The 83,256-nt window shown below is 42.1% G+C and carries 87 protein-coding genes; 76 read left to right on the top strand and 11 right to left on the bottom strand.

The features are described from left to right. Nucleotides 1-448: 448 nt before the first annotated feature. The 46 genes from rimP to LJF29_RS19425 all read left to right on the top strand — a co-directional run bounded on the left by rimP (nucleotide 449) and on the right by LJF29_RS19425 (nucleotide 49,961). Nucleotides 449-919, top strand: a complete 471-nt coding sequence (gene rimP, locus LJF29_RS19650) for a ribosome maturation factor RimP (protein ID WP_010334281.1) — start codon at nucleotides 449-451, stop codon at nucleotides 917-919. A 33-nt stretch (nucleotides 920-952) separates the two neighbouring features. Then, nucleotides 953-2,074 carry a transcription termination factor NusA gene (nusA, locus tag LJF29_RS19645; protein WP_229150194.1) on the top strand — a complete coding sequence of 374 codons (1,122 nt, stop codon included), beginning with the start codon at nucleotides 953-955 and terminating at the stop codon, nucleotides 2,072-2,074. 13 nt (nucleotides 2,075-2,087) lie between these two features. Beyond that, complete coding sequence (gene rulR, locus LJF29_RS19640) at nucleotides 2,088-2,363, top strand: glucose-induced regulator RulR (RefSeq protein WP_010334283.1); 276 nt, start codon at nucleotides 2,088-2,090, stop codon at nucleotides 2,361-2,363. Nucleotide 2,364: 1 nt separating this feature from the next. Then, nucleotides 2,365-2,667: a YlxQ family RNA-binding protein gene (locus LJF29_RS19635; protein WP_010334284.1), complete on the top strand. Its 303-nt coding sequence runs from the start codon at nucleotides 2,365-2,367 to the stop codon at nucleotides 2,665-2,667. Between the two features lie 19 nt (nucleotides 2,668-2,686). Continuing rightward, nucleotides 2,687-4,837 (top strand): translation initiation factor IF-2, encoded by a 2,151-nt coding sequence (infB, locus tag LJF29_RS19630; RefSeq protein WP_010334285.1) that lies wholly within the window; start codon nucleotides 2,687-2,689, stop codon nucleotides 4,835-4,837. Next, nucleotides 4,834-5,112 carry a DUF503 domain-containing protein gene (locus LJF29_RS19625; RefSeq protein WP_003220950.1) on the top strand — a complete coding sequence of 93 codons (279 nt, stop codon included), beginning with the start codon at nucleotides 4,834-4,836 and terminating at the stop codon, nucleotides 5,110-5,112. The genes infB and LJF29_RS19625 overlap by 4 nt, the downstream gene beginning before the upstream one ends. A gap of 16 nt (nucleotides 5,113-5,128) precedes the next feature. Beyond that, nucleotides 5,129-5,482, top strand: a complete 354-nt coding sequence (gene rbfA, locus LJF29_RS19620) for a 30S ribosome-binding factor RbfA (protein WP_010334286.1) — start codon at nucleotides 5,129-5,131, stop codon at nucleotides 5,480-5,482. Between the two features lie 84 nt (nucleotides 5,483-5,566). Continuing rightward, a complete protein-coding gene (gene truB, locus LJF29_RS19615) occupies nucleotides 5,567-6,496 on the top strand; it encodes a tRNA pseudouridine(55) synthase TruB (RefSeq protein WP_229150193.1) in 930 nt (309 codons plus the stop codon). Between the two features lie 18 nt (nucleotides 6,497-6,514). Continuing rightward, complete coding sequence (gene ribF, locus LJF29_RS19610; protein WP_229150192.1) at nucleotides 6,515-7,465, top strand: bifunctional riboflavin kinase/FAD synthetase; 951 nt, start codon at nucleotides 6,515-6,517, stop codon at nucleotides 7,463-7,465. A 156-nt stretch (nucleotides 7,466-7,621) separates the two neighbouring features. Beyond that, nucleotides 7,622-7,891 (top strand): 30S ribosomal protein S15, encoded by a 270-nt coding sequence (gene rpsO / locus LJF29_RS19605; RefSeq protein ID WP_003154182.1) that lies wholly within the window; start codon nucleotides 7,622-7,624, stop codon nucleotides 7,889-7,891. Between the two features lie 171 nt (nucleotides 7,892-8,062). Continuing rightward, entirely contained in the window at nucleotides 8,063-10,180 is a 2,118-nt protein-coding gene (gene pnp, locus LJF29_RS19600; protein WP_010334288.1) for a polyribonucleotide nucleotidyltransferase, read from the top strand. 116 nt (nucleotides 10,181-10,296) lie between these two features. Next, nucleotides 10,297-11,256: a polysaccharide deacetylase family protein gene (locus LJF29_RS19595; RefSeq protein ID WP_229150191.1), complete on the top strand. Its 960-nt coding sequence runs from the start codon at nucleotides 10,297-10,299 to the stop codon at nucleotides 11,254-11,256. A gap of 38 nt (nucleotides 11,257-11,294) precedes the next feature. Further along, nucleotides 11,295-12,524, top strand: a complete 1,230-nt coding sequence (locus tag LJF29_RS19590) for a M16 family metallopeptidase (protein WP_010334290.1) — start codon at nucleotides 11,295-11,297, stop codon at nucleotides 12,522-12,524. Nucleotides 12,525-12,601: 77 nt separating this feature from the next. Continuing rightward, nucleotides 12,602-12,859, top strand: a complete 258-nt coding sequence (locus LJF29_RS19585) for a YlmC/YmxH family sporulation protein (RefSeq protein WP_010334291.1) — start codon at nucleotides 12,602-12,604, stop codon at nucleotides 12,857-12,859. Between the two features lie 191 nt (nucleotides 12,860-13,050). Then, the gene (dpaA, locus tag LJF29_RS19580) at nucleotides 13,051-13,944 is read left to right on the top strand and encodes a dipicolinic acid synthetase subunit A (protein ID WP_229150190.1); all 894 of its coding nucleotides are present in this window, start codon (nucleotides 13,051-13,053) and stop codon (nucleotides 13,942-13,944) included. Nucleotides 13,945-13,946: 2 nt separating this feature from the next. Further along, nucleotides 13,947-14,549 (top strand): dipicolinate synthase subunit B, encoded by a 603-nt coding sequence (dpaB, locus tag LJF29_RS19575; RefSeq protein WP_029441269.1) that lies wholly within the window; start codon nucleotides 13,947-13,949, stop codon nucleotides 14,547-14,549. A gap of 125 nt (nucleotides 14,550-14,674) precedes the next feature. Further along, complete coding sequence (gene asd / locus LJF29_RS19570; RefSeq protein ID WP_229150189.1) at nucleotides 14,675-15,715, top strand: aspartate-semialdehyde dehydrogenase; 1,041 nt, start codon at nucleotides 14,675-14,677, stop codon at nucleotides 15,713-15,715. 91 nt (nucleotides 15,716-15,806) lie between these two features. Then, nucleotides 15,807-17,021, top strand: coding sequence for an aspartate kinase (gene dapG, locus LJF29_RS19565; RefSeq protein WP_010334295.1), 1,215 nt, complete (start codon nucleotides 15,807-15,809; stop codon nucleotides 17,019-17,021). Between the two features lie 30 nt (nucleotides 17,022-17,051). Further along, complete coding sequence (dapA, locus tag LJF29_RS19560) at nucleotides 17,052-17,924, top strand: 4-hydroxy-tetrahydrodipicolinate synthase (RefSeq protein ID WP_010334296.1); 873 nt, start codon at nucleotides 17,052-17,054, stop codon at nucleotides 17,922-17,924. Between the two features lie 177 nt (nucleotides 17,925-18,101). Continuing rightward, nucleotides 18,102-19,769 (top strand): ribonuclease J2, encoded by a 1,668-nt coding sequence (rnjB, locus tag LJF29_RS19555; protein WP_010334297.1) that lies wholly within the window; start codon nucleotides 18,102-18,104, stop codon nucleotides 19,767-19,769. A 115-nt stretch (nucleotides 19,770-19,884) separates the two neighbouring features. Next, nucleotides 19,885-20,622, top strand: a complete 738-nt coding sequence (tepA, locus tag LJF29_RS19550) for a translocation-enhancing protein TepA (protein ID WP_229150188.1) — start codon at nucleotides 19,885-19,887, stop codon at nucleotides 20,620-20,622. Continuing rightward, on the top strand, nucleotides 20,619-20,831 hold the full coding sequence (gene tepJ, locus LJF29_RS19545; protein ID WP_029441271.1) for a TepA modulator TepJ: 213 nt from the start codon (nucleotides 20,619-20,621) through the stop codon (nucleotides 20,829-20,831). The genes tepA and tepJ overlap by 4 nt, the downstream gene beginning before the upstream one ends. 130 nt (nucleotides 20,832-20,961) lie before the next feature. Continuing rightward, nucleotides 20,962-23,331 (top strand): FtsK/SpoIIIE family DNA translocase, encoded by a 2,370-nt coding sequence (locus tag LJF29_RS19540; RefSeq protein WP_229150187.1) that lies wholly within the window; start codon nucleotides 20,962-20,964, stop codon nucleotides 23,329-23,331. A gap of 133 nt (nucleotides 23,332-23,464) precedes the next feature. Further along, the gene (locus tag LJF29_RS19535; RefSeq protein WP_010334301.1) at nucleotides 23,465-24,190 is read left to right on the top strand and encodes a GntR family transcriptional regulator; all 726 of its coding nucleotides are present in this window, start codon (nucleotides 23,465-23,467) and stop codon (nucleotides 24,188-24,190) included. Nucleotides 24,191-24,323: 133 nt separating this feature from the next. Further along, nucleotides 24,324-25,532, top strand: coding sequence for a bacillibactin exporter BcbE (gene bcbE / locus LJF29_RS19530; RefSeq protein WP_229150195.1), 1,209 nt, complete (start codon nucleotides 24,324-24,326; stop codon nucleotides 25,530-25,532). Between the two features lie 255 nt (nucleotides 25,533-25,787). Beyond that, entirely contained in the window at nucleotides 25,788-27,065 is a 1,278-nt protein-coding gene (gene yfmF, locus LJF29_RS19525; RefSeq protein ID WP_229150186.1) for an EF-P 5-aminopentanol modification-associated protein YfmF, read from the top strand. Further along, nucleotides 27,062-28,348 (top strand): EF-P 5-aminopentanol modification-associated protein YfmH, encoded by a 1,287-nt coding sequence (yfmH, locus tag LJF29_RS19520; protein WP_229150185.1) that lies wholly within the window; start codon nucleotides 27,062-27,064, stop codon nucleotides 28,346-28,348. Before yfmF ends, yfmH begins: the two co-directional genes overlap by 4 nt. A gap of 52 nt (nucleotides 28,349-28,400) precedes the next feature. Then, nucleotides 28,401-29,129, top strand: coding sequence for an elongation factor P 5-aminopentanone reductase (ymfI, locus tag LJF29_RS19515; protein ID WP_168747868.1), 729 nt, complete (start codon nucleotides 28,401-28,403; stop codon nucleotides 29,127-29,129). 79 nt (nucleotides 29,130-29,208) lie between these two features. Beyond that, a complete protein-coding gene (locus tag LJF29_RS19510; protein WP_029441274.1) occupies nucleotides 29,209-29,466 on the top strand; it encodes a DUF3243 domain-containing protein in 258 nt (85 codons plus the stop codon). Nucleotides 29,467-29,595: 129 nt separating this feature from the next. Next, nucleotides 29,596-30,387: a DUF3388 domain-containing protein gene (locus LJF29_RS19505; RefSeq protein ID WP_024121452.1), complete on the top strand. Its 792-nt coding sequence runs from the start codon at nucleotides 29,596-29,598 to the stop codon at nucleotides 30,385-30,387. Between the two features lie 18 nt (nucleotides 30,388-30,405). Next, nucleotides 30,406-31,320 (top strand): cell shape determination protein RodZ, encoded by a 915-nt coding sequence (gene rodZ / locus LJF29_RS19500; RefSeq protein ID WP_029441275.1) that lies wholly within the window; start codon nucleotides 30,406-30,408, stop codon nucleotides 31,318-31,320. Nucleotides 31,321-31,369: 49 nt separating this feature from the next. Further along, the gene (gene pgsA, locus LJF29_RS19495; protein WP_010334305.1) at nucleotides 31,370-31,951 is read left to right on the top strand and encodes a CDP-diacylglycerol--glycerol-3-phosphate 3-phosphatidyltransferase; all 582 of its coding nucleotides are present in this window, start codon (nucleotides 31,370-31,372) and stop codon (nucleotides 31,949-31,951) included. Between the two features lie 18 nt (nucleotides 31,952-31,969). Then, complete coding sequence (locus LJF29_RS19490) at nucleotides 31,970-33,220, top strand: competence/damage-inducible protein A (protein WP_229150184.1); 1,251 nt, start codon at nucleotides 31,970-31,972, stop codon at nucleotides 33,218-33,220. A gap of 172 nt (nucleotides 33,221-33,392) precedes the next feature. After that, nucleotides 33,393-34,439 carry a recombinase RecA gene (gene recA / locus LJF29_RS19485; RefSeq protein WP_010334307.1) on the top strand — a complete coding sequence of 349 codons (1,047 nt, stop codon included), beginning with the start codon at nucleotides 33,393-33,395 and terminating at the stop codon, nucleotides 34,437-34,439. 173 nt (nucleotides 34,440-34,612) lie between these two features. Continuing rightward, nucleotides 34,613-35,791, top strand: coding sequence for a serine hydrolase domain-containing protein (locus LJF29_RS19480; protein WP_229150183.1), 1,179 nt, complete (start codon nucleotides 34,613-34,615; stop codon nucleotides 35,789-35,791). A gap of 286 nt (nucleotides 35,792-36,077) precedes the next feature. Continuing rightward, the gene (gene rny, locus LJF29_RS19475) at nucleotides 36,078-37,640 is read left to right on the top strand and encodes a ribonuclease Y (protein ID WP_010334309.1); all 1,563 of its coding nucleotides are present in this window, start codon (nucleotides 36,078-36,080) and stop codon (nucleotides 37,638-37,640) included. 61 nt (nucleotides 37,641-37,701) lie between these two features. Further along, nucleotides 37,702-38,496, top strand: a complete 795-nt coding sequence (gene ymdB / locus LJF29_RS19470; protein WP_029441277.1) for a 2',3'-cyclic-nucleotide 2'-phosphodiesterase — start codon at nucleotides 37,702-37,704, stop codon at nucleotides 38,494-38,496. Nucleotides 38,497-38,695: 199 nt separating this feature from the next. After that, nucleotides 38,696-38,956: a stage V sporulation protein SpoVS gene (gene spoVS / locus LJF29_RS19465; protein WP_003154135.1), complete on the top strand. Its 261-nt coding sequence runs from the start codon at nucleotides 38,696-38,698 to the stop codon at nucleotides 38,954-38,956. 264 nt (nucleotides 38,957-39,220) lie between these two features. After that, a complete protein-coding gene (gene tdh, locus LJF29_RS19460) occupies nucleotides 39,221-40,264 on the top strand; it encodes an L-threonine 3-dehydrogenase (RefSeq protein WP_229150182.1) in 1,044 nt (347 codons plus the stop codon). Between the two features lie 13 nt (nucleotides 40,265-40,277). Continuing rightward, nucleotides 40,278-41,456 (top strand): glycine C-acetyltransferase, encoded by a 1,179-nt coding sequence (locus LJF29_RS19455; protein ID WP_229150181.1) that lies wholly within the window; start codon nucleotides 40,278-40,280, stop codon nucleotides 41,454-41,456. 143 nt (nucleotides 41,457-41,599) lie between these two features. Continuing rightward, nucleotides 41,600-43,129 (top strand): tRNA (N6-isopentenyl adenosine(37)-C2)-methylthiotransferase MiaB, encoded by a 1,530-nt coding sequence (miaB, locus tag LJF29_RS19450; RefSeq protein ID WP_168747880.1) that lies wholly within the window; start codon nucleotides 41,600-41,602, stop codon nucleotides 43,127-43,129. A 1-nt stretch (nucleotide 43,130) separates the two neighbouring features. Continuing rightward, complete coding sequence (locus LJF29_RS19445) at nucleotides 43,131-43,562, top strand: RicAFT regulatory complex protein RicA family protein (protein ID WP_010334317.1); 432 nt, start codon at nucleotides 43,131-43,133, stop codon at nucleotides 43,560-43,562. 255 nt (nucleotides 43,563-43,817) lie between these two features. Next, a complete protein-coding gene (gene cotE / locus LJF29_RS19440; RefSeq protein ID WP_144482443.1) occupies nucleotides 43,818-44,363 on the top strand; it encodes an outer spore coat protein CotE in 546 nt (181 codons plus the stop codon). A 131-nt stretch (nucleotides 44,364-44,494) separates the two neighbouring features. Beyond that, nucleotides 44,495-47,092: a DNA mismatch repair protein MutS gene (mutS, locus tag LJF29_RS19435; RefSeq protein ID WP_229150180.1), complete on the top strand. Its 2,598-nt coding sequence runs from the start codon at nucleotides 44,495-44,497 to the stop codon at nucleotides 47,090-47,092. A gap of 15 nt (nucleotides 47,093-47,107) precedes the next feature. Further along, on the top strand, nucleotides 47,108-48,991 hold the full coding sequence (mutL, locus tag LJF29_RS19430) for a DNA mismatch repair endonuclease MutL (RefSeq protein ID WP_229150179.1): 1,884 nt from the start codon (nucleotides 47,108-47,110) through the stop codon (nucleotides 48,989-48,991). Nucleotides 48,992-49,223: 232 nt separating this feature from the next. Then, a complete protein-coding gene (locus LJF29_RS19425; RefSeq protein ID WP_229150178.1) occupies nucleotides 49,224-49,961 on the top strand; it encodes a CPBP family intramembrane glutamic endopeptidase in 738 nt (245 codons plus the stop codon). Nucleotides 49,962-49,998: 37 nt separating this feature from the next. Here LJF29_RS19425 and LJF29_RS19420 read toward each other — a convergent pair whose 3' ends face one another. Next, a complete protein-coding gene (locus LJF29_RS19420) occupies nucleotides 49,999-50,445 on the bottom strand; it encodes a YrvL family regulatory protein (RefSeq protein ID WP_010334321.1) in 447 nt (148 codons plus the stop codon). Between the two features lie 255 nt (nucleotides 50,446-50,700). Then, complete coding sequence (locus tag LJF29_RS19415; RefSeq protein ID WP_229150177.1) at nucleotides 50,701-51,258, bottom strand: hypothetical protein; 558 nt, start codon at nucleotides 51,256-51,258, stop codon at nucleotides 50,701-50,703. Nucleotides 51,259-51,377: 119 nt separating this feature from the next. On the opposite strand from LJF29_RS19415, the gene LJF29_RS19410 reads away from it, so the two are divergent. Then, the gene (locus LJF29_RS19410) at nucleotides 51,378-51,983 is read left to right on the top strand and encodes a TetR/AcrR family transcriptional regulator (protein WP_229150176.1); all 606 of its coding nucleotides are present in this window, start codon (nucleotides 51,378-51,380) and stop codon (nucleotides 51,981-51,983) included. 345 nt (nucleotides 51,984-52,328) lie between these two features. Here the strand turns inward: LJF29_RS19410 and LJF29_RS19405 are convergent, their stop codons facing one another. Continuing rightward, the gene (locus tag LJF29_RS19405) at nucleotides 52,329-52,688 is read right to left on the bottom strand and encodes a hypothetical protein (protein ID WP_010334324.1); all 360 of its coding nucleotides are present in this window, start codon (nucleotides 52,686-52,688) and stop codon (nucleotides 52,329-52,331) included. Nucleotides 52,689-52,836: 148 nt separating this feature from the next. Further along, nucleotides 52,837-54,165, bottom strand: coding sequence for a S8 family peptidase (locus tag LJF29_RS19400; protein WP_229150175.1), 1,329 nt, complete (start codon nucleotides 54,163-54,165; stop codon nucleotides 52,837-52,839). Between the two features lie 225 nt (nucleotides 54,166-54,390). Between LJF29_RS19400 and LJF29_RS19395 the strand changes: the two genes are divergently transcribed. From LJF29_RS19395 to LJF29_RS19385, 3 genes are all read left to right on the top strand, one after another. Next, nucleotides 54,391-54,624 carry a WYL domain-containing protein gene (locus LJF29_RS19395; protein WP_168747899.1) on the top strand — a complete coding sequence of 78 codons (234 nt, stop codon included), beginning with the start codon at nucleotides 54,391-54,393 and terminating at the stop codon, nucleotides 54,622-54,624. 285 nt (nucleotides 54,625-54,909) lie between these two features. After that, a complete protein-coding gene (locus tag LJF29_RS19390) occupies nucleotides 54,910-55,617 on the top strand; it encodes a poly-gamma-glutamate hydrolase family protein (protein ID WP_010334326.1) in 708 nt (235 codons plus the stop codon). Between the two features lie 71 nt (nucleotides 55,618-55,688). Further along, nucleotides 55,689-56,144, top strand: coding sequence for an OsmC family protein (locus LJF29_RS19385; protein WP_010334327.1), 456 nt, complete (start codon nucleotides 55,689-55,691; stop codon nucleotides 56,142-56,144). A gap of 12 nt (nucleotides 56,145-56,156) precedes the next feature. Here the strand turns inward: LJF29_RS19385 and LJF29_RS19380 are convergent, their stop codons facing one another. From LJF29_RS19380 to LJF29_RS19370, 3 genes are all read right to left on the bottom strand, one after another. Next, complete coding sequence (locus LJF29_RS19380; protein ID WP_229150174.1) at nucleotides 56,157-56,504, bottom strand: DMT family transporter; 348 nt, start codon at nucleotides 56,502-56,504, stop codon at nucleotides 56,157-56,159. 13 nt (nucleotides 56,505-56,517) lie between these two features. After that, nucleotides 56,518-56,835: a multidrug efflux SMR transporter subunit EbrA gene (ebrA, locus tag LJF29_RS19375; RefSeq protein WP_168747904.1), complete on the bottom strand. Its 318-nt coding sequence runs from the start codon at nucleotides 56,833-56,835 to the stop codon at nucleotides 56,518-56,520. 155 nt (nucleotides 56,836-56,990) lie between these two features. Then, the gene (locus LJF29_RS19370; RefSeq protein ID WP_010334330.1) at nucleotides 56,991-57,233 is read right to left on the bottom strand and encodes a hypothetical protein; all 243 of its coding nucleotides are present in this window, start codon (nucleotides 57,231-57,233) and stop codon (nucleotides 56,991-56,993) included. Nucleotides 57,234-57,332: 99 nt separating this feature from the next. Between LJF29_RS19370 and LJF29_RS19365 the strand changes: the two genes are divergently transcribed. From LJF29_RS19365 to LJF29_RS19320, 10 genes are all read left to right on the top strand, one after another. Further along, the gene (locus LJF29_RS19365; protein ID WP_229150173.1) at nucleotides 57,333-57,737 is read left to right on the top strand and encodes a YmaF family protein; all 405 of its coding nucleotides are present in this window, start codon (nucleotides 57,333-57,335) and stop codon (nucleotides 57,735-57,737) included. 100 nt (nucleotides 57,738-57,837) lie between these two features. After that, nucleotides 57,838-58,782 carry a tRNA (adenosine(37)-N6)-dimethylallyltransferase MiaA gene (miaA, locus tag LJF29_RS19360; protein WP_229150172.1) on the top strand — a complete coding sequence of 315 codons (945 nt, stop codon included), beginning with the start codon at nucleotides 57,838-57,840 and terminating at the stop codon, nucleotides 58,780-58,782. 39 nt (nucleotides 58,783-58,821) lie between these two features. After that, on the top strand, nucleotides 58,822-59,043 hold the full coding sequence (hfq, locus tag LJF29_RS19355) for an RNA chaperone Hfq (RefSeq protein WP_003221097.1): 222 nt from the start codon (nucleotides 58,822-58,824) through the stop codon (nucleotides 59,041-59,043). A gap of 169 nt (nucleotides 59,044-59,212) precedes the next feature. After that, nucleotides 59,213-60,763 carry an alpha-amylase gene (gene amyS / locus LJF29_RS19350; protein WP_229150171.1) on the top strand — a complete coding sequence of 517 codons (1,551 nt, stop codon included), beginning with the start codon at nucleotides 59,213-59,215 and terminating at the stop codon, nucleotides 60,761-60,763. Nucleotides 60,764-60,899: 136 nt separating this feature from the next. After that, complete coding sequence (locus tag LJF29_RS19345; RefSeq protein WP_168747909.1) at nucleotides 60,900-61,172, top strand: YmzC family protein; 273 nt, start codon at nucleotides 60,900-60,902, stop codon at nucleotides 61,170-61,172. Between the two features lie 81 nt (nucleotides 61,173-61,253). Next, complete coding sequence (locus LJF29_RS19340) at nucleotides 61,254-61,484, top strand: hypothetical protein (RefSeq protein ID WP_010334335.1); 231 nt, start codon at nucleotides 61,254-61,256, stop codon at nucleotides 61,482-61,484. Nucleotides 61,485-61,716: 232 nt separating this feature from the next. Further along, the gene (gene nrdI / locus LJF29_RS19335; RefSeq protein ID WP_168747910.1) at nucleotides 61,717-62,109 is read left to right on the top strand and encodes a class Ib ribonucleoside-diphosphate reductase assembly flavoprotein NrdI; all 393 of its coding nucleotides are present in this window, start codon (nucleotides 61,717-61,719) and stop codon (nucleotides 62,107-62,109) included. Then, complete coding sequence (gene nrdE, locus LJF29_RS19330) at nucleotides 62,069-64,171, top strand: class 1b ribonucleoside-diphosphate reductase subunit alpha (protein WP_010334337.1); 2,103 nt, start codon at nucleotides 62,069-62,071, stop codon at nucleotides 64,169-64,171. The genes nrdI and nrdE overlap by 41 nt, the downstream gene beginning before the upstream one ends. Before the next feature lie 17 nt (nucleotides 64,172-64,188). Next, the gene (gene nrdF, locus LJF29_RS19325; RefSeq protein WP_044155791.1) at nucleotides 64,189-65,178 is read left to right on the top strand and encodes a class 1b ribonucleoside-diphosphate reductase subunit beta; all 990 of its coding nucleotides are present in this window, start codon (nucleotides 64,189-64,191) and stop codon (nucleotides 65,176-65,178) included. 48 nt (nucleotides 65,179-65,226) lie between these two features. Then, nucleotides 65,227-65,847: a hypothetical protein gene (locus LJF29_RS19320; protein ID WP_229150170.1), complete on the top strand. Its 621-nt coding sequence runs from the start codon at nucleotides 65,227-65,229 to the stop codon at nucleotides 65,845-65,847. A gap of 65 nt (nucleotides 65,848-65,912) precedes the next feature. Here LJF29_RS19320 and LJF29_RS19315 read toward each other — a convergent pair whose 3' ends face one another. Continuing rightward, entirely contained in the window at nucleotides 65,913-66,680 is a 768-nt protein-coding gene (locus tag LJF29_RS19315) for an N-acetylmuramoyl-L-alanine amidase (protein ID WP_229150169.1), read from the bottom strand. Between the two features lie 1,048 nt (nucleotides 66,681-67,728). Here LJF29_RS19315 and spoVK point away from each other — a divergent pair. From spoVK to glnA, 5 genes are all read left to right on the top strand, one after another. Next, the gene (gene spoVK, locus LJF29_RS19310) at nucleotides 67,729-68,697 is read left to right on the top strand and encodes a stage V sporulation protein K (protein WP_032731087.1); all 969 of its coding nucleotides are present in this window, start codon (nucleotides 67,729-67,731) and stop codon (nucleotides 68,695-68,697) included. A gap of 133 nt (nucleotides 68,698-68,830) precedes the next feature. Further along, nucleotides 68,831-70,093, top strand: coding sequence for a GTPase HflX (gene hflX, locus LJF29_RS19305; RefSeq protein WP_229150168.1), 1,263 nt, complete (start codon nucleotides 68,831-68,833; stop codon nucleotides 70,091-70,093). 17 nt (nucleotides 70,094-70,110) lie between these two features. Then, a complete protein-coding gene (locus tag LJF29_RS19300; protein WP_010334344.1) occupies nucleotides 70,111-71,376 on the top strand; it encodes an aminotransferase class I/II-fold pyridoxal phosphate-dependent enzyme in 1,266 nt (421 codons plus the stop codon). Between the two features lie 109 nt (nucleotides 71,377-71,485). After that, nucleotides 71,486-71,893 carry a transcriptional repressor GlnR gene (glnR, locus tag LJF29_RS19295; RefSeq protein ID WP_010334345.1) on the top strand — a complete coding sequence of 136 codons (408 nt, stop codon included), beginning with the start codon at nucleotides 71,486-71,488 and terminating at the stop codon, nucleotides 71,891-71,893. Nucleotides 71,894-71,950: 57 nt separating this feature from the next. Next, on the top strand, nucleotides 71,951-73,285 hold the full coding sequence (glnA, locus tag LJF29_RS19290) for a type I glutamate--ammonia ligase (RefSeq protein WP_010334346.1): 1,335 nt from the start codon (nucleotides 71,951-71,953) through the stop codon (nucleotides 73,283-73,285). A 112-nt stretch (nucleotides 73,286-73,397) separates the two neighbouring features. Here glnA and LJF29_RS19285 read toward each other — a convergent pair whose 3' ends face one another. Genes LJF29_RS19285 through LJF29_RS19275 form a run of 3 tightly spaced genes read right to left on the bottom strand, consistent with a single transcriptional unit; the run spans nucleotide 73,398 to nucleotide 76,093 of the window. Next, nucleotides 73,398-74,552 (bottom strand): site-specific integrase, encoded by a 1,155-nt coding sequence (locus LJF29_RS19285; RefSeq protein ID WP_229150167.1) that lies wholly within the window; start codon nucleotides 74,550-74,552, stop codon nucleotides 73,398-73,400. A 40-nt stretch (nucleotides 74,553-74,592) separates the two neighbouring features. After that, nucleotides 74,593-75,720, bottom strand: a complete 1,128-nt coding sequence (locus LJF29_RS19280) for an ImmA/IrrE family metallo-endopeptidase (protein ID WP_229150166.1) — start codon at nucleotides 75,718-75,720, stop codon at nucleotides 74,593-74,595. After that, complete coding sequence (locus tag LJF29_RS19275; RefSeq protein WP_229150165.1) at nucleotides 75,701-76,093, bottom strand: helix-turn-helix domain-containing protein; 393 nt, start codon at nucleotides 76,091-76,093, stop codon at nucleotides 75,701-75,703. The genes LJF29_RS19280 and LJF29_RS19275 overlap by 20 nt, the downstream gene beginning before the upstream one ends. A gap of 127 nt (nucleotides 76,094-76,220) precedes the next feature. Here LJF29_RS19275 and LJF29_RS19270 point away from each other — a divergent pair, with 127 nt between their 5' ends. From LJF29_RS19270 to LJF29_RS19220, 11 genes are all read left to right on the top strand, one after another. Then, nucleotides 76,221-76,439, top strand: coding sequence for a helix-turn-helix transcriptional regulator (locus tag LJF29_RS19270; protein ID WP_229150164.1), 219 nt, complete (start codon nucleotides 76,221-76,223; stop codon nucleotides 76,437-76,439). Nucleotides 76,440-76,787: 348 nt separating this feature from the next. Beyond that, nucleotides 76,788-77,558: a Rha family transcriptional regulator gene (locus tag LJF29_RS19265; RefSeq protein WP_229150163.1), complete on the top strand. Its 771-nt coding sequence runs from the start codon at nucleotides 76,788-76,790 to the stop codon at nucleotides 77,556-77,558. 14 nt (nucleotides 77,559-77,572) lie between these two features. Further along, nucleotides 77,573-77,887: a helix-turn-helix domain-containing protein gene (locus tag LJF29_RS19260; protein ID WP_229150162.1), complete on the top strand. Its 315-nt coding sequence runs from the start codon at nucleotides 77,573-77,575 to the stop codon at nucleotides 77,885-77,887. A 446-nt stretch (nucleotides 77,888-78,333) separates the two neighbouring features. Continuing rightward, the gene (locus LJF29_RS19255) at nucleotides 78,334-78,738 is read left to right on the top strand and encodes a DUF6809 family protein (RefSeq protein ID WP_229150161.1); all 405 of its coding nucleotides are present in this window, start codon (nucleotides 78,334-78,336) and stop codon (nucleotides 78,736-78,738) included. A 12-nt stretch (nucleotides 78,739-78,750) separates the two neighbouring features. Continuing rightward, nucleotides 78,751-79,524: a Replication protein O gene (locus LJF29_RS19250; protein ID WP_229150160.1), complete on the top strand. Its 774-nt coding sequence runs from the start codon at nucleotides 78,751-78,753 to the stop codon at nucleotides 79,522-79,524. Then, the gene (locus LJF29_RS19245) at nucleotides 79,517-79,873 is read left to right on the top strand and encodes a replicative helicase loader/inhibitor (RefSeq protein ID WP_019846961.1); all 357 of its coding nucleotides are present in this window, start codon (nucleotides 79,517-79,519) and stop codon (nucleotides 79,871-79,873) included. Before LJF29_RS19250 ends, LJF29_RS19245 begins: the two co-directional genes overlap by 8 nt. Next, nucleotides 79,874-81,202 (top strand): replicative DNA helicase, encoded by a 1,329-nt coding sequence (gene dnaB, locus LJF29_RS19240; protein WP_229150159.1) that lies wholly within the window; start codon nucleotides 79,874-79,876, stop codon nucleotides 81,200-81,202. It begins immediately after the preceding gene. Beyond that, nucleotides 81,192-81,398, top strand: a complete 207-nt coding sequence (locus LJF29_RS19235) for a hypothetical protein (RefSeq protein ID WP_229150158.1) — start codon at nucleotides 81,192-81,194, stop codon at nucleotides 81,396-81,398. The genes dnaB and LJF29_RS19235 overlap by 11 nt, the downstream gene beginning before the upstream one ends. A gap of 4 nt (nucleotides 81,399-81,402) precedes the next feature. Next, nucleotides 81,403-81,603, top strand: a complete 201-nt coding sequence (locus tag LJF29_RS19230; RefSeq protein ID WP_229150157.1) for an XtrA/YqaO family protein — start codon at nucleotides 81,403-81,405, stop codon at nucleotides 81,601-81,603. Next, the gene (locus LJF29_RS19225; protein ID WP_229150156.1) at nucleotides 81,600-82,418 is read left to right on the top strand and encodes a hypothetical protein; all 819 of its coding nucleotides are present in this window, start codon (nucleotides 81,600-81,602) and stop codon (nucleotides 82,416-82,418) included. The genes LJF29_RS19230 and LJF29_RS19225 overlap by 4 nt, the downstream gene beginning before the upstream one ends. A 108-nt stretch (nucleotides 82,419-82,526) precedes the next feature. Next, nucleotides 82,527-83,006 carry an ArpU family phage packaging/lysis transcriptional regulator gene (locus tag LJF29_RS19220; RefSeq protein WP_229150155.1) on the top strand — a complete coding sequence of 160 codons (480 nt, stop codon included), beginning with the start codon at nucleotides 82,527-82,529 and terminating at the stop codon, nucleotides 83,004-83,006. Nucleotides 83,007-83,256 lie beyond the last annotated feature (250 nt).

Here is an 83,256-nt window from a genome sequence, read left to right as displayed (position 1 = left end):
ATACCTAGCCAAGCAGAGTTAGGTATGTGGGAGCTCTTTTTCTGTTTCTGAAATCAGCTGAAAATCCAAAGAAACAGCACAAAACAAAAAAGCTTGTAGAAAAAACATCGTTTTCTCTACAAGCTGAGAATTTCTTAAGAAATTCTGCTTTTATGCATACATGTGCGGCAAAAGTGCAATCGTATGATGAGAGCCCCTGTGATCAGCTTAACAGCGTAAAGGTAAACGTATATCCATTTGCAATAAAAATATGGTTATGGTATAGTTTTATTGGAAATGCTAACGATTACCGAGGCAAAGAGTGGGGAAACCCGCTCTTTTGTATTGAACAAGACAATTTTGTCTCGACATGTTCATCGTTTACTTTAAAGCCCCTGCTCTTTTGAAGCAGGGTTTTTATGCAGAGTGACGAGACGAATATGATATCGACAGCACAAGGAGGAAGAACATGAGCAAAAAAGTGACTGACACCGTTCAAGAAATGGCTCAGCCAATCGTAGACAGCCTTCAGCTTGAACTCGTTGACATTGAATTCGTCAAAGAGGGTCAAAGCTGGTTCCTTCGCGTGTTTATTGATTCCGATGACGGTGTGGATATTGAGGAATGTGCCAAAGTAAGCGAAGCTCTAAGCGAGAAGCTTGATGAGGCAGACCCAATCAGCCAAAATTACTTTCTTGAGGTTTCATCCCCGGGAGCTGAGCGTCCATTAAAGAAAAAAGCCGATTTTGAAAAATCACTAGGGAAAAATGTATACATTAAGACCTATGAGCCGATTGACGGCGTAAAAGTGTTTGAAGGAGAGCTGGCTGAATTTGATGGACAAACAGTGACAGTTGAGATGACAATCAAAACAAGAAAGAAACGGATCGATATTCCGTATGAAAAAATAGCTAACGCAAGATTAGCTGTAACATTCTAATGAATATAAGTTTTAAGGGGGGAGACCGTTAACATGAGCAGTGAATTATTAGATGCTCTCACCATTCTTGAAAAAGAAAAAGGCATCAGCAAAGAAATTATCATTGAAGCAATCGAAGCTGCTTTAATTTCTGCTTATAAGCGCAATTTTAATCAGGCGCAAAATGTACGGGTGGATTTGAACCGTGAAACAGGTTCAATCCGTGTATTCGCAAGAAAAGATGTCGTTGATGAGGTATATGATCAAAGACTGGAGATCTCAATCGAAGAGGCGCAAAGCATCCATCCGGAATATATGGTGGGCGATGTTGTAGAGATTGAAGTAACGCCTAAGGATTTCGGACGCATTGCAGCCCAAACAGCGAAGCAGGTCGTGACACAGCGTGTGCGCGAAGCTGAACGCGGTGTGATCTATTCTGAGTTTATTGACCGTGAAGAAGACATCATGACAGGTATCGTCCAGCGCCTGGACAACAAGTTTATCTATGTGTCTTTAGGAAAAATTGAAGCCTTGCTGCCGGTTAATGAGCAAATGCCGAATGAAAGCTATAAGCCTCATGACCGCATTAAGGTGTATATCACAAAAGTAGAAAAAACGACGAAAGGCCCGCAGATTTATGTGTCAAGAACACACCCAGGCCTCTTAAAGCGTTTATTTGAAATCGAAGTGCCAGAAATTTATGATGGAACTGTGGAGCTGAAATCTGTTGCCAGAGAAGCAGGCGACCGTTCGAAAATTTCTGTCCGCACAGATGATCCTGATGTGGATCCGGTAGGCTCTTGCGTCGGTCCTAAAGGCCAGCGTGTTCAGGCGATTGTCAATGAATTAAAAGGTGAAAAAATTGACATTGTCAACTGGTCGAATGACCCTGTAGAATTTGTCGCGAATGCGCTCAGCCCTTCGAAAGTGCTGGATGTCATCGTGAATGAAGAAGAAAAAGCGACAACTGTTATTGTTCCTGATTACCAGCTGTCTCTGGCGATTGGCAAAAGAGGACAAAACGCACGCTTAGCTGCTAAATTGACAGGCTGGAAGATTGATATTAAGAGCGAAACAGACGCGAGAGAGCTTGGAATCTATCCGAGAGAACTTGAAGAAGAAGACGACGAAGAGCCGCTCTTTACGGAGCCTGAAACTGCTGAATCGGATGAATAAGAGGTGACCTTAGGTGAATAAACACAAAAAAATCCCGTTACGCAAGTGTGTGGTGACTGGTGAAATGAAGCCTAAAAAGGAACTAATCCGAGTTGTTCGTTCAAAAGAAGGCGAAATCTCAGTAGATCCGACCGGGAAAAAGAACGGGCGGGGTGCTTATTTAACGCTGGATAAAGAGTGCATCTTAGCAGCAAAAAAGAAAAACACTTTGCAAAATCAATTTCAATCACAAATCGATGACCAGATTTTCGAAGAATTGCTGGAACTGGCGGAAAAGGTGAAAAAATAAAATGTCTGGAATGGAATGGTTTCCCTTGCTGGGTCTGGCCAATCGAGCTCGTAAGGTCGTGTCAGGCGAAGACTTGGTTATTAAAGAAGTCAGGAATGCGCGTGCGAAGCTTGTCCTGCTTACAGAGGATGCATCATCTAACACAGCAAAGAAAGTAACCGACAAGTGCAATTATTATAAAGTTCCTTATAAAAAAGTCGCGAATCGCGCGGTTCTTGGCCGCTCTATCGGTAAAGAATCCCGTGTCGTTGTCGCCGTCACTGACCAAGGTTTTGCGAATAAGCTAATCAGCTTGCTCGATTAATATTTTTGGGGGTGAACGAATGGCTAAAATGAGAGTATACGAATATGCAAAAGCGTTAAATGTTTCAAGTAAGGAAATTTTGACCGCACTGAAGAACATGGATTTAGAAGTGAATAATCATATGGCCATGCTTGAAGAAAAGGCCATTAAACAGCTTGATGCCAAATTTAAAAAAGGCGGCGCAGCCGTTAAATCTCAAAAGCCTGCGGAAACGAACAAAAACAAACAGCCGCAAGGGGTAAATCAGCAGTCTGCTGGAAATCAACCAAATAAAATTCGAGACGGAAAGAAGAATGACGTGCAGAATAATCAATTTAACAAAAACAAGAAGAATAACAACAACAAAAAAAATAAACGCAACAATAACAACAACAGAAACCAACATCAGCAAAAGCCTGTGAAGCCGAAAAAAGAGCTTCCTGAAAAAATTACGTTCTCAGGCACTTTAACAGTTGGCGCACTGGCAGAAGAGCTAGGCAAAGAGCCTTCTGAACTCATCAAAAAACTGATGCTTCTTGGTGTTATGGCGACCATTAACCAAGAGCTCGATAAAGACACAATCGAACTGATTGCATCAGAATACGGTGTTGAAACTGAAGAAGTTATTGTCCTTGAAGAAACTGAATTAGAGAAATACGAAGAGCCTGATAAAGAAGAGGATCTTGAAATTCGTCCTCCTGTCGTTACAATCATGGGTCACGTTGACCATGGGAAAACAACCCTTCTTGACAGCATCCGTAAAACAAAGGTTGTTGAAGGAGAAGCTGGCGGAATCACTCAGCATATCGGAGCCTACCAAATCGAAGAAAACGGCAAGAAGATCACTTTCTTGGATACGCCGGGTCACGCCGCATTTACAACCATGCGCGCACGCGGTGCGGAAGTAACCGATATTACGATCCTAGTTGTTGCTGCGGATGACGGTGTAATGCCGCAAACAGTAGAGGCGATCAATCACGCGAAAGCAGCTGAAGTACCGATCATCGTTGCTGTGAATAAAATTGATAAAGAAGCTGCGAACCCTGACCGTGTCATGCAAGAACTGACGGAATACGGACTAGTGCCTGAAGCTTGGGGCGGAGAAACGATTTTTGTTCCGCTTTCCGCTTTAACTGGAAAAGGCATTGATGAACTTATTGAAATGATTTTGCTTGTCAGTGAGGTAGAGGAACTGAAAGCGAACCCGAACCGCCAGGCAAAAGGAACTGTTATTGAAGCAGAACTGGATAAAGGCAGAGGGTCAGTTGCGACATTGCTCGTACAGACTGGAACACTGCATGTCGGTGATCCGATCGTAGTCGGCAATACATTTGGCCGTGTCCGTGCAATGGTCAATGATATCGGACGCCGTGTAAAAACAGCGGGCCCGTCTACACCGGTTGAAATTACTGGTCTAAATGACGTGCCTCAAGCAGGAGATCAATTCCTTGTCTTTAAAGACGAAAAAACAGCTCGTTCTGTTGGAGAAGCCCGTGCTTCCAAACAGCTTGAAGAGCAGCGAAGCGATAAAGCAAAGCTGAGTCTTGACGACTTATTCGAGCAAATTAAACAAGGTGATGTAAAAGACATCAACCTTATCGTAAAAGCTGACGTTCAAGGATCTGCCGAAGCTTTAACAGCCGCACTTCAAAAAATTGAAGTTGAAGGTGTTAAAGTGAAAATCATCCACACAGGCGTGGGTGCAATCACAGAATCTGACATTATTTTAGCATCTGCTTCCAATGCAATTGTTATCGGGTTTAATGTGAGACCGGACGGTAATGCTAAGAGTACGGCTGAAGCTGAAAACGTAGATATTCGTCTTCACCGTATTATTTACAAAGTAATTGACGAGATTGAAGCGGCTATGAAAGGTATGCTTGATCCTGAATATGAAGAAAAAGTAATTGGTCAAGTAGAAGTGCGCCAAACATTCAAAGTATCTAAAATCGGTACGATTGCCGGCGGATATGTTACTGAAGGAACAATCACGCGCAATAGCGGTCTCCGTTTAATTCGTGACGGCGTCGTAATCTTCGAAGGCGAAGTGGACGTTCTGAAACGCTTTAAAGACGATGTGAAAGAAGTTTCACAAGGCTACGAATGTGGTATAACGATTAAGAAATACAATGACATTCGTGAAGGTGACATCCTTGAAGCGTTTGTCATGCAAGAAATTGAAAGAACGTGATCGGATTTGCGGAATGTGAATGCATCATTTATGATGCAGGATCGTTAAAAGAAAAGCGTGCCGTTCTAAAGCGGATCTTAACCAGGGTTCAAAATAAGTTCAATGTTTCGATTTCGGAGATTGGCTATCAGGACACATGGCAAAGAACCAGCTTTGGAATCGCCGCTGTTTCTTCCTCTCGCGTTCAAACAGAAAAAGAATTGCAGCGTGTTCTTGCGTTTATCGATTCTTTTCCTGAAATTGAACGGACGATCACTAGAACAGAGTGGTTTTAACTTAGAGGTGATTGAATTGAGTATGAGAGCAAACCGTGTTGGCGAGCAAATGAAAAAAGAACTCGGTGATATTATCAGCCGAAAGCTGAAGGATCCGAGAATTGGTTTTCTGACAGTAACAGATGTACGTGTATCAGGTGATTTGCAAATTGCAAAGGTGTATATTTCCGTTCTCGGAGACGAGAAAAAACGGGAAGAAGCGCTGAAAGGACTGGCTAAGGCGAAAGGGTTTATACGCTCTGAAATCGGCAGTCGCATCAGACTTCGTAAAACGCCTGAGATTGAATTTGAGTTCGATGAATCAATTGATTACGGGAACCGAATCGAAACATTGATTCACCAATTGAATTCAGAGAACCCGTCTGAATAACAAATGAAGAGGATAGGCGTTCGTCGTCTGTCCTCTTTTCTGCGTTTTAAAGAAAATTTACACAACAGAAGGAGTGAAAGGCATATGGTTAACGGAGTTCTCCTTTTACATAAACCGGTAGGCATGACATCTCATGATTGTGTCATGAAGATCCGGAAGCTGCTTAAAACAAAAAAAGTCGGACACACGGGAACGCTTGATCCTGAGGTATCAGGTGTGCTTCCGATTTGTGTAGGCCGGGCAACAAAAATTGTTGAATATTTAACTGAGAAGTCTAAAACATATGATGCTGAAATTACGCTTGGCATTTCAACGACGACAGAGGATCAAACCGGAGAACCCGTTGATACAAAGCCAGTAGTTCAAGCTATTGATGAAGCAGAAGTAGAAAAGGTTTTAAACAGCTTAAAGGGAAAACAAGAACAAATTCCCCCGATGTATTCAGCAGTAAAGGTAAACGGCAAAAAATTATATGAGTATGCAAGAGCGGGACTTGAAGTAGAACGGCCAAAACGTCTTATTACCATTGAAGACATTGCGCTCACTACAGGGGTTAAACATAATGGAGAGACAGCGAGTTTCCGGTTTACGGTAACATGTTCAAAAGGAACCTATGTGCGGACACTGGCGGTTATGATTGGCGAAAAGCTCGGATATCCGGCTCATATGTCTCATTTGATCCGTACGGCGTCCGGTGACTTTTCCCTTGATGAATGCTTTACGTTCGAAGAGCTGGAAGCTCAAGCCGAATCCGGAACTATAACAGAGCATACAGTCTCTATTGAACGTGCGCTCAATCATTTGCCGAAATGGATCATAAGTGATACATTAGCTAAGAAAGTAGAAAATGGGGCTTTGCTTGAAACACCTGAACAATTCTCGGATCTGACAAGCGACGACCGTATCGCAGTCTATACGGAATCCGGAAGCTGTCTGGCGATTTATTTCCCCCATCCTACAAAACACGGGCTGTTAAAGCCGGCAAAAGTATTGATGCAAAAAAGCGAACAATAGAAAAAAGGTGACCGTTCTGTGAAGACGATACATATTACACATCCGCATCATTTAACAAAAGAGGAGCAGCCAGAATCTGTGATGGCGTTAGGTTATTTTGACGGCGTCCATCTAGGGCATCAAAAGGTAATCGGCACAGCCAAACAGATAGCTGAAGAAAGAAATCTGACATTAGCCGTGATGACCTTTCACCCACATCCCTCTCATGTGCTGGGCAGGGATCAGGAACCAAAGGATCTGATTACTCCTCTTGAAGATAAAATCAGTCAAATTGAACAATTAGGCACGGAGATTCTGTATGTTGTTAAATTTAATGAAGAGTTTGCTTCTCTGACTCCAAAGCAGTTTGTTGATCAGTACGTTTTAGGCCTTAATGTACAGCATGCAGTGGCAGGCTTTGACTTTACGTACGGCAAATACGGCAAAGGAACAATGGAAACGATGCCGCTTGATTTAGATGGAAAAGCTGATTGTACGATGGTAGAAAAATTGACGGAGCAGGATAAAAAAATCAGCTCCAGCTATATTCGGAATGCACTTCAAAACGGAGACGTTGAACTGGCCAATGTTTTGCTTGGACAGCCCTACTTTATTAAAGGAATTGTCATTCACGGAGATAAAAGAGGGCGGACAATCGGGTTTCCGACTGCCAATGTCGGCTTAAATAACAGCTATATTGTCCCGCCGACCGGTGTATATGCCGTCAAGGCGGAAATAAACGGCGAGCTTTACAACGGCGTTTGCAATATCGGCTATAAGCCGACGTTTTATGAAAAACGTCCGGAACAGCCTTCGATTGAGGTCAATTTATTTGATTTTGATCAAGATGTATACGGAGCCGCTATAAAAATTGAATGGTATAAACGAATTCGGAGCGAGCGCAAGTTCAACGGCATTCAAGAATTAACAGAGCAAATTGAGAAAGATAAGCAGGAAGCGATCCGTTATTTCAGCAATTTGCGGAAATAACATGCAGCGCACACAAATTTTAATCTAAAATATTTGCATATAGGCCCGATTTTTAGTATGATAGTCTTCGTAGTCTTAAAACCTTTGCTTGGCAATCCGAAGTCACCGACGGTTGCTAGGTAACTGGGGCTAAATATGATTTGGAGGTGAAACAGGATGGCAATTACTCAAGAGCGTAAAAACCAACTCATCAGTGAGTTTAAAACACACGAATCTGATACTGGATCTCCAGAAGTTCAGATCGCTATCCTAACTGATTCAATTAACAACTTGAACGAGCATTTACGTACACACAAGAAAGACCACCATTCACGTCGCGGTCTTCTTAAAATGGTAGGTAAGCGTCGTAATCTTCTTACGTATCTGCGTAATAAAGACGTAACTCGTTACCGTGAGTTAATTAACAAACTAGGCTTACGTCGATAATCGTAAAAAGCGGGAGGATTCCCGCTTTTTTATCGTATTAAAGCGAAAATTTTTATAACAATCATTGAAATCCTTTTACATACTACTTTGACATTGATATGTTCAATCCATTTCGTTCATAATAGGAGTAATTGATTATTTCACACAACGAAGAGAGGAGTTCGTAATCGTATGGGACAAGAAAAACATGTCTTTACCATAGATTGGGCCGGAAGAACGCTTACTGTTGAAACCGGCCAGCTTGCCAAACAGGCAAACGGTGCTGTTATGGTCCGCTACGGCGACACAGCAGTACTCAGTACAGCAACCGCTTCAAAAGAACCGAAACCGCTTGATTTCTTCCCGCTTACTGTAAACTACGAGGAAAGACTATATGCGGTAGGTAAAATACCTGGCGGGTTTATTAAAAGAGAAGGACGTCCAAGTGAAAAAGCAGTATTGGCGAGCCGTTTAATCGACCGTCCGATCCGGCCTTTGTTCGCCGATGGATTCCGTAATGAAGTTCAAGTCATCAGCATCGTCATGAGTGTTGACCAAGACTGCTCTTCAGAAATGGCTGCTATGTTCGGTTCATCGCTTGCACTTTCTGTATCGGACATCCCGTTTGAAGGACCGATTGCAGGGGTAACTGTCGGACGCATTGATAATCAATTTGTTATTAACCCGACGGTTGATCAGCTTGAGAAAAGTGATATCAATCTTGTCGTTGCCGGAACTAAAGATGCAATTAACATGGTGGAAGCGGGAGCAGACGAAGTTCCTGAGGAAACGATGCTAGAAGCGATTATGTTCGGCCATGATGAGATTAAACGCCTGATTGCATTCCAAGAAGAAATTGTTGCAGCTGTCGGCAAAGAAAAGTCAGAAATTAAGCTCTATGAAATTGACGAAGAGCTGAATGAAAAGGTAAAGGCTTTAGCAGAAGAAGATCTGCTGAAAGCAATCCAAGTTCATGAAAAGCATGCGCGCGAAGATGCCATTACTGAAGTGAAAAACACAGTGGTAGCAAAATTCGAGGAAGATGAGCATGATGAAGAAACAATCAAGCAAGTCAAACAAATTTTGTCCAAGCTTGTCAAAAATGAAGTGCGCCGCCTGATTACTGAAGAAAAGGTAAGACCTGACGGCCGCGGAGTCGATCAAATTCGCCCGCTTTCTTCTGAGGTCGGCCTCTTGCCGAGAACACACGGTTCCGGATTGTTCACAAGAGGACAGACTCAGGCTCTCAGCGTTTGTACGTTAGGTGCTCTCGGGGATGTGCAGATCCTTGATGGTTTAGGTGTCGAAGAATCGAAACGGTTTATGCACCATTACAACTTCCCGCAATTCAGCGTTGGGGAAACAGGACCAATGCGTGGGCCGGGACGCCGTGAAATCGGACACGGAGCACTGGGTGAGCGTGCGCTTGAGCCAGTTATTCCGTCTGAAAAAGACTTCCCTTACACTGTCCGTCTTGTGTCAGAAGTGCTTGAATCAAACGGTTCTACGTCTCAAGCAAGTATTTGCGCAAGCACACTTGCAATGATGGATGCCGGTGTACCAATCAAAGCACCAGTCGCAGGTATTGCAATGGGACTTGTCAAATCAGGCGAACACTATACTGTTTTAACTGATATTCAAGGCATGGAAGATGCGCTTGGAGACATGGACTTTAAAGTTGCCGGAACTGCAAAGGGCGTAACGGCGCTGCAAATGGACATTAAAATTGATGGCCTTTCCAGAGAGATTCTCGAAGAAGCGCTTCAGCAGGCGAAAAAAGGAAGAATGGAAATCCTCAACAGTATGCTTGCTACATTAAGCGAATCAAGAAAAGAGCTTTCCCAATATGCGCCTAAGATTTTAACAATGGCGATCAATCCTGATAAAATCCGCGATGTCATCGGACCGAGCGGAAAACAAATCAATAAAATCATCGAAGAGACCGGTGTTAAAATTGATATCGAGCAGGATGGTACAATCTTTATTTCTTCGACAGTTGAGAGCAGCAACCAAAAAGCGAAGAAAATCATCGAAGACCTCGTCAGAGAGGTTGAAGTCGGTCAGCTTTACTTAGGTAAAGTAAAACGAATCGAAAAATTCGGTGCATTCGTTGAAATTTTCAGCGGAAAAGACGGTTTGGTGCACATTTCAGAGCTTGCGCTTGACCGCGTAGGAAAAGTTGAAGATGTTGTCAAAATCGGAGATGAGATTCTTGTGAAAGTTACTGAAATCGATAAGCAAGGACGGGTCAACTTGTCTCGTAAAGCTGTGCTCCGTGAAGAGAAAGAAAAAGAAGAACAAAAATCTTAAATGAAAACATAAAAGGAGCCTGGGAGACCCCGGCTTCTTTATTTTGACGCTTTAAAAAGCAAGCGGGTTCTACCTTGTCCTTCTCCTTCATAATGTGAGGTGAGGGGGGACAAAACATGTACAAAAAATTTGTACCGTTTGCCGTTTTTCTATTTCTTTTTTTTGTTTCATTTGAGATGATGAAAAATCCGCACACACTTGATTATATAGGGGCAATGAAACAAGATACGGTGACCGTCTCGTCGTCCAAAGACCCGTTATATGAAGAATTGCTTCAAAAGGCGCCAGATTATGAAGTAAAGCCTCAGAATGCAAGGATAGATAAGGTGTGGAAAAGCATTCCCGGTTACAATGGTTTAAAGGTGAATATTGAAAAATCCTATAAAAAAATGAAAAAGTACGGTGAGTTTCGGGAAAACGATTTAGTGTACAGTCAAGTAAAACCAAGCGTTCATCTTGAGTCTCTTCAGCCAGAGCCTATTTACAAAGGGAATCCTGAAAAACCGATGGTGGCTTTTTTAATTAATGTGGCATGGGGAAACGAATATTTGGAAAGAATGCTCCCTGTACTTCAAAAGCATAAAGTGAAGGCAACGTTTTTTTTGGAAGGCAATTGGGTGAAACACAATGAACAGTTGGCTAAAAAGATTGCGGAAGAAGGACATGAAATCGGAAATCATTCATACAATCATCCGGATATGAGCAAACTGACAACAGGAAGAATTTCCGAACAGCTCGACAAGACGAATGAGCAGATAGAAAAAACGCTCGGTGTCAAGCCGAAATGGTTCGCTCCGCCAAGCGGGAGTTTCAGAAAAGCGGTTGTTGACATTGCAGCTGACAAACATATGGGAACTGTGATGTGGACAGTTGATACAATCGACTGGCAAAAACCGGCTCCGTCTGCACTTCAAACACGGGTGTTAAGCAAGATACATAATGGTGCCATGATTTTAATGCATCCGACAGATCCCACGGCGGAAAGTCTTGAAGCGCTGATTACAAAGATAAAAGAGAAAGGATATGCGCTTGGAACAGTCACTGAACTAATGGATGAAACAAGACTGTTGAAGTAACAGGGCAGGCAGCTAGTCTTTGAATAGGAGGAACAAATTTGATTAAACGATATACATGTCAAAATGGTGTAAGAGTTGTGCTTGAAAATAACCCGACAGTCCGTTCTGTTGCGATTGGCGTTTGGATTGGTACAGGCTCGCGGCACGAAACGCCGGAGATAAATGGGATTTCCCACTTTTTGGAGCATATGTTCTTCAAAGGGACGAGCACAAGATCTGCACGTGAGATAGCAGAATCTTTTGATCGTATTGGCGGTCAGGTCAATGCGTTTACCTCAAAGGAATATACCTGCTATTATGCAAAGGTGCTTGATGAGCATGCGAATTACGCACTTGACGTATTAGCAGATATGTTTTTTCATTCAACTTTTGATGAAAACGAGCTGAAAAAAGAAAAAAATGTGGTTTACGAAGAAATAAAAATGTACGAAGACGCGCCCGATGATATTGTCCATGATTTACTGAGCAAAGCCACGTACGGGAATCATTCTTTAGGCTATCCGATTCTAGGCACAGAAGAAACGCTTGATTCCTTTAACGGCGACTCTCTCAGACAATACATGCATGATTATTATACGCCGGACCGTGTCGTTATTTCTGTAGCGGGTAATATTTCAGAAAGCTTTATAAAAGATGTAGAAAAATGGTTCGGATCATACGAGGCAAAAGGCAAAGCGACAGGTCTTCAGAAGCCTGGATTCCATACAGAAAAACTCACAAGAAAAAAAGAAACAGAACAAGCCCATTTATGTCTAGGCTTTAAAGGGCTGGAAGTCGGTCATGAAAAGATTTATGATTTGATCGTCCTTAATAATGTGCTCGGAGGCAGCATGAGCAGCCGCCTGTTCCAAGATGTTCGTGAAGATAAAGGGCTCGCTTATTCTGTTTACAGCTATCACAGCTCATATGAGGACAGCGGCATGCTCACCATTTATGGCGGAACAGGTGCAAATCAGCTTCAGCAGCTGTCAGAAACCATTCAAGAAACTCTTGCGACATTAAAACGCGACGGCATAACGGTGAAAGAGCTGGAAAACAGCAAGGAGCAAATGAAGGGAAGCTTGATGCTGAGCTTAGAAAGCACGAACAGCAAAATGAGCCGAAACGGTAAAAATGAACTGCTGCTCGGAAAACACAAAACATTAGACGAAATTATTAATGAATTAAACGCTGTAAACTTAGAACGCGTCAACGGTCTTGCCAGACAAATGTTTACGAATGACTATTCTCTGGCTCTTATCAGCCCTTCCGGCAATATGCCATCATAAACCGAAATGCCTGCCCCAAAACGGAGCAGGCATTTTTTTATCCTTTTGATCATACATAGTACAAGGGGGTGACAGAGATGCGGCTCAGTGAATTATCCGGGAAGGAAATTGTCGACATCAAAAGAGCTGAACGGCTGGGAGTACTGGGTCAGACCGATTTAGAAATCAATGAACAGGATGGTCAGATCACAGCGCTTCTCATTCCGACAGTCAAATGGTTTGGTTTGAGAAAACACGGTCAAGACATTCGTGTCCCCTGGAATCATATTCAAAAGATCGGATCAGATATGATCATTTTAGATGTCCCTGAGGAGATTTCTCCTCACCAAGAGTAACTATAGAAAAGGCCCAACTCTGCAGGTTATGGGCTCTCATGAAAACATCCAAACATCGGCTGAGTCAGCTGATGTTTTTTTGTGTGAAAAAAGCGTATGTTTTAATTCACCGCTATTTCCTTTTGATCATAAGATGAAGGGGAGCTTAACAACTAGGGATCCAGTATATACAAAGAAGGTGAACGTTTAACATGTTAACCGGATTGAAAATTGCAGTTATCGGCGGTGACGCAAGGCAGCTCGAAATTATTAGAAAGCTCACTGAACAGCAGACTGACATCTATCTCGTCGGTTTTGACCAATTGGATCACGGTTTTACCGGAGCTGTAAAATGCAACATTGATGAAATTCCTTATCAGCAAATAGACAGTATCATTCTTCCTGTGTCTGCAACAACAGGAGAAGGTGTCGTATCAACCGTATTTTCAAATGAAGAAGTTGTTTTAAAACAGGAGCACCTCGACCAAACGCCTGCACACTGTGTCATTTTCTCAGGGATTTCTAACGCCTATTTAGAAAACATTGCAGCTCAAGCAAACAGAAAACTTGTTAAGCTGTTTGAGCGGGATGACATTGCGATATATAATTCTATTCCGACAGTAGAAGGAACCATTATGCTGGCCATTCAGCACACAGATTATACGATACACGGATCTCGGGTGGCTGTTCTTGGGCTAGGGCGTACCGGAATGACGATCGCCCGTACATTTGCCGCGCTTGGGGCGAATGTAAAGGTAGGCGCAAGAAGTTCAGCGCATCTGGCGCGCATCACCGAAATGGGGCTCGTCCCGTTTCACACTGATGAACTCAAAGAGCATGTCAAAGATATAGATATTTGTATTAATACCATCCCGAGCATGATTTTGAATCAAACTGTGCTTTCTTGCATGACACCGAAAACCTTAATATTGGATCTGGCTTCACGTCCCGGTGGAACCGATTTTAAATATGCTGAAAAACAAGGGATTAAGGCACTCCTTGCCCCTGGTTTGCCGGGGATTGTCGCTCCTAAAACAGCCGGGCAGATCCTCGCCAATGTCTTGAGCAAGCTTTTGGCTGAATTACATGCTGAGGAGGGGAAATAAAAATGTCGTCACTGAAAGGGAAAAGAATCGGATTTGGACTGACCGGCTCGCATTGCACATATGAAGCGGTGTTTCCGCAAATTGAGGCGCTAGTCAATGAAGGAGCGGAAGTCCGGCCGGTTGTCACATTTACCGTAAAATCCACAGATACACGCTTTGGAGAAGGAGCGGAATGGGTTAAAAAAATTGAAGATCTTACCGGATATGAGGTAATTGATTCAATTGTAAAGGCTGAACCCCTCGGGCCAAAGCTGCCATTGGACTGCATGGTAATAGCTCCTTTAACCGGAAACTCGATGAGCAAGCTGGCCAACGCCATGACAGACAGCCCAGTACTGATGGCTGCAAAAGCAACAATCAGAAACAATCGGCCGGTCGTTCTCGGTATCTCAACAAATGACGCTCTCGGTTTAAATGGCACCAACCTAATGAGGCTCATGTCTACCAAAAATATCTTCTTCATTCCTTTTGGGCAAGATGATCCATACAAAAAACCGAATTCAATGGTTGCCAAAATGGATCTGCTTCCTCAAACTGTTGAAAAGGCCCTGATGCATCAGCAGCTTCAGCCGATTCTCGTTGATAATTATCAGGGAAATGACTAAATATACAGAAAATCTTTCCTAAACAAAAAATTTCGGTCATCACCCGCATATTCTATGGTAAAATAAAACGTAAAATTATAGTCAAATCAATTCAATGAAGCTGATTGGCGGAAGGAGTTTTACAGATGGGAAGAGGTTTACACGTAGCTGTTGTCGGAGCGACAGGAGCTGTAGGACAACAAATGCTTAAAACACTTGAAGACAGAAATTTTGAAATGGATACACTTACATTGCTATCTTCAAAACGCTCTGCGGGTACCCAAGTCACATTTAGAGGCCAAGAGCTGACTGTACAGGAAGCTTCTCCCGAGAGCTTTGAAGGAGTAGATATTGCTTTGTTCAGCGCCGGCGGAAGCGTATCGCAGGCATTGGCACCCGAAGCTGTAAAACGCGGAGCTATTGTTATAGATAATACAAGTGCGTTCCGTATGGACGAAAATACGCCGCTTGTTGTGCCTGAAGTTAACGAGGCAGACTTGCATGAACACAACGGCATTATTGCCAACCCTAACTGCTCTACAATTCAAATGGTGGCTGCGCTGGAACCGATCCGCAAAGCTTTCGGCTTAAACAAAGTTATCGTATCAACTTACCAAGCGGTATCAGGAGCGGGAAATGAAGCTGTAAAAGAGCTGCACAGCCAAACAGAGGCGATTTTAAACAACGAAGAAATCAAACCAGAGATTATGCCTGTAAAAGGTGATGAAAAACACTATCAAATCGCTTTCAATGCGATTCCGCAAATTGATAAATTCCAAGATAACGGCTATACGTTTGAGGAAATGAAAATGATAAATGAAACGAAAAAAATCATGCACATGCCTGAGCTTCAAGTAGCGGCTACATGTGTGAGACTTCCGATTGAAACCGGCCATTCAGAGTCCGTTTACATCGAGGTAGACCGAGATGACGCTACTGTGGAAGATATTAAAAATCTATTAAAAGAAGCTCCTGGCATTACACTTCAGGACGACCCGAGCCAGCAGCTTTATCCAATGCCTGCCGATGCAGTCGGCAAAAACGATGTGTTTGTAGGCCGCATCCGCAAAGACTTGGACAGAGCAAACGGTTTTCATTTATGGGTTGTTTCTGATAACCTATTAAAAGGCGCCGCATGGAACTCTGTTCAAATTGCAGAAAGCCTGAAAAAACTAAACCTCGTATAAAAGAGAGAATTTCCCAAGTGCGAATAGAAGAGAGTAAGGCGCAAACCGCCTGCTCTCTTCTGTTACGTCCGAATAATTTGGAGTGAAAACAGTGAAGATAATTGTTCAAAAGTTTGGCGGGACATCTGTAAAGGATGACAAAGGCCGTAAACTGGCTTTAGAGCACATTAAAGAAGCAATCAGTGAAGGATATAAGGTTGTCGTTGTCGTTTCTGCGATGGGCAGGAAGGGTGATCCGTACGCAACTGACTCTCTGTTGGGACTGCTTTACGGCGATCAGTCTGCGATTTCCCCAAGAGAGCAGGATTTGCTTTTATCATGCGGAGAGACGATTTCTTCTGTCGTCTTTACGAGCATGCTGCTGGATAACGGTGTAAAAGCATCTGCGCTGACTGGGGCTCAGGCCGGCTTCTTAACAAATGACCAGCATACAAATGCAAAAATCCTTGAAATGAAGCCTGAGCGTTTGTTCAGTGTGCTTGCGAATCATGACGCGGTAGTCGTCGCAGGATTCCAAGGCGCTACTGAAAAGGGCGATACAACAACGATCGGAAGAGGGGGCAGCGATACGTCTGCAGCCGCACTTGGGGCGGCAATTGACGCTGAATATATCGATATTTTCACAGATGTTGAAGGTGTGATGACTGCAGATCCGAGAGTAGTGGAAAACGCGAAACCGCTTCCTGTGGTAACATATACGGAAATCTGCAATTTGGCGTACCAGGGTGCGAAAGTGATTCATCCGCGAGCTGTGGAAATTGCGATGCAGGCTAAGGTTCCGATCCGCGTCCGCTCAACATATTCTAAAGATAAAGGCACATTGGTGACTTCACATCATTCTTCCAATGTCGGCAGTGATGTTTTTGAACGGTTGATTACGGGAATTGCCCATGTCAAAGATGTCACACAGTTCAAAGTGCCTTCAAAACTCGGTCAGTATAACGTTCAGACTGAAGTTTTTAAAGCGATGGCGAATGCAGGAATCAGCGTTGATTTCTTTAACATTACACCTAGTGAAATTGTTTATACGGTGGCTGGGAACAAGACGGAAACAGCTCAGCGCATCTTAATGGATATGGGCTATGACCCGATGGTGACGAGAGACTGCGCAAAAGTTTCGGCAGTCGGTGCCGGTATCATGGGCGTCCCGGGTGTAACGTCTAAAATTGTGACAGCCCTATCAGAGAAAGAGATTCCTATTCTGCAGTCGGCGGACAGCCACACGACCATCTGGGTGCTTGTCCATGAAAAGGACATGGTTCCTGCTGTAAACGCTTTGCATGAAGTGTTTGAACTTTCTAAGTAAATGTGATTGAATCATGATGAGGTGAAAAAAATGAATTTCGGAAATGTGTCTACAGCTATGATTACACCTTTTGACAATAAAGGGAATGTAGACTTTCAAAAATTGTCTACACTGATTGACTACTTGTTGAAAAACGGAACAGATTCTTTAGTAGTAGCGGGAACGACAGGAGAATCTCCAACCCTTTCAACAGAAGAAAAAATAGCGTTATTTGAATATACGGTCAAAGAAGTGAACGGCCGGGTGCCCGTTATTGCGGGTACTGGAAGCAACAACACGAAAGATTCCATTAAGCTCACAAAAAAAGCTGAGGAAGCGGGCGTAGACGCGGTCATGCTCGTTACACCGTATTATAATAAACCTTCACAAGAAGGCATGTACCAGCATTTTAAAGCTGTTGCTTCTGAAACGTCTCTTCCAGTTATGCTGTACAATGTGCCGGGCCGCACCGTTGCTTCTCTTGCTCCTGAGACGACTATCCGTTTGGCGGCAGATGTTCCGAATGTTGTTGCGATTAAAGAAGCGAGCGGAGACCTCGAAGCGATTACAAAAATTGTTGCGGAAACGCCTGAAGATTTCTCCGTTTATTCTGGAGATGACGCCTTGACGCTTCCTGTTCTGTCAGTAGGAGGAAGAGGTGTCGTTTCAGTCGCAAGCCATATCGTAGGCTCTGATATGCAGCAAATGATCAAAAATTATACAAATGGGCAAACAGCTAACGCGGCACTGATTCACCAGAAACTCCTGCCGATTATGAAGGAACTGTTTAAAGCGCCTAACCCGGCTCCTGTGAAAACAGCTCTTCAGCTGAAAGGCCTTGATGTCGGTTCAGTGCGTCTTCCTCTTATCCCGTTAAACGAAGATGAACGTCTGAGCTTAAGCAGCGCGATCAGCGAACTGTAAGAAAAATTTCATACAGTGAAACAAACGCGGTCATTCTCATTCCACCTGAGTTTGACCGTTTCTTATACATATTGGTTTTCCCTAAACCTTCTGCTTTATCTTGTTTTCTAAAATTACTTTCAGTTATAATAGGAACAAGTGATGATGGACGGGTATGAGACTAGGAGGATATAGATTTTGAAAAAGAAAAATACAGAAAACGTTAGAATTATCGCCCTTGGCGGTGTCGGAGAAATTGGGAAGAACCTTTATGTCATCGAAATTGATTCAGACATATTTGTCGTTGATGCCGGCCTTATGCATCCAGAAAATGAAATGCTTGGTATTGATGTGGTGATTCCTGACATATCATATTTGATTGAACGATCTGACCGCGTCAAGGCTATCTTTTTAACACATGGGCATGATGAGAATATCGGCGGCGTTTTTTACTTGTTAAACAAGCTGTCTGTTCCTGTATACGGAACAAAGCTGACGCTTGCACTGTTAAGAGAAAAATTAAAGCAATACGGACATAACCGAAAAGCTGATTTAAGAGAAATTCACTCAAAATCTGTCATTACATTTGAATCAACAAAGGTATCGTTCTTTAATACGATCCACAGTATCCCTGATTCAGTAGGCGTTAGTTTAAAAACATCACTTGGATCTATTGTATGCACGGGAGACTTCAAATTTGACCAAACACCCGCACTTAATCAATCATGCGACATTGGCGAGATTGCCAAAATCGGCAACAGCGGCGTACTTGCTCTGCTTTCTGACAGTGCAAATGCAGAACGTCCGGGTTACACCCCTTCGGAAGCTGCTGTCAGCGGAGAGATTTCGGACGCGCTTTACAATTCAGAGAACCGGGTAATCATTGCTGTTTTCGCATCCAATATTAACCGGATTCAGCAAGTCATTCATGCAGCGGCTCAAAATGGCAGAAAGATTGCAGTTGCCGGAAAAAACCTTCAATCGATCCTTCAGCTGGCAAGAAAGCTTGGATATATTGAAGCAGATGATGAACTGTTTATTTCGGTTCAGGACGTCAAAAAATATCCGAAGCGTGAAGTAGCTATTGTAACTGCCGGCAGCCATGGTGAACCGTTGGCAGCTCTGACAAGAATGGGAAACAAAGCCCACAAGCAGCTGAATATTGAAGAAGGGGATACAGTTGTCATTGCATCCACACCGATCCCTGGACAGGAACTCATTTATTCTAAAACAGTAGATTTGCTTGCCAGAGCCGGCGCACAAGTCATTTTTGCCCAAAAGCGTGTGCATGTATCTGGACACGGCTCACAGGAAGAGTTAAAGCTGATGATCAATCTGCTTAAACCAAAATATTTAATTCCTGTAAACGGCGAATACAGAATGCAAAAGGCTCATTCAAAAATCGCTGAAGAAATCGGTATGAAGCGCAGTGATATCTTCTTAATTGAAAAAGGAGACGTTGTCGAGTTCCGCGGCCAAAACGTAAAGATTGGTGATAAAGTGCCATACGGCAATATTTTAATCGACGGTTTAGGTGTAGGCGACATCGGAAATATTGTGCTGAGAGACCGCCGCTTACTTTCACAAGACGGCATACTGATTGTTGTCATTACACTTGATAAACAAAAGAAACATCTTGTATCAGGTCCTGAGATTATCACACGCGGGTTTGTTTATGTAAGAGAGTCTGAAGGCCTTATCGTACAGGCTACTGAGCTTGTACGCTCTATCGTGACTGAAGCAACTGAAACATCAAATGTTGAATGGTCAACGCTTAAGCAGGCAATGCGAGATGCTTTGAACCAATTCCTATATGAAAAAACAAAACGTAAACCGATGATCATCCCAATTATTATGGAAGTCTAATGGAAACGTAAGACCGGAGCTGCTCCGGTCTTTATTTTTTTGCCTATTATGCCGGGATTGAATCGAAGATCTTTGTTCATAATACAAAGAGAAACTCGGAAAGGGTGAAAGCGAAATGGATCATCGTATGGAAAATACAGAAGAAGAACGTCCTGAAAAAAATGATGCGAAAGACAGCATTATGAATAAAATACAGCAGCTAGGGGAAACGACACTTCCGCAGCTCCCGCAAGATACAAATATCCATTGTCTGACCATTATCGGACAAATAGAAGGCCATGTTCAGCTGCCTCCGCAAAACAAAACAACAAAATATGAACATGTAATCCCGCAAATCGTTGCCATTGAGCAGAATCCAAAAATTGAAGGTTTGCTTATAATATTAAATACAGTCGGCGGAGATGTGGAAGCAGGTCTTGCTATTGCTGAAATGCTCGCATCCTTGTCAAAACCGACCGTCTCCATCGTACTTGGCGGAGGGCATTCCATCGGTGTGCCAATTGCGGTATCTTGTGATTACAGCTATATCGCTGAAACAGCTACCATGACGATTCATCCCGTTCGGCTGACGGGACTGGTGATCGGTGTGCCTCAAACCTTTGAGTACTTGGATAAGATGCAAGAAAGAGTCGTTAAATTTGTAACAAGCCATTCAAATGTAAATGAAGATAAGTTTAAAGAGCTAATGTTTTCAAAAGGAAACTTAACACGCGATATTGGAACAAATGTCGTCGGCAAGGATGCCGTCGAGTATGGCCTGATTGATCACGTCGGCGGAGTCGGCCAAGCGATCAATAAATTAAATGAGCTGATCGAGGAAGCGAGAAAAGAAGAAGGACGGATGATTCAATGATTTTATATACCGTGATGCCGCAGGAAATTGTTTTCGCGGAACAGAACCAACAGCCAAGTGCTCACGAGCAAATCGAGTATAGGGGTGTTCCGCTTCTTGTCGAGATGAAAGGCAATGAAGCAGAGGTTATACAAGTCATGAGTACAAACCCCATGCACTTTCTGCATCCGGATATTTCTCCGGGACAAAAGCTAAAATTAAACGTATAAGATTCCTCCCCTTTTTTAAGGGCAAAATATGCTATAATAGGGGAATCCTACAGAAAAAATGCAGCCAGTTAACGGCTGCTTTCTTCATTATGTATGAACTTACATTTTTTAACGCAGTAAGGTGATGAGTGTGGCAAAGAAAAAAAGAAAATCGAGAAAAAAACAGGCAAAACAGCTCAACATAAAATACGAATTAAACGGATTGCTGTGCATTGCTATCTCAATTATCGCCATTTTGCAGCTTGGTGTAGTGGGACAAACCTTTATCTACTTGTTCCGTTTTTTCGCTGGTGAGTGGTTTATTTTATGCTTGTTAGGCTTATTTGTTTTAGGGGTTTCACTATTTTGGAAGAAAAAAACGCCGAGTCTTTTAACGAGACGAAAGGCGGGGCTGTACTGCATCATTGCAAGCATATTGCTGCTTTCTCATGTGCAGCTGTTTAAAAATTTGACGAACAGAGGGTCTATTGAGTCTGCCAGCGTGATCCGCAATACATGGGAATTATTTTTAATGGACATGAATGGGAGCTCTGCTTCACCTGATTTAGGCGGGGGGATGATCGGGGCGCTTCTGTTTGCGGCTTCACACTTTTTGTTTGCATCTACTGGTTCTCAAATTATGGCGATTGTAATGATTTTGATCGGATTGATTCTGGTCACAGGGCGCTCTCTTCAAGAAACGCTGAAAAAGTGGATGAGCCCGATCGGCCGTTTCATCAAAGAACAATGGTTTGCTTTTATTGATGACATGAAATCAGTCAAAACAAATATGAAATCATCGAAAAAGGCGAAAGCCAATACCAGCAAAAAACAAAAGCCGGCTCGCAGAAAACAGCAAATGGAGCCAGAGCCCGCTGCTGAAGAAGAGGAGCAGGAGATGGTATCGCCTCTCATTCATTCAGAGCCGATTATCTCAAGCTTTTCAGACCGGAATGAATCGGAAGAGGCCCCGGCAGCTGCAGAAAAACAAATTGAACCGGTCACAGAACCGCTTCAGGAAAATCAGTCCGAGGCTGACCATAATGAAACGGCAGTTGCTCCGCCAATGACCTTTACAGAACTTGAAAATAAAGATTATCAGATGCCGTCATTAGATTTATTAGCCGATCCGATGCATACCGGCCAGCAGGCTGATAAAAAAAATATTTATGAGAATGCGAGAAAGCTCGAACGCACCTTCCAAAGCTTCGGCGTAAAGGCAAAAGTGACACAGGTTCATCTCGGGCCAGCTGTCACGAAATATGAAGTGTATCCGGATGTTGGGGTAAAGGTCAGTAAAATAGTCAACCTAAGTGATGATTTAGCGCTTGCGTTAGCTGCAAAAGACATCAGGATTGAGGCGCCTATTCCAGGGAAATCTGCCATTGGGATAGAAGTTCCAAACGCGGAAGTGGCTATGGTATCGCTGAAGGAAGTGCTTGAGTCAAAACTTAATGACCGACCTGATGCTAAACTGTTAATCGGACTTGGCCGTAATATTTCGGGCGAAGCCGTGCTTGCTGAATTAAACAAAATGCCTCATTTGCTTGTTGCAGGCGCGACCGGGAGCGGAAAAAGTGTCTGTGTCAACGGCATTATCACAAGTATTTTGATGCGCGCTAAACCGCATGAAGTGAAAATGATGATGATTGACCCAAAAATGGTTGAGCTGAATGTGTACAATGGAATTCCGCATTTGCTTGCTCCGGTGGTAACTGATCCGAAAAAAGCTTCACAAGCTTTGAAAAAGGTTGTCAATGAAATGGAACGGCGGTACGAACTGTTTTCTCATACAGGAACTAGAAATATTGAAGGGTACAATGATTATATTAAACGCTCCAATAATGAGGGAGAGGCAAAACAGCCAGAGCTGCCGTATATCGTGGTTATTGTGGACGAGCTAGCTGATCTTATGATGGTAGCTTCATCTGATGTAGAAGACTCGATTACGAGATTGTCCCAAATGGCGCGGGCTGCCGGCATCCATCTAATTATTGCGACACAGCGTCCGTCAGTTGACGTCATTACAGGGGTCATCAAGGCAAATATTCCGTCACGAATCGCATTCAGTGTCTCTTCACAGACGGATTCAAGGACCATTCTGGATATGGGGGGCGCTGAGAAGCTTCTGGGACGCGGAGATATGCTGTTTTTACCTGTAGGGGCTAATAAACCTGTCCGCGTACAAGGAGCATTTTTGTCAGACGAAGAAGTGGAGCAGGTCGTGGATCATGTCATTACGCAGCAAAAAGCTCAATATCAGGAAGAAATGATTCCTGAGGAAATAACGGAAACACATACTGAGGTTACCGATGACCTTTATGATGAAGCCGTCGAATTAATTGTCGGCATGCAGACTGCATCCGTATCGATGCTGCAAAGACGGTTCAGAATCGGGTATACAAGAGCGGCACGTCTGATAGATGCAATGGAAGAACGCGGTGTAGTTGGCCCGTATGAAGGCAGCAAACCAAGGGAAGTCTTAATATCAAAAGAAAAACATGATGAGCTCTCTTCTTAGAGAAAGAGAGCTCGGTAACAATAATAACATTATGTAAACTGTACACCTTGCTGTTTATTTTTTCGACAAAACATGATATAGTTGTCCCAATTGTTCAATAATTTTTATCGAAGGTGGTTTACGGAGGGGAAACATGTCTACAAAAGCTGATAATCGGCACTTGTATTTAAAAGTAATTGAACGAATTAAAGAGGATATTAAAAATGGAATCTACACTGAGAAAGAAAAGCTCCCTTCTGAATTTGAGCTTTCCAAAAAGCTTGGCGTCAGCCGGGCGACTTTGCGTGAAGCACTACGGATATTGGAAGAAGAGCATGTGATTATCAGAAGGCATGGTGTAGGAACTTTTGTCCATTCTAAGCCGTTATTTCTTTCGGGCATTGAACAGCTGAACAGTGTAACCAAAATGATTGAACAGGCTAATATGATCCCAGGAACAATCTTTCTTTCATCTCAAGTGCTTATGCCGACTGATGATGATATCAAGAGATTTCATCTGACATCAGGCCAGGAAGTTTTTTATCTTGAACGTGTCAGAACGGCAAACGGACAGCCGATTGTGTATTGTATTGACAAAATTCCGATGGATATATTGCCGGATTCTTTTTCTCACCAGCAAGAGTCTATGTTTGACCTGCTTGAGAAAAATTCAGGCTCTGTCATCAGCTATGCCGTAACCGATATTGAGCCGATTGGCTATCATGATACGATTTCTCCAGTGCTGGAATGTGATCCGGAAACAGCTCTTTTACTGTTAAAACAAACGCATTATGATCAGCATGATAAACCGGTGCTTTATTCATTAAATTATTTCAGAGCAGACAAATTCAGATTCCATGTTTTGCGTAAACGATTCTAAAACAGACGCCTGTGATGTGTCTGTTTTTTTATTGCCTGGTTTATGTTTCTTTGTACATACTTTCAATGCGGTTAACGCAAGATATAAAGGATGACAAAGTGAATGGGTGAAAATGTTGAAAGAAAAAATAGGAATGAAAAATATTATTGCTCTGGCTTCCGTACCGCTTGTTATGACATTAGGGAACTCCATGCTGATTCCCGTGCTTCCGATGATGGAGAAAAAGCTGTCGGTCAATTCATTTCAAGTATCATTAATTATCACTGTATATTCGGTGGTAGCGATCATTTGCATTCCGATCGCGGGGTACCTGTCGGATAGATTTGGCAGAAAAAAAGTGCTGCTCCCATGCCTTCTTATTGCGGGAATAGGGGGAGCTGTGGCTGCTTTTGCTTCGACATATATAGACAATCCTTATGCTATGATCTTGGCTGGACGGGTTCTTCAAGGCATCGGATCAGCAGGGGCAGCACCCATCGTCATGCCGTTTATCGGCGATCTGTTTAAGGGAGATGATGAAAAGGTCAGTGCCGGTCTTGGCGATATTGAAACCGCTAACACCTCGGGGAAAGTGCTGAGTCCCATACTGGGCGCTTTACTTGCATCCTGGTACTGGTTCGTCCCGTTTTGGTTTATTCCGTTTTTCTGTTTGATCAGCTTTTTGCTTGTATTGTTTTTGGTGGAGAAGCCTGAAGAAGATGAGGATGCACCTACAATTTCAGAGTTCCTCAAGAATGTGCGGAAAATCTTTAAACAGGATGGACGCTGGCTCTACACAGTTTTTATTATTGGATGCGTCATTATGTTTTTATTATTTGGCGTATTATTTTACTTATCAGATACGCTAGAGAATAAATATACAATTGACGGAGTGGCCAAAGGCGGGCTGCTGGCGATACCTCTTTTATTCCTGTCCAGCAGTTCTTTTATAGCGGGTAAAAAGATCGGCAAAGATAAGGGAAGAATGAAATTTTGCGTCGTTACAGGGATGATTATGTTAAGCCTGTCTTTTATCGGCTTGTGGTGGAACCACAGTTTTTATTTTTTGTTTATCTTTTTAAGTTTTGGGGGAATTGGAATCGGAATGGCGCTTCCTGCTTTAGATGCGCTGATAACGGAAGGGATTGAAAGTGAGGAATGCGGAACAATTTCTTCATTTTACAATAGTATGCGCTTTATTGGAGTAGCTCTCGGGCCGCCTGTGTTTGCGGCATTGATGTCTAATGCAAGCTGGCTTATCTTCATTCTCTCTGCGTTTTGCGGGATTATTTCTTTATTTCTGGTGCTCTTTAATGTAGATGCTAAAAAAAGTGAAGAAGAAAAAAACTTAGGGACGGTTTGACAAACCGTCTTTTTTTGCTGAGAAAAATCGGCAGAAAACTTGTGTAAGACAAGTAATTGATTCGCATTTCGTAAAAGCATGAAGAGGCAACAAGGATCATGACAGCATAAACAGCGGAAGAACAATTAATACGCAAGAGGTTATTGTTTCCTTATAAATCCTACAGTTGCTATAATTACATGAAAGAGTGTTTCTGCGAATGCTGAAATTTGGTCATAATACATACTAATAAGAAATGAACGAAGGAGGTTTCACATGTCATATGTCAATGAAGTCAAAACAAAGCACGGCGGTTTAACCGCACATATTGTAGAAACAGAAAAATTTAAAACCGTCTCGCTTATCTTTAAAATGCTGGCGCCCTTAACAAAGGAGCAAGTTACGAAAAGAGCGCTGTTCCCGCATGTGCTGCTTCGCGGAACAGAAAGCCGTCCGAAAACTGCAGATTTACGTTCTTATCTGGATGAACTGTACGGCACGTCTGTTTCGGCTGATCTCTCGAAAAAAGGTGAACAGCATGTGATTACATTCAGACTTGAAATTCCGAATGAAAAATATTTAAAAGATCAGACGCCTCTCCTTGAAAAAGGGCTCCAGCTTCTCGCAGAAATCGTCTTTTCACCTGCTTTAGAAGCAGGCGTTTTTCAATCGCAATATGTGGATCAAGAAAAACGAACGCTGAAGCAGAGAATTCAAGCGGTTTATGATGATAAAATGCGTTACTCTAATCTAAGGCTTATACAGGAAATGTGTAAAAATGAACCTTACTCGCTGCACGTTAATGGAGAGATCGACGATGTTGATGCCATTACGGCCGATCAATTATATGAAACATACCGAAACGCGATCCAAAAAGACCAGCTTGATCTATATGTCGTCGGCGATGTTGACAGGAAACAAGTGCAAGCTGCTATTGATCAATATTTTCACACAGAGGAACGCGCTCTGGAAACATTTGTGAACAACCATTCTGAACAACCTGAGCCTAAAGAAGTCATTGATGAAGAAGACGTCAAACAAGGCAAGCTGAATATTGGCTATCGGACCAATATTACTTTTACGGATCAGGATTATTCAGCTTTACAAGTTTTTAACGGAATGTTCGGCGGCTTTTCTCATTCCAAGCTTTTCATTAATGTTCGGGAAAAAGCCAGTCTCGCTTATTACGCAGCCTCCCGTATCGATAGCTTTAAAGGCTTATTAATGGTGATGTCAGGAATAGAAGTAAAAAACTACAAACAAGCCGTTTCTATTATTGCCGAGCAATTTCAGGCTATGAAAAACGGGGAGTTCAGTGAGGAAGACATCTCTCAGACGAAAGCCATGATTCGGAATCAGGTGCTGGAAACCATTGATACTGCGTATGGTTTATCTGAATTTTTATATCAGCAGGCCGCTGCCCAAGTCGATATTCCGATCGAAGATTTCCTTGCCAATATTGAGCGGGTGACAAAAGAGGATATCATTAAAGTCGGCGAAAAAATTCAGCTTGATACGACTTACTTCTTAAAAGGGACGGAGGGTGCATCTTGATAAAACCAATCGAATTTGAACAGCTTCAGGAGACGCTGTATCATGAAAAAATGTCAAACGGCCTAGACGTATACGTTTTGCCGAAAAAAGGCTTCAACAAGACGTATGCGGTATTCACAACAAAGTACGGGTCTATCGATAATCAGTTTGTCCCTCTTGGAAAAGACGAGATGGTTCATGTCCCCGACGGGATTGCCCATTTTCTTGAACATAAGCTGTTTGAAAAAGCTGATGGAGATGTTTTTCAAGATTTCAGCAAACAGGGCGCCTCTGCCAATGCGTTTACGTCATTTACAAGAACGGCTTATCTTTTCTCGAGCACGTCAAACGTGGAACGCAATTTGGAAACACTGATTGATTTTGTGCAGGACCCTTATTTTACAGAAAAAACAGTAGAAAAGGAAAAAGGGATTATCGGCCAGGAAATTAACATGTATGATGATAATCCTGACTGGAGGCTGTACTTCGGGGTGATTGAAAACATGTACAAAGATCATCCTGTCAAAATTGATATAGCCGGAACGGTAGAAAGTATATCCCATATCACTAAGGACCTTCTTTATGAATGTTATGAGACGTTTTACCATCCGAGCAACATGCTCCTCTTTATAGTCGGCCCTGTTGATCCTGAAGCGATCATTTCTCAGGTAAGAGAAAATCAGGGAAGAAAACCGTATACAGACCAGCCGGAAATTAAACGGGAAGAAGTAAAAGAGCAAGAAGCTGTTTTCCGGAAAGAAAAAGAAATTAAAATGAATGTTCAGGGACCGAAATGTCTCGTCGGACTGAAATCAAAGCATCCGTATAAATTAGGGAAAGAGCTGCTCAAGCATGAACTTGCAATGAACCTATTGCTGGAATCTTTGTTCGGCAAAAGCTCTGCCCAATATGAATCCCTTTATGAAAAAGGGTATATAGATGAAACGTTCAGCTTTGATTTTACGGCTGAATATGGGTTTGGTTTTGCGGCCATCGGTGGGGACACGCCTGAACCGGATAAATTGGCTGAAGACATTTCAAGCAATCTGCTTCGTGCCGGTGAAATCATCACCGCTGAGAAGATTGAACTTGCCAGAAAGAAAAAAATCGGGTCATTTTTAAAGGCATTAAACTCACCTGAATACATCGCTAACCAATTCACTCGCTATGCATTTTTGGAGATGAGCCTGTTTGATATCGTAACTGTTCTTGAGCAGATCACCCTTGAGGATGTGCAGCAAATCATACAAGAGGAAATTGCTGAGGACAGACTGACTGTCTGCAAAGTGGTTCCTAAATCTTAACATGCATCCCTCCAATGTGAGGGGTGTTTTTCTGCGGAAAGAAGGAAAGAGGATGAAAAAAACAGCATTAGTCACCGGGGCGAGCGGCGGTATTGGCAAAAGCATAAGTGAATCGCTTGCAGCAGAGGGGTATGATCTGCTTTTGCACTACAATCAGAATGAAGACGCGGCAGCAGAGCTTGCTGAAAAACTGAAACGGGCGTTTGGCATAGATGCTGATATTTTGCAAGGAGATCTCTCCACTCCCACTGGCGCTGATGAACTAACAAAAGCAATTGTTCAGCCGGTGGATGCGATCGTTTTAAACAGCGGCAGAAGCCATTTCGGGCTGATTACTGATGTAGATAATGCTACGGTACAGGAAATGGTTCAGCTGCATGTGGCAAGTCCTTACATGCTGACGAGAAACCTTCTTCCAGGCATGATTCGGAACAAAACGGGAGCGATTGTGGCAGTCAGCTCTATTTGGGGAGAGACTGGCGCATCGTGTGAGGTGCTGTACAGCATGGCAAAGGGAGCACAGCACTCGTTTGTAAAAGGACTGGCTAAGGAGCTGGCTCCAAGCGGTATCAGGGTCAACGCAGTAGCGCCGGGTGCTGTAGATACAAACATGATGAATCAATTCAGTCCGGATGAATTGGAAGAGATCGCTGATGAGATCCCGATCGGCCGGCTTGCACAGCCAAAAGAAATTGCCGAGGCGGTAGCATTTCTCCTGTCTGAAAAAGCTTCCTATATTACTGGACAGATTCTGTCTGTTAACGGGGGCTGGCACTGTTGATGCAAAATAAAATGTGTATAGTTTCTTTTAAGAAGGACAAAATAATTTTGTAACTTCACATGAAATGGAGGAAACTCACATGTCAGTATTAGAAAACTGGGATAGTTGGAAGAATTTCCTTGGTGATCGTTTGAACTATGCGCAAGATAAAGGCATGAGTCAGGACACCATCACTGACCTTGCTACAGAAATCGGCGGTTACCTGGCTAATGAAGTGGATTCTAAGAACGAGCAGGAAAAAGTGCTGGCAGATCTTTGGAGCGTAGCATCTAAAGAAGAACAGCATGCCATTGCCAATATGATGGTTAAGCTTGTTGAAAATAACAGCACTCATTAAGAAGAGAGGAGATTCTTCCTCTCTTTTTTATGTTTTCCTCATCACAGCAACATTCTTCTTTCTAATTAGAGAAAAATGCTTTATGATAAAGGAAGGTAAAAATTTGCCACAATGAAGGGGGTATATCATTTGGCAAAGCTCGAATGGTATTTTGAATATGAAATTCAAGTGAACCGTCCCGGACTGCTCGGGGATATTTCATCTCTTCTCGGGATGCTTTCTATTAACATCGTAACGATAAACGGCGTCGATCTTTCCAGAAGGGGAATGCTGCTCAGGTGCCGCCATATAGATCAAATTAAACGATTAGAATCAATCTTAAAAACGATGGAAACAATTAAAGTAACGAAGCTGAGGGAACCAAGGCTTCGCGACCGTCTCGCCGTGCGACACGGCCGGTACATCCAGAGGGATGCCGATGATAAGAAAACATTCCGCTTTGAACGGGACGAGCTGGGCCTATTAGTCGATTTTATGGCCGAACTGTTCAAAAAAGAAGGCCACAAATTAATCGGAATCCGGGGAATGCCGCGCGTCGGGAAAACGGAGTCAATTGTAGCTTCCAGCGTATGCGCCAGCAAAAGGTGGCTGTTTGTGTCATCTACCTTGCTGAAACAAACAATCAGAAGCCAGCTGATTGCCGATGAATACAGTACTGAAAATGTCTTTATCATTGACGGGATTGTGTCGACAAGAAGAGGGTCTGAACGCCATCTGCAGCTGGTGAGGGAAATCATGAGGCTGCCTGCTACAAAAGTGGTGGAGCATCCGGACATATTCGTTCAAAATACAGAGTATACACTAGATGACTTTGATTATATTATTGAACTGAGAAATGATCCTGATGAGGTTATTACATATGAACATGCTGAAGAACCCCAAATGTTTGATCAATCCGGGTTTTCAAGCTTTGATTTTTAAAATTGGAAGGTGTTTGTTGTGACTGAACTAGGAATCCGGCTGAAAGAAGCCAGAGAGGAAAAAGCAATGTCATTGGATGATCTCCAAGCGGCAACTAAGATTCAAAAAAGGTATTTAACCGCCTTGGAGGAAGGAAATTATGACATTATTCCGGGTAAGTTTTATGTCCGGGCTTTCATCAAACAATATGCGGAAGCCGTCGGGCTTGATGCTGACCAATTGTTTGAAGAGTATAAAAAAGATATCCCGAATACGTATCATGACGATGTGTCTGAAAAAATCTCCGGCATGAATATGCAGAAGGAAATGCCAAAGCCTGCTTCTAAGGCGCTGGAATTGCTGCCTACAATACTTGTGATTCTCGGCGTGATTGTCGTGATTGCCATTGTTTACGCTATAATTCAGTTTGCGAATCATAAAAACGATGATAATAGCAACGCGGCATCAGAAAAATCAATCACGAAAAGTGAAAGCAAGTATGAGATCCCTAAGGATTCGACGCTGAAAGAGAATCAAACCAACAGCTCTGCAAAAGAGACAGACACAAAAAAAGAAACGAAAGACAAAGAAGATAAAAAAGAAGACAGTGACAGTAACAAACTAGAGATGAAAGCAACTGGCACTGAAGGATCTGTAACAACGTATGAAGTGTCCGGCGCCGATAAAATCGAGCTAGAGCTGAAGGCTTCAGACAGCTCTTGGATTCGAGTGCGCGATGAAAACAGCAGCTCTCTCAAAGAGGGTACACTGAAAAAAGACGAAACGTATAAAAAAGACATAACTGATCAGAAACAAGTTGAAATCCGCACAGGATATGCACCTAACCTGAAAATAAAAGTCAACGGTGAGGTTCTGACGTATAAACTTGATCCTAAAGAAGTGATGGCACAAACAATAAAGATTGTAAATAAAAAGGAAGAAAAGTCATCTTAATCACCAGATGACTTTTCTTCACGTCCGAGTATGAAACTGGAGGGGCTTTATGTTTAACTTACCGAATAAAATCACACTAGCAAGAATTGCATTAATCCCGATCTTCATGATTATCATGCTGGCGCCGTTTGACTGGGGCAGACTCGAATTTGGAGACGAATCCATTCCGGTCACACACTTAGCGGGCGCTATTTTGTTTATTATTGCATCGACGACAGATTGGATAGATGGTTATTATGCCCGCAAACTGAACCTTGTTACAAACTTTGGGAAATTTCTCGATCCGCTTGCGGACAAACTTCTCGTATCGGCAGCGTTAATTATCCTTGTGCAATTTGATCTTGCTCCCGCTTGGATGGTCATTGTGATTATCAGCCGGGAGTTTGCCGTAACAGGTTTAAGGCTTGTATTAGCCGGAACGGGAGAAGTAGTAGCTGCGAATATGCTTGGTAAAATTAAAACATGGGCTCAAATTATCGCAGTATCTGCATTGCTTCTTCACAATCTTCCGTTTGAGCTTGTGTCATTTCCGTTCGCTGACCTGGCGTTATGGGTAGCCGTATTCTTTACCGTTGTATCTGGGTGGGACTATTTCGCTAAAAACTGGGAAGCGCTAAAAACATCTAACTAAGAAAGAAGGACATATGTGATGGAATTTCCAAAAAAAGCAGAAATTATTGCAGTAGGTTCAGAGCTCTTGCTTGGTCAGATTGCCAATACAAATGCTCAATTTATCAGCAAACAGCTGGCAGAAATCGGAGTGAACGTATTCTACCATACAGCAGTCGGTGATAATCCGGAGCGGCTGAAGCAGGTCATCCGCATTGCTGAAGAGCGCTCTGATTTAATTATTTTTTCAGGAGGGCTCGGACCGACAAAAGATGATTTAACAAAAGAAACGATAGCTAATGTGCTGGGACGCCCGCTCGTTTTAAATGATGAGGCGTTTCAATCCATTGAGGATTATTTCAAACGAACAAAACGCACGATGTCACCTAATAACCGAAAACAAGCGCTTGTCATCGAAGGATCTGACGTACTGGCAAATCACTTTGGAATGGCGCCGGGAATGCTTACAGAGCATGATTCACGCTTTTATATGCTTCTTCCCGGACCGCCGAGTGAATTGCGTCCGATGTTTGAAAATGAGGCTAAACCGCTTCTTCTTAAAAAGATGGGCTCAAATGAAAAAATTGTGTCAACGGTTCTTCGCTTCTTCGGTATCGGCGAATCTCAGCTAGAAGCTGATTTAGAAGATATCATTGATGCACAGACGAACCCGACGATTGCTCCATTGGCAGCGGATGGAGAGGTGACGCTGCGCCTGACAGCGAAACATGCTGATGAAAAAGAAACAGAGCGTTTGTTAAAAGAAACAGAAGCCGTTATTTTAGAACGTGTCGGTGAATTTTTCTATGGCTACGACGATACATCGCTTGTGAAAGAGCTATCTAAAGCATGTAAGGAAAAAGGCATCACGCTTTCTGCCGCAGAAAGCTTTACCGGCGGGCTGTTTTCTGAATGGCTGACAGACCTTAGCGGCGCTTCAGCGTTGTTTTCCGGCGGCGTCGTTTGCTATTCAAACGAAGTGAAGCAAAATGTGCTCGGCGTCAAAAAGGAAACATTGGACCGTTTCGGCGCAGTCAGCGAGCAATGCGCATCTGAGCTCGCAAAGGGTGTTCAGCAGCTCACTGGAAGCGATATTGGCATTAGCTTTACCGGTGTTGCCGGCCCTGATACTCAAGAAGGCCATGCACCTGGACATGTGTTTATTGGTATTTCTGCAGATGGAAAAGAAGAGGTTCACGAGTTTCACTTTGCGGGCTCCAGAACAGGAATTAGAAAACGTGCTGCTAAATATGGCTGCCATTTAATTTTAAAACTGTTAGAGCAAAAATAATGTTTTCAGCACACTATCCTCCTCAAAAAACATGATTTCTCCGGCTTATTATGATATTTTGGTAGAAATCAGGCCAAGAAAAAATCCGAATATGCGTTCGCTTTTTTCTTGGCAAATCCCTTCAAACAGGGTATAGTATATGTAGTGGTAACATAAAGGAGGAAAAAATAGAATGAGTGATCGTCAGGCAGCCTTAGATATGGCTCTTAAACAAATAGAAAAGCAGTTCGGCAAAGGTTCCATTATGAAACTGGGAGAAAAGACAGATACAAGAATTTCTACTGTTCCAAGCGGCTCCCTCGCTCTTGATACGGCACTGGGAATAGGCGGGTATCCCCGCGGACGGATTATTGAAGTATACGGTCCTGAAAGCTCAGGTAAAACAACTGTGGCGCTCCATGCCATTGCTGAGGTTCAGCAGCAGGGAGGACAAGCTGCGTTTATCGATGCGGAGCATGCGCTAGACCCGGTATACGCACAAAAACTCGGTGTCAATATCGAAGAGCTTTTACTGTCTCAGCCTGATACAGGCGAGCAGGCGCTTGAAATTGCAGAAGCATTGGTTCGAAGCGGTGCAGTTGACATCGTCGTTGTCGACTCTGTAGCGGCGCTCGTTCCGAAAGCGGAAATTGAAGGCGACATGGGAGATTCACATGTCGGTTTGCAGGCGCGTTTAATGTCTCAAGCGCTTCGTAAGCTTTCAGGGGCAATCAACAAATCGAAGACAATCGCGATTTTCATTAACCAAATTCGTGAAAAAGTCGGCGTTATGTTCGGAAACCCGGAAACGACTCCTGGCGGCCGTGCGCTGAAATTCTACTCTTCCGTTCGTCTTGAAGTACGCCGTGCTGAACAGCTGAAACAAGGCAACGACGTTATGGGGAATAAAACGAGAATCAAAGTCGTGAAAAACAAAGTAGCTCCTCCGTTCCGTACAGCTGAGGTTGATATTATGTACGGAGAAGGTATCTCGAAAGAAGGCGAAATCATTGATCTCGGAACTGAACTTGATATCGTGCAAAAAAGCGGTTCATGGTACTCTTATGAAGAAGAGCGTCTTGGCCAAGGCCGTGAAAATGCCAAACAATTCTTAAAAGAAAATAAAGATATCATGCTGATGATTCAGGAGCAAATTCGTGAACATTACGGCTTAGATAATAACGGAGTAGTACAGCAGCAGGCGGAAGAGACACAGGAAGAACTCGAATTTGAAGAATAAAAATAAAATGAATTTGAAATAATAAAAAAGGCAGAGTGCAAACTCTGCCTTTTTTTCTTTTGTATTTTCTGCAAAATAATGATAAATAAATTGGTTCATTTGACAACTTTTATAGTAGTTCATACGTCTAACAAAACGTGTGCATTTGAAATTAGATTGGGAGGATAAAATGGATGACAAGCCCCACTCGCAGAAGAACTGCGACGCGCAGACGCAGAAAACTAAATAAAAGAGGCAAATTTTTGTTTGGTATGTTGGCCGCAATCATTTGTTTCGCGATTTGGAATGCCGTTCATCGAGAGGATGAAGAAGCCGAACCATCTCAAGAAGCTGCAGCGGTTTCTGATACCGGTCAGAAGCAAGCTGATCAGAAGAAAAACAAAGCCAAAAAAACAGAGGAACAAATCAAAACAGTGGACCGCAATCCAAAAATCAGCAGTTATTTAAAAGAGATTGGCTTCAGCGGGACAGCCATGATCGTCAGAAACGGAGAAGTCGAATTAAATAAAGGTTTTGGCTATGCGGACCGCAAGCATCACATAAAAAATAATCCTGCGACAACTTTTTATATCGGATCATCACAAAAAGCGCTAATAGCAACCGCTATTCTGCAGCTTGAGGAAAAAGGAAAACTCCAGACAAGTGATCCGGTCAGCACGTATTTACCCCATTTTCCCAACGGAAAGAATATTACATTAAAGAATCTGCTTACTCATACATCGGGAATAAACGGACATGTTGAAGGGAATGGCGCGATCACTCCTGATGACTTAATAAAAGACATCGAACAGCAAGGAATCAAACGTCAGCCTGGAATGTGGGACTATCAGGATTCTAACTATTCAGTTCTCGCTTATCTTGTTGCTGAAGTGAGCGGCGAGTCTTATGAACAATACATAAAGAATCATATTTTTAAGCCGGCGGGGATGACGCATTCGGGTTTTTACAAGACATATGATAAGCAGCCTTATCCAGCTGTCGGCTATAAGCTGGAAGGCAGCAGAGCCATTACACCGTATATGCTCGATTTATCTCAGATGTATGGAGCAGGCGATATATATATGAGTGCTACAGATATGTACAAATTTGACAAAGCGTTGATAGACGGCAAGCTTTACTCACAAGAAAGCTATGAAAAAATGTTCACACCAGGGAGCAGTTCCACATACGGAATGGGGTTTTATGTTGCTCCCGGGAGCTACTCAAACCACGGAGTCATGCCTGGCTTTAACGTATTGAACAGCTTCAGCAAATCCGGACAAACCGTTGTTGTTTTGTTGTCAAACATTCAAAATAACGCTAAACTTGGACAAGTGAACAATAAAATATACCAGCTTCTAAATCAGGAGTAATTTACGATCTGTTTTTTTAAAAGATAGGCGGATTCATGTTCGGCACGGTAAATGGGGGCGGCTCGGCAAACGTTAAGCTGGCAAGCTTGACAAGTATTTCCGACACAATTACAATGAAGTTGTAACATTTGTTTTTTTAACATGATTGTTAAACCATTTAAACTTGACAAGGGCGATGAAACTTTCATTCCCTGTGAAGGTTCTGTATGTTGAGAAAACTAGACAATGTACATGCCGACACTTATTTTGAGCAACAACCAAGTTCATAGCAAGAGGAGGTGAAAGTATGACCCCAATTATGATGGTTCTCATCTCCATTTTGCTGATTCTACTCGGTTTAGTTGTTGGCTACTATGTTCGTAAAACCATTGCCGAAGCGAAAATTGCAGGCGCACGCGGTGCAGCCGAGCAAATTCTTGAAGATGCAAAGCGTGATGCTGAAGCACTGAAAAAAGAAGCTCTGCTTGAAGCAAAGGATGAAATCCACAAACTTCGAATAGATGCTGAACAAGAAGTTCGTGAAAGACGAAATGAGCTTCAAAAACAAGAAAACCGTTTACTCCAAAAGGAGGAAAACCTTGATCGCAAACATGAGGGAATTGATAAACGGGAAGCGATGTTGGAGAAGAAAGATCATTCTCTGAATGAACGACAACAACATATTGAAGAGATGGAAAGCAAAGTGGATGAGATGATTCGTATGCAACAGTCAGAGTTGGAACGAATTTCGAGTCTGACTCGTGACGAAGCGAAACAAATCATTCTTGACCGGGTTGAAAACGAGCTTTCACATGACATCGCCATCATGACAAAAGAAACTGAGAACCGTGCGAAAGAAGAGGCTGATAAAAAAGCGAAAAACATTCTTTCACTCGCCTTACAGCGCTGCGCAGCGGATCACGTTGCCGAAACAACGGTATCAGTTGTCAATCTTCCAAATGATGAGATGAAAGGACGTATCATCGGCCGGGAAGGGCGTAACATTCGTACGCTTGAAACGCTGACAGGTATTGACCTGATTATCGATGATACCCCTGAAGCTGTTATTCTGTCCGGATTTGATCCGATCAGACGTGAAACAGCAAGGATTGCTCTTGATAAACTCGTTCAGGATGGCCGTATTCATCCGGCACGGATTGAAGAAATGGTTGAAAAATCTCGCCGCGAGGTCGATGACTACATTCGTGAGATGGGTGAGCAAACGACATTTGAGGTTGGCGTTCACGGCCTCCACCCAGATCTGATCAAGATTCTCGGCCGCTTAAAGTTCCGTACAAGCTACGGTCAAAATGTGCTTAAGCATTCCATGGAAGTCGCATTCTTGGCCGGGCTGATGGCATCGGAGCTTGGAGAAGATGCAAAGCTTGCGAAACGGGCGGGACTCCTTCATGACATCGGAAAAGCAATTGACCATGAAGTAGAAGGAAGCCACGTTGAAATCGGAGTCGAGCTTGCGACTAAATATAAAGAGCACCCAGTCGTAATTAACAGTATTGCATCACACCATGGGGACGAGGAGCCGACTTCCATTATCGCTGTGCTGGTAGCTGCAGCAGATGCGCTTTCCGCTGCAAGACCTGGCGCGAGAAGTGAGACGCTCGAGAACTACATTCGAAGACTTGAAAAGCTCGAAGAAATTTCTGAGTCCTACGAAGGTGTTGAAAAATCATTTGCGATTCAGGCTGGACGTGAAGTGCGTATTATGGTGAAGCCGGATTCAATAAATGATCTTGAAGCCCATCGCCTGGCGCGAGATATCCGCAAACGAATTGAGGACGAGCTCGATTATCCAGGTCATATTAAAGTGACAGTCATTAGAGAAACTCGAGCCGTAGAGTATGCAAAATAAAGTGATGCGCTAAGCATCACTTTATTTTTTTGACGGCTGAGGAATAGAAAGGATTTACAAAATGAGAATTTTATTTATCGGAGATGTTGTCGGGTCACCGGGCCGCGACATGGTAAAAGAGTATGTGCCCAAGCTGAAATCAAAATACAAGCCGCATTTTACCATTATAAATGGCGAAAATGCCGCACATGGAAAAGGCTTAACAGAAAAAATCTATCACAGTTTAATACAGTCTGGCGCGGATGCGATCACGATGGGAAACCATACATGGGACAAAAAAGAAATTTTCGATTTTATCGACGATGTCCCGAACTTAGTCCGTCCCGCAAACTTTCCGGAGGGCACACCGGGGAAAGGAATCACATATGTGAAAGCAAACGGTAAAGAACTTGCCGTTATGAACTTACAAGGCCGTACGTTTTTACCGCCGCTCGATGATCCGTTTTTAAAAGCGGATGAATTAATTGCCGAAGCTGCTAAAAGAACACCGTACATTTTTATCGACTTCCATGCTGAAGCGACAAGTGAAAAGCTCGCACTCGGCTGGTACACGGATGGACGGGCATCTGCTGTAGTAGGAACTCACACTCATGTGCAAACAGCGGATAACCGCATTTTGCCGAAGGGCACGGCATATATTACGGATGTAGGAATGACCGGTCCATATGACGGTATACTGGGGATGGACAGAGAAACGATTATCAAGCGTTTCAAAACAAACCTTCCTGTGCGCTTTACTGTCGCTGAAGGAAAAACAACCCTAAGCGGAGTGGTCATCGATATAGATGATCAAACGAAAAAGGCCGTTAAAATCGAACGTATTTTAATCAATGATGATCACATGTTCTTTGAATAATTAATCACATGGTTATTTTATAAAAATATTAAAAAGAAAAGCAGGAATATAGCAACTCCTTAGTGAATATAGTAAAAATGGAAGGTAGCCCGCTATTTTTGAAAAGCATTGTGGGGATGGCTTTTTGGATAGCAACATCTAATAATGATTGTTCTAATGAACACTCACTTATCCATTGTAAAACTAAGGGGGAGCAGAAATGGAAATCTTAAAAGTTTCAGCAAAATCGAGTCCAAATTCAGTGGCAGGTGCGCTTGCAGGTGTATTAAGAGAGCGCGGGGCCGCCGAGATTCAAGCAATTGGAGCGGGTGCTTTAAATCAAGCTGTTAAAGCTGTGGCAATTGCCAGAGGATTTGTGGCGCCGAGCGGGGTTGATTTGATTTGTATTCCAGCTTTTACTGATATTCAGATCGATGGTGAAGAAAGAACAGCGATTAAATTAATTGTGGAGCCTCGCTAAGAAAAATAAAGTATTCACAACCTGTTTGCATCATGCAAGCAGGTTGTTTTTCGTTTATTGTGATATTTTCTCTCAATAGTATTTTGATAATATAAATGAACCATATGTCACGTGTAAAAAGCATTCCCGTTTTTTTTGAAAAAAAATTCAGCCCATTTTTCAAGACGGATACTTTTGTCTTTTCTGAGAGGACACAGCTGTTTACGATGATTCCAGATCATGGTACAATCCGGTTATAACAAGACTTTTAAAGGAGGATTGTACATGCAGAGTGGAAAGATGAAAGCTGTAATGAAAAAACACGGTGCTTTCGGCGCTGTGCTGGCTGAAGTTCCCATTCCTGAAATCGATAAGCATGAAGTTCTTATAAAAGTTCAGGCAGCTTCCATTTGCGGCACAGATGTGCATATTTATAATTGGGACCAATGGGCACGACAGAGAATAAAAACTCCTTGTGTCTTCGGCCATGAGTTCAGCGGGATTGTCGAGGCTGTAGGCGAGAATGTCAGCAGTGTGAAAATCGGGGAGTATGTTTCTGCGGAAACGCACATTGTATGCGGCACATGCGTCCCTTGTTTAACAGGAAAGCCTCATGTGTGTAAAAATACGGCCATTATCGGAGTGGACACGGCAGGCTGTTTTGCGGAGTATGTCAAAGTGCCGGCCGAAAACGTTTGGAAGAACCCCGCGGATATGGACCCGGCGATTGCTTCCATTCAAGAGCCTTTAGGAAATGCCGTTCATACAGTCCTTGAGAGTCAGAACGCCGGAGGAACGACTGCCATTATCGGATGCGGGCCGATCGGACTTATGGCGGTAGCGGTCGCAAAAGCAGCAGGTGCAGCGCAGGTGGTCGCCATTGACAAAAATGAGTACAGATTAGCTCTCGCCAAACAAATGGGTGCCACAACGGCGGTCTGCATCGAAAAAGAAGATCCGCTCAAAATTGTAAGCGCTTTAACAGAGGGGGAAGGCGCTGATCTCGTTTGTGAGATGTCGGGTCACCCTTCAGCTATTGCACAAGGCCTTGCAATGGCTGCAAATGGCGGGAGATTTCATATTCTCAGTCTGCCGGAACATCCCGTTACCATCGATTTGACGAATAAAGTCGTGTTTAAAGGCCTTACCATCCAAGGGATCACAGGGAGAAAGATGTTTACAACATGGCGGCAGGTTTCACAATTGCTTGGTTCAAACATACTGGATCTATCGCCTATTATTACCCATCAGTTTCCATTAGAAGAATTTGAGAACGGGTTTGAACTGATGAGAAGCGGACAGTGCGGGAAGGTTATTTTAATTCCATAAAAGGGGGATCAACATGACAAAAGAATTTGAGTTTCTAAAAGCAGAGCTTGAAAGAATGAAAGAAAACCATACATGGCAAGACGTTAAACAGGTTGAATCAATGCAGGGCCCTTCTGTTACAGTGAATCATAAAAAAGTCATTCAGCTTTCTTCTAATAATTACCTCGGATTTACTTCACACCCAAGACTCATCAAAGCTGCACAGGAGGCTGCTCAGCAATTTGGAGCCGGTACCGGTTCAGTCCGAACAATCGCCGGAACGTTTACCATGCATCAAGAATTGGAGAAAAAGCTGGCAGCCTTTAAAAAAACAGAGGCGGCACTTGTCTTTCAATCAGGCTTTACAACAAACCAAGGTGTGCTTTCCAGCATTCTTTCAAAAGACGATATTGTCATTTCCGATGAATTAAACCATGCTTCTATCATCGATGGAATCAGATTGACAAAGGCGGATAAAAAGGTCTATCAGCATGTGGATATGAGTGATTTAGAGAAGGTGCTGAGAAAATCAATGAATTACCGCATGCGTTTGATTGTCACTGACGGCGTATTTTCAATGGATGGCAATATTGCTCCTCTGCCTGACATTGTGGAGCTCGCTGAGAAATATGACGCTTTTGTGATGGTTGATGACGCCCACGCATCTGGAGTGCTTGGCGAAAGCGGCAGAGGGACGGTAAATCATTTCGGTCTTGATGGAAGGGTTCATATTCAAGTTGGAACGTTAAGCAAGGCAATCGGAGTCTTAGGGGGATACGTTGCCGGTTCAAAGGTGTTAATCGACTACTTGCGTCATAAAGGGCGTCCGTTTTTATTTAGCACGTCGCATCCTCCGGCTGTAACTGCAGCTTGTATGGAAGCAATTGATGTCTTGCTGGAAGAGCCGGAGCATATGGAGCGTCTGTGGGAGAATACTCATTATTTTAAATCAAGGCTTATCCAAATGGGCTTTACTCTCACGCAGAGCGAAACGCCGATTTTGCCTATTTTAATAGGTAATGAGGGGGTAGCAAAGCAATTTTCTGATCAGCTCCTGTCTCAAGGTGTTTTTGCACAAAGCATTGTTTTCCCGACTGTCGCAAAAGGAAAAGCAAGAATACGCACGATTCTGACAGCCGAGCACACCAAAGAAGAACTGGATCAGGCGCTTGATGCCATCGAAAAGACAGCAAAGGAGCTTCAGCTATTGTAGGGAGAAGGGAACACTCTTCTCCCTTTCATTCCTTATTGATTATTATTCTCAATGAGTGTACAATGATAGGTTGCCAGTTGTGCGGAGCTTCAATAACCTTTATACTGGAGGGTGGAAGTTTGGTTTGAAAGGAGAAATATCATATGAATGAAAAGCAAAAATTAGAGAGCGGACAAGTTAATCCATCGGACAAAAAATCCGAGAAGGATTACAGCAAGTACTTTGAAGCTGTCTACATTCCGCCTTCTTTAAAGGATGCTAAAAAACGCGGCAAAGAAGCCGTTACTTATCATAATGACTTTAAAATTTCTGAAGAATTCAAAGGCATGGGTGAAGGAAGAAAATTCTATATCCGGACGTACGGCTGCCAAATGAACGAACATGATACAGAAGTAATGGCAGGGATCTTTATGGCTCTTGGCTATGAAGCGACAAACTCTGTTGACGATGCCAATGTCATTCTGTTAAATACATGTGCAATCCGTGAGAATGCGGAAAACAAGGTGTTCGGTGAGCTTGGACACTTAAAAGCACTCAAAAAAAATAACCCGGATCTTATCTTAGGCGTTTGCGGCTGTATGTCACAAGAGGAATCAGTCGTTAACAGGATTTTGAAAAAACATCCGTTTGTCGATATGATTTTCGGGACGCATAATATCCATCGTCTGCCGGAGCTTTTGTCTGAAGCATACCTTTCAAAAGAAATGGTCATAGAAGTTTGGTCCAAGGAAGGCGACGTCATAGAAAACCTTCCGAAAGTCCGCAACGGAAAAATTAAGGGCTGGGTCAACATTATGTACGGCTGTGACAAGTTCTGTACGTATTGCATCGTACCGTATACACGCGGAAAAGAAAGAAGCCGCCGTCCGGAAGAGATCATTCAGGAAGTAAGAAGACTTGCAAGCGAAGGCTATAAGGAAATTACACTTTTAGGCCAAAACGTAAACGCGTACGGAAAAGACTTTGAAGATATGGACTACGGCCTTGGTGATTTAATGGATGAGCTGCGCAAAATCGATATCCCGAGAATCCGTTTCACAACGAGTCATCCGCGTGACTTTGACGATCATCTCATTGAAGTGCTTGCAAAAGGCGGCAATCTGCTTGATCACATTCATCTGCCGGTCCAATCAGGAAGCTCAGAGGTTTTGAAACTGATGGCACGCAAATATGACAGAGAGCGTTACATGGAACTCGTCAAAAAAATCAAAGCGGCTATGCCAAACGCTTCTCTAACAACTGACATTATCGTCGGCTTCCCTAACGAAACGGACGAACAGTTTGAAGAAACGCTGTCATTATACCGTGAAGTGGAATTTGACAGCGCCTATACGTTCATTTACTCTCCGCGTGAAGGCACACCTGCGGCAAAAATGAAAGATAACGTTCCGATGAGAGTGAAAAAAGAACGCCTGCAGCGTCTGAACGCATTGGTTAATGAAATTTCTGCTAAAAAAATGAAGGAATATGAAGGCAAGGTTGTCGAAGTATTAGTGGAAGGCGAAAGCAAAAACAACCCTGAGGTTCTTGCCGGCTACACTGAAAAAAGCAAGCTTGTGAATTTCAAAGGTCCAAAGGAAGCGATCGGCAAAATCGTTCGCGTGAAAATCCAGCAAGCGAAAACGTGGTCGCTTGACGGAGAGATGGTAGGAGAAGCAATCGAGGTGAAATAAGATGACGCTCTACTCTAAAAAAGACATTGTGCAGCAAGCACGAAACCTTGCAAAAATGATCTCTGAAACGGAAGAGGTTGATTTTTTCAAACGTGCTGAAGCGCAAATTAATGAGAACGCAAAAGTGTCTGTAATCATTAATCAGATTAAAGCCCTGCAAAAACAAGCCGTTAATCTGAAGCATTACCAAAAACTCGAAGCGCTCAAACAAGTAGAAGAGAAAATTGATGCGCTCCAAGAGGAGCTTGAAGATATTCCTGTCATCCAGGAATTCAGAGACTCTCAGGTTGAGGTGAATGACCTTCTTCAGCTCGTGGCAACCACCATTTCCAACCAGGTCACAAATGAAATCATTGCATCAACCGGAGGCGATCTTCTAAAAGGAGAAACCGGTTCGAAGATGAAACATTCAAATAACAGCTGTTCTCTTTAAAACACGGTGCCTTTTCAGGCCCGTGTTTTTTTATGTTGAACTATAAAAGAACTAAATAAACTATGTACTAAATATTCAATATGTTTTGCTGCCTTTAGCCAAATAAACTTTATCGCACTTATAAGTAAAGTTTCTAGGCACCCCTGCATACAATGGAACAGAAACTTTGTATTTTTATATTTTATTTATAAAAATGCACACTAGACGAATGCCCAGCATAAGATAACACGAAGAAGAACAAGGAGGCATGCCGGAATGTCTGAATACAGGGAAATTATCACGAAGGCGGTAGTAGCGAAAGGCAGAAAATTCACACAGTGCACCAATACCATCTCCCCTGAGAAAAAACCGAGCAGCATTTTGGGCGGTTGGATTATCAATCACAAATATGACGCAGAAAAAATCGGAAAAACCGTAGAAATTGAAGGGTATTATGATATAAACGTATGGTACTCTTACGCGGACAATACAAAAACAGAGGTTGTCACAGAACGAGTGAAGTACGTGGATGTGATTAAACTCAGATACAGAGATAACAATTACTTAGATGATGAGCATGAAGTGATTGCAAAAGTGCTACAGCAGCCAAACTGTCTTGAAGTGACCATTTCACCGAATGGCAATAAAATTGTTGTGCAGGCGGAAAGAGAGTTTTTGGCGGAAGTGGTAGGGGAAACAAAGGTTGTTGTAGAAGTAAATCCTGATTGGGAAGAGGATGAAGAAGAGGATTGGGAAGACGAACTTGATGAAGAACTGGAGGACATCAATCCTGAATTTTTAGTTGGAGATCCTGAAGAATAAAAAAGAGACTAGGGGAGTTGGTACCCCAAGTCTCTTTTTTATATAGACATATCATTCTTTTAACACTTTCTGTTTATGTTATAATGAAGGCTGGCAAATAGAAACGTTGATACATAGTGAGGGATTAAACAATGGCTACTTATACGCCTATGATACAGCAATATTTAAAAATAAAGGCAGAGCACCAGGATGCCTTTTTATTTTTTCGTCTCGGTGATTTTTACGAAATGTTTTTTGAGGACGCTAAAAAAGCGTCACAAGAGCTGGAAATAACGTTAACAAGCAGAGATGGAGGCGCCGCTAAAAAAATACCGATGTGCGGTGTGCCGTATCATTCTGCTTCGGCATACATTGAGCAGCTTATTAAAAAAGGATACAAGGTAGCCATATGCGAACAGACCGAAGATCCAAAGGCTGCAAAGGGCGTCGTCAAACGTGAAGTCGTTCAGCTGATTACGCCCGGAACTGTAATGGATGGAAAAGGCATCCATGAGTCAGAAAACAATTTTATTGCATCAGTTTCGTCATGCTCAAACGGATACGGACTGGCCCTGTCCGATTTAACAACGGGTGAAAATTTGGCTGTTTTAATTGAACGGCTGGAAGACGTCATATCAGAAATTTATTCAGTTGGCGCTCGGGAAATTGTCGTATCGGGAAGCCTTGATGAAAAAACGGTTGCTCAGCTGAAGGAGCGGTGCGGCGCTACCATTTCAATTGAAGATGGGCAAACGGATGAGCACGTTCAGATTATTGAGCATTTACAGAACCAGGATATAACGAAAACATTTCTCCGTTTATATACGTATCTGAAAAGGACTCAGAAACGGAGCTTAGATCACCTTCAGCCTGTACAAGTGTATGAGCTTGAAGAAGCCATGAAAATCGACTTATACTCCAAGCGAAATTTGGAGCTGACCGAAACGATCCGTTCAAAAAATAAAAAAGGCTCCCTGCTATGGCTGCTTGATGAAACAAAAACAGCGATGGGGGGGCGGCTGCTGAAACAGTGGATTGACCGTCCGCTTATCAGAGTGAATCAAATTGAAGAGCGCCAGGAAATGGTAGAAACATTGATGTCTCATTTCTTTGAACGGGAGGACCTGCGTGAGCGTTTAAAGGAAGTCTATGATTTAGAACGCCTCGCAGGCCGTGTGGCATTCGGAAATGTCAATGCACGGGATCTCATTCAGCTGAAGGAATCATTAAAGCAAGTGCCCGGCATTAAACAGCTTGTTGCTTCGCTGGCTCATAAGAAAGCGAAGGAACGTGCGGAGCGGATTGACCCGTGCGGTGATGTTCTAGCATTACTGGAAGAAGCCCTGTACGAAAACCCTCCATTATCAGTAAAAGAAGGGAACCTGATCAAAGACGGGTACAATCAAAAGCTCGATGAATACCGCGATGCAAGCAGAAACGGGAAAGACTGGATTGCCCGCCTTGAACAGCAGGAACGTGAATATACAGGCATTCGGTCATTAAAGGTCGGTTTCAATAAAGTATTTGGTTATTATATTGAAGTGACAAAGGCGAACCTGCACCTTCTTGAAGAAGGGCGTTATGAGCGGAAGCAGACGCTAACGAATGCAGAACGCTACATTACACCTGAATTAAAAGAAAAAGAAGCGCTCATTTTGGAAGCGGAAAATAACATCTGTGAGCTGGAATACGAGCTGTTCACCGAGCTGCGTGAGAAAGTGAAATTGTATATTCCGCGTTTGCAGCAGCTCGCCAAACAGATGAGTGAGCTTGATGCGCTGCAATGCTTTGCGACAATCAGTGAAAATCGTCATTACACGAAACCAGAGTTTTCTAAAGATGAAGTTGAGGTCATAGAGGGCAGACACCCGGTTGTTGAAAAAGTAATGGATAGCCAGGAATACGTGCCTAACAACTGTGTGATGGGCGACAACAGACAGATGCTGCTCATTACCGGTCCGAACATGTCGGGGAAAAGCACATACATGAGACAAATCGCGCTCATCTCTATTATGGCGCAAATTGGCTGCTTTGTGCCCGCGAAAAAAGCTATGCTTCCGATTTTTGATCAAATTTTCACCCGAATCGGCGCGGCGGATGATTTGATCTCCGGACAAAGTACATTTATGGTGGAAATGCTTGAAGCCAAAAATGCGATTGTAAATGCAACAAAAAACAGCCTCATTCTGTTTGATGAAATCGGGCGGGGAACGTCCACATATGACGGCATGGCCCTTGCGCAAGCGATTATTGAATATGTTCATGACCATATCGGCGCCAAGACGCTGTTTAGTACGCACTATCATGAGCTGACAGTTCTTGAAGAAAAGCTTCCGCAGCTGAAAAACGTCCATGTTCGTGCTGAGGAATATAATGGAACGGTTGTCTTTCTTCATCAAATTAAAGAAGGGGCAGCTGACAAAAGCTACGGTATCCACGTCGCCCAGCTGGCTGAGTTGCCGGCAGATCTGATTTCGCGCGCTCAAGACATTCTAAAAGAACTTGAGCATTCAGGGAACAAACCGGAAGTGCCAGTGCAGAAACCTGAGGTACCAGTACAGAAACATGAGGTAAAAGAAGAGCCGGCACAGCTGTCCTTCTTTGGCGAATCGGATAAACCGGCTGCATCACCAAAGCTTTCTAAAAAAGAAAAGCAAGTACTTGATGTCTTTAAATCTCTGAATATACTTGATATGACACCGCTGGAAGCGATGAATGAAATGTACAAGCTGCAAAAGAAATTACATTAAAACGGGGTGATGAATGTGGCAAAAGTCATCCAGCTGTCAGATGAACTTTCAAATAAAATTGCGGCGGGCGAGGTTGTGGAACGGCCCGCCTCAGTCGTGAAGGAATTGGTGGAAAATGCCATCGATGCTGACAGCACAGTCATTGAAATCGACATTGAGGAAGCCGGTCTTGCATCCATTCGAGTTCTTGATAATGGAGAAGGAATGGAAAATGATGATTGCAAGCGTGCCTTTCGCCGCCACGCAACAAGTAAAATAAAAGATGAAAATGATTTATTCAGAGTGAGAACGCTTGGATTCAGGGGAGAGGCACTGCCGAGTATTGCGTCAGTCTCCCATCTTGAGATTACGACAAGCACGGGAGAAGGAGCGGGAACGAAGCTTATGCTTCAAGGCGGAAACATCATTTCTGAATCGCGCTCCTCAAGCAGGAAGGGAACGGAAATTGTCGTGTCCAATCTGTTTTTTAATACACCAGCCCGCTTGAAATATATGAAAACCGTTCATACAGAGCTTGGGAATATTACGGATGTGGTCAATCGGATTGCGCTGGCACATCCAGAGGTATCGATCCGCCTTCGCCATCATGGAAAAAACCTTCTCCAAACGAACGGAAATGGAGATGTGCGCCATGTCCTTGCCGCGATTTACGGTACGGCTGTCGCTAAAAAAATGCTGCCGCTTCATGTCAGCTCACTGGATTTTGAAGTGAAGGGATATATCGCGCTGCCAGAGATTACACGGGCATCGAGAAATTACATGTCGTCTGTCATTAATGGCCGTTATATTAAAAATTTCCCGCTCGTCAAGGCTGTGCACGAAGGATATCACACACTTCTGCCAATCGGGCGCCATCCGATCACTTTTATAGAAATCACCATGGATCCGATTTTAGTTGATGTCAACGTGCACCCTTCGAAGCTTGAGGTGCGGCTCAGCAAGGAAACAGAGCTGCACGACTTAATTCGTGACGGCATAAAAGATGTATTTAAACACCAGCAGCTGATACCGAGCGCACAGCTCCCGAAAAAATCAGCACCTGTCATCAAAAATGAACAGCAGTTTATAACCTTTGATGAAAAGCCTGCTGAAAGAAAAATACCGGAAAAAGCGCCTGTGCCTTCGTATTCACCAATGAAGCTCAGCTCTGTTGTCAAAGAACCAGTTGAGATAGAAGACGAATTGCCTTCAGAGCAGCTTGAAACTCATTCTGTGGCTGAAACGAAACAAAGGCTGGAAGAGCCTGCTGTTACAGAAGAATGGCATGAAGGATTCGAACAGGAGCCCGCTCAGGAACAGCAGCAGACATCATCTGAACGTGTTCCGATCATGTACCCGATCGGCCAGATGCATGGGACCTATATATTGGCGCAAAACGAAAACGGCTTATATATTATCGACCAGCATGCAGCCCAAGAGCGTATTAAATACGAATACTTCCGTGAAAAGGTCGGCGAGGTTGAGCCTGAGGTGCAGGACATGATTGTGCCGCTCACGTTCCATTATTCGACGAACGAGGCACTCATTATTGAACAGCATCAACAAGAGCTCGAAAGCGTAGGTGTCTTTTTAGAGTCTTTCGGCTCGAACAGTTACATCGTCCGCTGCCACCCGGCTTGGTTTCCAAAAGGAGAAGAAGCCGAGCTGATAGAAGAAATCATTCAGCAGGTGCTCGATTCGAAAAACATTGATATCAAAAAACTGCGCGAAGAAGCGGCGATTATGATGAGCTGCAAAGGTTCAATCAAAGCAAACCGCCACCTCAGAAACGACGAGATCAAAGCGCTTCTGGACGATCTCCGAAGCACATCAGACCCATTTACATGCCCGCACGGCCGCCCGATCATCATTCACCACTCGACATATGAGATGGAAAAGATGTTTAAACGTGTGATGTAGTAAATGTTCAATGCCTTTACTTTAGGATAAAGCCCGCTTAAATCGCGGGCTTTTTTAAAACTTATCATCATTTTCAGCTCAAAACAAAGTGCAATACTATTTTTTAGTGTATCTTGCTGTGCATTGTGCAGTACATTTAATACAGAAGAAGATGTCGTAACACTGCAAGGTGTTCCAATCAGCTCTTAGTATGCTGATACTTTTTACTCGTATAGAGGAAGGCGGGTATGTCATGGAGATCGTTTTTTGGATTGTCATTCTGTTTTTGTTAACCTATGAGCCGATTTTTGGGTTTTATCATTTTCAGAAGTTTAAAAAGAATATGAAAAGAAGCGAAAGTGCAAAGATAAAATATTACAAAGATGTAATGGTCGGCTTGTGGGTTCCAGCTTTGTTTATACTCACTTTAGCTGTATGCACCGATTTGTCTCTCAAACAAATGGGGATAACGATACCGGCCATTCATACCGGAACGCTCGGTTCATTTGCGTCTTATATTTTTCTAGGGCTGGGTATTCTCTATTTTGTGCTTGTTCTGTATTGTATCATCGGCTATTGGTGCAGCCAAAAGGTAAAACATGACTTGTCCAAGAAAAAAGCTGAAGAAATGAAGAAATCTGATATTGGTGACATATTGCCGATAACCTTGAAGGAAAAAAGAATATGGAACTATGTTTCTTTAACTGCGGGGATAACGGAGGAGCTGATTTACAGAGGATTTTTGCTGTTTGCTCTGGCAGCCTTATTTCCTTCACTTTCAATTTGGATTGTGGTCCTTGCTGCCTCTCTGATATTTGGATTAGCCCACACGTATCAAGGGTTTTGGCAGGGGGTTGTGAGGACGTCATGTTTTGGGTTTTTGTTTTGCTCACTTTCTATCATTCTAGGTTCCATCATTCCTCTTATTGTTTTACACTTTCTCGTTGACTATATAGGAAAGTTAGGCGATGAAAATGTCTTTAAAGCATAGAACCGCTTGAATCAATCACAAGCGGTTTTTTATCAGGTTATGATTTAGGCTGATGATCAAATGCTAGTTCAATCAACGCTATAAATGCTGATATGACAAAGAGTAATGCGTCCGGAATATAAATAGAATCCATAAAGTAATCTACTAAACAAATCGTTATAAAATTAGCGATGAAATAAAGGACAAATGCGAAAAGTGCTGTTTTTCTCATAGAAAGCGAATGGATCATGATCAGAGAAACGACTTTTGTTAGAGGATCTATGACCAGTCCGGCAGCAAAGCATCCCAATATAAAAAACAATAAGGCCTGATTGGAATCGTATGTGATGCCGAGGATGGTAAATAGCCCTTTTATGCCGAAGAAATAACCGCCGAAAATCACAGCGGCTGCAATTGTGATAAGGAGTCCAATGGATACAATCACTGTTATTTTTGAGCTTGGTTTTAAGTCTTTAAATGGCGTGTCATGTTCTTTCTGGCTCACGTACTACACTCCTTATATGTTAATGATTCACAATACAGCGGAACTCATCCGAATATACCGTTATTAATAAAAACAGAATATGTACTCCTAGGCAAGTGCCTAATGGAAAAGCGAAAATCCGACAAGTATACTGAGAAAGCGGAGGTTTTTCATATAAGCACCTTATCTAGATGACTTGCATAAAGTGTAACATATATTTACAAAAGTGAAAAAATCCTTTTTCTATTGAAAAAGGATTATTTAGCGAGACTAATTTTAACTTTTGAGATTCTTCGAAGCTTTCGCTTTTTTCGGCCAGATAAAATAACTGGCGGTGATCAGGCAATCAATGCCGAGAATCACTGTCCATACCTTTAAAATACTGCTCAGCGCTTCGGTTCGGGCAGCATCATCAATAAAATAAATCATTCCGGCGAGCAGCCCGGCACCAATAAGATAAGCGAGCACATGTCTGATCAAGCTTTTCGCATAATGTTTCGCATGATCCATTCCATAGCGCACAAGCGGTTTTGAGCCTTGCTTTGTTACATAATAACGGAATTTTTCATCCGCCCATTGGATCATTTGCTTGCCGAAAGCGATCGATACGCCAATGTACACTGCCGCAATCGCGTGTGCAGTAGTCGCAACGGCTCCGCGGTATAAATCCGCGGACGTCATTATTAACAAAATCAGGTCAATGACAGGGGTTAAGGCAAGAAGAAGCAGCCCTAATTTATCTTGTTTGAATAGATAACGTACGACAAGGCCTAACACGATTACAACCCAAAATGCTATTTCGCAGAAGACAATCATCCAAGCGACACTGTTCAATCTGTTCCCCTCTTTCCAATACAGTTGTATTATTTAATATGATTTTACCATCTGCGTTTTTATAAAACAACTGTATTATAAAAATTGCTCTCCGATTTTTTTCTTGGTAAAATAAAGACATGCCAAAACAAATTGACCATGAAAAAAGAAGAAAACACATTGCAGAAGCGACATGGCGGGTGATTTTAGAACGAGGGATGGAAGGGGCCTCAGTCAGAAACATTGCCAAGGAAGCAGGACTGTCGTTAGGTGCGCTTCGCCATTATTTTTCGACTCAGGATGAATTGCTTGTTTTTGCAATGAAACTTGTGAAAGAAAAGGTGACAGCTCGCATTAATGAAATTGCTGCCCATGATTTGCCGCCTAAAGAAAAAGTGTTACACATACTGCTTGAAATTGTCCCGACAAATGCTGAAACGATTAGAGAGATGGAGGTATGGTTTGCTTTTACTGTTTATGCGAGACATAAAGATAATATGTTTGACGCGGCACATGACGAGATTTACAAAGCAATTCGAAATCTGATTGACTACTTGGATCAGCTTCATTTACTGCAAGAACACGCTGATAAAGAAATAGAAGGAGAGAGGCTGTACGCCTTAATCGATGGCTTGGCTTTACATGCGATGTTTGATCCTCGCCGTGTGAATAAAGAACAGATCAAACGTGTTATTATGCAGCATTTACAATCTATATGCGTTGATGAATCAGCCAGGAGTGAATAGGTCACTGCAAAAAGTTATTCTGAATGGACAAGTCTCCAAAAAGAATAACTTTTTTTATGAGAATCAAGCGTAACTGCAAGAATGAATTGAAGAATGGAACGGCCGCATACCGTTTGGTAAAGTGGGAATGGAAGAGAGAATGAAAGAACTTCATATTGATAGGTATGGTGAAAATGGTTACTTATGCGGTACATACGATCTTTGTATACTAATAACAGAATTACAATATACTTTTACCTTTAAACATAACGAAATATCGGCTTGTGGGTAAGGAAATGATTCCATGCAAAGCGCCTTTGGGGCAATTTCAAAGGCGCTGTATTCTTTCGACAGGTGAAAGTTTCTTCATTTGTTTTGTACATCAATAGTATATACCGCACGATCAGTCAGTACCTTCAATCCGCCATTTTCTTGGTGAATGTGAATATCTCCTAATAAAGGAATTTCATAAGCGTTCTGCGGAAGCGGTACGTCTCCAGCTTCAGTAAAGGTTGTTCCTTCGCCTTCCAGGACGAGTTCGTCATTTGCAACGTAGTCGTCAGGGTGGTTTGTGCTGCGTATGCCCACTTTTTGAAGGTGAAGAACAATCTGATCCAAATCTGAAATCTCGTCTTGGTTATTGGTCAGCTCGCCTTTTCTAATATCAAGCGTCTGGCCGATCCGCTCTCTCAACCATTCGGAAAGCTCAGTGTTGTTGAGTGTCATCAGTCATTCCTCCTTTTGATCTATACTGTAATATTCCCAATTGTTTTATGTTTTACACTCTGCTGGATATAGCGGCTTATGTACGCTAAAAAGACACTGCTTATCCTTTTTATAAAGAACCAGCAGTGTCCACGAAGATCATGAAATCTTATTCACCAGGAATAGCTTTCTCGGCATTGATTGCTCCGGCACCGTAAATATTCGGGTCTTCGCCTGTCCATTTATCGGCCCCATTTTTAAGCAGCTCTTTCACTTCATCCGGTGTTAGGTCTGGATTTTGCTGGAGTATTAAGGCGGCGATTCCCGCACAGATTGGCGTTGCCATTGATGTCCCTGACATTGTGAAATACTGGGACCCTACACGGCTTGATTTTTGCAGCTTATCGATATATGAATTCGGTGAGCGAAGGGAAATGATGTTTACGCCCGGCGCTACAATATCGGGCTTTTCTTTCCCGTATACAGTCGGTCCGCGGCTTGAGAAAGAAGCGACGGTATCATCTTCGCTGCTTCCTGTATTGTTATCGTCAAACGCACCGACAGTAATGACTTTTTCGCTTACACCAGGGCTTGAAATAGTCTGCTGATCAGGGCCAGAATTTCCGGCAGCAACACAGACGACAATCCCGGCGTTCCAAGCTTCTTCAACTGCTTTGACTAACGGATCTTCTAGTTCATTGTCATAACGCAGCGCATCGCCGCCAAGGGACATGCTGATAATATCAATTGGTTCATCCGGATTGTCTTCATTATATTGAATGCACCATTCGACGCCTTCAATAATGTCCGCTAACGTGCCTGAACCTTGTTTGTTCAGCACTTTTACTCCGATTAAATTGGCTTCCGGTGCAGGGCCGCGGTAACGGCCGGAAGACGACGCGCCGCTGCTTGCGACATCACCTGCGCAGTGTGTGCCATGTCCATTATCATCATACGGCTCTGTTTTTTGGTTTACCATATCGGCAAAGCCAATAATTCTTCCCTCTAAGTCAGGGTGCGGGTAGATTCCTGTATCGACTACTGCGACTGTAACGCCTTTACCTGTTAAGGTTTGCCCGTTTCTGACGACTTCCTTTGCATGGCTTGCTTCGGCTGCTGTGTCAAGAAGCGCTTTGACTTCGCGGTTTAAATATACTTTACGGATATCGCTGCATTCAGAAAGAAGAGAATGCAATGCTGAAGGGGTAACCTCTGCGCTGCAGCAATTGATTTTGTTAAAACGTTTTTTTAGCTTGCTGCGTTTTTCTTTTTGCAAAACCTGTCCCGTCATTTGAAAGCCTGCCTCATGGCAGCCTTCCTCGAATTCTATGATGACCGACATTTTTTTTCTGTTATTTAATTTTGTTTCAAAAAACTGATGCAAAAAGCAAGGAGTCCACTTGAAGGGCTTGTAGAGCTGCAAGACGCTTTCCCGCAACGGCCAATCAAGCTTATGAGCGTTTGCTCTCACCATTTGTACCATAGAGTAGCCAAACATCGATTTTCCTCCTATTATGAAGTTCTCTGTATACTCTATGAGTGGATCGTATGTTTGGTAAGTTTGTTTGTCCTTTAGAGGAGGCGGACAAGAGTTTGTTTTTATGAATCTTTTGAATCTGATACGAAAGAATCATGTGTACTGTTAATCATTGGGTATTGAAAAGGAACGTTTGTTCGTATTATAATTTATATATATATCAAACAGGAGGGAGTGATAGATCGTATGGATATTTTCTTACGCCGGTCTTTGGAAGATCAAATACCGATCTGCATTATATATATGAAGAAAGACGGCACCATAACAAAGAGAACGATTATCGTCAGGCAGAAAAGCAATACACAAATTAAAGCTTTTTGTTTTACGAACCATCAGATCAGAACGTTTTTATTAGACTCTATCCTCTCCTGTGACTTTGCGCGAACAAGGAAGCAAGAACCCCGGTTCGCAGGACTATAACAGGCTGCCCGCTTCAGCATCCCTGACAGCCTGGTTTTTAGTAAAACCTTCCTTATACCTCTATACATTTAATTACCAAGTGAGGTTGTTCCTACCTTTTTTGTTTTTCCTCTCAATCTTTTTTCACTGATATTTGTATATAACCGCTGATAAATGTGACATTCAATTGATTTTTTGAAACCGGGAACTTTTTCACTGATGATATAGTGTATACAATGGTAAGATAAAACCTATTGACTACACCTCATATAATGAACCTTGCCATTCTTGTGAAAGGAGTTTAACATGAGAAGATTTTTACTAAATGTCATATTCGTCTTAGCCATAGTCTTATTCATAAGATATGTTCATTACTCATTAGAACCTGAACCATCTAACCAGCCGGATACATATTCAAATTTCAGCAGCCTGGCAGAGAATGAGGACCCTGCCGATTATGATATTTCTTATCAAGAGAAAAAAGGAAGCAAAGTTTTAATCATGTCTCCGCACGGCGGAAGAATTGAAGGCGGAGTAAGTGAGCTTGTGCGTTATTTCAACAATGACTACTCGACTTACCTGTTTGAGGGCTTAAAGTCACAGGATAATCAAACGCTGCACATTACAAGCACCAACTTTGATGAGCCATTGGCTAAAGAGAAGATTAAGGAGCACCAGTACGTTGTCGCTTTTCACGGATATAAAGGAGAAAACAAAAATACACTTGTCGGAGGCACAGACCGTAAGCGGGCGAAAATGATTGTCAGAGCTCTTGAAAAAAGAGGGTTTTCCGCCGAATTAGCGTCCTCTCAAAGCGGCCTTGCAGGATTAAGTGCAGATAACATTAATAACCAGGGGGAAACCGGGCTGAGTATCCAGCTAGAAATCAGCCGTGAACAGAGAGAAGCCTTTTTTGATGATTTTTACTATAAAGATAGGAAATACACGAAAACCAGTGAATTCTACTCTTATGTTCGCGCGATAAAACATGTACTTGAAAAAGAATATTCCTAATAAGCAAATCAGAGGACAAAATCAAGGAAGATCAGTAGACTGAAATGGAATCCATTGAAGGAGGCAATCATATGGCAGATCATCATTTTTATTTAAAAGCGAATTGGCCGGGAAAACGTAATGATGTCGGCACAATCGAAAGCGGCAATCTCATCACGTCTATTTCCATTCCTAAAGAAATGGACGGACCGGGGGAAGGGACCAACCCGGATGAAATGCTTCTCGGGGCAGCGGCAACCTGTTATATTATTACTCTTGCTGCTATGATGGAAAGAAGCGGACTGGAAAAAGAAGATCTGCAGATGGAATCAGAAGGCATAGTTGATGTGACAAGAGGGATCTTTACATACAAAAAAATCATTCACCGCCCCGCAGTAGTCCTCAGACACGATGCCTCAAAAGAAGACGTAGCGTTAGCCCACAAGCTTTGTGAAAAAGCGGAGTCTTCTTGCATGATCTCACGAGCCATTCAAGGAAACGTCGAATTGCAGCTAGAAGCTTCTGTGAAAATATCGGGGCAATCATAAAGAAGCAGACGGTCAATGACAGGCCGTCTGCTTTTTATTAGGGGCTTTTGACTGATTTAACAGCACAACGCCTGCAATGATGAGTGTTAGCCCACATATACCCTTCAAGCTGACAGTTTCGCCAAAAAGCAAAAAACCGACTACCGCTGTAAGCGCCGTCCCGATACCGGACCAAGTGGCGTATGCGCTTGATAAGTCTATGGTTCTTAAAGAAAAGCTTAAAAACGTGAAAGCGGACAGAAATCCGGCAGCCACTCCGATAATAGGCCAGAATTGTGTAAAGCCTTCGGAGAGTTTGAGCATTGTGCTCCCAAATACCTCAGATAATATGGCAAGAGCCAAATAAAGAAATCCTCTCATATACAACACTCCCTTACTGCCAATTAAGCAGCACAACACCTGAAATTAATAGACCAATCCCAATAAGTCCTTTTATATTCAGTTTTTCTTTGAAAAATTTCGCCCCGATCACGGCCGTCAGCACCGTACCCACGCCGCTCCATGTCGCATATGAAAGGCTTAGAGGGATGCGGTTTAAGGTCAGCGACAGCATATAAAAGGCAAGGGAATAACCTATCACGACCAATGCACTCGGTTTCCACTTTTTGAAGCCGTCAGACACTTTCAGCATGGCTGCTCCGATTGATTCTGAGCATATGGCAATTGTGAGGAATAAGTATCCGATCATCATCGTAATCCCCCTCACTCAAAATATGATAAATGTTTGTTAATGAAAAGATCATCAGCTAGAAAAATATTAGTGTAAACCTATGTATGAGTCAAGAGATTCATTTTACCTCAGGTTCGGGGGATAAAAAAGACCCCTTTTATAAGGGGCTGCCGGGTTTAATAGTAATATGGGTACGGAGGATATGGATATCCGCCATAAAAATAAGGGTTAAATAAAGCGCTTCCTACAAGTCCGCCTACCAAACCGCCAAAAAAAGGTCCTCCGTAAAATCCAAATGGCCGTCCAAAGCCATAGCCAAACCCAGGTCTAACCCAAGGTCTTCCAAATCCGTAGCCAAACCCTGGTCTGCCAAAGATTCTTGCATCATTTCCAGCAATGAAATGCTCCACTTCGTTCATTTTTTCTTTCCTCCAATAATAAAGTATAGATGATGCAGTGTATTCAGCCTATCCAAATTTGATTGGGCGTTCAGCTGAAAAAGAAGGAGAGTGAACTGATTGGGCCTGTATCAATCTGACTGGGCCAAGTCGCCGCCTCACGTACATGCTTATCGAGCGAAAACGACCAGCGAAGAGGGGCATTATCATATCATTGAAGGTTTTACTCAGCCGGCAAACGGAACAAATACGGATCGCCATACACACTATTTCACTGGGATTACTTCGTTTGAAAATGGCCATTTTCACCGCTATTACGGGATCTCAGGCCCTGCCATTCCCCGGGCTGACGGCACGCATTATCACGAAATTGAAGAAAACACTTATCTCGCTTATAACGAGCCGATTCAGATCCGTTACGGAGGCGTTGTGTACGATCCCCGAAATCAAACCAGGAAGACGCATCGCCATCATTTGAAAGGCAAGACACGGGAGATCGTCGGAAATGAGCCTCTTGGCTGGTAAAAGAGATGTTTACTGCTGCAAAAAAAGGGCAAAATGGATAGGTGATTATATATGATGAATGCTATAATGGGGGGAGATTTGTAAAAGAGAGTGATACATAGTGAAAAATAAGAAACAGCCCGTTGTCATATTAGTCGGACCAACGGCAGTGGGGAAAACCAATTTAAGCATTCAGCTTGCTAAGGCTTTGAACGCGGAAATTATCAGCGGAGACTCCATGCAGGTTTATAAAGGAATGGACATCGGGACAGCTAAAATTTCTGAACAGGAGACAGAAGGTGTGCCTCATCATCTGATTGACATTCTAGATCCGGCAGATTCGTTTTCCACCGCGGATTATCAAAGCTTGGTCAGAAATAAAATCAGCGAAATTGCAAAAAGAGGAAAGCTTCCGATGATTGTCGGCGGTACGGGGCTTTATATTCAATCCGTCCTTTACGATTATACATTTACGGAAGAGGCGAACGATCCGGCGTTTCGGGAAGAAATGCAGAAGGCTGCGGTGCAGAAGGGGGCGGAATTCCTTCACGCTAAGCTGGCTGCGGCTGATCCGGAGGCAGCAAAAGCGATTCATCCGAATAATACAAGAAGAGTGATTCGCGCACTGGAGATTTTACATACATCTGGTAAAACGATGTCGCAGCATTTAAAAGAGCAAAAGCGGGAGCTGCTGTACAATGCTGTATTAATCGGGCTTACAATGGACAGAGACACGCTTTATGAAAGAATTAATCAGCGGGTCGACCTGATGATGGAAGCCGGACTTCTTCCGGAAGTGAAACAGCTCTACGACCGAAAATTGAGAGACTGTCAATCGATACAGGCGATCGGATACAAGGAGCTGTACGCATATTTTGACGGATTTGTGACACTTTTTGAGGCTGTTGAGCAATTAAAGCAAAACTCCAGACGGTATGCGAAACGCCAGCTGACGTGGTTTCGCAACAAAATGCCGATTGAGTGGTTCGATATGACACCGCCTGTTGATATGGAGCTGAAAAAAAAGGAAATTTTCACACATATAGCAGGAAAACTGCAACTTTAATCGAAACTGTATGATATAGAGAATCAAGGAGGACGAAACATGAAACCGATTAATATTCAGGATCAGTTTTTGAATCAAATCCGCAAAGAAAATACGTATGTCACTGTTTTTTTACTGAACGGCTTTCAATTGCGCGGCCAGGTGAAAGGCTTTGATAACTTTACCGTATTGCTAGAATCGGAAGGTAAGCAGCAGCTTATATATAAACATGCGATTTCGACTTTTGCACCGCAAAAAAACGTCCAGCTTGAATTAGAATAGACCATACAAAGATATAACGAAATAGAAGAACCTCGGGCTTTCAGCCCGAGGTTTTTTGTGTCGCAGAAGCTCCTATAGAGATTACAAAAAATATAGGAATTTGGTTATTTGTGTAAATTTCATATTAAGGTACAATGATTTGTGATTATGCTGGAAAGGGGAGAGGAAAATGATTCACAAACGAAAACGTGCCGTATCATGCGGCCTGGTGGTTTTGTTAACACTGCTGTTTGTCGCGCTGCCGGTATCTAAAACTTGGGCAGCAAGCATAAACGGCACGCTGATGCAGTACTTTGAATGGTACCTGCCTAATGACGGACAACATTGGAAACGCTTGCAAGAAGATGCGGGGCATTTATCTGAAATCGGAATCACTGCTGTATGGATTCCTCCTGCATACAAAGGAACGAGTCAATCTGACAATGGATATGGCCCATATGACTTGTACGATTTAGGAGAATTTCAGCAAAAAGGGACGGTGAGGACAAAATACGGCACAAAGCATGAGCTTCAGTCAGCGATCAGCTCCCTGCATTCGCAAAACATCCAAGTATATGGTGATGTCGTTTTGAATCATAAGGCGGGCGCGGATGCAACAGAAGATGTAAGAGCGGTCGAAGTGAATCCGAACGATAGGAATCAGGAAATATCAGGAGAGTATCAAATAAAAGCATGGACAGACTTTCATTACCCAGGCCGCGGAAGCACGGTCAGCGATTTTAAGTGGCATTGGTATCATTTCGACGGAGCAGATTGGGACGAATCCCGAAAGCTGAACCGCATCTATAAATTTCAAGGGGATGGAAAGGCATGGGATTGGGAAGTATCCAGGGAAAACGGCAACTACGATTATTTGATGTATGCAGACGTCGACTATGATCATCCGGATGTTGTCGCAGAAACAAAAAGATGGGGTACCTGGTATGCGAACGAGCTTCAACTCGACGGTTTTCGGCTTGACGCTGTTAAACACATTAAATTTTCGTTTCTGAGTGATTGGGTAAAGGCAGTCAGGCAATCAACAGGAAAGGAAATGTTTACAGTTGCAGAGTATTGGCAAAATAACCTGAACGAACTCGAAAACTATTTGAATAAAACTGATTTTAAGCAATCCGTTTTTGATGTCCCGCTTCATTATCATTTGCAGGCTGCATCCTCACAAGGGGGCGGCTATGATATGAGACATTTGCTGGATGGCACTGTCGTAGCGAAGCATCCTATGCAAGCGGTGACCTTTGTGGAAAATCATGATACACAGCCGGGGCAATCTTTGGAGTCGACTGTACAAACATGGTTTAAGCCGCTCGCGTATGCCTTCATATTAACGAGAGAGGCTGGTTACCCGCAGGTTTTCTATGGAGATATGTATGGAACAAAGGGTTCATCATCAAGGGAAATTCCGGTGCTCAAAAATAAAATAGAACCTATCTTAAAAGCACGTAAGCATTATGCATACGGGACCCAGCATGATTATTTTGATCATGAGGATGTGATTGGCTGGACGAGGGAAGGTGATCAATCCGTCGCCCAATCAGGATTGGCCGCTTTAATCACAGACGGTCCCGGCGGGTCAAAGAGGATGTACGTTGGGAAGCAAAATGCCGGCGAGACATGGTATGACATCACTGGGAACCGCTCCGCTCCTGTTACGATTGGTTCTGATGGATGGGGAGAGTTTCATGTAAATGGAGGTTCAGTATCTATCTATGTACAGAAGTAAGAAATAGAGGGGCTGAGAAACTAGCCAGCAGCCTCTCTTGTTTATTTTATCTTGCGTGGTCTACTTGATAACGAGAACATAAAAAGGGGTGAAATGTATATAATGTAAAAAATTTGAACGTTAGGGGAGTTAATGAATGTTTTCTGAATTCGAAGCGGAGTTAAGACGAATCAGAATTGCACTTGTCTGGATTGCCGTGTTCTTATTGTTTGGTGCGTGCGGGAGAGATGAAACAGTGATTGAAACAGATAGCGGAGATTCTTATGAAACGCCCCAGCCAAGCTCATTTCCGCTTGAAAATAACCATTTTGGAATCGTAAATGACGGCAATATAGAAATTTATGAGTATAATGAGGCTGATAACAAGGTAAAGCTTAAAAAAGAGTATCCATCTGATGAGCTTGAATAAAATTCACAAGCATGGAATTTTACAAAGCAGACGCAGGCCGCTAAACTGAATACTGACACAGAACATACAGAGGGTGAAATGATGAAGCATAAGATTGTTGTCAATCACTGGGAAGAAATCTGTGAAGACGATTCCTGCTATGAATATGGAACGAGTATTATTGTTAATGGAAAAGAATTAATCAGAGAAGCCTCAATTATAAGCGCATTGAAGGCAGTTTTAGAAGAAATCGGCGCTGACGCAGAAATAGAAGAAACTGTCGAAAGCGAAAAATGCTGTGACAGTATAAGAAAAAAAAATCTAGACTACTAAGCAGTTTTTTTTCGTGTTATGATATACATCGGCTTAAAAACGACACTTCGAGTAGGATGAGAGATGATTCTCGTTCTGCTCTCTTTTTTGGGCCCTGATGAGGGTGCCAGAGAGAAAATATGAATTTTTTATTAAAACGAATCTATATATTGTGTTTTTGCCAGAGGGTAGTATACTATATATAGTGTTAGTGGTTGAGAGATTCATATTTTTTGATAGGTCGTGATAAAACGTGGTACAAATCATATTTGATTCAAAAACAGGGAATGTTCAGCGCTTTGTAAATAAGATAGGCCTTCAGCAGATCCGCAAGGTGGACGAAATTGACCATCTGGACACTCCGTTTGTTTTGGTCACCTACACGACAAACTTCGGCCAAGTACCGGCATCAACACAATCATTTCTCGAAAAATACGCCCATCTCTTATTAGGCGTCGCTGCGAGCGGCAATAAAGTATGGGGCGATAACTTTGCGAAAAGCGCCGATACTATTTCAAGACAATATCAGGTGCCGATTTTGCACAAATTTGAACTCAGCGGCACATCTAAAGACGTTGAATTGTTTACTCAGGAGGTAGAAAGAGTTGTCACAAAATCAAGTGCCAAAATGGATCCAGTTAAATAACGAAATCATGATCCAAAAAGATGGAAAATTTCAGTTTGATAAGGATAAAGAGGCTGTACATAGCTATTTTGTAGATTATATCAATCAAAACACAGTATTCTTTCACGATTTAAAAGAGAAGCTGGATTATTTGATTGAAAATCAATACTATGAAGAAGAGTTTTTAAGCCTTTATTCTTTTGAAGACATTAAAGAAGTGTTTAAGACAGCTTACGCTAAGAAGTTTCGTTTTCCTTCCTTCATGAGTGCGTTTAAATTCTATAATGACTATGCTTTGAAAACGAATGACAAGAAAAAAATCCTCGAGCGTTATGAGGACCGGATCTCAATTGTTGCGCTGTTCTTCGCAAACGGCGACACTGAGAAAGCAAAAGAATATGTGAACCTGATGATTAATCAGGAATATCAGCCGAGCACACCGACATTTTTGAATGCGGGCAGAAAACGCCGCGGAGAACTTGTGAGCTGCTTCTTGCTCGAAGTCAATGATTCTTTAAACGACATTTCAAGAGCGATCGATATTTCCATGCAGCTTTCTAAACTGGGCGGCGGGGTTTCTCTTAACCTGTCCAAGCTTCGCGCAAAAGGTGAAGCCATCAAAGATGTTGAGAATGCCACAAAAGGCGTTGTAGGCGTCATGAAGCTTCTTGATAACGCGTTCCGATATGCTGACCAAATGGGACAAAGACAAGGATCTGGCGCGGCGTATTTAAACATTTTCCATCGCGATATCAATGATTTTCTCGATACGAAAAAGATTTCTGCCGACGAGGATGTGCGCGTCAAAACACTTTCTATCGGTGTGGTCATTCCGGACAAGTTCGTTGAGCTTGCGCGTGAGGACAAAGCGGCTTATGTATTCTATCCGCATACCATCTATAAAGAGTACGGACAGCACATGGACGAAATGGACATGAATGAAATGTACGACAAGTTCGTCGACAACCCTCGGGTGAAAAAAGAGAAAATCAACCCGCGGAAATTGCTTGAAAAACTGGCCGTGCTTCGTTCTGAATCAGGCTATCCATACATCATGTTCCAGGATAATGTCAACAAAGTACATGCGAATAACCATATTTCAAAGGTGAAATTTTCTAACCTTTGCTCCGAAGTGCTGCAGGCATCTCAAGTTTCTTCTTACACAGACTACGATGTAGAAGATGAAATCGGTTTGGATATTTCCTGCAACCTGGGATCGCTTAACATTCTCAACGTGATGGAGCACAAATCGATTGAAAAGACTGTTAAGCTTGCGACTGATTCTTTAACTCACGTTTCTGAAACGACTGATATCCGTAATGCGCCTGCTGTAAGACGGGCAAACAAAGCGATGAAATCAATCGGTCTCGGCGCGATGAACCTTCACGGATACCTTGCGCAAAACGGCATCGCGTATGAAAGTCCAGAAGCGCGCGACTTTGCGAACACATTCTTTATGATGGTGAACTTCTACTCTATCCAGCGTTCTGCGGAGATCGCAAAAGAGAAGGGCGAGACGTTTGATCAATATGAAGGATCAACCTATGCAACCGGTGAATATTTCGATAAGTACGTTTCAACTGATTTCTCACCGAAATACGAAAAAATCGCAAATCTGTTTGAAGGTATGCATATCCCGACGGCAGAGGACTGGAAGCAATTAAAAGCATTTGTCGCTGAACACGGCATGTATCACAGCTACAGATTATGCATTGCGCCGACAGGCTCGATTTCATACGTTCAGTCAAGCACGGCATCTGTCATGCCGATTATGGAACGAATTGAAGAAAGAACATACGGCAACTCAAAAACGTACTACCCAATGCCTGGGCTTGCATCTAATAACTGGTTCTTCTACAAAGAAGCCTATGATATGGATATGTTCAAAGTCGTAGATATGATCGCGACAATCCAGCAGCACGTTGATCAGGGAATCAGCTTTACATTGTTCCTAAAAGATACAATGACGACTCGTGATTTAAACCGGATTGATTTGTATGCACATCACAGAGGAATTAAAACCATTTACTATGCAAGAACGAAAGATACTGGGCAAGACAGCTGCCTTTCTTGTGTTGTTTGATTAAAGGAGAGTTTATAGTGACGAAAATTTATGACGCAGCAAACTGGTCAAAGCATGAAGACGACTTTACCCAAATGTTCTATAACCAAAATGTGAAACAGTTCTGGCTTCCGGAAGAGATTGCTTTAAACGGCGATCTCCTCACATGGAAGTACCTCGGGAAAAACGAGCAAGACACGTATATGAAGGTACTGGCCGGATTGACTCTTCTTGATACAGAGCAGGGGAATACAGGAATGCCGATCGTGGCTGAACACGTAGACGGCCACCAGCGGAAAGCCGTGCTGAATTTTATGGCGATGATGGAGAACGCCGTTCACGCAAAATCGTACTCTAATATTTTCATGACACTGGCACCGACTGAAACGATTAATGAAGTATTCGAATGGGTCAAACAAAACAAATTTTTGCAGAAAAAAGCGCAAATCATCGTCGGACTCTACAAAGCGATTAAAAAAGATGACGAGATTTCACTGTTCAAAGCCATGGTTGCATCTGTGTATTTAGAAAGCTTCCTATTCTACAGCGGTTTCTATTATCCGTTATATTTCTACGGACAAGGAAAACTGATGCAAAGCGGTGAAATCATCAACCTGATCCTTCGTGATGAAGCGATTCACGGTGTTTATGTCGGACTTCTCGCTCAAGAAATTTACAATAAGCAGACAGAAGAGACAAAAGCAGAACTTCGCGAATTTGCCATTGACCTTTTGAATGAGCTTTATGAGAATGAGCTTGAGTATACCGAGGACTTATACGATCAAGTCGGACTCTCGCACGATGTCAAGAAGTTCATCCGCTATAATGCGAATAAAGCGCTGATGAACCTTGGATTTGATCCGTACTTTGAAGAGGAAGACATTAATCCGATCGTTTTAAACGGATTAAATACAAAGACAAAATCACATGACTTCTTCTCCATGAAGGGGAACGGGTACAAAAAGGCGACCGTTGAGCCGATCAAAGACGACGACTTTTTCTTTGATGATGAAAAAGAGCAGATATAATATCTGCTCTTTTCGGCTTGAAGGTTGAAATAGGAGGACGCAGTAATCATGGGAAAAATGGACGAAATCATTTTGGTCGCTCCGCGCGATGAAGTGTTTAAAAAAGAAAAATTGACTTTTCAAGGCGTAAACAGTGAAGATGCCCGAGTAGCAGAAATTATGGCTCAAATTGAGGCGACCTATCGTGAAATGAGAAGGGGAGACGCCGAAGAAGATCCTCATTATAAGCAGCCGATTCCTTATGTCGTCATTAAACGCGAGGATGAAGTTTTCCTCTATGAGCGGCTGGCTGGCGGCGGAGAATCACGTCTTCACAATAAGCTTTCTCTTGGCTTTGGCGGCCATATGAATCATATTGAAGGAGCCGCTTCCTTTGCCGAGGTCTTAAAGCTGAACACAGACCGGGAGCTTGATGAAGAACTGCAAATCGAAGAAGAGGATAAGCAGGCCATTATCACATTAGGTTTGATCAATGATGATGACAACAGTGTCGGTAAAGTGCATATCGGTATTCTATCTGCGCTTCAATTAAAGCCCGGCTCACATGTGGAAGTCAAAGAGAAAGAGCAAATCGCGGGTAAATGGATGAAAACTTCGGAACTAAAACAAACAGACATTTATAACCGACTGGAAACATGGTCGCAATTTGTGGTTGACATTCTTGAATAAAAAAACCCGGTTTCTCATGAAGAGGAACCGGGTTTTTTTATCAGGCATGCTCGTCTGCAATAATATTATGACTCTTGGATGACCACAGCGTCAAACCCGGCATTATCTGCTCTGGCGGCAAGGGCGTCAGCATTACCTTTGGAGGAAAATGCGCCGATCTGCACCTTATATAATCCGTCCTTCAAGAGCACAATGGCGTCAAAGCCCTTAGACTCTGCGCTGCTTGCAAGATTGTCCGCATTTGCTTTGACCTTAAAAGCGCCAATTTGAACCTTATATAATCTTGAGTCGGATGTCTTTTGAAGGCTGAAGGCTTGCTCCAACCCGTTTGCATGTCCTCTTGCCAAGCTTTGAATAAAGCTGCTCGTTTTAAGCTTGTTCGCATCTGTAACCGTATCAATAAAACCGTTTTCCGTAAGCAGGGCAGGCATTGAGGATTCCCTTAATACGTGGAAGTTTGCTGTTTTTTTGCCGCGGTCGGAAAAGTCGACAGCTTGTATGACTTCAGAGTGAATCTCCGATTGATAAGTCGTTGTCGGTGCTCCGACTCCCGGATAAATGTAGCTTTCGAAACCTGTTCCGCCCCCGGCATTAATGTGAATGGATAAAAAGAAATCTGCTCCCCAGTTATTTGCAGCATTTGTCCGGTCGCTTAAGCTGACGTATTGGTCGCTTGTCCGGCTCAGCAGCACAGTGACACCCTCATACTCATTCGTCAATATAGTGCGTAAAGCTAACGCAATTTGCAGGGTTAACGTTTTTTCTTGAAGACCATTGCCTGTTGCGCCTGGGTCGGACCCGCCATGACCTGGATCGATAAAAATTTTAACCATTCTCCATCACCTCATTACAGGATATGAAAAAAGACGGCTTCTGCTTGTACGATTATCATCCGGCTGAAAAATGAGGAAATTAACCCTTGTTACACGTAAAATTATTTCTCGGGAAAGCGCACAAATCAACAGGATGCGACAGGAAGGTTGCTAAAAGTCTGCTTTTTTTACACAGCTATGGTGCGATCCTCCATTTCGGGATTCGTTTGCTGTTAAAGGCGATATACCAAGTGCCGGACAAAGATTATAAGGAAAGAATGAGTGATTTTATTTCGATGTTAGACATGAAAGTTTCTTAGACACACCGGTCAGACAGCCCTCCTTAGGACTGCGAATGAAAGGGGAAGCTGTAGCTGCTTTTATACATCACGCCAAAATCCTCTTTCTCGATGAGCCGACAATCGTTTTAGGATATTGTTGCGAAAAGTAGACACAGCAATTTCTTCATCACATAAATACTGAGGATAAAACGACGATTCTCTCACCTCTCACCTCTCATCAATTGATGACATTGAACGTTTATGTAAACGGATCATCCTGATTGATGAGGGAGAAATCAAATTCGACGGACCAAAAGAAAAGCTGTCACAATTGACGAACAGTAAGAGAAGCTTGGCTGTTGAAGTAAACGCCGTTATGCAGACTGGAATTCACTTTCATGTCAACCTACTGAAGTGAAAGGGGACACGTTATACTTTCATATATCTGATGATTCACAAATTCATCAGCTCATCCCGAGCATATCTGCGCAATATACTGTTTTACAAATAGAAATAACAGACGCCGGCATCGAGAATATACTGACGGAGGTTTATACATCAAAGAAATATCACCTTCATAGCTGTGTGTTCTAACAAATTTGCTAAAAATAAAATCTCTTGGTTTGTCCACCCTGTCTCCGTGAATACAATAAGAAATAAAGTATTTCTCGGGAAAGCGCAGGATTCCCCATGGTTCCCGAAAAAAAGCATTTGTTTCGACACATGATAGGCGTTTGTCACATAAGGCATACGCTTGAATATCATATAGAGAGAATTGAGAGGTGAAAATGTTGGAGCGCGCTGTGACTTATAAAAACAACGGACAGATCAACATTATTCTTAACGGACAAAAGCAGGTGCTGACAAATGCTGAGGCAGAAGCGGAGTATCAAGCCGCTTTGCAAAAAAACGAAGCTAAGCACGGCATTTTGAAGGAAATAGAAAAAGAGATGAACACACTGGTTGGAATGGAGGAAATGAAGCGAAACATTAAGGAAATATACGCATGGATTTTTGTCAATCAAAAACGTGCGGAACAAGGCTTAAAGGTGGGAAAGCAAGCGCTGCATATGATGTTTAAAGGGAATCCAGGGACTGGGAAAACGACAGTTGCGCGGCTTATCGGCCGGCTGTTCTTTGAAATGAACGTACTGTCTAAAGGTCACCTGATCGAAGCGGAACGTGCTGATTTGGTCGGGGAATACATTGGCCACACCGCCCAAAAAACGAGGGATTTAATCAAAAAGTCATTAGGCGGCATATTATTTATAGACGAAGCCTATTCCCTTGCAAGAGGCGGCGAAAAGGACTTTGGGAAAGAAGCGATTGACACGCTCGTGAAGCACATGGAAGACAAACAGCATGAATTCATTTTAATTCTTGCCGGATATTCACGGGAAATGGAGCATTTTTTATCATTGAATCCCGGTCTCCAATCCAGATTTCCCATCTCCATCGATTTTCCGGATTATTCTGTCAACCAGCTTATGGAAATTGCGAAACGAATGATCGCAGAACGGGAATACCAGCTCAGTCAGGAAGCCGAATGGAAATTAAAGGATTACTTAATGACAGTCAAAAGCACAACAAGTCCCATTAAATTCAGCAATGGCCGTTTTGTCAGAAATGTCATTGAAAAATCGATTAGAGCGCAAGCCATGAGACTTCTAATGGGCGACCAATACTTAAAAAGCGATTTGATGACCATTAAAAGCCAAGATCTCTCAATTAAAGAAGACGCCGCTGGCTCGGTATAGACCTCTTGCTGTGAGAGGTCTTTTTTTCTAATGTATTTCTTGCTTTGCACAGGAATCGTTTTGTGGTATACACATGCAGGGTTTGGTATGATAATACTACTGCCCACAATATGCAAAAGAAAGGAACATCCATTTGAACGAACAAGAAACAAGACAGGAAAAGGCCATTTTAGTCGGATGTCAGCTGCCGCATATCACAGATGAGCATTTTGAAAATTCCATGGAAGAGCTTGCATCACTGACAAAAACAGCAGAGGGAACGGTATTGACCAGCGTCACGCAAAAAAGAAACCGGGCCGACGCAGCTACATATATAGGAAAAGGGAAGGTTGAAGAGCTGAAGGCGCTCGTTGAAGAGCTTGAAGCCGATCTCCTTATTTTTAATGATGAACTGTCACCAAGTCAGCTAAAGTCCTTGGCCACTGCGATTGAAGTGAAAATCATCGACCGCACGCAATTGATATTAGATATTTTCGCGAAAAGAGCAAGAACACGGGAAGGAAAGCTTCAAATTGAGCTGGCGCAGCTGCAGTATGCGCTCCCGCGTCTGACGGGACAGGGGATCAACCTTTCCCGGCAAGGCGGAGGGATCGGCGCGAGAGGACCGGGGGAAACAAAACTGGAAACCGACCGCCGCCATATTAGAAATCGCATTCACGAAATTAACACGCAGTTATCCGCCGTCATTCGCCATAGAAGCCGCTACCGTGAAAGAAGAAAGAAAAACGGTGTGCTGCAAATCGCTCTTGTCGGGTATACGAACGCGGGGAAATCAACGTGGTTTAACCGACTGACAAGCGCTGACAGCTATGAAGAAGACCTTCTGTTCGCCACACTGGACCCTATGACCAGAAAAATGGTGCTGCCAAGCGGCTACAGCGTGCTCCTTTCAGATACGGTCGGTTTTATTCAAGATCTTCCGACGACACTGATCGCTGCATTCCGCTCAACGCTTGAAGAAGTAAAAGAAGCGGATGTGATTCTGCATCTGATTGATTCCTCAAATGAGGATTACGCAGGGCACGAAAAAACAGTGCTTCGCTTGCTGGAAGAGCTTGAAGCAGATGATATCCCGGTGCTGACGACTTACAATAAACGCGATCAAAAGCTGCCTGACTTTATCCCGTCCGTTGGGAAGAATCATATCATGGTCAGTGCGAGATTTGAGGAGGATGCTGAAAAGTTTAAAGAAGCCATCCAGCGTTATTTGCGCCAAGAGCTGCTAACGCCTTTTGAAGCGCAGGTACCGGCAGGTGAAGGCAAGCTTCTCTCCAGAATCAAATCCGAAACGATGGTTGACCGTTTTTATTTTAATGAAGAAAACGAACAGTACGACATATCAGGATATGTACAAGAAGAGCAAAGCATCATCGGTGAATTGAAGAAGTATATGTAAGAAGGGAATACAAGGACATGTTCGAAACTTTAACACACGGAGATTTATTAAAAAAAACAGCAATGGAAGTGGAGTCGGAAATTGCCGCCGTTCATAAACAAATAGAAGAAATCAGTGAACGCAATGAATGGAGAGTGCTTCAAAGCTATAGGAAACACAAGGTCAGCGACACTCATTTTACACCGTCTACAGGATACGGCTATGATGACATCGGAAGGGACACACTTGAAAGCATTTATGCAGATGTGTTTGGCGGAGAAGCTGGGCTTGTAAGGCCCCAAATTATCTCAGGCACACATGCGATTTCCATTGCTTTATTCGGTGTCCTCAGACCGGGGGACGAGCTGCTTTATATGACAGGCAAGCCGTATGATACGTTGGAAGAAATTGTCGGCGTCAGAGGCGGCGAAAATTCTGGATCGCTAAAGGATTTCCAAATCGGCTACAATGCGGTTGACCTGACTGAAGACGGAAAAGTAGATTACGATGCTGTCGCTGCAGCTATCAATCCGAAGACAAAGGTGATCGGCATTCAGCGCTCAAAAGGATATGCCAATCGTCCTTCTTTCTTAATTAGTGAAATTAAAGAAATGATCCGTTTTGTAAAGGAAATCAATGAAAACCTTATTGTTTTTGTGGACAACTGTTATGGAGAATTTGTAGAAGAGCTTGAACCTTGTCATGTAGGCGCTGATCTCATGGCGGGATCTCTTATCAAGAATCCGGGAGGCGGTCTAGCCAAAACAGGCGGGTACCTCGTTGGGAAATCTGAATGGATCGAGGCTTGTTCATATCGAATGACTTCACCGGGCATCGGCCGGGAAGCCGGAGCGTCGCTGTACTCGCTCCAGGAAATGTACCAAGGTTTCTTTTTGGCACCTCATGTTGTATCTCAAAGCTTAAAGGGAGCGGTGTTTACAGCCAGATTTCTTGAAAAACTGGGGTTCACATCTAACCCGAGCTGGGACGCGAAAAGAACAGACTTAATTCAATCTGTAGAGTTTTCTGACAGGGAAAAGATGATTGCCTTTTGTCAGGCGATTCAATATGCGTCGCCTATCAATGCTCACGTAACTCCGTATCCGAGCTACATGCCTGGATACGAGGACGATGTGATTATGGCAGCGGGCACATTTATACAAGGAGCAAGCATTGAATTATCAGCTGATGGCCCTATCCGCCCGCCGTATGTAGCGTATGTTCAGGGAGGATTAACCTATGCGCACGTGAAAAATGCCATATGCAGTGCAGTGGATTCTTTAATGGATAAGAAATTAATTTGAATAGTTTCAAATTTTCACTGAATTTCATGTTAAGAATCCTCACATGTTATTGACACAAAATATAACATCACCTATAATGAAACTAAGTTAAGAAAAGGAGGAAATTGAGATGAGTGATAACATTCGCCGCTCAATGCCTTTATTTCCAATAGGAATTGTCATGCAGTTGACCGAATTATCAGCAAGACAAATTCGGTATTATGAGGAAAATGGACTGATATTTCCAGCTAGAAGCGAAGGAAATAGACGATTATTCTCATTTCACGATGTAGATAAACTGTTAGAAATTAAACACCTGATTGAACAAGGTGTAAACATGGCAGGAATTAAACAAATTCTGGCGAAAGCATCGGCCGAGCCGGAACAGAAACAAAATGAAAAGACAAAGAAACCAATGAAACATGATCTGTCTGATGACGAACTGAGACAGCTCCTGAAAAACGAGCTTATGCAAGCCGGCCGATTTCAAAGAGGGAATACATTCCGACAAGGCGACATGTCTCGCTTCTTTCATTAATCCGTTAGCAACTGTTTTGCTATATACATTTACCTTTTAGAGGAGGAGTTTTACGAAATGGCAAAGTACACAAGAGAAGATATCGTAAAATTAGTAAATGAGGAAAACGTCAAGTACATCCGCCTGCAATTTACCGACATTCTTGGAACAATCAAGAACGTTGAGATTCCTGTAAGCCAGCTTCAAAAAGCACTTGATAATAAGGTCATGTTTGACGGATCTTCCATTGAAGGTTTCGTTCGCATCGAAGAATCAGATATGTACCTGTATCCTGATCTAAATACATTTGTTATCTTCCCATGGACAGCTGAAAAAGGTAAAGTAGCACGTTTCATCTGTGATATTTACAATCCGGATGGCACACCTTTCGAAGGTGACCCGCGAAACAACTTAAAACGGATATTGAAAGAAATGGAAGACCTGGGCTTCAGTGATTTCAACCTTGGACCTGAGCCTGAATTCTTCTTATTCAAATTAGATGAAAAAGGCGAACCGACGCTTGAATTAAACGACAAAGGCGGATATTTCGACTTAGCTCCAACTGACCTGGGAGAAAACTGCCGCCGCGATATCGTTCTTGAGCTTGAAGAGATGGGCTTTGAAATCGAAGCATCTCACCACGAGGTAGCGCCTGGCCAGCACGAAATCGACTTCAAATATGCCGGTGCCGTCCGCTCTTGTGACGACATCCAAACGTTTAAATTAGTAGTAAAAACAATTGCCCGCAAACACGGTCTGCATGCGACATTTATGCCAAAACCATTATTTGGTGTAAACGGTTCAGGTATGCACTGCAATCTATCACTCTTCAAAGATGGCGTTAACTCATTCTATGATGCAAACGCAGATCTTCAGTTAAGTGAAACAGCGAAACACTTCATTGCAGGTATTGTGAAGCACGCAACAAGCTTTACAGCAGTAACAAACCCGACAGTAAACTCTTACAAACGTCTTGTTCCTGGCTATGAAGCACCTTGCTACGTTGCATGGAGCGCGCAAAACAGAAGCCCGCTTATCCGTATTCCGGCTTCCCGAGGCATCAGCACACGTGTTGAAGTGCGCAGCGTAGATCCAGCTGCGAATCCGTACCTTGCTCTTAGCGTATTGCTTGCTGCAGGTTTAGACGGAATCAAAAACAAACTAGAAGCACCAGCTCCAATCGACCGCAACATCTACGTGATGAGCAAAGAAGAGCGCATGGAAAATGGAATCGTCGACCTTCCTGCAACACTTGCTGAAGCATTAGACGAATTCAAATCAAACGAAGTGATGGTCAAAGCTCTAGGCGAGCACCTATTCGAGCACTTCATCGAAGCAAAAGAAATCGAGTGGGATATGTTCCGCACACAAGTTCACCCTTGGGAACGCGAACAGTATATGTCTCAGTATTAATCTTTCAATCCCTTGGCACTATTGGTGTCAGGGGATTTTTAAATTTTGGTCATAATATTAAGAGATCGATATTTTTGGTCCTTGACCAAAATATGACCAAAAAAACTTGAAGTTATGAATCTAACTCCACAATTGAGGACACGTATTTCTCGTAATCCTTTATTCGGTTTTGGTCAAGCTTCTTACTAATATGTGAATAAACATCGGCAGTTACCATCATGCTTTTATGTCCTAAACGTTCTTGAATGTATTTCATATCAGCGCCTGACTCTAAAAGTAAAACAGCATGTGTATGCCGTAATGCGTGGATAGGCATTTTATTTATGTCAGCTCGCTTTAAAATACGATTAAACGCATTAAAAAGGGTGGACTTAGGTAAAAAATTCCCGTCAACTCTGCAAAATACTAAATTGAGATCATGTTTATAATCATCCTGTAACATTTGTTTATTCTCAAATTGCCACTTCTTATGTTTTTGTAAAGCAGCAGAAAGGGAAGCGCCAATTGATATTCTTCTTTTGGATTCATAAGTTTTAGTTTCGCCGAAGAGTTCAGCAGCTGTTTTTGCAGAAAAATCTAGGGTGTTTTTAATGTCTATGTAATTCTCTCTTAAGTTGATATCTGTCCATTGAAGAGCAGCAGCTTCACCTTTACGCATACCGGTCTCTATGAGCGTTCTAAAAAAGATGTAATATATATAGTTATACTTATATGCTTCCTGAAGAAATTTCGGAATATCCTCAGAAAGCATGTATTCGAGTGCACCTTTTTTCTTTTCATTCTTATTTGATATTGTGGCTCCGTAACAAGGGTTTTTTGCTAATTTTCCTATGATGACAGCTTTACTAAACGCGTTAAACATTGTACCGTGTATAATTTCCACAGTGCGTTTGCTGTATCCCTGATCAGTTAAATAGTTAAGAAATTTTTGATACATAATAGGTTTAATATCTGTAATATTGATGTTTTTGAAGTAAGGAAGAATATGATTCTTGATGTTTCGTTCGTGGAGTTCGTATGTATTCTTTCTAACGGTGTCTTTTTTGTATTCATGTAGCCAGCTAAATAAAAATTGCTCAAGTGACATGGTTTTTGTATCAAATTCAAATCCGACAGCTATTTGTTTTTCTTGTTCTGCAGCAGCTTTTTGAGCTTCTTTTTTTGTTTTAAAACCACTCTTTGATTTTATTTTATATTTGAGAGTAAAAGGGTCCTTAAAGGAGACACGATATTCCCACTTGTCTCCTCTTTTTCTGAATGTAGCCATTTTTAATCCTCCAATAAAAACTTGATAGCTTTAGAGTTTCTCAGAAAGGTAATTCGTCTGGCAGTATTAATTGATTGTTTGGTGATTTTGTTTGATTTTCGGCAAAAGGATCTTCTAGTTGCTGTATTTTTTTGTTTCCCTTTTCTTCTTCCCATTTATCCAAAATACCTTCCTCGTAAAAAGTAGATGTAGAGCCACATTTTGAGCAAAAACGTGCATCACCCTCAAGTAATTCGCCACACCCTCTTTCATGAGAATGCCAAAAAATACGGTGAGTGTTGTAATTATGTTCTCTCTCGCCAGGAGTTAGTCCTGTACATCTATTAACTAAGTAAGTGCCACAAACTTGACAATAGTCTCCTGTTACTTTTTCATTTGAGCATTTTGGACACTCTTTTGCATGATGTGAATCTGTTAATTCGATACTTGAATATATCATCTCAAAATAATCTCCTTTACGAATTTCGTAGTTTCCGCAGATAAGACAATAGTTTGGGTTCTCTTTAATAAAAGAACATGTGCAATTTGAACAGTAATGTGTATTTTTCTTTTTCCATATGAAATCTTTAAAAATTTTTAGGGAAGGGTGTCTTTTTGAATAAGATATACCCATCCTAACTCCTTTAAGTAAAAAATTATAAATATTTTCGGAAGCTTCGTAAGAAATATTACATATATCTGAAATAAAGTGTGGACTGGCTGGCTTTAACTCTCTTAGTACCGGGGCTGGTGCCAGTAAATTTCTTGCAAAACAATTAGCCTCTTTCTCAAATACCTCATATTCTTCATCGGATAGTGAGCTTCTTGCTAATATTGCTTTTCCGGCGATTTCATTGTGCTTTAACATAAAATGCCCTAATTCATGAGCTATTGTCCATCTTTTTCGTCCTTTATTCTCGACAGTATCGTTATATAAGATCATAAATTGTTTTTGGGATTTTATATACCAGCAACAACCTTCATCAGACTCGACTAATTCACAAACTTCGTCAATTGTCAAACCCCACTTTTTTGCATACCATGTATAATTCCTGATTTTTAGGTTTGAGAATTTTTTAGCTAATTTTTTTACCTTTATTGGTAGTTCGTTAACTCCACACTTTTTGAGTAGTTCGTGAGCTTTTTTTTCTGCTTTTTTATAGTCAGCTTTATAGATCTTCGTCATCATCATCATCATCTTCTTCGAAAGCATCAACAAAAGATAATTTAATCATTTCAACCATACGATCCATCCTGTCTCGTTCTGCTTGAGTCTTTAATTTTTTCTTAGCTCTTTGTATTTGGTGAAGATCATCATCTAATAGAGAAACTTCGCCGTTCGGATCGTCAGAACGACCTAATAAATAATCAGTTGTAACTCCAAAAATTTTCGCTAATTCCAATAACACATTACCTGGTGGGACAACTCTTCCAGCTTCATAATTTGCTATATTAGTTCTTTTCATTTCTAATCTTTCTGCAAGAGCTTCTTGTGATAAATTAATTTGTTTTCTAAGTTCTCTTATACGCAGTCCCATGCGTTTTTTTTCTTCTGGATTCATTTATTTGCCCCCTAATAAAGAAAGTTCATTAAAAATGACGTTTTTAGGGTTGACGTGTTTTTAAATGACTGTTATTATGAGGGTGTCAATAAAAAGCACAATATAATAACTGAAAGGAGATCACTTAATGAGTACACGTCGTAGAGAACAATTTCGAAAGTATCGAAATCAGTTTCAAATCTCTCAACGTCAACTTTCTTTAGTTTTAAATGTTAGTGAAAGCCATATTCGTAATATTGAAAGTGGGCGCGGAAATCCTGATGCAAAACTTCTTTTCAAGATTGCAAACTATTTTGGAACAACTGCTGAAGACCTCTTTCCAGACCTAGCAGAAGAACAAGATTGATTTCCCCACTTCGTATGTCATTATTATAAACCGTCATTTAAAATAACGCAAGGGGAAGTGACGTTTGAATCTTCAATATTTTATACTTTATTCAATTTATTGTAAAAGAAGTGGTGTTAAATGATTCCAAGTATTTTTAATAAGAGCAATCAATTATTCATTAATAGTCGTGAAGTAGCTGAGATGATTGGAAAGAAACATTTCCATTTAACAAGAGTTATTGCAGGTTACAATCAAGTCTTATTAACTAATCCAAATTTTGGGCGTTAGATTTTTTAACCGACGCAAAATTGCATCCGTTAAAAATCTTGTTCCTTTAACTTATGAAGATGGTAAAGGAGAATGAAGATGAATAACTCTTTAAATTTAATTGAATCAAACGGACAACTTTTGGTGGATAGCCGTGAAGTGGCGGAGATGATTGGAAAGAGGCACGACAATTTAACAAGAGATATTGATGGTTATGTAAAGGTGTTGAGTCAAAACTCAATTCTGAGGGCTGACCAATTCTTCATTGAAAGTACATATGAAGCCGGAACAGGAAAGTCCTATAAACATTTCTTACTTACACGTAAAGGCTGCGACATGGTTGCAAACAAAATGACTGGTGAGAAGGGTGTTCTGTTTACAGCTGCCTATGTAACAAAGTTTGAAGAGATGGAAAACAAACTTAGACCTAACATTCCTCAGTCATTACCAGAAGCTTTACGGCTTGCTGCTGATCTTGCAGAAAAGAATGAACATCTTCTTCTGGAAAATGCACAGAAAAATCAAATGATAAATGAGATACAACCTAAAGCTTCTTACTATGATTTGGTTTTACAGAATAAATCCTTACTTTCAATCAGCAAGATAGCTAAAGACTATGGAATGAGTGGAACTAAGATGAACAAACTTCTCCATGAGTTAGGAATTCAATTTAAGCAGGGCGACTGTTGGTTGCTATATCAGAAATATGCTGATAAAGGTTACACACAAAGTAAGACTCACGCAATAGACTCTGATAAAAGCAAGCTTCACACTTATTGGACTCAGAAAGGGCGATTGTTTATCTACGATATGTTAAAAAACAAAAAGGGCATTTTGCCCATAATTGAACGAGAAGAGTGTGCATCCTAAGGAGGTAAGATAAGTTGTTTGAATTAACAATGAGAGCTGATTCTGATTCATTTAGAAATAATTTATATGATTTGCTTCAAGAAGTTGCAACATCAATAATCGAGGATAATCGTAATGAACATGACCTTCCTTATATGATCAGTAAAGCTCAATTAGCAAAACACATTTTTAATGTCAGTTCTCAAACACTTGACGCACATATCATTAACAGGCCAGACTTTCCTAAATTGAAAGTAGGGGAAAGAATATTATTTCCTCGAGACATGGTTTTAGAATGGATTAGGAAAAATATTGACGTGGTTAAAGCTATAAAGGAGCCTAACCCATGAGTGATAACTGAGTGTAGTCAGAAGTACTAATGAGACTTACTTCTTAACTTTGTGGAGTGAAAAGCTACTGAACGCGGTCTGCCATGTAATGTTGAATTGATAGCTATGTAAGTTAGGAATAATTTTAATCGACAAAAGAATTCCTCTCAACGAAAAACTTCGTTTAGTGAATTTTATAAAAAGAAGAAAAAACGGAGTGCTAACAAAAGGGGTTTACGAATTTGATTTTGATAAAGCAAGCGTTTGTCTGGGTTAAACCCTAGCGGTTTGCTTTTGAGCAGCCTCAAAGTCTATCTCCACAAAATTGTGGAGATAAACATTAATGTGAAAGTTTTTATGGTCAAGAAAGAGTGTTGCAGCACTTTTTCTTGATTTATTTGAATAGACAATACCACGATTCAACAAAAATATCAATCTTATAAATTAAATGCGGGGAGAGTTCAATTATGAAATTAATGGGTACGCCTACAAAAATAGCTGCTATTGGGGAACAGATCGGAGCGGATATAAATAAAACGACTGTATGCGGAAAGTTTTATGATGCCGGTATGGTTACTATGCTCAAATTGATAGCGACGAAGGCATTGCATGAGCCATTAGATAGTGACAAAGAGAATATTGAATGGTCACAAAAAACAGCTAAAGCAAGCGAAAGAATGAATAAGCTTTATGCAGTCTTAAGCGAGAAGCTGCCGGCAGATTTAAAACCACTTTTGCAGGATTTTGATGAGGCTTATTCAACAAAAGCAGCATATGAAAGCGAAGATGCTTTTGTATCAGGATTTATTGCCGGTTTCCGCTATCTCATGGGAGAAGTGGCTTATAGTGATGAATTGAATTTTTACAAGTAAAAGGTGATTCTAATGATTGGTTGGATAAAGCTTCATAGAAGTGTTCAAGATCACTGGATTTATCAAGAGAAAAGGAAGTTTTCTAAATATGAAGCTTGGCTCGATTTACTCATGATGGCCAGTCATAAAGATAATAAATTCGTTCTAGGAAATGAGCTTTACGAGGTGAAGAGAGGTCAATTTATTTCCTCAATTCGTAAACTTGGTGAGCGTTGGTCATGGTCTAATACCAAGGTAACGCAATTTCTCGATCTGTTGCGGAAAGATGAAATGATTGATTTCAAAAAAGACACTAAAAAAACGCTTATAACCATTGTGAATTATGGGGTTTACCATGATTCAGAGGAAGAAAAAAGGACAGTGATCGAACACGAAAACGACACGAAAGCGACACAAAAACACACAATCAAGAATGATAAGAATGTAAAGAATGAAAAGAATATAAATACTTCTCGTCTCAAATATGAAATTTGCGACATGGATAATGCAGAAATTTTGTTTCAAGAAATTCTTAAAAATAATCCTGATGCTAAAAAGCCCAATCTTGAAAAATGGGCAAATGAATTTAGGTTAATCCGAGATAGAGATAAACGGACAGACAAACAAATCAAATACTTAATTAGGTGGTCACAACAGGACAGCTTTTGGAAAACCAATATCCTAAGTCCATCCAGCCTTCGAAAACAGTTTGATAGGCTTGTGACCAAGATTAAGAGTGATAAAGAACAGGAGACAGCAAAGAGAACTGTTACACCTAAAGGAGAGGAGTTTAATTTGGATGATTAAAAAACAAACCTTTGAAATCATGTCTCTTATCAAACAATATTTTGATCACTTTGAGATTACACAAGAAAAAATTGATTCTTGGCATGAGCTTTTACAAGAAGCTGAATACGAGGAAGTACGCCGCAATCTAATCAACTTTTGCCGATTGAATAAGTTTCCGCCGAAGGTTGCGGACTTGTTGAATGCAAAGCCTGCTACAGTTGACCGGATGAATGCAATTCCCTCTGTAGAGGAAACAAAAGAGTATCTTGCCAAAATGGCTGCTCCTAACGAGCTAACAGATCAAGAGAGGGCATCCATAGAGAAATCAAAAGCAGAAATCAGACGAATGCTTGGGATTGGTGATTAAATGGACACGAACCAATTTTTATACAACATAGATGCTGAGCAGTCCTTTTTAGGGGCGCTCCTTTTAGAGCCTGAACTATTAAAAGACAGTCGCATTAAGCCGCTCCATTTATCACAGTTCAAACATAGAAATTTATTAGCCGCGATGATTGAACTAGATTCCAAAGGCGTCCCGATAGATTTGGTTGCAATCGTGGAGCAAGTAGGACGTGACAACATCGGCAGCGTTGGCGGGCACAAATATTTATCCGACTTAATCGAGTCTGTGCCGACCACCGCCAATATTTCTTTTTACGAAAAGCTTATATTTGAGTATTGGCAAAAAAGAGAAATGAGTAAGATCGCGGAGGAAATCGAGCAAAATGCCGCTCATGGAGATGTGTCCGCAACTATTCAAACGAGCATATCCAATTTAATGCGCTTAGAAGACGCTACAGGCGAAGAAGAGGACGGGGCAATACAAAATGACCTCTTAGACATTTACGAGGAGCTAGCAATCCCAAAAGAGGAAATTACTGGTATGCGAAGCGGTTTTGCAGAGCTTGACCGAATGACGTCGGGTTTTCAAAAGCAAGAATTGGTCATCATTGCCGCTCGGCCGTCTGTCGGGAAAACTGCTTTTTGCTTAAACGTTGCGGCTAATTTTATGGGTAGTGCATTAAATCAATATAGCGGCGGGGCGGTAGGGATTTTCTCTCTTGAAATGTCACGTAAGCAGCTCTTAAAAAGAATGGCTTCAATTCTCGGAAATATCAATGCAGATGCGATGCGTACGGGAAATTTGACAGCGAATGACTGGAACAAGCTTTCACAAGCAAATGGCATTCTTGGTTCTGCTGATCTGAGAATATTTGATCGTCCAGGCGTCACAGTTAACGAAATATGGTCAAAGGCAAGAAAAATGAAACGGGAGTATGCCGGCAAAGATATCTTGATCATTATTGATTATTTGCAGCTGATTACAGGATCAGCAAAATATAGGGGGAACAGAACACAAGAAATAGGCGAAATAAGTCGCATGCTCAAGCATATGGCTCGAGAGTTAGACATTTGTGTGATTGCTCTTAGTCAGCTTTCAAGAGGCGTAGAACAGCGGCAGGATAAGCGCCCAATGATGTCTGATATAAGAGAATCAGGGCAAATTGAGCAGGACGCAGATGTCATTGGGTTTCTTTATCGGGATGATTATTATGACAAGGAAAGTGAAAGTAAAAACATCATCGAAATCATCATTTCTAAACAGAGAAATGGTCCTGTTGGTACAGTTACTTTAGTATTCATTAAAGAGTACGGCTTGTTCTTAAATTTGGAGCGTAGGTATGACGGTTAGAGAATGGTATCAAGCGGCGCTTCAGTATAATTATTATTCTCTCATTCTGCTGATTGAGTTTTTAGTTTATGAGAAAAAAACGATTCAGCTCGAAGATTCGGAACAAGCACTTAATTTTTATATGCAAGAGAGATTTAAAACCAAAATGAATACTTGTTTGCTTGAATATCAAACAAAATTGAAATCGGAGAGATAAAATAATGAGAATTGAAAATTTAATTATTAACCATAGTACTAAAAGGCTGGAGATTGATATAATGAAGTATAGGAATAACTTTGCTGTTGTGGTTGGAGATGGAAAAGCTAAGTTGATAGAGCTTCCTTCCCATGGTGAAACAAAAATTATTACACACCAAGAGAGAGTGAAGCGGATTCGAATTGATGAGGGGGAAGAATTTTGATTTTTAGCCATAAAACTATTGTTGAATTATTCGAACAAAAAGGTTTTTCTACACACAATGAAATTGAAATGTTTTGCTTAAAACATGATTTTGATATCGATTTGAGCGAACAAGTAAGTGTAAATAAAAAAATTACTAATATGATTAAGTATGTAATTTCTGAGCAAATAAGTGATGATAATTTGTTGGAAATTGCTCAAGATCTAGCTTTGGAGATATTTTCCGATGATGAAATGTTCAAAGATTCTTTAGCGCTTTTCGGTAGGAACAGGGTTTATAAAAAGGAGTTACTTAAGAATCATCTGTTACTGGACGGCTTTAATGTTCTTAAAGGAGGTTTGTTAGAAACAATATTTAGTCGGTCAATAGGAGAACAGAAAAATGAAGTTCAGTCCCTTTTAGAAAAGTATAAATCTATCTTTGCGGATTCCTTGTTACATATCCAGAATGCGGAGAAAGCTTTTGTAAAAGCTGAATGGGGAAATGCCGCTAGTAATGCTAGAAAGTTTATTGAATCTTTAATCTTAGATATGTCTAAGTATTTAAACTTAGATAAAAAAAGTAATGGAGAAAATGACTCGCAAAATAATATGAGGCAGAAATTATCTTTAAGTAACCCACCTATTTTAACCCAGAGTAATAAGTTTTATGATAAAGAAGGGAAAGGGCTATATAATGGATACTATAATTATTTATCGCTTGTAGGTGCTCATGCTGGGCCTCATCCCGAAAAAGAAGATGTATTACTTATTTTCCAAACAGTATACCCAATTGCTCTTTATCAGCTTAACCGTTTTACTAAGACAATTATTTAATATGCAATGCTCTACCAGTTAACTGGAGATCACTGAAACAGACAGCTTTAAAAAGCAGTCTGCTTCAGTGATTTTTTTTGCTTGGAATTTATAAAAGGAGATTAAACCATGAGTCAAAAGATAATGAAATTACCTCAGATTAACGAACAAGCGACTAAATTAAAAGTTGAGAAGTTGCTGGATCAATACCGGCTTTATCTCTTACAGGTTCCAGACGATTCTTTACCAAAGATCACACCGACTTACAGCATTGTGCCGCCGAGTATTACAAATGAGTTTTATTCTTCAACAGAAGAGAATGCGATAAAGCGTCTTGATTGGGAGATTGAGCGTAACCGTTTTTTGAAAAGGATCCAAAAAGCAGTTAACCGTCTTTCGCTTAAGGAACGCCAGGTTATTGTCATGCTCTATATGCAGCAGGATGAAATGTATGATTATGAGGTATATGCCGAAATGGGATTAAGTCAGCGGAGCTTTTATCGAGTGAAAGCAAAAGCACTTTATAGGCTGGCGTTTGCTCTTAGAGAAGAGGTTTATACAAAAAAGCGTGAAAAACCAAAAAGGGTGCACAACTTTAATTTTATTTGAGACGCTTTTTCGAAAAAAAGAAGCGCGTGAAAAACCAAAAAGGGTGCACAACTTTGATTTTATTTGAGACGCTTTTTCGAAAAAAAGAAGCGCGTGAAAAACCAAAAAGGGTGCACAACTTTGATTTTATTTGAGACGCTTTTTCGAAAAAAAGAAGCGCGTGAAAAACCAAAAAGGGTGCACAACTTTGATTTTATTTGAGACGCTTTTTCGAAAAAAAGAAGCGCGTGAAAAACCAAAAAGGGTGCAC

This window comes from Bacillus sp. LBG-1-113 (assembly GCF_020708615.1).
Lineage (GTDB): Bacteria > Bacillota > Bacilli > Bacillales > Bacillaceae > Bacillus > Bacillus mojavensis.
This window is presented reverse-complemented; position numbering and strand designations above follow the sequence as displayed.

Bases quoted from the DNA above. Each gene is read 5' to 3' on its own strand.
- cotE (WP_144482443.1), top strand. From the start codon at position 43,818: ATGTCTGAATACAGGGAAATTATCACGAAGGCGGTAGTAGCGAAAGGC.
- dnaB (WP_229150159.1), top strand. From the start codon at position 79,874: ATGGACACGAACCAATTTTTATACAACATAGATGCTGAGCAGTCCTTT.
- LJF29_RS19400 (WP_229150175.1), bottom strand. From the start codon at position 54,165: ATGTTTGGCTACTCTATGGTACAAATGGTGAGAGCAAACGCTCATAAG.
- glnR (WP_010334345.1), top strand. From the start codon at position 71,486: ATGAGTGATAACATTCGCCGCTCAATGCCTTTATTTCCAATAGGAATT.
- LJF29_RS19230 (WP_229150157.1), top strand. From the start codon at position 81,403: ATGAGAATTGAAAATTTAATTATTAACCATAGTACTAAAAGGCTGGAG.
- spoVS (WP_003154135.1), top strand. From the start codon at position 38,696: ATGGAAATCTTAAAAGTTTCAGCAAAATCGAGTCCAAATTCAGTGGCA.
- pgsA (WP_010334305.1), top strand. From the start codon at position 31,370: ATGTTTAACTTACCGAATAAAATCACACTAGCAAGAATTGCATTAATC.
- LJF29_RS19315 (WP_229150169.1), bottom strand. From the start codon at position 66,680: ATGGTTAAAATTTTTATCGATCCAGGTCATGGCGGGTCCGACCCAGGC.
- asd (WP_229150189.1), top strand. From the start codon at position 14,675: ATGGGAAGAGGTTTACACGTAGCTGTTGTCGGAGCGACAGGAGCTGTA.
- rny (WP_010334309.1), top strand. From the start codon at position 36,078: ATGACCCCAATTATGATGGTTCTCATCTCCATTTTGCTGATTCTACTC.
- LJF29_RS19345 (WP_168747909.1), top strand. From the start codon at position 60,900: ATGTTTTCTGAATTCGAAGCGGAGTTAAGACGAATCAGAATTGCACTT.
- LJF29_RS19370 (WP_010334330.1), bottom strand. From the start codon at position 57,233: ATGAACGAAGTGGAGCATTTCATTGCTGGAAATGATGCAAGAATCTTT.
- recA (WP_010334307.1), top strand. From the start codon at position 33,393: ATGAGTGATCGTCAGGCAGCCTTAGATATGGCTCTTAAACAAATAGAA.
- LJF29_RS19340 (WP_010334335.1), top strand. From the start codon at position 61,254: ATGAAGCATAAGATTGTTGTCAATCACTGGGAAGAAATCTGTGAAGAC.
- LJF29_RS19425 (WP_229150178.1), top strand. From the start codon at position 49,224: ATGGAGATCGTTTTTTGGATTGTCATTCTGTTTTTGTTAACCTATGAG.
- ebrA (WP_168747904.1), bottom strand. From the start codon at position 56,835: ATGATGATCGGATACTTATTCCTCACAATTGCCATATGCTCAGAATCA.
- miaB (WP_168747880.1), top strand. From the start codon at position 41,600: ATGAATGAAAAGCAAAAATTAGAGAGCGGACAAGTTAATCCATCGGAC.
- LJF29_RS19510 (WP_029441274.1), top strand. From the start codon at position 29,209: ATGTCAGTATTAGAAAACTGGGATAGTTGGAAGAATTTCCTTGGTGAT.
- tepA (WP_229150188.1), top strand. From the start codon at position 19,885: ATGGATCATCGTATGGAAAATACAGAAGAAGAACGTCCTGAAAAAAAT.
- LJF29_RS19300 (WP_010334344.1), top strand. From the start codon at position 70,111: ATGTTCGAAACTTTAACACACGGAGATTTATTAAAAAAAACAGCAATG.
- pnp (WP_010334288.1), top strand. From the start codon at position 8,063: ATGGGACAAGAAAAACATGTCTTTACCATAGATTGGGCCGGAAGAACG.
- rpsO (WP_003154182.1), top strand. From the start codon at position 7,622: ATGGCAATTACTCAAGAGCGTAAAAACCAACTCATCAGTGAGTTTAAA.
- LJF29_RS19445 (WP_010334317.1), top strand. From the start codon at position 43,131: ATGACGCTCTACTCTAAAAAAGACATTGTGCAGCAAGCACGAAACCTT.
- LJF29_RS19255 (WP_229150161.1), top strand. From the start codon at position 78,334: ATGAAATTAATGGGTACGCCTACAAAAATAGCTGCTATTGGGGAACAG.
- LJF29_RS19385 (WP_010334327.1), top strand. From the start codon at position 55,689: ATGGCAGATCATCATTTTTATTTAAAAGCGAATTGGCCGGGAAAACGT.
- LJF29_RS19220 (WP_229150155.1), top strand. From the start codon at position 82,527: ATGAGTCAAAAGATAATGAAATTACCTCAGATTAACGAACAAGCGACT.
- dpaA (WP_229150190.1), top strand. From the start codon at position 13,051: ATGTTAACCGGATTGAAAATTGCAGTTATCGGCGGTGACGCAAGGCAG.
- mutS (WP_229150180.1), top strand. From the start codon at position 44,495: ATGGCTACTTATACGCCTATGATACAGCAATATTTAAAAATAAAGGCA.
- LJF29_RS19275 (WP_229150165.1), bottom strand. From the start codon at position 76,093: ATGAATCCAGAAGAAAAAAAACGCATGGGACTGCGTATAAGAGAACTT.
- LJF29_RS19395 (WP_168747899.1), top strand. From the start codon at position 54,391: ATGGATATTTTCTTACGCCGGTCTTTGGAAGATCAAATACCGATCTGC.
- LJF29_RS19405 (WP_010334324.1), bottom strand. From the start codon at position 52,688: ATGACACTCAACAACACTGAGCTTTCCGAATGGTTGAGAGAGCGGATC.
- amyS (WP_229150171.1), top strand. From the start codon at position 59,213: ATGATTCACAAACGAAAACGTGCCGTATCATGCGGCCTGGTGGTTTTG.
- LJF29_RS19480 (WP_229150183.1), top strand. From the start codon at position 34,613: ATGACAAGCCCCACTCGCAGAAGAACTGCGACGCGCAGACGCAGAAAA.
- LJF29_RS19245 (WP_019846961.1), top strand. From the start codon at position 79,517: ATGATTAAAAAACAAACCTTTGAAATCATGTCTCTTATCAAACAATAT.
- tepJ (WP_029441271.1), top strand. From the start codon at position 20,619: ATGATTTTATATACCGTGATGCCGCAGGAAATTGTTTTCGCGGAACAG.
- LJF29_RS19595 (WP_229150191.1), top strand. From the start codon at position 10,297: ATGTACAAAAAATTTGTACCGTTTGCCGTTTTTCTATTTCTTTTTTTT.
- glnA (WP_010334346.1), top strand. From the start codon at position 71,951: ATGGCAAAGTACACAAGAGAAGATATCGTAAAATTAGTAAATGAGGAA.
- rimP (WP_010334281.1), top strand. From the start codon at position 449: ATGAGCAAAAAAGTGACTGACACCGTTCAAGAAATGGCTCAGCCAATC.
- ymdB (WP_029441277.1), top strand. From the start codon at position 37,702: ATGAGAATTTTATTTATCGGAGATGTTGTCGGGTCACCGGGCCGCGAC.
- LJF29_RS19280 (WP_229150166.1), bottom strand. From the start codon at position 75,720: ATGATGACGAAGATCTATAAAGCTGACTATAAAAAAGCAGAAAAAAAA.
- LJF29_RS19490 (WP_229150184.1), top strand. From the start codon at position 31,970: ATGGAATTTCCAAAAAAAGCAGAAATTATTGCAGTAGGTTCAGAGCTC.
- LJF29_RS19535 (WP_010334301.1), top strand. From the start codon at position 23,465: ATGTCTACAAAAGCTGATAATCGGCACTTGTATTTAAAAGTAATTGAA.
- LJF29_RS19285 (WP_229150167.1), bottom strand. From the start codon at position 74,552: ATGGCTACATTCAGAAAAAGAGGAGACAAGTGGGAATATCGTGTCTCC.
- hfq (WP_003221097.1), top strand. From the start codon at position 58,822: ATGAAACCGATTAATATTCAGGATCAGTTTTTGAATCAAATCCGCAAA.
- dpaB (WP_029441269.1), top strand. From the start codon at position 13,947: ATGTCGTCACTGAAAGGGAAAAGAATCGGATTTGGACTGACCGGCTCG.
- truB (WP_229150193.1), top strand. From the start codon at position 5,567: ATGGTTAACGGAGTTCTCCTTTTACATAAACCGGTAGGCATGACATCT.
- LJF29_RS19455 (WP_229150181.1), top strand. From the start codon at position 40,278: ATGACAAAAGAATTTGAGTTTCTAAAAGCAGAGCTTGAAAGAATGAAA.
- spoVK (WP_032731087.1), top strand. From the start codon at position 67,729: ATGTTGGAGCGCGCTGTGACTTATAAAAACAACGGACAGATCAACATT.
- LJF29_RS19320 (WP_229150170.1), top strand. From the start codon at position 65,227: ATGGGAAAAATGGACGAAATCATTTTGGTCGCTCCGCGCGATGAAGTG.
- LJF29_RS19410 (WP_229150176.1), top strand. From the start codon at position 51,378: ATGCCAAAACAAATTGACCATGAAAAAAGAAGAAAACACATTGCAGAA.
- LJF29_RS19250 (WP_229150160.1), top strand. From the start codon at position 78,751: ATGATTGGTTGGATAAAGCTTCATAGAAGTGTTCAAGATCACTGGATT.
- infB (WP_010334285.1), top strand. From the start codon at position 2,687: ATGGCTAAAATGAGAGTATACGAATATGCAAAAGCGTTAAATGTTTCA.
- LJF29_RS19265 (WP_229150163.1), top strand. From the start codon at position 76,788: ATGAATAACTCTTTAAATTTAATTGAATCAAACGGACAACTTTTGGTG.
- bcbE (WP_229150195.1), top strand. From the start codon at position 24,324: ATGAAAAATATTATTGCTCTGGCTTCCGTACCGCTTGTTATGACATTA.
- ymfI (WP_168747868.1), top strand. From the start codon at position 28,401: ATGAAAAAAACAGCATTAGTCACCGGGGCGAGCGGCGGTATTGGCAAA.
- tdh (WP_229150182.1), top strand. From the start codon at position 39,221: ATGCAGAGTGGAAAGATGAAAGCTGTAATGAAAAAACACGGTGCTTTC.
- LJF29_RS19235 (WP_229150158.1), top strand. From the start codon at position 81,192: ATGACGGTTAGAGAATGGTATCAAGCGGCGCTTCAGTATAATTATTAT.
- LJF29_RS19585 (WP_010334291.1), top strand. From the start codon at position 12,602: ATGCGGCTCAGTGAATTATCCGGGAAGGAAATTGTCGACATCAAAAGA.
- LJF29_RS19390 (WP_010334326.1), top strand. From the start codon at position 54,910: ATGAGAAGATTTTTACTAAATGTCATATTCGTCTTAGCCATAGTCTTA.
- LJF29_RS19635 (WP_010334284.1), top strand. From the start codon at position 2,365: ATGTCTGGAATGGAATGGTTTCCCTTGCTGGGTCTGGCCAATCGAGCT.
- dapA (WP_010334296.1), top strand. From the start codon at position 17,052: ATGAATTTCGGAAATGTGTCTACAGCTATGATTACACCTTTTGACAAT.
- LJF29_RS19380 (WP_229150174.1), bottom strand. From the start codon at position 56,504: ATGAGAGGATTTCTTTATTTGGCTCTTGCCATATTATCTGAGGTATTT.
- nusA (WP_229150194.1), top strand. From the start codon at position 953: ATGAGCAGTGAATTATTAGATGCTCTCACCATTCTTGAAAAAGAAAAA.
- yfmF (WP_229150186.1), top strand. From the start codon at position 25,788: ATGTCATATGTCAATGAAGTCAAAACAAAGCACGGCGGTTTAACCGCA.
- LJF29_RS19270 (WP_229150164.1), top strand. From the start codon at position 76,221: ATGAGTACACGTCGTAGAGAACAATTTCGAAAGTATCGAAATCAGTTT.